Source organism: Ruminococcus sp. AF20-12LB (genome assembly GCF_003478985.1).
GTDB lineage: Bacteria > Bacillota > Clostridia > Lachnospirales > Lachnospiraceae > Blautia_A.
In genome coordinates, this window is sequence record NZ_QUGH01000001.1 from 230,687 (window position 1) to 346,029 (window position 115,343).

99 protein-coding genes and 1 riboswitch (1 of these 100 cut by a window edge) are annotated in these 115,343 nt (G+C 45.5%); of the genes, 82 read left to right on the forward strand and 17 right to left on the reverse strand.

Translation table 11 applies throughout. The features are described 5' to 3' along the window. The 6 genes from DWX61_RS01000 to DWX61_RS01025 all read left to right on the forward strand — a co-directional run. On the forward strand, positions 1-167 hold the 3' end of the coding sequence (locus tag DWX61_RS01000; protein WP_118623320.1) for an ATP-binding protein. 1,141 nt of this gene lie to the left of the window's left edge; only the last 167 of its 1,308 coding nucleotides appear in the window; its start codon lies off the left edge, out of view; the stop codon is at positions 165-167. 182 nt (positions 168-349) lie between these two features. Further along, on the forward strand, positions 350-3,211 hold the full coding sequence (locus DWX61_RS01005) for a glycoside hydrolase family 3 C-terminal domain-containing protein (protein WP_118623322.1): 2,862 nt from the start codon (positions 350-352) through the stop codon (positions 3,209-3,211). A gap of 26 nt (positions 3,212-3,237) precedes the next feature. After that, positions 3,238-5,676: a glycoside hydrolase family 3 C-terminal domain-containing protein gene (locus DWX61_RS01010; RefSeq protein ID WP_182433921.1), complete on the forward strand. Its 2,439-nt coding sequence runs from the start codon at positions 3,238-3,240 to the stop codon at positions 5,674-5,676. Then, positions 5,673-6,263 (forward strand): hypothetical protein, encoded by a 591-nt coding sequence (locus DWX61_RS01015; RefSeq protein WP_118512622.1) that lies wholly within the window; start codon positions 5,673-5,675, stop codon positions 6,261-6,263. The genes DWX61_RS01010 and DWX61_RS01015 overlap by 4 nt, the downstream gene beginning before the upstream one ends. 195 nt (positions 6,264-6,458) lie before the next feature. Next, entirely contained in the window at positions 6,459-6,593 is a 135-nt protein-coding gene (locus DWX61_RS01020; RefSeq protein ID WP_256372095.1) for a hypothetical protein, read from the forward strand. Positions 6,594-6,601: 8 nt separating this feature from the next. Further along, entirely contained in the window at positions 6,602-7,513 is a 912-nt protein-coding gene (locus DWX61_RS01025; protein WP_118512621.1) for a radical SAM mobile pair protein B, read from the forward strand. A gap of 87 nt (positions 7,514-7,600) precedes the next feature. On the opposite strand, the gene DWX61_RS01030 is transcribed toward DWX61_RS01025, so the two are convergent. After that, the gene (locus tag DWX61_RS01030) at positions 7,601-7,870 is read right to left on the reverse strand and encodes an Rrf2 family transcriptional regulator (protein WP_118623326.1); all 270 of its coding nucleotides are present in this window, start codon (positions 7,868-7,870) and stop codon (positions 7,601-7,603) included. A 54-nt stretch (positions 7,871-7,924) separates the two neighbouring features. Between DWX61_RS01030 and DWX61_RS01035 the strand changes: the two genes are divergently transcribed. From DWX61_RS01035 to udk, 12 genes are all read left to right on the forward strand, one after another. After that, a complete protein-coding gene (locus tag DWX61_RS01035; protein ID WP_118623328.1) occupies positions 7,925-8,833 on the forward strand; it encodes an SIR2 family NAD-dependent protein deacylase in 909 nt (302 codons plus the stop codon). 319 nt (positions 8,834-9,152) lie between these two features. After that, complete coding sequence (locus DWX61_RS01045) at positions 9,153-10,004, forward strand: SIR2 family NAD-dependent protein deacylase (protein ID WP_118623330.1); 852 nt, start codon at positions 9,153-9,155, stop codon at positions 10,002-10,004. 452 nt (positions 10,005-10,456) lie between these two features. Next, the gene (locus tag DWX61_RS01055) at positions 10,457-10,699 is read left to right on the forward strand and encodes a DUF6870 family protein (protein ID WP_118623332.1); all 243 of its coding nucleotides are present in this window, start codon (positions 10,457-10,459) and stop codon (positions 10,697-10,699) included. Between the two features lie 280 nt (positions 10,700-10,979). Next, the gene (locus tag DWX61_RS01060) at positions 10,980-12,653 is read left to right on the forward strand and encodes a recombinase family protein (RefSeq protein ID WP_118623334.1); all 1,674 of its coding nucleotides are present in this window, start codon (positions 10,980-10,982) and stop codon (positions 12,651-12,653) included. Beyond that, positions 12,654-14,306: a recombinase family protein gene (locus tag DWX61_RS01065; protein ID WP_118623336.1), complete on the forward strand. Its 1,653-nt coding sequence runs from the start codon at positions 12,654-12,656 to the stop codon at positions 14,304-14,306. Continuing rightward, positions 14,299-15,870 carry a recombinase family protein gene (locus DWX61_RS01070; RefSeq protein ID WP_118623338.1) on the forward strand — a complete coding sequence of 524 codons (1,572 nt, stop codon included), beginning with the start codon at positions 14,299-14,301 and terminating at the stop codon, positions 15,868-15,870. Before DWX61_RS01065 ends, DWX61_RS01070 begins: the two co-directional genes overlap by 8 nt. A gap of 136 nt (positions 15,871-16,006) precedes the next feature. Further along, a complete protein-coding gene (locus DWX61_RS19140; protein ID WP_270426754.1) occupies positions 16,007-16,177 on the forward strand; it encodes a winged helix-turn-helix transcriptional regulator in 171 nt (56 codons plus the stop codon). A 482-nt stretch (positions 16,178-16,659) separates the two neighbouring features. Continuing rightward, the gene (locus tag DWX61_RS01080; protein ID WP_118623342.1) at positions 16,660-17,262 is read left to right on the forward strand and encodes a DUF4428 domain-containing protein; all 603 of its coding nucleotides are present in this window, start codon (positions 16,660-16,662) and stop codon (positions 17,260-17,262) included. 504 nt (positions 17,263-17,766) lie between these two features. Then, positions 17,767-19,731 (forward strand): electron transport complex subunit RsxC, encoded by a 1,965-nt coding sequence (gene rsxC, locus DWX61_RS01085; RefSeq protein ID WP_118623344.1) that lies wholly within the window; start codon positions 17,767-17,769, stop codon positions 19,729-19,731. Between the two features lies 1 nt (position 19,732). After that, positions 19,733-20,353: a methylenetetrahydrofolate reductase C-terminal domain-containing protein gene (locus tag DWX61_RS01090; protein ID WP_118623346.1), complete on the forward strand. Its 621-nt coding sequence runs from the start codon at positions 19,733-19,735 to the stop codon at positions 20,351-20,353. Positions 20,354-20,477: 124 nt separating this feature from the next. Further along, positions 20,478-21,356 carry a methylenetetrahydrofolate reductase gene (locus DWX61_RS01095; RefSeq protein ID WP_118512611.1) on the forward strand — a complete coding sequence of 293 codons (879 nt, stop codon included), beginning with the start codon at positions 20,478-20,480 and terminating at the stop codon, positions 21,354-21,356. A 175-nt stretch (positions 21,357-21,531) separates the two neighbouring features. Further along, positions 21,532-22,152 (forward strand): uridine kinase, encoded by a 621-nt coding sequence (gene udk / locus DWX61_RS01100; RefSeq protein ID WP_021976352.1) that lies wholly within the window; start codon positions 21,532-21,534, stop codon positions 22,150-22,152. Between the two features lie 109 nt (positions 22,153-22,261). On the opposite strand, the gene DWX61_RS01105 is transcribed toward udk, so the two are convergent. Further along, positions 22,262-23,395, reverse strand: a complete 1,134-nt coding sequence (locus DWX61_RS01105; protein WP_118623348.1) for an ROK family transcriptional regulator — start codon at positions 23,393-23,395, stop codon at positions 22,262-22,264. A gap of 325 nt (positions 23,396-23,720) precedes the next feature. Here DWX61_RS01105 and DWX61_RS01110 point away from each other — a divergent pair, with 325 nt between their 5' ends. The 12 genes from DWX61_RS01110 (at position 23,721) to DWX61_RS01165 (ending at position 38,505) form a co-directional block, all read left to right on the forward strand. Further along, the gene (locus DWX61_RS01110; RefSeq protein WP_118623350.1) at positions 23,721-25,337 is read left to right on the forward strand and encodes a mannitol dehydrogenase family protein; all 1,617 of its coding nucleotides are present in this window, start codon (positions 23,721-23,723) and stop codon (positions 25,335-25,337) included. Positions 25,338-25,407: 70 nt separating this feature from the next. Then, positions 25,408-26,766, forward strand: coding sequence for a GntP family permease (locus DWX61_RS01115; protein ID WP_118623352.1), 1,359 nt, complete (start codon positions 25,408-25,410; stop codon positions 26,764-26,766). Positions 26,767-26,780: 14 nt separating this feature from the next. Beyond that, the gene (locus tag DWX61_RS01120; protein ID WP_118623354.1) at positions 26,781-28,013 is read left to right on the forward strand and encodes a PfkB family carbohydrate kinase; all 1,233 of its coding nucleotides are present in this window, start codon (positions 26,781-26,783) and stop codon (positions 28,011-28,013) included. An 81-nt stretch (positions 28,014-28,094) separates the two neighbouring features. Next, complete coding sequence (locus tag DWX61_RS01125) at positions 28,095-28,487, forward strand: VOC family protein (protein WP_118623640.1); 393 nt, start codon at positions 28,095-28,097, stop codon at positions 28,485-28,487. A 381-nt stretch (positions 28,488-28,868) separates the two neighbouring features. Next, complete coding sequence (locus DWX61_RS01130) at positions 28,869-29,879, forward strand: leucine-rich repeat protein (protein ID WP_118623356.1); 1,011 nt, start codon at positions 28,869-28,871, stop codon at positions 29,877-29,879. 177 nt (positions 29,880-30,056) lie between these two features. Continuing rightward, a complete protein-coding gene (locus DWX61_RS01135) occupies positions 30,057-31,445 on the forward strand; it encodes a vWA domain-containing protein (RefSeq protein ID WP_330674865.1) in 1,389 nt (462 codons plus the stop codon). Continuing rightward, entirely contained in the window at positions 31,442-33,028 is a 1,587-nt protein-coding gene (locus DWX61_RS01140; protein WP_118623358.1) for an AAA family ATPase, read from the forward strand. Before DWX61_RS01135 ends, DWX61_RS01140 begins: the two co-directional genes overlap by 4 nt. A 252-nt stretch (positions 33,029-33,280) precedes the next feature. Beyond that, complete coding sequence (locus DWX61_RS01145) at positions 33,281-34,015, forward strand: FadR/GntR family transcriptional regulator (protein WP_118512603.1); 735 nt, start codon at positions 33,281-33,283, stop codon at positions 34,013-34,015. Positions 34,016-34,388: 373 nt separating this feature from the next. After that, the gene (locus DWX61_RS01150; protein WP_118512762.1) at positions 34,389-35,519 is read left to right on the forward strand and encodes an Ldh family oxidoreductase; all 1,131 of its coding nucleotides are present in this window, start codon (positions 34,389-34,391) and stop codon (positions 35,517-35,519) included. Between the two features lie 56 nt (positions 35,520-35,575). Then, positions 35,576-36,751 carry an NAD(P)-dependent malic enzyme gene (locus DWX61_RS01155; RefSeq protein WP_118512602.1) on the forward strand — a complete coding sequence of 392 codons (1,176 nt, stop codon included), beginning with the start codon at positions 35,576-35,578 and terminating at the stop codon, positions 36,749-36,751. 178 nt (positions 36,752-36,929) lie between these two features. After that, positions 36,930-37,988 carry a histidinol-phosphate transaminase gene (gene hisC, locus DWX61_RS01160; RefSeq protein WP_118623360.1) on the forward strand — a complete coding sequence of 353 codons (1,059 nt, stop codon included), beginning with the start codon at positions 36,930-36,932 and terminating at the stop codon, positions 37,986-37,988. Positions 37,989-38,004: 16 nt separating this feature from the next. Beyond that, a complete protein-coding gene (locus DWX61_RS01165; protein WP_118512600.1) occupies positions 38,005-38,505 on the forward strand; it encodes a COG2426 family protein in 501 nt (166 codons plus the stop codon). Positions 38,506-38,677: 172 nt separating this feature from the next. On the opposite strand, the gene DWX61_RS01170 is transcribed toward DWX61_RS01165, so the two are convergent. From DWX61_RS01170 to DWX61_RS01200, 7 genes are read right to left on the reverse strand one after another with little or no spacing between them, the layout of a single operon-like run. Next, a complete protein-coding gene (locus DWX61_RS01170) occupies positions 38,678-39,739 on the reverse strand; it encodes a type IV pilus twitching motility protein PilT (protein WP_118623362.1) in 1,062 nt (353 codons plus the stop codon). A gap of 4 nt (positions 39,740-39,743) precedes the next feature. Further along, the gene (locus tag DWX61_RS01175; RefSeq protein WP_118623364.1) at positions 39,744-40,229 is read right to left on the reverse strand and encodes a hypothetical protein; all 486 of its coding nucleotides are present in this window, start codon (positions 40,227-40,229) and stop codon (positions 39,744-39,746) included. After that, positions 40,226-40,678, reverse strand: a complete 453-nt coding sequence (locus DWX61_RS01180) for a hypothetical protein (protein ID WP_118623366.1) — start codon at positions 40,676-40,678, stop codon at positions 40,226-40,228. Before DWX61_RS01180 ends, DWX61_RS01175 begins: the two co-directional genes overlap by 4 nt. Continuing rightward, positions 40,675-41,169, reverse strand: a complete 495-nt coding sequence (locus tag DWX61_RS01185; RefSeq protein WP_118623368.1) for a DUF4860 domain-containing protein — start codon at positions 41,167-41,169, stop codon at positions 40,675-40,677. Before DWX61_RS01185 ends, DWX61_RS01180 begins: the two co-directional genes overlap by 4 nt. Then, positions 41,166-41,522 (reverse strand): hypothetical protein, encoded by a 357-nt coding sequence (locus tag DWX61_RS01190; RefSeq protein WP_118623370.1) that lies wholly within the window; start codon positions 41,520-41,522, stop codon positions 41,166-41,168. The genes DWX61_RS01185 and DWX61_RS01190 overlap by 4 nt, the downstream gene beginning before the upstream one ends. 12 nt (positions 41,523-41,534) lie before the next feature. Then, on the reverse strand, positions 41,535-42,578 hold the full coding sequence (locus DWX61_RS01195; RefSeq protein ID WP_118623372.1) for a type II secretion system F family protein: 1,044 nt from the start codon (positions 42,576-42,578) through the stop codon (positions 41,535-41,537). A gap of 21 nt (positions 42,579-42,599) precedes the next feature. Then, positions 42,600-43,517 (reverse strand): transglutaminase-like domain-containing protein, encoded by a 918-nt coding sequence (locus DWX61_RS01200; RefSeq protein WP_182433922.1) that lies wholly within the window; start codon positions 43,515-43,517, stop codon positions 42,600-42,602. 129 nt (positions 43,518-43,646) lie between these two features. Continuing rightward, positions 43,647-43,734, forward strand: a riboswitch (cyclic di-GMP riboswitch). Between the two features lie 160 nt (positions 43,735-43,894). On the opposite strand from DWX61_RS01200, the gene DWX61_RS19145 reads away from it, so the two are divergent. From DWX61_RS19145 to DWX61_RS01280, 14 genes are all read left to right on the forward strand, one after another. Continuing rightward, positions 43,895-44,890 carry an anthrax toxin lethal factor-related metalloendopeptidase gene (locus DWX61_RS19145; RefSeq protein ID WP_243119072.1) on the forward strand — a complete coding sequence of 332 codons (996 nt, stop codon included), beginning with the start codon at positions 43,895-43,897 and terminating at the stop codon, positions 44,888-44,890. 250 nt (positions 44,891-45,140) lie between these two features. After that, positions 45,141-46,661, forward strand: a complete 1,521-nt coding sequence (gene rho / locus DWX61_RS01215) for a transcription termination factor Rho (RefSeq protein ID WP_118623374.1) — start codon at positions 45,141-45,143, stop codon at positions 46,659-46,661. A gap of 106 nt (positions 46,662-46,767) precedes the next feature. Continuing rightward, on the forward strand, positions 46,768-46,971 hold the full coding sequence (rpmE, locus tag DWX61_RS01220) for a 50S ribosomal protein L31 (RefSeq protein WP_118512592.1): 204 nt from the start codon (positions 46,768-46,770) through the stop codon (positions 46,969-46,971). A gap of 92 nt (positions 46,972-47,063) precedes the next feature. After that, positions 47,064-48,062, forward strand: a complete 999-nt coding sequence (locus tag DWX61_RS01225) for a DUF1385 domain-containing protein (protein WP_118623376.1) — start codon at positions 47,064-47,066, stop codon at positions 48,060-48,062. Next, the gene (gene prmC / locus DWX61_RS01230) at positions 48,049-48,936 is read left to right on the forward strand and encodes a peptide chain release factor N(5)-glutamine methyltransferase (RefSeq protein ID WP_118623378.1); all 888 of its coding nucleotides are present in this window, start codon (positions 48,049-48,051) and stop codon (positions 48,934-48,936) included. The genes DWX61_RS01225 and prmC overlap by 14 nt, the downstream gene beginning before the upstream one ends. Next, positions 48,929-50,005, forward strand: coding sequence for a peptide chain release factor 1 (gene prfA / locus DWX61_RS01235; protein ID WP_118512589.1), 1,077 nt, complete (start codon positions 48,929-48,931; stop codon positions 50,003-50,005). The genes prmC and prfA overlap by 8 nt, the downstream gene beginning before the upstream one ends. A gap of 56 nt (positions 50,006-50,061) precedes the next feature. Further along, positions 50,062-50,979, forward strand: coding sequence for a nucleotidyltransferase family protein (locus DWX61_RS01240; protein ID WP_118623380.1), 918 nt, complete (start codon positions 50,062-50,064; stop codon positions 50,977-50,979). Positions 50,980-50,993: 14 nt separating this feature from the next. Further along, positions 50,994-52,340 carry a phosphoglucosamine mutase gene (glmM, locus tag DWX61_RS01245; RefSeq protein ID WP_015526146.1) on the forward strand — a complete coding sequence of 449 codons (1,347 nt, stop codon included), beginning with the start codon at positions 50,994-50,996 and terminating at the stop codon, positions 52,338-52,340. A gap of 8 nt (positions 52,341-52,348) precedes the next feature. Further along, positions 52,349-53,407, forward strand: coding sequence for a tetratricopeptide repeat protein (locus DWX61_RS01250; RefSeq protein WP_118623382.1), 1,059 nt, complete (start codon positions 52,349-52,351; stop codon positions 53,405-53,407). Between the two features lies 1 nt (position 53,408). Beyond that, positions 53,409-54,644 (forward strand): GTPase HflX, encoded by a 1,236-nt coding sequence (gene hflX, locus DWX61_RS01255; RefSeq protein WP_118623384.1) that lies wholly within the window; start codon positions 53,409-53,411, stop codon positions 54,642-54,644. A 214-nt stretch (positions 54,645-54,858) separates the two neighbouring features. Then, complete coding sequence (locus DWX61_RS01260) at positions 54,859-57,231, forward strand: ribonucleoside triphosphate reductase (RefSeq protein ID WP_118623386.1); 2,373 nt, start codon at positions 54,859-54,861, stop codon at positions 57,229-57,231. Positions 57,232-58,253: 1,022 nt separating this feature from the next. Continuing rightward, on the forward strand, positions 58,254-58,694 hold the full coding sequence (locus DWX61_RS01270; protein ID WP_118512583.1) for an ACT domain-containing protein: 441 nt from the start codon (positions 58,254-58,256) through the stop codon (positions 58,692-58,694). 226 nt (positions 58,695-58,920) lie between these two features. Then, a complete protein-coding gene (locus DWX61_RS01275; RefSeq protein WP_118623390.1) occupies positions 58,921-59,640 on the forward strand; it encodes an AzlC family ABC transporter permease in 720 nt (239 codons plus the stop codon). Beyond that, entirely contained in the window at positions 59,630-59,944 is a 315-nt protein-coding gene (locus tag DWX61_RS01280; RefSeq protein ID WP_118623392.1) for an AzlD domain-containing protein, read from the forward strand. Before DWX61_RS01275 ends, DWX61_RS01280 begins: the two co-directional genes overlap by 11 nt. A gap of 63 nt (positions 59,945-60,007) precedes the next feature. On the opposite strand, the gene dapF is transcribed toward DWX61_RS01280, so the two are convergent. Beyond that, positions 60,008-60,862, reverse strand: a complete 855-nt coding sequence (gene dapF, locus DWX61_RS01285) for a diaminopimelate epimerase (RefSeq protein WP_118623394.1) — start codon at positions 60,860-60,862, stop codon at positions 60,008-60,010. Between the two features lie 345 nt (positions 60,863-61,207). Between dapF and DWX61_RS01290 the strand changes: the two genes are divergently transcribed. The 3 genes from DWX61_RS01290 (at position 61,208) to DWX61_RS01300 (ending at position 63,551) form a co-directional block, all read left to right on the forward strand. Continuing rightward, on the forward strand, positions 61,208-61,984 hold the full coding sequence (locus DWX61_RS01290) for a transporter substrate-binding domain-containing protein (protein WP_118512579.1): 777 nt from the start codon (positions 61,208-61,210) through the stop codon (positions 61,982-61,984). Between the two features lie 147 nt (positions 61,985-62,131). Continuing rightward, positions 62,132-62,821 carry an amino acid ABC transporter permease gene (locus DWX61_RS01295; RefSeq protein ID WP_227574153.1) on the forward strand — a complete coding sequence of 230 codons (690 nt, stop codon included), beginning with the start codon at positions 62,132-62,134 and terminating at the stop codon, positions 62,819-62,821. Then, positions 62,808-63,551 carry an amino acid ABC transporter ATP-binding protein gene (locus DWX61_RS01300; protein WP_118512578.1) on the forward strand — a complete coding sequence of 248 codons (744 nt, stop codon included), beginning with the start codon at positions 62,808-62,810 and terminating at the stop codon, positions 63,549-63,551. The genes DWX61_RS01295 and DWX61_RS01300 overlap by 14 nt, the downstream gene beginning before the upstream one ends. Before the next feature lie 107 nt (positions 63,552-63,658). Here the strand turns inward: DWX61_RS01300 and DWX61_RS01305 are convergent, their stop codons facing one another. Both DWX61_RS01305 and DWX61_RS01310 read right to left on the reverse strand, forming a co-directional pair. Beyond that, positions 63,659-64,717: a Gfo/Idh/MocA family protein gene (locus DWX61_RS01305; RefSeq protein WP_118623396.1), complete on the reverse strand. Its 1,059-nt coding sequence runs from the start codon at positions 64,715-64,717 to the stop codon at positions 63,659-63,661. A 15-nt stretch (positions 64,718-64,732) separates the two neighbouring features. Beyond that, positions 64,733-65,938: an ROK family transcriptional regulator gene (locus tag DWX61_RS01310; protein WP_118512576.1), complete on the reverse strand. Its 1,206-nt coding sequence runs from the start codon at positions 65,936-65,938 to the stop codon at positions 64,733-64,735. 493 nt (positions 65,939-66,431) lie between these two features. On the opposite strand from DWX61_RS01310, the gene DWX61_RS01315 reads away from it, so the two are divergent. The 6 genes from DWX61_RS01315 (at position 66,432) to nagB (ending at position 72,294) form a co-directional block, all read left to right on the forward strand. Then, entirely contained in the window at positions 66,432-67,469 is a 1,038-nt protein-coding gene (locus DWX61_RS01315; RefSeq protein ID WP_118512575.1) for a Gfo/Idh/MocA family protein, read from the forward strand. A 61-nt stretch (positions 67,470-67,530) separates the two neighbouring features. After that, positions 67,531-68,775, forward strand: a complete 1,245-nt coding sequence (locus tag DWX61_RS01320) for an ABC transporter substrate-binding protein (protein WP_227752237.1) — start codon at positions 67,531-67,533, stop codon at positions 68,773-68,775. Between the two features lie 145 nt (positions 68,776-68,920). After that, a complete protein-coding gene (locus DWX61_RS01325) occupies positions 68,921-69,802 on the forward strand; it encodes a carbohydrate ABC transporter permease (RefSeq protein ID WP_173739739.1) in 882 nt (293 codons plus the stop codon). Further along, the gene (locus DWX61_RS01330; RefSeq protein WP_118512572.1) at positions 69,802-70,641 is read left to right on the forward strand and encodes a carbohydrate ABC transporter permease; all 840 of its coding nucleotides are present in this window, start codon (positions 69,802-69,804) and stop codon (positions 70,639-70,641) included. The genes DWX61_RS01325 and DWX61_RS01330 overlap by 1 nt, the downstream gene beginning before the upstream one ends. A gap of 55 nt (positions 70,642-70,696) precedes the next feature. Then, positions 70,697-71,536 (forward strand): sugar phosphate isomerase/epimerase family protein, encoded by an 840-nt coding sequence (locus tag DWX61_RS01335; protein WP_118512571.1) that lies wholly within the window; start codon positions 70,697-70,699, stop codon positions 71,534-71,536. A 17-nt stretch (positions 71,537-71,553) separates the two neighbouring features. Beyond that, positions 71,554-72,294: a glucosamine-6-phosphate deaminase gene (gene nagB / locus DWX61_RS01340; RefSeq protein WP_118512570.1), complete on the forward strand. Its 741-nt coding sequence runs from the start codon at positions 71,554-71,556 to the stop codon at positions 72,292-72,294. Between the two features lie 87 nt (positions 72,295-72,381). On the opposite strand, the gene DWX61_RS01345 is transcribed toward nagB, so the two are convergent. Together DWX61_RS01345 and asnA are read right to left on the reverse strand one after the other, a co-directional pair. Then, entirely contained in the window at positions 72,382-72,816 is a 435-nt protein-coding gene (locus DWX61_RS01345) for a CBS domain-containing protein (protein ID WP_118623398.1), read from the reverse strand. A gap of 49 nt (positions 72,817-72,865) precedes the next feature. Then, positions 72,866-73,876 carry an aspartate--ammonia ligase gene (gene asnA, locus DWX61_RS01350; protein WP_118623400.1) on the reverse strand — a complete coding sequence of 337 codons (1,011 nt, stop codon included), beginning with the start codon at positions 73,874-73,876 and terminating at the stop codon, positions 72,866-72,868. A 216-nt stretch (positions 73,877-74,092) separates the two neighbouring features. Here asnA and DWX61_RS01360 point away from each other — a divergent pair, with 216 nt between their 5' ends. Both DWX61_RS01360 and nrdD read left to right on the forward strand, forming a co-directional pair. After that, positions 74,093-74,644, forward strand: a complete 552-nt coding sequence (locus DWX61_RS01360) for a hypothetical protein (RefSeq protein ID WP_118623404.1) — start codon at positions 74,093-74,095, stop codon at positions 74,642-74,644. Positions 74,645-74,845: 201 nt separating this feature from the next. Then, on the forward strand, positions 74,846-76,981 hold the full coding sequence (nrdD, locus tag DWX61_RS01365) for an anaerobic ribonucleoside-triphosphate reductase (RefSeq protein WP_118623406.1): 2,136 nt from the start codon (positions 74,846-74,848) through the stop codon (positions 76,979-76,981). 159 nt (positions 76,982-77,140) lie between these two features. On the opposite strand, the gene arcC is transcribed toward nrdD, so the two are convergent. Beyond that, positions 77,141-78,073, reverse strand: coding sequence for a carbamate kinase (gene arcC / locus DWX61_RS01370; RefSeq protein WP_015526125.1), 933 nt, complete (start codon positions 78,071-78,073; stop codon positions 77,141-77,143). A gap of 695 nt (positions 78,074-78,768) precedes the next feature. Between arcC and DWX61_RS01375 the strand changes: the two genes are divergently transcribed. The 15 genes from DWX61_RS01375 (at position 78,769) to lgt (ending at position 96,819) form a co-directional block, all read left to right on the forward strand. Beyond that, on the forward strand, positions 78,769-80,787 hold the full coding sequence (locus DWX61_RS01375) for a CLIPPER-2 domain-containing protein (protein WP_118623408.1): 2,019 nt from the start codon (positions 78,769-78,771) through the stop codon (positions 80,785-80,787). A 187-nt stretch (positions 80,788-80,974) separates the two neighbouring features. Next, positions 80,975-82,441: a UDP-N-acetylmuramoyl-L-alanyl-D-glutamate--2,6-diaminopimelate ligase gene (locus DWX61_RS01380; RefSeq protein ID WP_118623410.1), complete on the forward strand. Its 1,467-nt coding sequence runs from the start codon at positions 80,975-80,977 to the stop codon at positions 82,439-82,441. Positions 82,442-82,445: 4 nt separating this feature from the next. Beyond that, positions 82,446-84,665, forward strand: coding sequence for a replication restart helicase PriA (priA, locus tag DWX61_RS01385; protein WP_118623412.1), 2,220 nt, complete (start codon positions 82,446-82,448; stop codon positions 84,663-84,665). Between the two features lie 12 nt (positions 84,666-84,677). After that, positions 84,678-85,151, forward strand: a complete 474-nt coding sequence (gene def, locus DWX61_RS01390; protein ID WP_021651614.1) for a peptide deformylase — start codon at positions 84,678-84,680, stop codon at positions 85,149-85,151. 12 nt (positions 85,152-85,163) lie between these two features. Beyond that, on the forward strand, positions 85,164-86,108 hold the full coding sequence (gene fmt / locus DWX61_RS01395) for a methionyl-tRNA formyltransferase (protein WP_118623414.1): 945 nt from the start codon (positions 85,164-85,166) through the stop codon (positions 86,106-86,108). A gap of 6 nt (positions 86,109-86,114) precedes the next feature. After that, complete coding sequence (locus DWX61_RS01400; RefSeq protein ID WP_015526118.1) at positions 86,115-86,822, forward strand: zinc metallopeptidase; 708 nt, start codon at positions 86,115-86,117, stop codon at positions 86,820-86,822. Further along, entirely contained in the window at positions 86,815-88,170 is a 1,356-nt protein-coding gene (gene rsmB, locus DWX61_RS01405) for a 16S rRNA (cytosine(967)-C(5))-methyltransferase RsmB (RefSeq protein WP_330612644.1), read from the forward strand. The genes DWX61_RS01400 and rsmB overlap by 8 nt, the downstream gene beginning before the upstream one ends. Positions 88,171-88,176: 6 nt before the next feature. Continuing rightward, positions 88,177-89,217: a dual-specificity RNA methyltransferase RlmN gene (gene rlmN / locus DWX61_RS01410; RefSeq protein ID WP_110102942.1), complete on the forward strand. Its 1,041-nt coding sequence runs from the start codon at positions 88,177-88,179 to the stop codon at positions 89,215-89,217. 1 nt (position 89,218) lies between these two features. Next, complete coding sequence (locus tag DWX61_RS01415; protein WP_118368808.1) at positions 89,219-89,965, forward strand: Stp1/IreP family PP2C-type Ser/Thr phosphatase; 747 nt, start codon at positions 89,219-89,221, stop codon at positions 89,963-89,965. Continuing rightward, complete coding sequence (gene pknB, locus DWX61_RS01420; RefSeq protein ID WP_118623416.1) at positions 89,959-92,166, forward strand: Stk1 family PASTA domain-containing Ser/Thr kinase; 2,208 nt, start codon at positions 89,959-89,961, stop codon at positions 92,164-92,166. Before DWX61_RS01415 ends, pknB begins: the two co-directional genes overlap by 7 nt. Before the next feature lie 2 nt (positions 92,167-92,168). Further along, on the forward strand, positions 92,169-93,047 hold the full coding sequence (rsgA, locus tag DWX61_RS01425; RefSeq protein ID WP_118623418.1) for a ribosome small subunit-dependent GTPase A: 879 nt from the start codon (positions 92,169-92,171) through the stop codon (positions 93,045-93,047). 3 nt (positions 93,048-93,050) lie between these two features. Next, a complete protein-coding gene (gene rpe, locus DWX61_RS01430) occupies positions 93,051-93,725 on the forward strand; it encodes a ribulose-phosphate 3-epimerase (protein ID WP_015526113.1) in 675 nt (224 codons plus the stop codon). Between the two features lie 2 nt (positions 93,726-93,727). After that, a complete protein-coding gene (locus DWX61_RS01435; protein ID WP_118623420.1) occupies positions 93,728-94,402 on the forward strand; it encodes a thiamine diphosphokinase in 675 nt (224 codons plus the stop codon). A gap of 145 nt (positions 94,403-94,547) precedes the next feature. Continuing rightward, complete coding sequence (gene ychF, locus DWX61_RS01440; protein ID WP_022426886.1) at positions 94,548-95,645, forward strand: redox-regulated ATPase YchF; 1,098 nt, start codon at positions 94,548-94,550, stop codon at positions 95,643-95,645. A gap of 55 nt (positions 95,646-95,700) precedes the next feature. Beyond that, on the forward strand, positions 95,701-96,819 hold the full coding sequence (gene lgt, locus DWX61_RS01445; RefSeq protein ID WP_118623422.1) for a prolipoprotein diacylglyceryl transferase: 1,119 nt from the start codon (positions 95,701-95,703) through the stop codon (positions 96,817-96,819). Between the two features lie 187 nt (positions 96,820-97,006). Here the strand turns inward: lgt and DWX61_RS01450 are convergent, their stop codons facing one another. After that, complete coding sequence (locus tag DWX61_RS01450) at positions 97,007-97,813, reverse strand: helix-turn-helix domain-containing protein (RefSeq protein WP_118368803.1); 807 nt, start codon at positions 97,811-97,813, stop codon at positions 97,007-97,009. 140 nt (positions 97,814-97,953) lie between these two features. Here DWX61_RS01450 and lacZ point away from each other — a divergent pair, with 140 nt between their 5' ends. From lacZ to ftsZ, 12 genes are all read left to right on the forward strand, one after another. Beyond that, entirely contained in the window at positions 97,954-100,998 is a 3,045-nt protein-coding gene (gene lacZ, locus DWX61_RS01455) for a beta-galactosidase, LacZ type (protein WP_118623424.1), read from the forward strand. A gap of 303 nt (positions 100,999-101,301) precedes the next feature. Then, positions 101,302-101,733: a division/cell wall cluster transcriptional repressor MraZ gene (gene mraZ / locus DWX61_RS01460; RefSeq protein WP_118368801.1), complete on the forward strand. Its 432-nt coding sequence runs from the start codon at positions 101,302-101,304 to the stop codon at positions 101,731-101,733. Between the two features lie 35 nt (positions 101,734-101,768). Continuing rightward, positions 101,769-102,704, forward strand: coding sequence for a 16S rRNA (cytosine(1402)-N(4))-methyltransferase RsmH (rsmH, locus tag DWX61_RS01465; RefSeq protein WP_118368800.1), 936 nt, complete (start codon positions 101,769-101,771; stop codon positions 102,702-102,704). Between the two features lie 22 nt (positions 102,705-102,726). Further along, on the forward strand, positions 102,727-103,296 hold the full coding sequence (locus tag DWX61_RS01470) for a hypothetical protein (protein ID WP_118623426.1): 570 nt from the start codon (positions 102,727-102,729) through the stop codon (positions 103,294-103,296). Positions 103,297-103,326: 30 nt separating this feature from the next. Beyond that, positions 103,327-105,396, forward strand: coding sequence for a peptidoglycan D,D-transpeptidase FtsI family protein (locus DWX61_RS01475; RefSeq protein WP_227574159.1), 2,070 nt, complete (start codon positions 103,327-103,329; stop codon positions 105,394-105,396). Positions 105,397-105,463: 67 nt separating this feature from the next. Beyond that, entirely contained in the window at positions 105,464-107,230 is a 1,767-nt protein-coding gene (locus DWX61_RS01480) for a peptidoglycan D,D-transpeptidase FtsI family protein (protein ID WP_118623428.1), read from the forward strand. Positions 107,231-107,293: 63 nt separating this feature from the next. Further along, complete coding sequence (mraY, locus tag DWX61_RS01485) at positions 107,294-108,250, forward strand: phospho-N-acetylmuramoyl-pentapeptide-transferase (RefSeq protein WP_118368798.1); 957 nt, start codon at positions 107,294-107,296, stop codon at positions 108,248-108,250. A 14-nt stretch (positions 108,251-108,264) separates the two neighbouring features. Further along, positions 108,265-109,620: a UDP-N-acetylmuramoyl-L-alanine--D-glutamate ligase gene (gene murD / locus DWX61_RS01490; protein WP_118623430.1), complete on the forward strand. Its 1,356-nt coding sequence runs from the start codon at positions 108,265-108,267 to the stop codon at positions 109,618-109,620. Between the two features lie 54 nt (positions 109,621-109,674). After that, entirely contained in the window at positions 109,675-110,775 is a 1,101-nt protein-coding gene (locus DWX61_RS01495; protein WP_118623432.1) for an FtsW/RodA/SpoVE family cell cycle protein, read from the forward strand. Between the two features lie 27 nt (positions 110,776-110,802). Next, complete coding sequence (gene murA, locus DWX61_RS01500; RefSeq protein WP_244789938.1) at positions 110,803-112,083, forward strand: UDP-N-acetylglucosamine 1-carboxyvinyltransferase; 1,281 nt, start codon at positions 110,803-110,805, stop codon at positions 112,081-112,083. Beyond that, positions 112,080-113,363 (forward strand): cell division protein FtsQ/DivIB, encoded by a 1,284-nt coding sequence (locus DWX61_RS01505; protein WP_243164960.1) that lies wholly within the window; start codon positions 112,080-112,082, stop codon positions 113,361-113,363. Before murA ends, DWX61_RS01505 begins: the two co-directional genes overlap by 4 nt. Positions 113,364-113,603: 240 nt before the next feature. Then, complete coding sequence (gene ftsZ, locus DWX61_RS01510; RefSeq protein ID WP_330575417.1) at positions 113,604-114,767, forward strand: cell division protein FtsZ; 1,164 nt, start codon at positions 113,604-113,606, stop codon at positions 114,765-114,767. Positions 114,768-114,890: 123 nt separating this feature from the next. Here ftsZ and DWX61_RS01515 read toward each other — a convergent pair whose 3' ends face one another. After that, positions 114,891-115,214, reverse strand: a complete 324-nt coding sequence (locus tag DWX61_RS01515; RefSeq protein WP_118512551.1) for a DUF1540 domain-containing protein — start codon at positions 115,212-115,214, stop codon at positions 114,891-114,893. Between the last annotated feature and the right edge of the window lie 129 nt (positions 115,215-115,343).

Sequence of the window (115,343 nt, forward strand, 5' to 3'; positions counted from 1 at the left end):
CCAAAAATGAAGAAGATCTGATTACAACAACAAAAAAGGATAGTAAAAACCATGGTTTTGGATTGAAAAGTATTCGTACAGCTGTAGAAAAATATGATGGTTCTGTAGTATTTGGAGTACAGCAGAACTGGTTTGAATTAAAGATTCTTTTACCCAGAGTATTGTAATGCTCTGGGTATTTTTGTTGCCAAGCATACGACAAAAAGGTCCACCGGACCTTTTTTAGTATTTTGTGCCATATTTGCTGCATCTTGTGCCAAAAACAGCGCGAAATAATAATCATGTTATAGTAATGCCAACAGGAAATGATACCTGAAAAAGACAAGAGAGTCAAAGGAGGAAAAAGAGAATGATCAGTGTTGAAATGGAAGATGTTCTGGCGGTATTACAATTATGCAAACCGTATATTATCGGTATTATTGCTGCACTTGTAATTGGAATCGTAATTATGATAGCATGCCGCAGGATGTCCAGGGACAAAAGATTTCTGATAAGAGGGGAAGCTGCGATCGCAATGGTTCTTGCAGTTGTTGTCTGCGTGAATATGATCTGTTTTGGACCAATGGCTACGTTGATTGGACTGGCAACGGGAAATGGAACTTTAAGTGATGAAACAAATGAAGAAGCTGCGGAAGCAGCAGAAGAAATTATGGAAGACGGAATTGTTCTTCTGAAGAATGAAAGCCTGCTTCCTTTAAATGAAACAAAAAAACTGAATATTTTTGGCTGGGAATCTATTAATCCGGCTTACGGAGGAGCTGGTTCCGGTGGAATTAATGATCTGTATGATATTGTCAGTCTGAATCAGGGACTTGAAAATGCCGGATTTTCTATTAACCAGGAACTGGTTGATTTTTATAACAATTATGGTGCAGATAATCCGGAAATGTCTATCCAGAAACAGAGCTGGACATTACCGGAGCCACCTGTAGATACTTACGATGATGAGCTTATTGAAAGTGCGAAAGAGTATTCTGATGTGGCAGTTGTGGTTCTTTCCAGAAAAGCAGGTGAAGGTCATAATGATATTCCTATGGATGTAAAAAAAGCAGCATATGATAATAATTCAGATGAATATGATGATTTTCCTGAGGGAGAGCATTATTTACAGCTTTCACAAACTGAGAGAGATATGGTGGATATGGTTTGCTCAAACTTTGATAATGTGATTGTGATTTATAATGGAGCAAATCAGTTTGAACTTGGTTTCGCAGATGAATATCCTCAGATTAAATCTGTTGTATGGTGCCCCGGAACGGGAAATGTGGGATTTAATGCACTTGGTAAAGTATTTTCAGGTGAAGTCAATCCTTCCGGAAAAACACCGGATACATTTATTTATGATATGACGACTGCTCCGTGGTGGAATAATGCAGAAAAAACGGAGTATACAAATCTGGCAGATATGGCCGTTGAAGGAATGAACGCAGGAACTGCGCAGGTGTATGCTCCGGCATTTACCAATTATGTGGAAGGCATTTATGTAGGATACAAGTACTATGAAACAGCTGCACAGGAAGGTGCGATTGATTACGATAAGACTGTACAGTATCCATTTGGATATGGTCTGAGTTACACGGAATTTAAACAGAAAATGGGTGAACTGAAAGAAAAAGACGGACAGATTTCTGTAGATGTAGAAGTAACCAATACCGGAGATGCTGCCGGAAAAGATGTAGTAGAAGTGTATTATAAACCGCCATATACAAATGGCGGAATTGAGAAATCTTCTGCAAATCTGATCGAGTTTGCAAAAACAGATCTGCTTCAGCCAGGAGAATCTCAGACTGTTACAGTTACATTCAGTATAGAAGATATGGCCTCTTATGATGAGAATAATGCAAAAGCATATGTTCTTGAAAAAGGCGATTATGTGATTTCTATCAACAGCGATTCACATACTGTGCTGGATCAGAAAACTTATACTGCAGATAAAGATGTAGTATATAAGGGAGAAAATAAAAGAGCATCAGATGATACTGCAGCAACAAATGTATTTGAAGATGCAAAAGGCGATGTGACATATTTATCACGAGCAGATCATTTTGCAAATTATGAAGAGGCTACAGCAGCACCGGCATCTGCAGAGCTGGGTGAGCCATATGTTTCTGAATATCATCTGAACAGCAACTTTGATAAGACTACATACCTCAATGATGAGGATGTAATGCCGACAACGGGAGTAGATAATGGACTTACATTAGCTGATATGCGAGATGCTGATTATGACGATCCTCGTTGGGAAAAACTTCTGGATCAGCTTACTGTTGATGAAATGGCAAATATGATTGCAATGGCAGGTTATCAGACAGCAGCCATGGATTCTGTGGGAAAAGTGGCTACACTTGATTTCGATGGACCAGCAGCAATTAATAACAACTTTACAGGAGTTGGTTCTATTGGATTTCCAATTGAAGTTGTGGTTGCTTCCACATGGAATAAAGAACTTGCACAGGCCTGGGGTGAATGCATGGGCAAGATGAGTCAGGAAATGGGTGCAGAGGGCTGGTATGCACCAGGTATGAATACTCATAGAACCGCATTTGGAGCAAGAAACTATGAATACTTTTCAGAAGATGGAGTTCTTGCAGGAAATATGGGAGCAAAAGCAGTAGAAGGAGCAAGAAAATATGGAGTTTATTCTTACATCAAACATTTTGCTCTGTATGAGGGAAATGCAAAGATGGTAAGTGTCTGGTCAAATGAGCAGGCAATCCGAGAAATCTATCTGAAACCATTTGAAATTTCTGTAAAACAGGGTGGTGCAAATGCGGTTATGGTTTCCTGGAGTTTTCTTGGAGATAAATGGACTGGAGAAAGCAGCAACCTTATGAATACAGTTCTCAGAGATGAATGGGGATTCAGGGGAATGGCGCTTACAGACTTCTTCCGAAACAATGGTCATGGATTTATGAATGCAGATGCAGCTTTGGCGAATGGAGTAGATGCAATGTTGTCCACATTCAACGGAGAAGAGAACAATGTAGCCAATCAGAAGCATCCAACATCTGTACTTCAGATGAGGAATGCCTGCAAAAATGTCATGTATACAGTTGTAAGCAGCTGGGCTTATGATGGAGAACACGAAGAAACAGGTATGGAAAATTGGAAAAAAGCAGGAATTGGTATCGACATTGTAATAGCACTTTTCATGGCAGGAATGGAAGTACTGGTAATCAGAGGATATAAGAAAAGAAAGAATGCTGAATAAGGATGAAAGTGGGATGGAAAATAGTTATGAAACAGCAAAAATTGGTTGAAAAGATGACAATAGAAGAAAAGGCAGCAATCCTCAGTGGAAAAACTGTCTGGCAGACCAGAGAAATTGACAGGCTTTCCATCCCGTCCATCTTTCTTTCAGATGGACCACATGGAATCAGAAAACAGGCAGGAGCAGGAGATCATCTGGGACTGAATGCATCCTTAAATGCGACATGTTTTCCCACAGCAGCGATGATTGCAAACAGCTGGAATCAGGATCTGGGGGAAGAGATTGGACAGGCTCTTGGAGAGGAAGCAGCAAGTATGGATGTAAGTATACTGCTTGGTCCGGGATTGAATATTAAAAGAAGCCCATTATGTGGAAGAAATTTTGAATATTTTTCAGAAGATCCATATCTTTCCGGGAAGATGGCAGCGTCATATATTCGGGGAATACAGAGTAAAGGCGTTTATGCCTGCCCGAAGCATCTGGCAGTTAACAGTCAGGAACTTCGGAGAATGGCAATGGATGCAGTTGTTGACGAACGGACATTAAGAGAAATATATCTGACCGGTTTTGAGATAGCTGTTAAAGAAGGACACGCAAAAGCAATCATGAGCAGTTACAACCAGATTAATGGGATTTATGCTAATGAGGACAAACATCTTTTGACAGACATCTTGCGCAAAGATTGGGGATTTGATGGAATTGTAATAACAGACTGGGGCGGAAGCAATGACCATGTGAAAGGTGTTGCTGCCGGCTCAAATCTGGAGATGCCGTCCTGTGGGTATGATTCTGCAAGAGAAGTGATTGCTGCTGTCCAAAAAGGAAAGCTGAAGGAAGTGGATTTGGATGAAAGAGTTGGAGAACTGGTAGATGCAGTGATGGAATTGACATCAGGGAAGAAGCTATCAGATAAAAACTTTGACAGAAACGCACATCATCAACTGGCAAGGAAAGCAGCAGCAGAAAGCATGATTCTTCTAAAAAATGAAAAACAGATTCTTCCGCTGGATACCAAAAAATCCATCGCTGTTATTGGAGATTTTGCTTTTTCACCCAGATATCAGGGGGCAGGATCTTCTATGGTCAATCCAACAAAAGTAGAAGATATGTCATCGATTTTGCAACAATATGATCTGAATATTCTGGGAATGACAAGAGGCTATCATAGAAATGGAGATGTAGATGAGAATGATAGAAAGTTTGCATTAAATTTGTCTATGAATGCGGATATTGTAATTTTCTGCTTTGGTCTTGATGAGATCAGTGAATCAGAAGGACTGGACAGAACCCATATGCGTATTCCGCAGGATCAGATCGATCTTCTGCAGGATATCAGTAAGGTGAATGAAAATGTTATTGGAATACTGAGTGCTGGATCAGCGATAGAAATGCCATGGCACACCTGCTGCAAAGCGATTTTGCATGGCTATCTGAATGGACAGGCAGGCGCTTCTGCAACATTGGATATTCTGACCGGAAAGGTGAACCCATCAGGAAGACTGGCAGAAACATATCCCATATCTTATGAACAGACACCGGCATTTCGATATTATCCAAGTAATGAGAAAACATCGGAATACCGCGAGAGTGTTTATGTAGGATATCGCTATTATGATACTTCAAAAGTACGGGTGCAGTTTCCATTTGGTTTTGGACTTTCCTATACGGAATTTACATATTCTGATCTTATCATAGAAGAGGATGGAATCAAAGTTTCGGTTACCAATACAGGTGACAGAGATGGAGCTGAGGTTGTTCAGATGTATGTAGGACTTCCTAATGCAATCGTGTTCCGACCGGAAAAAGAACTGAAAGGTTTTGCAAAAGTTTATCTGAAGGCAGGAGAAAGCAGACAGCTCAGGATTCCCTTTGATGATAAGACATTCCGTTATTGGAATATAAAAACGGGACAGTGGGAAATAGAAACAGGAACTTATCAGATTATGGTAGGAGCCAGTGTTGCAGATATTCGTTTAACAGGTATGACTGAGAGAACTGGAAATAGTAAAGGGTATCCGTATAATCCGGCAAAAATGCCTTACTATTATACAGGAATCGTGCAGAAAATATCAGATGAGGAATTTCGTGAACTTCTTGGCCATGAGATACCGAACGGGAGATGGAGTGGAAATCTGGAAATCAATGATGCAATTTGTCAGATGTATTATGCAAAAAGCCGACTTGCAAGACTGATATATAGATGTCTCACAAAAATGAAAAAGAAGAGTGAGGCACAGGGAAAGCCGGATCTGAATATTCTTTTTATTTACAATATGCCGTTTCGGGGGATTGCCAAGATGACCGGCGGGGCAGTCAGTATGGAAATGGTATATGGAATTGTCGATGCTGTGAATGGCCACTTTATGCTTGGAGTAAAAAAAGTAGTTGGCGGATATTTCAGAAACAGAAGAAATAATAAGAAATATGAAAAATTATTAAAAGGAGCCGGAGGGAAGCGCAGATGAATCATATAAAAAATATATGGAAATGTTTTGAAGAGAAACATTCTGTTTTTGCAAAATGGCTTTATCAGATATTCTATTTTGTTATATTCAGTATGGGCGTGACAGTATTCCAGTATCTGGTATTTACATTTTTACCAGGGATTTTGGGAATTGGTCTGGCTGGTATAGAATTTATGTGGCCAAAGGTTTCTATGAATCTGTTTGGAGTAAAATTTACATGGAGTTTGCTGGGGTATAATGTATTGCGTGATGCAACAGGGAATGTATTGATCGGTGGTGGACTTGGCTATTTTATCAGTTATGAATTGGGGTCATTTCTTGCACAGTGTATCAATTTTCCACTTCAGAGAAATATTACCTTTAAAAGCCATGGAAATCCTGTATATCAGGCAATCTGGTATTTTGTTGCATGGGTGGTAATTTCACTGATTTGTAATGGATTTAATAATCTGTGGATGCCAGTTGCATCTGCATATGTGGCACCGGCAGTCTATAACATGCTTGTGACAATTATTACAGGTGGAGTTTCCATGGTGATTTTTTTCTTTGTGTTTAAAATTATTTTCCCAGAGGGGAAGGCTGAATAGAAGAAAATCATAACCAAATAACTGCTTCGCAGTATATCAGAAGGGGCTTGTACCCCTTCTGATACAAGCAAGTCCCCACCCACTGCTTATTGCTCTTCGCAATTGAAGCAGGGGACTTACTTGATTTGGTTAAAATGATGCAATCTGATATGATTTGGAACATCATAAAATCAACAAGGATAAAGGTAAAAAAATATGAATAAAAGACAAAAAATTCTGATTGTAGATGATTCAAAACCGGTGTTTATGAAAGAGGATCTACTTCCCGTTATGGGAGATAATCAAATGATCCAGGATCTGCCCTCTGCATTTATCCGGGTTTTGGAGTAACAGAACGCATGGAAAAAATAATGGAAAAGGATCTTCTGATCCGGGATGTAGAAACAAAAAATATCATGACTAAATCCAGTCTTCCGGTAGGGGGATATTCTGTCAATCCTTATGTAGGATGTACCCACGGCTGCAAATACTGCTATGCCTCTTTTATGAAACGGTTCACCGGGCATACCGAATCGTGGGGGACATTTTTGGATATAAAACACTGGCCGGCAATTAAAAACCCGAGAAAATATAAAGGCCAACGGGTAGTGATTGGTTCCGTGACAGATGGGTATCTGCCCCAGGAAAAGGAGATAAGAAATACCCGCAGGATTTTAGAACAGTTAAAAAATAGCGGTGCAGAAATCCTTATCTGTACGAAATCGGATCTTGTACTCCGGGATATTGACTTGCTAAAAGAAATGGGAAAAGTCACTGTCTCATGGTCGATCAACACATTAGATGAAAAATTTCAGGCAGACATGGATCAAGCTGTCAGCATCAGCCGCAGACTTGAGGCAATGAAGCAGGTATACGAAGCCGGAATACGCACGGTTTGTTTCATTTCCCCAGTATTTCCGGGCATCACAGATTTTGAAAAGATTTTTGAACGTGTGAAAGATCAGTGTGACCTGGTATGGTTAGAAAATCTAAATCTCCGCGGTGGTTTCAAACAGGAGATCCTGGATTATATTCAGAAATATTATCCTCACCTTGTTACCCTGTATGATGAAATCTATCGCAAGGGAGATCGAAGTTATTTTCGGGCATTGGAAAACCAGGCAGCACAGATGTCCCAAAAATACGACTGTCCTTTTGTAGACAACGAACTGCCTTATGACCGCGCAGAGCCAGGCCATCCTGTAATCGTGGACTATTTCTATCATGAAGAAGTACGGGGATCGGAAAATACAGGGCGGCGCAAAAAATGATTGAATAAGTTGAGATGTAAAAGAGGTGCCTCAAGAGACTGAAACAACTCATAGTTTTCCATGAATGTTACAGTCTCTTTATTATTATCAGTATACTCCACACTCTGGGTTGGTATCAATATCAAGATGAAGCAAAGGCTTTTCTCCCTCCACTGCCCGGTATATATCCAGCATAGTAATTTCATCCGCAGGTTTGGTAAGACAGGCGTTTGCCTGGCTTTGGGTATTGGAGATAAGGCTTGCATTTTTCAGCGCGGACATCAGCTGCCGGATATAGGTAGGATTTGTTTTTACACTTTTTGCAATCTGGGCACTGGTCAGATGCTCTTTTTCTTCTTGTAATTTATATTTTAACATGGTACAATTTTGATGTAATTTTAATAATAACAATAAAAGAAAGGAAAGTCAACCATGCAGCCAATGAAAAATATTGTTTTTGAAAATGCATATCAAAAAAATGCCCGGACCTTATTAGATAAACTTAATTCTGCTGAAGCCATTCTGGTAGGAGCAGCAGCCGGCATGTCCGCTTCCTGTGGCTATAATTTTTTCTATCAGAATGATGCGATATTTCAGAAATATCTGGGGGATTTCCATAAAAAATATGGATTTACCGGAGCCTTTAACGGATTTTACTATCATTATCCTTCCCCGGAAGCTCACTGGGCATTTCTTGTACGTATGGGCTATATGGAATATGAGTGTCCTACAGGACAGCCTTACTACGATCTCATGGAACTCCTTGAGGGTAAAAACTATCATATTATGACCACCAATCAGGACTTCCAGTTTACCCGTGTGGTGTCCGAAGAAAAATTAAGCGCCATCCAGGGTGATTTCCGCTATTATCAGTGCAGCCGCCGATGTCATGACCAGATTTATTACAACAAGGATATGGTCTATGCCATGAATGCAGCTATTGACGAGAATCTGTGTATCCCCGCCAAAATGATCCCCCGCTGTCCAAAATGCGGAGCCCAGATGGAGCCCTGGGTACGGGGATATACATTCCTGGAAGGTGCCAAGTATAGAGACGAATACCGGAAGATCAACGAATTTCTGGAAAAGAATAAAGAGAAGAAGATCCTTTTTCTGGAGTTGGGCGTAGGACGAATGACCCCTATGTTTATCCAGGAACCTTTCTGGAATCTCACATACTCCCTGCCTAAGGCGTTTTACATTACCATTAATCCAAAGGACGCCCTTCTTCCCATAGAAATAGAACAAAAAGGGCTGGCCATCAAAGAAGACATTGCCCTGGTGCTGCAGGAGGCAGTGAGAGTAAAGAAAGAGGAAAACAAGGAGCATGGAGAAGCATAGTCACAAGGACATCCCTGGAACAGCAATGGGCCTACTATACAAAATATATTTACAGTATGTGGCATCTGCCTGCAGGTCAGCTATATCTGGCTCTTAAGGCTGTACTTGCCGGAAAAGATTAGAGAGATGACACCGGGGGTGATCAGACTGCCTTTCTGGGAGATGACGGCCCGTAACAGCCAGGTGTTTTACGTCTGTCTGAACCGGGAAGCCTCTTCTGCTCCGGAACATTAAAAAGGGAGAAGTCTTTACCTGCAAGGCAATCTGGCAGATATATTAAAGGAACTTCGGATACAGTTGGAAAAGGAGAAATAACATTATGGAAGAAAACTTCAGAAATATTTATAAAGCTATCCAGGAAGCAGATGCTCTTCTCATCGGCGCCAGTAACGGATTATCTATTTCAGAAGGATATAATATTTTTGCAGATGATCACTGGTTTCAGAAAGATTTCGGAGATTTCCGCAGCAGATACGGGATCAGAAACATACTGCAGGGATTATTCTTTCAGTATCCTACAGAAGAATCTAAATGGGCATTTTTCAGCAGACTGATCAGCCGGAAATGTTATCTGGAACAGCCCGGTCCTGTAATGGAGGATCTGTATCGTCTGGTTAGTTCCAAAGATTATTTTATTGTGACCTCCAATGGCGAGGACCATTTTGTGCCTGCAGGATTTGACAGGGATAAAGTCTTTGAGATGGAAGGCCGTCTCACCCAGTCCCGGTGCCAGAATGGATGCGGAACAGATCCTTACGAAAACCAGAATGAAATTCTCAAAATGGCGGAAGCTGAAAAAAACGGACAGATCCCCTCAGAACTGGTTCCCTGCTGTTCCTGCTGTGGAGGGCCAGTTACGGTCAATATGGCAAACAGCAATGCATTCTTTCAGACCGAACAGTTCCAAAAGAAAATGCAAGACTATCAGAACTTTATTAAGAAATATCATGGTAAAAGATTAGCGATCCTGGAATTGGGCGTGGGATGGCGAAACCGTATGATCAAAGAGCCTTTCATGAGCCTTGCTGCTTCTGAACCTGAAGCAGTTTATATCACCTTCAATAAAGGAGAAGTCTATATTCCGTCAGAAATTGCCGGAAAGTCGATCGGGGTAGATGGAGATATTGGGGAGGCGCTGAAAGAAATATGTCTGGCAAGAGAGAACCTATAGGGGTGTTTATATATTTCTATTTGGGCAATTAATTTTTCTGAATGGACAATGCAAAAAAGGCACTGAAAACCGTAGAAATATTGGTTTTTCAGTGCCTTTTCCATTAGTTAAAGAGAAAAAATATAATAAATTTAAGTTTTGCTAAGTTTCGCTAAATTCTATTCGTTTGAGCATCGCCATTGCTTTGACGGTTCACGTTTTCCACAATCATCACAAGTCTGCGGCCAGTTGATTTTCCATTCAAAATACTCATCTCTGGTAATTTTACCAGATTTCAGTTCTTCTTTTCTAAGAGTCCATTCTTTCAGAAAATTATTGAGAATCCCGTAATTAAACCACATACCAAAAGAAACATTAGGAAAACAGGTAAGAAAGGCAAGGTGATGAGTTTGAGAAAATTGAAGTGATAGGACGACTTCTATCAGGAATATGTTGGAAAAGAGGTGAGTATTATGGTGAATCAGTCAGTGTTAGATTCCAGTGTTGATCTGGAACAGTTAAAAGATATTGAAGAATTAACTCCGGATATGGACAGAACGATTTCTGAAAAGGTGGAAACATTTCTGGATAAATCCGGTGATCAGCCATATGCTCATATGAATGAAGGCTATGTGGTGGTTGTGCAAATGACCAGGGAGCTGGAGGCAACGGATGCACTCAGTGATTATCTCAAAAAGCGGATAGAGTGCTATTGATCGCTCAGTAACTGAACACTTGCTGTTCAGGTGCGCAAGAACATGATTCAGGTGTGAGCAGCGCTCCTTTTGCGTAGCAAAACTTTAAATGAGAGCTGCGAATGTTACAGTTCGCAGTTTTCTGTGAACTGTAACAACGGAGTTGATATAGTAGATGAAAGATGAAAAAAATTTTGCGAAGACACAGATGTTATGTTAATGTGAAGTCAGGGAAAATGAAAGTGATACATGGTTTCTGACTTCTACTCGATGGAATTAAGCAAGTTAGGAGCGATGTAAAATGGAACAAATGCAAAAGAACACACCAGATATATACGATGCTGCATTGTATCTTCGACTGTCCAGAGACGATATGGATGATGGCAGTGAGAAGACAGAGAGCAACAGTATTGCAAATCAGAGAGAGCTGCTTCGGAGCTTTGTAAAAAGCCAGCCGGACATTCAGATCTTTGATATATATGTGGATGATGGATATTCAGGTGGAAATTTTGACAGACCTGAGTTCAAGCGAATGACAACTGATATAGAAGCTGGACGAGTAAATTGTGTAATTGTAAAAGACTTGTCTAGATTCGGAAGAGAATATATAGAAGCCGGGCGATGGATCGAAAAGACCTACCCGGCTTTAAATGTGCGTTTTATTTCTGTGACGGATCAGTTTGACAGTAAAATAGCAGATTTTTCAGAGAAGTCATTTGTGGTTCCGATTAAAAATTTTGTAAATGAAAGTTATTGCCGGGACATCTCCGGTAAAGTACGCAGCCACCAGAAAATCAAACGGGAAAAAGGAGAGTTTATCGGGGCATTTGCACCATATGGTTATTGCAAAGATCCGGAAAATAAGAACTGCCTTGTGATTGATGATTATGCCGCAGATATTGTAAGAAAAATATTTGTCTGGAAGATTGAAGGATTCAGTTTCGGTGCGATTGCTGAAAAATTGAATATGCGTCATGTACAATCTCCAAAAGAATACAAGATTGCAAACGGCGAAAATTATAATGCCGGATTTCAGGGGACAGATACACCAAAGTGGTCAGCAGTACAGATTAAAAGGATTCTGACCAATGAAGTGTATATCGGCAATATGGTTCAGGGAAAGCAGGAACGAATCAGCTATAAGGTGAAGAAACGTCTGGATAAACCAGAGTCAGAATGGGTGAAAGTAAAAAATACACATCCGGCAATCATCAAGCAGAGTGATTTTGATGTAGTACAGAAACTGCTCCAATATGATGGCAGAGCATCAAAGACATTAGACAGTGCCAGTTTTTTTGCAGGCTTTATCTTCTGCGGAGATTGTGGAGTACCGATGATACGCAGAGTGAACCGATATAAAGGAAAAGAAAAGGCTTTTTATATCTGTCAGACGAAGAACAAAGGCGGAGACTGCACCAGACACAGCATACCGGAGGAAGTGCTGAAAAAAATTGTCTTGAAAGAAATCCAGATGTATACAGCACTTTTTGTAGATTATGAGATGATCATGGAAGAACTTCAGCAAATGGAAGTCAGCTACGACCAGGTAATCAGTTATGATACACAGATCGCAAAATTGCAGGAAGAATACAACAAATGTTACAGCATAAAAGTATCTCTAGCGGATGATTTGAAATCTGGGATGATTACCAAAGAGGAGTTTGATGAGTTTCGTGAAAGTTACGGTAAAAAGTGTGAAGAACTGGATCAGATGATAGAACATCAGAAAAAACTGGTAAAGCAGATGTTTGAAGGTGGTGTTTCTGCAAAAGTTCAGTTAGAAGACTGGAAGAAATCTCTGGAGATCAAAGAGCTGGATCGTACCTTACTGGCACTGACAGTAGATAAAATCTACATTTATGAGAACAAGCAGATTAAAATCCGGATTCGTTATCAGGATGTGATTGAAAAAATGAAAGTCATAAAAAGATTTTATACAGAACATCAGGATGAGTACAGAAAAGAGGTGGGATAAGTGGCAAGGACAGCAAGAAGATATGAGAAAAGGACAGAAAAGAAAAGTTATCAGATTCCAGTGTGTATGGCTGCGATTTATGCCAGATTATCCGTAGATACAGACGAAAGAAAGTCAGAATCTATCGAAACGCAGGTGACGCTGATCAAAGAGTTTGTTGACAGGCACAATGCGGAAGCAAATAAAGAGTATGAACTGGTTGTGTATGATATTTATTCTGATCTGGGAAAAACCGGAACTAATTTTGAGAGAGCCGGATTTGAACGAATGATGGATGATGTCAGAGCAGGAAAAGTAAACTGTATTCTTGTAAAAGATTTTTCCAGATTTGGCAGGAATTATATAGAAACAGGAAATTATCTGGAAAAGATATTGCCTTTTATGAAAGTGCGTTTTATTTCTGTATGTGACCACTATGATTCATTTGCACCGAATGCGAAAAATCAGGAATTATCCATGAATATCAAGAATCTGGTAAATGATGCCTATGCAAAGGACATTTCCGCAAAGGAACGGGCAGCAAAGCGAACAGCACAGAAAAATGGGGAGTATGTTGGAGCAACAGCTCCGTATGGATATTGCTGTGAGAAGATAAATGGAATCTATAAACTGGTCAAAGAGCCGGAATCTGCAAAGATTGTGCAGCGGATATTTGCGGAATATGCTTCCGGTAAGGAGATTCAGCAGATTATAGACGGATTGTTTGAGGATAGTGTACACCGGATTTCTGATTATAATCATTATCATCATGTGTACTGGCAGGAAGGTGAAACTCTGCACCAGTGGGGAAATTCCTCTGTTCGTGCAGTACTGAACAGGCATAACTATTATGGAGATCTGGTACAGCGAAAATACGAATCCAGGTTTGTAAAAGGTGAAAAAGGGTGTGATGTGCTGGATGAAAGTCAGTGGATTGTTACTCCCAATGCTCATGAACCGATTATCAGCAGAGAACTGTTTGAAAAAGTACAGATCCGGTTAAAAGTGGCACAAGAAGCCAGAAGCACAGTAGTAGGATGGGAAGATGATGAAAGAGCTTTTTACAATGTGTTTTATTGCGGTGACTGTAAGCGGAAAATGTGTACAAGGAGATCAAGAGGCAGTGTGTTTTACTTTTGCAATGCGGCTCAGTACCGTGATGAAAGAAAATGCAGTCATAAATCTATTTCAGAAAATACGGTACAGAAAATCGTTTGCTCAGAACTGACCAGACAAATGCAATTAGCAGGATTTAAGAAAAAAGATATGTCGGCAATGAGTAATGATATATTTTCGGCTAAGATTCTGGAAATTCAGAATGAAATCAAAAAGCTGGATGCAGAGGTGGAACAACGCTCCGAAAAACTTGCTCAGACATTTATGCAATATAAGGATGAAAAACTTTCCAGAGAAACTTATATGGAAATGCGTGAGGAGCGTAACAACTGGAAAATATTCTGTGAAGAAAGAAAAGAGACACTGGAACAAATGATCCGAAGATTGCAGAAACAGCAAAAGGAAGAAACCAGATTTTTACGAAATCTTCTGGATCTGGAAGGGACAACAAAAATCAATGCGGAGCTTGCGAAAGCACTGATTGAAAGTATGTACCTGTATGGTGATGGCAGACTGGAAATCAATTTTCGATTTAAGGGGGCGATAGAACATGAATGATCAGAAAATGCTGATCGGATATTATCGTCTTTCGTTGGAGGATGGCTCTGCTGGGGAAAGTAACAGTATCATCAACCAGAGAAAATTGGTGAAAGATTATATTTCTCATATTCCGGAGCTGGCTGAACTGCCTTTTCAGGAGTTTTATGATGATGGCTATTCTGGTTCCAGTATGGAACGGCCGGGAATACAACAGGTCTTGGAATTGGCAAGAAATGAGCAGGTACAGTGTATTGTTGTAAAAGATTTTTCACGTTTTTCCAGAGACTATATTGAAATGGGAACGTATCTGGAGCAGATTTTCCCATTTTTGGGAATAAGGTTTATCTCTGTTTCCGATCATTATGATTCTAAGGATTATAAAGGAAAATGTTCGGACATTGAAGTACAGTTTAAAGGTCTGATAGCAGATTTTTATGTGAAAGATCAGTCCGTTAAGGTGAAATCGGCAGTCAGCACAAAAAGAAGTAATGGGGAGTATTGCTGTGGCTCTGCACCTTATGGCTACCGGATAAATCCAGAGAACAAAAAAAAACTGTTGATTGTGGAAGGAGAAGCGGAGATTATCCGCAGAGTATTTGAATTGACGAATCAGCGGTATTCAAAGCTGGATATTTGCAGGCTATTTAACGAAGAAGGCGTTCTTACACCATTGCAGTCTATGAGCAGGAGACAGAAATCAGACAGTAAGAAAGCATCTTCGAGAGGCTTGCAATGGACAAGTGATATGGTGCGAAAGATTCTGAATGATAAGAACTATATCGGCTGTATGGTCTATGGAAAAACCAAAATCCCAGATCCCGGCACAGGAAAAGAAGTTTCTGTGCCACGAAGTGAATGGAAGATATTGGAAAATCACCATGAACCAATCGTATCAAAAGAAATCTTTGAGAAAGCACAGTCCCTGCAGATCAGGTATAACAAAAAGAGTAAATTCAATAAGGACACCACTTTGTTAAGTGGATATTTGAAATGCGGAAATTGCAGAAGAAATCTGACCGGAAGCAACCGAGTACATGGGCATATCCTGTATAGTTGTGCATATAGCCAGGGAAAAGAAGATACTGGGTGCTTTGCCGGAAAAGCGGATGACAAAATACTGGAGCATATGGTTCTGGAAGAAATAAAGGCATACTTACGCCAGAATATCAGCCAGGAACAGATGCAGCAATCCATGAGAAAACAGCATGAAGATAACATTACAGCATATAAGGCAGAATGTGCTGACTGCGGAAGACGACAGGAGCAGATCAAGGCTCAGAACCAACAGAACTATGAGAAGTACCATGAAGGGCAGATGAGCCGGGATGAGTTCTTGAGTGAAAAGAAGCAGCTAGAGGAAGAAAGGGAACGTCTGCAAAGACGAAAGAAAGAACTGGAAGAACTGATCAGCGGCGAGAAAGAAATCCTGCTGAAGAAGAATATTCCGGTGGAACAGATGATGGAGTTTCTGGGGTATGAGAAACTGATAGAAGAGATGCTTGAAAAGTATGTGGATGGGATATATGTGTATGACGACGGACGGGTGGAGGTGGAGTGGAAAAGCACTTACCTAAATTTGTAGCAATAATGTAACGTACTCTAAAAATATTTTTCATATATCAGAACATTTTATAAAAGTTGAATTTCCATTTTCACTGCCAAAAGACAATGCAATCATTGCCAATGGCAATGAAATTGGCGATGATAATTTGGAACTAATGAAGATTCTGAAAATATTAGAGGAAAATGCTTCTATCACAGCAAAGCAAATGGCAGAACAGATGGGTATAAGTACGAGAAAGGTTAGTCGTCTTATAAAAGTGTTAAAAGAAAGTAAAAAAATCGTCAGAATAGGATCTGACAGAAAAGGATATTGGAAAATCCAATAGAGAAGGGGGTTTTTATGTTCTGGAGAAGAAATGGTGTGGATACAGCACCAAGGTATAAAAAATATATTCCGTATTGGGTATGATTTAAGTTTCGCTAAGCTTGATTTGATAGGTTGGCTATAGTGGTAATAATGCGACATTGTTGCTGTATAAATGTAGCAATGACGTTACATCCTACCCACTGATTTTGTGACAACAATATAACGTCCTCCGTTCTAAAACAACGATTTTATGGGAAAAATCGAAGGAAAAAAGGTCAAAAAGTTTGTAGCAATGACTTGACATCCTCGGGGAGACTTTGTCTGGAAAGGAGCCTGCCAGATTAAAATATTGTACTTAGTGGCATTGTTACAATCCTGAGATCCTTCCATTGATGCGGAGATGAATTCAGTTACTGTCAGAGGTGCTAGTGCAAATATTGAAGCATTCACGCATAATGTAGATAAACAAAAACACAAATATAAAAAGAAGGAGGATAGGGTATGGGATTATTTGATAAGAAGATCTGTGATATCTGTGGAGAGAAAATAGGTTTATTGGGCAACAGAAAACTGGATGACGGGAATCTGTGTAAGGATTGTGCAAAAAAATTGTCACCATGGTTTGAAGACCGGCGGCACAGTACGGTAGAGGATATTCATGATGGGCTGAGTGCCGGAAAGATCATCAAGGAAAAATATCCATATACAAAGGTATTGGTTGTTACTTCGCTGATCGATCCCAAGGTGCTGGAAAGAGCAAAGAGCGGATGTGCAGACAGTCTATGGTATAAGGATCACGGTGAAGAGGAAATACGGAGTGTGATCTGCAGAACGTTAAATGGGGAGCATGTATTTCCGGATGTGGCACCGGAGGTGGAACTTAACTGGATCACAAGCGGTGATATCAGTCCCAGACAGCTGGAGATGCTGCGTCTGTATATTCATGGGATGTCATATTCCGAGATTGCAAGGAAAATGGACTGTTCTGCTTCCGGGGTGAGATGGAATTTTCAGGAAATGATCGCCAAGGCGGGATACAGCTGCAAAGAGGATCTGATAGCAGCTGCACCGGAAAGTAAACTGATCGTAACCACACTGAAATAGAAGATCCACAGAATGCAGAAATATATTCAGACAGAGAAGGAAAATATATTATGATCACTGCACCGGACAGCGTCTTACCCCATGACAAAAGACACCTTTCGGATCTGCCCTGTTAAAAGTAAAATCTTTGTGCAATATGCTCAATGCATAAAAAGGATATTTTATAAACAAAATTATATAAGTTGCACACAACTAACGCATGCAGCATAACAGAAGTTGTACAAATATCCGTACACCCATAGACGATTGGGATGAAATCATAGAATAAATTTATAAAAATAGCTAATAAAACTGGATAATATGTTCAAATTATGGTACATTTATTGTAGCAGTCAGAGGAAATACTGCGGCCTTTTTTTGGACCGGGATTTTTGAAGGGCTGAACAAATAACAAAGAACTTATTTATTTGGTTTTATTGTTTCTTTCCTGGGAGTGCAGAGAAGGAGGGAACGGATAAGAGCAGATAATCATAAGGATATAATCTTTATAAGGAAGGTGAGCAATTGGAAAACTATACTAAGTACAAGCTGAAAAGCAGTGATGAGCTTGCATCAGTGCTAAACGGCAGGGACAATCTGTTTGTAATCGCCTGTAACAAGTGTTTCAAGGAATTTGAGACCGTTGACGAACCGGATTGCGAGGAATTCCTGAAATTTGCTGCGGAGCAGGGAAAAACCGTCACAGGCAGTGCGAAATTCGATTTTCTGTGCAACAAGATGCACACAGAAAGAAAATTACAGGATCTGCTGCCGGAAGGTACAGAGAATGTAGTTGTGATCTCCTGCGGTCTTGGTATCCAGACTGTTGCAGATCTGGCCGGTAAGCCGGTGATCGCAGCAAGTAATACCCTTAACTACAGAGGTCATCACGGCATGGCACTTACCAAAAAGAGCTGTGATGCATGTGCACAGTGCTATCTGAACATTACCGGAGGCGTCTGTCCTATCGTCGACTGTTCCAAGAGTCTTGTGAACGGACAGTGCGGCGGAGCAAAGAACGGAAAATGTGAAGTGGATCCTAACAAGGACTGCGCATGGGAGAAGATCTACCAGAGACTGGCAAAACAGGGGCGTCTCGAAGAGTTCCTGAACCAGCCGGTACAGGTACGTGATTATTCCAAGGTTAACTTTAAGGTGATCAATGATTACGTGAAGTCTATCAGAGAGGACAGACTGAACGGATACTATGGTGGCGTTCATCCGTCAGAGCACAAGGAATTCAGTGAGCATATCGATCTGAAGAAATTCCCGGATCCGAAGACTGTTGTGATCTCCATGTCCCAGCATCTTGGTGCACCTGCCAACCCGATCGTGGAAGTAGGCGACACGGTAAAGGTTGGACAGAAGATCGGAGAAGCTGCCGGATTTATCAGCGCACCGGTACATTCCAGTGTAAGCGGAACCGTAGTTGCGGTTGAGCCACGTATGCATGGTACAAGAGGCAGTGAGGTGATGGCAGTTGTCATCGAATCCGACGGAAAAAATACTCTGCACGAATCCGTACAGCCACATAAAGCCCTGGACGAACTTACACCGGATGAGATCATTGAGATCGTAAAAGATGCCGGAATCGTTGGTATGGGTGGTGCAGGTTTCCCGACCTGTGTCAAACTGAAACCTGCGAAGCCGGTTGATACCATCCTTCTCAACGGATGTGAGTGTGAGCCATATTTAACAGCAGACCATAAGGTTCTCCTTGAGTTTGCTGATGATATTATTTTCGGTCTGAAAGCGATCCTTAAGACAACAGGTGCTGAGAAGGGCATCATTGTCATCGAGGATAACAAGCAGGATGCGATCGAATTGATGCAGAAAAAAGTTGCCGATATCGAAAATATGGAAGTTTTTGTTGCAAGAACCAAATACCCGCAGGGCGCTGAGAAAACTCTCATCAAGCGCGTCATGGACAGAAAGGTTCCAAGCGGCGGTCTTCCGGCAGACGTTGGCGTTATCGTAGATAATATCAGTACTGTAAAAGCGATCTCCGATGCGATTCAGAAGGGTATGCCGCTGATCGAGCGTGTTGCAACCGTAACAGGCGAGAAGATCAAGAATCCTGGCAACTTTATCATCAAGATCGGTACCAGCGTAAAAGAGCTGATCGATTACTGCGGTGGATTTACAGATGACGATGTTCTGGTCAAGATGGGCGGACCTATGATGGGATTCCCTCTGAACACTCTGGAGGTACCTATGATGAAGGGCTCCAATGGTATCATCGCTATTGATACAGATGAGACCAAAGAGCAGCCATGTATCAAGTGCGGACGCTGTGTGGACGTATGTCCGATGGAACTTTCTCCTCTGTATTTCGTAAAATATGCGAAAGAAGAGAACTGGCAGGGTATGAAGGACATGAATGTCATGGACTGTGTTGAGTGCAGATGCTGTCAGTATATCTGTTCTTCCAAGATTCCGATCATTAACAGTATCAAAGCCGGAAAAAATGCAGTAAGGGGGATGAAGTGATATGTTGATTACCCAGTTAAAAGCAAAAGAAACTATCGTATCACTGGCAGCCGGAAAGAAAGTTTTTATCATCAACTGCCATGGATGCAAGGAAGTTCGTTTTCCGGAAAAAGAAGCTGTTGAACTTCAGAAGGAGCTTTCCGCTGAAGGAAATGTGACAGGGATCATGACAACGGATTATATCTGTAATCCGGAAAATATGCAGTTACGTCTTCAGAAACACATGGATAAGATCAAGGAAGCGGATCTGATTCTGGTATTCTCCTGTGGTGTTGGTGTACAGACCATCGCAGAATATCTGGAAGACAAGATGGTATGCGCAGCCTGCGATACATACCCGGTACCTGGTTTCCAGGGTGTAACACCGTTAGAATATAAATGTGACCAGTGTGGTGAGTGTTATCTGAACCTTACCGGCGGGATCTGCCCGATCACAGCATGCTCCAAGAGTCTTGTCAACGGCCAGTGCGGCGGTTCCAAGAATGGTAAATGCGAAGTGGACAGTGACATGGAGTGTGGATGGGAGCGCATCTACAGACGTCTGAAAGAGATCGGACGCCTTGACGCACTGAAATGCCCGACACAGATCCATAATTTCGCTACAGATGATGAAGTGAAATAATAAGCAAAGATTTATTAAGAAGCCAAATTAAATTATGATACGGTTCACCGGAAGTATTCCGCAAGGTATGTTGCAGAGCAGGTGGACCGTACCCCAAATTTTAAATGATTGGAGCAAATATAATATGAAAATGAAAGAATTATTCGACCGTGGTGAATTTGTAGTTTCTGCAGAAGTAGGACCGCCAAAAGGGATCCATGTAGATGAACTGGTAGAAGAAGCCAAAACTTATCTCAAAGGCGTTCATGCAGTCAATGTAACAGATAACCAGTCTTCTGTTATGCGTCTTGGATCTCTTGCAATGTGTAAAGTTCTCAAGGACGCCGGAATGGATCCGATCTTCCAGCTTGCATGCCGTGACAGAAACCGTATCGCACTGGAGTCTGATCTTTTAAGTGCTGCTATGCTTGGTATTGAGAACATCCTCTGTCTGACAGGTGACCATACGAAGATGGGCGATCATCCGCAGGCAAAACCGGTATTCGATCTTGATTCTGTATCTCTTCTTCATACAGTACAGCTTCTTGAGTCCGGTGTAGATCTTGGAGGAAACCCGTTGGTTGGTGAGCCTCCGAAATTCTCCAAGGGTGCCGTTGTATCTCCATGCAGCGATTCCGTTGACGCTCAGCTTGCAAAGATGGAAAGAAAGGTTGCTGCAGGTGCAGACTACTTCCAGACACAGGCTGTATTTGAGCCGGAGAAATTCATCAAATTTATGGAAAAAGCAAAACAGTTCGGAAAACCTGTACAGGTTGGTATCATCATTCCGAAATCCGCCGGAATGGCTAAGTTCATGAACAATAACGTAGCCGGCATCCATGTTCCGGATGAGATGATCGAGGAGCTGAAAGCAGACAAAGAGAAAACAAAAGCCGGTATCACAGGTGTTGAGATCGCTGCACGTATCATCAAAGAGTGCAAGCCATACTGCCAGGGTGTACATATCATGGCACTTGGATGGGAATCCAAGATCCCGGCACTTCTGGAGCAGGCTGAGATCTGATCAGAACGATTGCTTTATAAAAAATAATCAGAAAAGCTGTCCGGAACCGGATGCAGGAGATGCACACCGACCGGGCAGCTTTTGTGTAAGAAAAAGCTTCTCTATACGGAAAAACTCTTCGGGAAGCCTGCGTGATCCACAGCGGAAGAATTCTAGCTTAAGAGGTAAAGAGACGATGGAAAGTATTATTATCGGGATCGCCGGAGGATCAGGCTCCGGCAAATCTACATTTACAAACAGACTGAAGAAGCATTTCGGAGACGATGTGGTGGTGATCTATCATGATAATTACTACCGCAGACAGGACGGAATTCCTTTTGAAGAACGTGTGAAGGTGAATTACGATCACCCGGATTCACTGGAAACAGATCTTCTGGTAGAGCATCTCAAAGAACTCAAGGAGGGCAAAACCATCCAATGTCCGGTATACGATTACAGTCAGCACAACCGCTCCGACAAAGTGCTGAAGATCGAACCAAGACCGGTCATTCTGGTAGAGGGAATCCTGCTTCTTGCAGATCCGCGTATCCGAGATCTTCTGGATATCAAGGTTTATGTGGAAGCAGATGCAGATGAGAGGATCTTAAGACGGATCTCCAGAGATGTGGAGGAACGTGGACGGGATTTAAACGGAATCATCGATCAGTATCTTACCACAGTAAAACCGATGCATTATCTGTACGTGGAGCCCACACGGGCGAAAGCAGATATTGTGATCAACAGCGGTAAGAATAATGTGGCCTTTGATCTGTTTGTATCAAAGATCGGGCAGCTGTTGAAAGAACTGAAAAAATAATAAGTAAAATAAAAAGCATGTCATACTCTAGGACAGAGCGGATCAGGTTATATCCGTCTGGCTGTGTATGACATGCTTTTTTGACCGGTTCAGGTGAATATGTCTGTATTCACACGCTCTGTGTAAATTTCTCCACATAATATAAAGCTGCACCAATGGCAGGTGTATACTGCCCGTGGGTGCCGACCAGAATCTGGCTTCTGTCCAGGGTGAATGGTGCGTCTGTGTTGATGTGTTCTAACAGATAATTAATATCTTCTTCTGTAAAATAAGGTGCCAGATATCCGCTGATGATGATCGGTGCATCGATGATCAGGTTCAGATTTTTCATGGCAAAGGCCAGATGGTTCAGATAATCTTCCCAGTGCTTAGCAAGCCGGGGGGATTTTTTTTCGCGGAGCAGAGGGAAAAATTCCTTCACAGGCATCCTGGCAGACTGTTCCAGAGCGTTGGCAGAGCAGTAGGTTTCCAGACAGCCGTGGTTTCCGCAGTAACATAAAGGGCCGTCAGGATTGACGCACATATGCTCAAGGGTTCCGCTGTGCATGGAACTTCCCTGATGAATCTGATGATTGGTTATAATGGCACCGCCCAGGTTTCGGTTCAGAAGGAACACGACAGCACTGTCAAGCTCCGGGTGATTCCACAGCTCCAGAAAAGCGGCGGATTTGGAATCATGTTCCAGATGGCAGGGGTAAGGAAGATGCCGGGAAAAATCCTCCAGCTTCATTCCGGTATTGTTCATGATGTTTCCGTAGATCACAGTGGAATTATCCGGAGAAGTGATCCCCTGTGTGGCAATGGAAATACCCAGGATCTTTTCTTTCGGATAGTGATTTTCTGCGATGAATTTCCGTACTTTATCGGTCAGCTGGCTGTAATATTCTTCTGTGTTGGAATAGGGAAGAGCAATGGTTTCTGTATAAAAGGCATTTCCATATAAGTCGATTGCTGTGATATGGAACATGTTTTTCAGGATCCCGATTCCAATGGAAATCCGGAAATCCGAGACGATCTGGATGGCCTGAGCTTTCCTGCCTCCTGTGGAATCAAAATATCCGTTTCTGTCAATAAGCCCTTCTTTTTCCAGCAGGTTCAGGTTCTGACTTACTGTGGAAAGCCCCATCTGAAGGTCCTGGACGATCTGCATTTTGGAAGTCTGGCGTGTTTTGTATATATATTGGTAAACCTTGGAACGGTTTATTTTCTTTAAATTGATGGTGGTTAATCCTTTTTCACTCATGAGATTCTCCTGATAAAAGTAATTATAGATATGTTTAAGTTTTAAATGTATTTTAGTATAAATTTGCAGGAAATGCAATGTCAGCGCATGAAGCAGAGCAGAACAAAAGTTTTTTCGAGGAATAATAAGTAACAGTATATGGATTGGCAAAGAATATATGTCTTGTGCATAAGTAAAAGTAAACAAAAATATAAGAGCAAAATTAGGTGTTTTGTCAATGGATTTTTAAAAAAAATAGTTTTATACTCTACTTACAGTTAAGAGATAAGCATAAGTAAAAACTTAAACAATGACGAAATAGAAGAAAACAGGGAGGTTCAAGATTATGAAATTAACAAGAAATGGAATCAAGGAACGTGAAGCATGGAAGAAAGCAGGCATCGATCTTCCGGGATACGATGTAGAGGCTGTGACTGAGAAAGCGAAGAAGGAGCCTGGCTGGGTACATTTCGGAATCGGAAATATTTTCCGTGTATTTATCGGCGGCATCGCAGATGGTCTTCTGGAAGAGGGAGTTCTTGACAGAGGGATCACATGTGTAGAGACCTTTGATTATGATGTAGTAGACAAGATTTACGATCCATACGACAACCTTGGTTTAAATGTTATCCTTCACGGTGACGGAACCCGTGAGTACAAAGTTCTTGGGGCACTTGCAGAAGCAGTGAAAGCACAGTCTTCTGATGTTGGACAATGGAACCGCCTGAAAGAAATTTTTGCGGCTAAATCCTTGCAGTTGGTTTCCTTCACTATCACAGAGAAGGGTTATGCACTCCGGAAAGCAGACGGAACATGGTTCCCGTTTGTGGAAGCAGATATTAAAAACGGACCGGATAAGGCGACGGGAGCAATGGCAGTTCTTGTGGCTATGCTGAATGAAAGATATAAAGCAGGGAAATATCCGATCGCCCTGGTATCCATGGACAACTGCTCACAGAACGGCGCCAAGCTTCGTGAGTCCGTGCTGACTATGACAGAGGAATGGCATAAAGCGGGCTTCGTAGATGATGGCTTCGTAGATTATGTAACGGATGAGAAGGTGGTTGCATTCCCGTGGACCATGATCGACAAGATCACACCTCGTCCAAGCGAGCAGATCGCAGCAGACCTTGAGAACCTGGGCGTTGAAGATATGCAACCGGTGATCACAGGAAAGAAAACATACATTGCACCATTTGTTAATGCTGAGAAGCCACAGTATCTTGTTATCGAGGACAGCTTCCCCAACGGACGCCCTGCTTTGGAAAAAGGCTTCGGCGTATACATGGCAGACAGAGATACCGTCAATCTCTCCGAGAGAATGAAAGTAACCGTCTGCCTGAATCCGGTACATTCCGCAACCGGCCCTCTTGGTGTGGTACTTGGATATGATCTCTTTGCACATATGCTGAACACCAACGAAGATATGATGAAAATGGCCCGTATGGTTGCTTATGACGAGGGACTTCCGGTAGTTGCAGATCCTGGAATCCTTTCCCCACAGGCATTTGTGGACGAGCTCTTTAATGACCGTTTCCCGAATGAGTATCTTGGAGACACCAACCTCCGTCTGGCTGTAGATGTATCCCAGATGGTTGGAATCCGTTTCGGTGAGACTGTAAAAGCATATGTGAAAAAATTCGGAGATGCTTCCAGACTGACAGCAATTCCCCTTGGAATCGCCGGATGGCTGAGATATATGCTGGCTGTAGATGACGAAGGAAACAAATTTGAGCTTGCCCCGGACCCGATGAATGAGGAAATCACAGATCAGCTTGGAGACATCGTGATCGGTAAACCGGAGACATTCAAAGATCAGCTGAAACCGATCCTCTCCAACGAAAGACTGTTCTTTACAGATCTTTACAAAGATGGTGTGGGTGAAAAGATCGAGGACATGTTCCGCGAGATGATCGCAGGACCGGGAGCTGTAAAGGCAACTATTCATAAATATGTAAAATGAAACATCAGAGTTCAAAAGTCAGACAGCAATCCGTAAGTAGTGAATAAAGAGAAATGAGGTAAATGGAAAGATGACAGAACCGGTATTTGCGGCAGATTCGTTAAGACTGTTGATCGCGGCAGCAGCAGGGATTTTATTATTATTGTTACTTATCATAAAATTTAAGATTCACCCGGTTTTATCCCTGTTGATCGCTGCACTGGTTATCGGGCTTGGTGCCGGAATGCCGGTTCCAACGCTGGTAAGCACTGTGGAAAACGGCGCAGGAGAAACCTTACAGGGAATCATACTCCTGATCGGACTGGGCTCTCTGTTCGGTGGGATATTGGAAGTGTCCGGCGGCGCACAGTGCGTTGCCCAGACACTGATAAACAAATTTGGTGAGAAAAAAGCGGGGATCGCTCTTGGAATCACAGGACTTGTGGTAGGAACTACGGTATTCTTTGAGGCAGGCGTTGTGATCCTGATCCCTCTGGCATTCGGACTTGCGAAGAAAACAAAGAAATCTACTTTATATTATGTGATACCTCTTCTCGCCGGACTTGCCACCGGATTTGCATTTATACCGCCATCAGCAGGATCTGTTCTGGTGGCAAATATGCTGAATGTGGATCTCGGAGTGATGATCGCGGTAGGTGTGCCTGTGGGTATTTTATCATTGATTTTTGCAGGAATCTTATGGTCCAAATTTATCGGCAAAAAGATCAACACAGGGCTTCCCTCCAATATCCAGGAGGTACGTGAGGAGGAAGAAGCCAATCTGCCGAAGTTTTCTACAGTATTATGTATCATTCTTGTTCCGCTGGTATTGATCCTGTGCAATACAGTTTCTGAATACATTCCGGGAATCGACGCGGCACGTCCTGTTCTGGAATTTCTGGGAACACCTTTTGTGGCACTGATCATAGCAGTATTGCTTGCCATGTATTTTCTCGGAAAGAAGCAGGGCTATAATGGAGAGCAGCTTAAGAAAATCCTGGATCGTTCTCTGAAGCCTACCGGACAGATCCTTCTGGTCATCACTGGTGGAGGTATCATCCGCTGGGTTCTTCAGGACTGCGGTATGGGAAACATTATAGGACCTGCCCTGGAAAAAAGCGGACTTCCGCTTGTACTGGTCGCATTTCTTATTGCAGCTCTGATCCGCGCATCTGTTGGTGCGGCAGTTGTGGCTATGACAATGGCAGCAGGAATTATGGCTGCTATGCCCGGAGTTGCAGACCTGTCACCGGTTTATCTGGCAGCAATGGTCTGTGCCATCAACGGCGGTGCAACGGCATTCAGCCATGTAAATGATTCCGGATTCTGGCTGGTAAGCTCTCTTCTGGAGATTGATGAAAAAACAACCTTAAAATCCTGGACAATGATGGAAACTATCGTAGGAGTAACAGGCCTGGTTTGTGCTGTTGTGATCAGCCTGTTTGCATAGGAGAGTGGACAAAAATGATAGTAAAAGTAATTTTAGGCACAATGCAGAATGCAAGAAAGTTGGTAAGTATTGCAGAATCCATCCCATGTGATGTAGAATTATGTTATGGCCGTTATGTTGTAAATGCAAAGTCTATGCTTGGGGTCTTAAGTATGCCTGAGTTTGACGGGGGAGAGCTTCATGTACATACAGATAATGAGAAAGAATGTGAGAAGATCCTTTTTCAGCTGCTTGATCAGAACCTTCTTGTGGACACAGGAGATGCTGTGAAAAGATCCATCTATGATATCACAACCTTTGGTGAGATCCTGATCGATTTTACTTCTCGGGATATTAATGAGGACGGACAGATGCTGTATGCCAGAAATCCGGGCGGTGCACCAGCCAATGTTGCAGTTGCAGCCAGCAGACTGGGAGCTCATACGGCATTTATCGGTAAAGCAGGAAAAGACATGCACGGAAAGTTCCTGAAATCTGTTCTTGAGAAAGAAAGCGTGGATACCAAGGGTATGCTTCTGGACGAAAATTATTTTACTACCCTGGCTTTTGTGGAAGTCAGGGAGACCGGAGAGAGGACTTTCTCTTTTGCAAGAAAACCGGGAGCGGATACGAAGATCCAGAAGGAAGAAGTGGACGTGGATGTGCTGGATCATACCCATATTTTTCATGTTGGATCATTGTCCCTGACGGATCAGCCTGCAAGAGATACCACGTTTTATGCGGTAAAAAGAGCGAAAAACAAGGGCAGCGTGATTTCTTACGATCCCAATTACCGTGCATCTCTGTGGCCGGATGAAAAAACTGCCAAAAAACATATGAGAAGTCTGGTACCCTATGTGGATCTCATGAAGATTTCAGATGAGGAAACCGAGCTTCTGACAGATCATAAGGATGTCCGGGAAGCAGCGAAGACACTGTATGAGCAGGGCGTGAAAGTCGTGGTAGTTACTCTTGGCGGTGAAGGAGCTTATATTTACAGCAAAGATGGAGGCTGTATGGTGCCGGGCTTTTCAGTGAAACAGATTGCAGATACGAACGGAGCCGGTGATTCCTTCTGGGGAGGATTCCTGTATAAGGTCAGCACATCGGAGAAACAGCCGGACGAGCTGACACAGGAGGAACTGAAGGAATTTGCACGTTTCGGTAATGCGGTGGCCAGTCTATGCGTGGAGAAAAAAGGTGCGATCCCGGCAATGCCGGAGCTTGCACAGGTGGAACGCAGAATTGCAGAGGAATCGTATTCATAAACCTGTAGCAGAGTTATATCTAAATTGCGAAGCGATTGTGTTTATGAGCATGTCAGATTTATGAAAGGATGGGGTTTTGAAATGAATTTAAAAGATCAGATGAACGGAATTCAGCACGTAGGTGTGCCGACCAATGACATTGAGACAACCATTAAATTTTATGAAGCACTGGGATTTGAGATCGCTTTTCAGACAGTGAACGAGGCTGCCAATGAGAAGGTTGCTTTCCTGAAGCTTGGAAATCTTGTGATCGAGACGTACGAGAACAAAGCTGCAAAAATGGAATCCGGTGCCATCGACCATGTTGCCATTGATGTGAAGGATGTGGAGAAAGTCCACGAGCTGGTAACAGCAGCCGGACTGAATACTACCAATGATGAAGTCCATTTCCTGCCGTTCTGGGAGAATGGTGTGAAGTTCTTTACTATCGAAGGACCGAATAAGGAGAAAGTGGAGTTCAGCCAGTACTTATAAGAAGTAAATAAAGTTGTGCTCATGGGTGTGAAACAGAGTATAATGCAGATGTTTATTTTGTGTTGCATACAGCCTGTCAGATATCAGATGAATTAAAGATCATCGTATGTCTGACGGGCTGTTTTATGTATCAGAAAGAATTTACGCACGGCAAAGATATCTGACGCAGGATTTCACATTCTGATGGGCTGGATTAAGATGCATTATTTTAGAGGAGTGCTATAGGGACATGGGAAAATTTCTTGCATGAAATGGATAATGAGACTACAATGAAATGCAGACGTGCTATAGAAGATCAGGATCAGCAGTAGATGAGATGATTCCTGAAGAATGAAAACGGGAAATGGATTTCGGATATCCGTTCACGTATAATGGAGAATTATGAAAATACATTACAGAATCAAAAATAATACAATAGAAATCATCCGTTGTTACGGTACCGATGACCGGATCGTGCTTCCGGAAGAGATCAATGGTCTTCCGGTAGTCAGTGCGGCGCCGTATGCGTTTTCGGCACACAAGGATGGTGAGGAAGAGGCGGAAGTCTGGGAAAATGAAGATACATTTTCGTTTGGAGAAGAGAGGCTTCTTGCCGGCGAAGAAGTGCAGGAGATCGTTTTCCCGGATACGCTGAAGGAAATCGGAAGATATATTTTTTATGGATGCAAAAAACTGGAGCGGCTGGAGTTTTCGGATACGCTGATGCAGGTGGGAACCGGGGCATTTACGGGATGCAGCGGGCTGAAGGAGCTTGTGATCCATCAGAAAAAGGGAATCAAATCCTGTGCGAAGGAGATTCTTGGGGAGTTATGGCAGAAAATCGATGTGGATTTTCTGTACGAAAATGGCGAGGCAAGTGGAAAACGTGCGCATATGGTTTTTCCGGAGCATTATGATGAGGCGGTGGAGAATACGCCTGCGAGAATTTTGTTTACGGAGTATCATGGATCCGGGACCAATTATCGGCAATGTTTCTATAATAAAGAACTGGATTTCGCGGAGTATGACAGCTTGTTTGATATGGCAGTGGTGATGGATAAGCTGGAGGTCCTGGTGGATATGAGCTTCGGACGACTTTGTTATCCGTGGCTGCTGAGTAAAAAAGCGAAGAAGCAGTATGAGGATTATATCCGGGGAAATCTTAAGGATATTGGGGAATATCTGGTGGAGAGCGGAAACTTAAATGGTCTGGAACTGCTTTCCCAGGAAAAACTCTGGAACAGAGAGGGCCTGGAACACAGTATTGATGTGGCTTCCGGAAAGAAGGATATGGAGATTTCCGCGTTTCTGATGAATGAGCGCAGCCGGATGCTGGAGGAAGAGCGGAAGGTGGCCGGGGAGACAGAAGATTCAGTTCGACCGGTGAGAAGGAAACAAAAATTTCAGTTGTAAGTTGGAAGTGCCCACTGATAACTGCGGAGTGACTGCACTAACTTTATAACATATGTGAGTATGTGAAAAATAAGTTGCATGTAGATAGATTACGATATTATGAAGTAGTAATGGCAATTATAGTAGTTTCTGAGAGAACTATAATGAAGACAGAATTGTGACAGCAGATCAGAGGGGGTGAGAATTCTGAGTGAAATAGAAATAACCGAAAATAACAAAAATAACAAAAATAACTATCTATCCGGTCAGGGATCCAATTCCCAGGAAGCAGCCCAGCGTCTCCAGGACATCGGCAGCAGCATCCTGCGGGCGGCAAGAGACGAGCTGTATCTGGGCATGCGCTTTCTGGACGTGGCGCTGAGCAGCTTTGTTTATCGGATGGATGGTTCGGTCAGTCCATTTGGAACAGACGGGGCTGTGATATACTTCCATCCGGCACAGCTTGGCGGGCTCTATAAAGAAAACAGGATTCTTGTGAATCGAGGATATCTCCATATGGTATTTCACTGCATTTTCCGGCACTTTGGGAAGCCGGGAATAGAGAAGCGTTTGTGGAATTTAAGCTGCGATATTGCAGTGGAGCATATGATCGACGGGATCTACCACCGCTCAGTCCGATATTCCAGAAGTCTTCTCCGGAGGGAAACCTACCGTCTTCTGGAAAAGGAAAAGAAGACGTTGAATGCGGAGCGGATCTACAAGATTTTGAAAGAACAGTTCCTGAAGGAAAAAGAACTGCTGCAGCTGGAAAAAGAGTTCTATGTGGATGATCACAAATACTGGGTCAACCAGCAGCCGAATCAGAAACCCAATCCCCTGATGAGCAAAAAATGGGAAGATATCAGCGAAGGGATCGAGACAGACCTGGAGACTTTTTCCAGGGAGGCAGGAGAACAGGACGGAGATTTTCTGGATCAGCTGAAAATAGAGAACAGAGAACGGTATGATTACCGGGATTTTCTGCGGAAGTTTGCGGTATTCCGGGAAGAGCTGACGGTAGATCCGGATAGCTTTGATCATAATTTTTACACCTATGGGCTTTCTCTTTATGGGAATATGCCGCTGATTGAACCCCTGGAAACCAGAGAAGTGAAAAAAGTTTCGGAATTTGTCATCGTGATCGATACCTCCATGTCCTGTTCTGGGGAACTGGTGCGGAGATTTCTGGAGGAAACTTACGGAATCTTAAGTGACAGCGGAAATTTTTTCCGAAAGGTAAATATACACATTATCCAGTGTGACGAGAAGGTGCATTCAGATGTGAAGATCACCGGCAGAGAAGAACTGCAGGATTACATGGATAGTCTGGAGCTTTACGGCGATGGGGGCACAGATTTTCGCCCGGCTTTTGCTTATGTGGAAGAGCTGATGGAGAAACGAGAGTTTGAAAATCTGAAAGGCCTGGTGTATTTTACAGACGGTTACGGCATTTTTCCGGCAAAGATGCCGCCATACCGGACTGCATTTGCATTTATGGGGCAGGAGCCGGAGGATGTGGATATCCCGGCCTGGGCCATGAAGCTGGTGATCACGGAGGATGAATTACAAGGAGAAGAAAGACCATGAACATAAAACGAGCAAAACAGGAGATCAGAGATTCCATAGAAGCATATCTTGCAAAAGACGAATTCGGTGAGTACCGGATCCCGGCAATCCGTCAGAGACCGATCCTTCTTATGGGCCCTCCGGGAATCGGAAAGACACAGGTTATGGAGCAGATCGCAAGGGAATGCGGGATTGCCCTTGTTTCTTATACTATTACCCACCACACCAGACAGAGTGCCGTGGGACTTCCTTTCATTGTAAAAAAGAATTACGGTGAGGAAGAATTTTCTGTCACGGAATATACCATGAGTGAGATCATTTCATCCGTTTACGACAAAATGGAAAAAACAGGTCTGAAAGAAGGCATCCTGTTCATTGATGAGATCAACTGCGTATCTGAAACACTGGCACCGATGATGCTGCAGTTCCTTCAGGGAAAAACCTTCGGAAACCAGAAGGTGCCGGAAGGCTGGGTAATCGTCACAGCAGGCAACCCGCCGGAATATAACAAATCCGTCCGGGAATTCGATGTGGTCACTCTGGACCGTATCAAGAAGATTGATGTGGAGGCAGACTTTGATGTATGGAAGGAATACGCCTACCAGCAGGGAATTCATCCGGCGGTGATCTCCTATCTGGAGCTTCGCAGAAAAAATTTCTACAGGGTGGAGAATACCGTAGACGGAAAGATCTTTGCCACAGCCAGAGGCTGGGAGGACCTTTCACGTCTGATCCAGGTTTATGAGATCCTTGGAAAAACCGTAGACCGTGAGGTGGTCAGCCAGTACATCCAGCACAGGATGATCGCGAAGGATTTCGCCAGCTATCTGGCTCTTTATTATAAGTACAGAACGGATTATAAAGTGGAGGACATCCTGAAAGGAAAGTGGGATTCCATTACCCTGGGTAAGATCCGCACGGCCTCTCTGGATGAGCATCTGAGCATTGTAAGCCTTCTCAATGGAAAGCTCAGCGAGCTTTTTACAGAATGCTATCTTACCGATGCCTATCTCACGAAACTGTATGATTATATGGTGTACTTCAGAGAAGCTCAGGACAGACTCACAGCAAAAAATCTCATGGAAAAAGCAGAGGCGGATCTTGAAAAGGACAAAAAGAGTGAGCTTCTTACAAAACAGCAGGAGCGTATACAGAAACGTGTTGTGTCATTCTTTGAAGATGCGTCCGGATTGGAATCAGCTTCGGAATCAACCGGATCAGATAAAACCGGATCAGGTTCAGAGTCGGCAGGAGGCAGAAGTGCTGCAGCAGAATCGGAAGTTTTATCGTCAAACAGGAACTATGAGTTTGTGAAAGCCCTCTTTGAATCCGAAACCGAAGCCTACGAAAACCGAACCGACGAAATATCCTTTACTCTTCAGAACGTTTTCGACTTTATGGAAGCTGCCTTTGGGGACAGTCAGGAAATGGTGGCATTTATCACGGAACTGAATGCCAACTACTATAGTCTTTGGTTCATTCGGGAGAACGGTTCCGACCAGTATTACAGGCATAATAAAGGTCTTCTTTTTGACGACCGCCAGAAAATGATTCTGGGTCAGATGGAGGAAGTGGAAAACATTCTCAATAATGGAATAATGTAATATGTCTTACCAATTTATTATTTACTATTGATTAAATTGGGGAATTATCGTATAATATTTACTATAAAAGTCCGGAAAATAGAGAGGGCAAATAGTCAAAATGCACAGACTGGCTGAATAGCTGCAGAGCGATTATATGGTGCAGAACTGCATGATGACTGAGAATGGTGAATATCCACTTGTCTATATTCCGGGATTTTTATGTAAAGGAAGGCAACACAATAATAAAGGAAGGCGGCCGAAACGGACGACATGTTTACAAAGATTACAGAAGAACGAGCATTTGACGGAATATTAGTGCAGATCATAGAAAATATCCGGCGGGGAGAACTGAAGCCGGGGGACACTTTACCTGCGGAACGTGTTATGGCAGAATCACTGGGAGTTTCCAGACCTGCTGTCCGTGAAGTCCTGCGGGCACTGGAGCTGATGGGAATTGTCACAACGGTCCGCGGCGGAGCCAACTATATTACCGAGAATATGGATCAGTGGCTTTCTGCACCACTGGCCCTTCTTTTTCAGCTGAATAACAGCCATGTACAGCAGGTGCAGGAACTTCGTTCTGCGCTGGAGCAGGAGGCTGCGCTTCTTGCAGCCGGGAAGTGTACAGAGAAGGATGCATTAGATCTGCGTTCCATCCTGGCACAGCTGGAGAGCTCAGAGGACGAGAAAGCTCGTGCAGGTCTTGATAAGAAGCTTCATACGAAGATCGGCAGGATCGCAGGGAATCCTATGATCTATAATGTTCTGGATGCGGCAGCGCAGCTGACAGAGGAGATCATTTCCGGTACCCGAGCTTATATTATGCAGAAACATAATTCCGCTCTTGAGGTGGATGACCAGCACAGAAGACTGGTGGAAGCCATTATTTCCGGAGACCGGAACCAGGCGGAGAGGCTGATGCGCGAACATATGGAAACCATTGAGAAATATATAATGGAGATCGCACAGCAGCAGGGTGAGAACAGCCTTGTATTTCATCGCTGATCCACTTGAAAAAAATAAATAAAATTTCAGTAAAAATCCCGTTAATCTGGTAAGACCACTATTGATTTTGGTAAGACCGCGTGCTATAATAGGGAATGTATTGGTAATACCAAAAAGTTTGATATTATGGCAGCATCCCGAAGGCTTCATGAGACGAGACAACATAAGACGAGACAGCTTGAGACGAGACAACATGAGACAAGACAACGTAGGATGAGACAGCACAAGTTGAGGCAGCATGAGGCAGGACAGCGTAAGACGAGACAGCACAGGATGAAGGTTACTGTACCCCTGCAGTATTATATAAAGTATGCTGCGGGTCACAGCGTGGGCAGTAACCTGCCGGACATATCAGGAGAAAGGACTTGCGATTATGGGATATGTAAAATGGAGTTATGACACACTGAACCATTTCTGCGGAGATGTTTTTAAAGCATTTGGCTTTTCTGAGGAAGAAGGAAGTATCATTAAAGATGTTCTTCTGACTGCTGATCTGTATGGAATCGAGAGTCACGGAATGCAGAGAATGGTTCGTTACCATAAAGGAATTGAGAAGGGGACTATTCATCCCCAGGCGAAACCGGAAGTTGTTTTTGAGACACCGATTTCTGCTGTGATAGACGGACATAATGGAATGGGCCAGCTGATCAGTCATTTTGCCATGGAAAAGGCAATTGAGAAGGCGAAGACAACTGGTGTGGGAATCGTAAGTGTACGAAATTCCAACCATTTCGGTATTGCAGGATATTATGCGAACATGGCCTGCCATGAAGGACTTCTTGGAATGGCATGTACCAACTCCGAGGCGATCATGGTACCGACCTTCGGAAGAAAGGCTATGCTGGGTTCCAACCCGATCGCAGTTGCTATGCCTGCAGACCCGTACCCGTTTTTCTTTGACTGTTCGACAACAGTTGTAACCAGAGGTAAACTGGAAATGTATAATAAGATGGGCAAGCCTCTTCCGGATGGCTGGGCACTTGACAAAAACGGTCATGCCAGCAATAATGCACCGGATGTACTTGCAAACATCGTAGCCAAGAAAGGCGGCGGAATCATGCCTCTCGGCGGAAACGAGGAAGTCAGCGGAAGCCATAAGGGATATGGCTATGGAATGCTCTGTGAGCTGTTCAGCTCTATTCTTTCCATGGGCGTTACCTCCGACAAGTGCTGTACGTTCCCGGATAAGACCGGTATCTGCCATGGATTTATGGCGATCAACCCGGCGGCATTCGGAGATCCGGATGCGATCCGCAAGCATTTTTCAGAATACCTTGAGGCACTTCGGGAGAGTCCGAAGGCAGACGGTCAGGACAGGATCTATACACACGGCGAGAAAGAGGTAGCTGCTGAAAAAGACAGAAAAGAGAATGGCATTCCGGTCAACGACAATACCATGGTAGAGCTTGCTGATCTCTGCAGTTATCTGAAGCTTGATTTTGGTTCTTATTTTGAAGGCTATGAGCTTCCGAAGGACAGTAAATTCTTCGATGGTAATTATTAATTCAGGTAATCCTTTTGAAATGAAATATATCATAATTATCCAAGGAGGAAAAGAAAATGGATTATGCAAAAGAGTCATTAAGACTGCACGGAGATTGGAAAGGTAAGATCGAGGTTGTTACAAGAGTGCCGGTTGAGAATAAAGACGACCTTTCTCTTGCATATACACCAGGTGTAGCTCAGCCTTGCCTTGAGATCCAGAAAGATATCAATAAATCCTACGAGCTTACAAGAAGATGGAATATGTGTCTTGTTGTAACAGATGGTTCCGCAGTTCTTGGTCTTGGTGACATCGGACCGGAAGCAGGTATGCCTGTAATGGAAGGTAAATGTGTACTGTTCAAGGCATTCGGCGATGTAGACGCATTCCCGCTTTGCATTAAGAGCCATGATGTAGACGAGATCGTAAATACTATTTACATGATCTCCGGATCCTTCGGTGGTGTTAACCTTGAGGATATCTCCGCTCCGAGATGCTTTGAGATCGAGAAAAAACTGAAAGAGAAATGTGATATTCCGATCTTCCACGATGATCAGCACGGAACTGCAGTTATCACACTTGCAGGCCTGACAAACGCTCTGAAGGTTGTCGGAAAGAAGAAAGAGGATGTTCGTATCGTTATGAACGGTGCAGGTGCAGCTGCTATCTCTATCTGCAGACTTCTTCTGAAAGCAGGCTTCAAGGATGTTACACTCTGCGATAGAAAGGGTGCCATCTATGAGGGACGTACAGAAGGAATGAACCCGGTTAAGGAAGAGATGAGCAAGCTCACAAACCTTCAGAAGAAACAGGGATCTCTTGCAGAGATGCTGGTTGGCGCGGATGTATTTATCGGTGTTTCCGCTCCTGGAGCAGTTACAACAGAGATGGTTAAGACCATGAACAAAGATGCCATCATCTTCGCATGCGCAAACCCGATACCGGAGATCTTCCCGGATGACGCAAAAGCAGGCGGAGCAAAGGTTATCTCCACAGGAAGAAGTGATTTCCCGAACCAGATCAACAACGTTCTTGCATTCCCTGGAATCTTCCGTGGTGCATTTGATGTAAGAGCAAGTGATATCAACGATGAGATGAAGATCGCAGCTTCCAAGGCTCTTGCAGATCTGATCACAGATGAGGAGCTTTCTCCGGAGTATATCATTCCGAAGGCATTCGACAAGAGAGTCGGACCGGCTGTCGCAAAAGCAGTAGCAGAGGCAGCAAAAGCAACAGGCGTAGCACGTATCTGATCTTAAGCGCCTGACACGAACCAAAACAGCCCTTCATTAAGAAGAATATATCAGACACCCGTACTCTGTAACCCGGTACGGGTGTCTTTTTGTTTCCCGGCAGGTGGTATTACCCTTTGACAAATGTCCTCTCAGTGAGTACAATAGCAAAAGAATATGATAGGAGGTTAAGCACAGCATGAAACCATGGGAAGCTAATATACGAAAAGTAGTGCCGTATACTCCTGGCGAGCAGCCAAATGAGAGCGACATGATCAAACTGAATACAAACGAGAATCCATATTCACCGGCTCCGGGTGTTGAGAAGGCGCTGAAGGCCCTTGATGCCGATACCCTGAGACTTTATCCGGATCCGACAGCAGGAGACCTGGTACACAGTATTGCCGCGTTCTACGGACTGAAGGATGATCAGGTATTTACAGGCGTTGGTTCCGATGACGTACTGGCTATGTGTTTTCTCACATTTTTTAATTCAGAGAAGCCGATTCTGTTCCCGGATATCACCTATTCCTTCTATGATGTATGGGCAGATCTTTTAAGGATCCCATATGAGCGCCCGGTATTAGATGAGGAGTTCCATATCCGTAAAGAAGATTATTTCCGTGAAAACGGCGGAATCGTATTCCCTAACCCCAATGCACCGACCGGCGTGGAAATGCCTCTTTCCGAGATCGAGGAGATCGTAGCAAAGAATCCGGAGAGTATCGTGATCGTAGATGAGGCGTACGTGGATTTCGGAGCAGCATCCGCACTGCCGTTGATCGAAAAATATGATAATCTGCTTGTTGTGCAGACCTTCTCCAAGTCCAGATCCCTGGCAGGAATGCGTATTGGATATGCCTTCGGAAATCCGGAGCTGATCAAATATCTCAATGATGTGAAATATTCCTTTAATTCCTATACCATGGATCGTGCTACTATCGCAGCTGGTGTGGCATCTATGGAGGATAAGGCATATTTTGAGGAATGCTGCCATAAGATCATTACAACAAGAGAGTGGACAAAGGCAGAGCTCAGGAAGCTTGGATTTTCCTTCCAGGATTCCAGATCCAACTTTATCTTTGCCACACATGAGAGCTGTCCGGCCAAAGAGCTTTTCATAGCACTGCGGGAGAAACATATCTATGTAAGATATTTCCCGAAGGACAGGATCGACAATCATCTCCGTATCACCATCGGTACCGATGAGGAGATGAAAAAACTGGTGGAATTCCTGACGGAATATCTGCAGAAATAACAGTTAAGGAGGTATTATGGAAGTACTGGTACAATGGTTTTCACACCACCTTGCACAGTTTATCTCTCCCGAGGGCGCTGTGTTCATCATTTCTATGATCCCGATACTGGAGCTTCGAGGCGGTCTTCTGGCAGCCTCTCTGCTGAAGATATCGGCTGCGAAGGCACTGCCGATCTGTATCGTGGGAAATATTGTTCCGATTCCGTTTATCCTGCTTTTTATCCGGCAGATTTTTAAATGGATGAAAAAAACAAAGACGTTCAGAGGTCTGATCACAAAGCTGGAAAATAGAGCTATGGGAAAGAGTGACCAGATCAAGAGGTATGAATTTCTTGGACTTTTGCTGTTTGTGGGAATCCCTCTTCCGGGCACAGGAGCCTGGACAGGTGCACTGATCGCCTCTCTTCTTGAGGTGGATATCAAAAAATCCTCCATTGCGATCCTGTGCGGACTTTTTATGGCAAGTGCCATTATGTATATTGTTTCTTATGGAATTGTAGGAAATGTAGTGCATTGACCGACCGCAGAGAAGGAATGTCTTTCTGATCGAAATCGGATTGAAAATAAAGAAATCCCTTACCGGATCTGTAAAATGATATGTGTTCTGTATTCTGGAAACATATCAGATATTGGTAAGGGATTTTTTTATGTGCTTTTACATATCAGGCAGATGTATACAAAGAAGATCCTTACATAAGTCTGCGCTTCAGCATGTCAGCGTTTAAAGCGTATTTCAGAGCTGTATCCCTGGTGATACGGCCTTTTTTATATAATTCCAGAAGGCTCTGGTCCATAGAACGCATCTGCTCCTGACCGGATGTGGAGATCACGCCTTCGATCTGGTGTACTTTATTGTCGCGGATCATATTGCGGATGGCAGGAGTCAGGCGCATGATCTCGAAAACAGGAATGTTGCGTCCGTCCACATCCGGGATCAGCTGCTGGGAGATCACAGCCTGAAGGACCATGGAAAGCTGGAGGGCGATCTGATGCTGCTGGGATGGCTCAAACACGTCCATGATGCGTTCAATGGTGTTGGCTGCTCCCAGAGTATGCAGGCTGGAAAGGACAAGATGACCGGTTTCCGCAGCGGTCATGGCAGTCTGGATGGTTTCATGATCACGCATCTCTCCAAGAAGGATCACATCCGGGCTCTGGCGTAGTGTGGCACGAAGAGAAGTCAGATAGCTTTCGGTGTCGGTACAGATCTCGCGCTGGCTGACGATACAGCGATCATGGCGGTGGAGATATTCCAGAGGATCCTCCAGAGTGATGATGTGGCCTTCCCGGGTATGGTTGATCCGGTCGATCAGACAGGCCATGGTGGTGGATTTGCCGCTTCCGGCAGAACCGGTAACAAGGACCATGCCACGGGTATATTCGGAGATGTTCATCACATCATCGGGAATGGAAAGTTCTGCAGGATCCGGCAGCCGGAAGGCGATCACGCGGATCACGGCAGCCAGGGAACCACGCTGCTTGTAGGCATTGACACGAAATCTGGAAACACCGGGAATAGAAAAAGAAAAGTCATCATCACCGGTTTCCATAAGACGGGATATATCGCGGTTTTCCGCAAGTCCGTAAATGGTGCGGAGTAAATTTTCTGTCTGATCAGGCATCAGCCTGTCACCACGGTCCAAAAGATGACCGTCGATTTTTTCTGCCAGGGGGCGGCCGGCGATGATAAAGATATCAGAGACACGCCGGTTGGCAGCTTCTGTCAAAAATTCAGGAATAGAGGTATCCATAGGTTTATTCTCCTTTAAATACATTCTGGTGGTTGTCAGGTTGCCAGGATCCGGTAAGCTCTGTGTTCCATTGCAGGATCTGATAAGCAGAAGAGCTTTTTTTATGCGGGTAAAAAATCTCAAGCACTACAGAAAGCTGTTGTGTCTCGGAAATTCCAACGGAGAGGGAAAGGGTGTGGCTGTGGGGATCCCAGCTGAGATCGTCCCTTGTGTCCGCAAGCTTTTGTACCATGGAAAAATATCCGGTCTCATCGGAAGCTTTTTCCCTGTATTGCTCCAGATCATCACGGATTTCTGAAACGGTTTCCGTGGCATCTGCGCAGCCGGTGTAATAATTTTCGGTCTGTTCCATAGAATGTCTGGCTGTGTTAAGACTGGATCTGGAGCTTCCAAGAGTAAGCAGAGCAAGTACACAGAGACACAGTACAGAGAAGATAAGAAACAGGGAAGGAATGCCGACAGTTACAAAAAACGTATGCTTCTGTTTCAATGTACAGCCTCCCTTCTGTAATCATCAACAGGAAAACGCAGGGTGATCCGGTAAAGCTCACTGCCGTTGGAAAGCTGCCGGAAAGAAAGCTCGCCGGATTTTTCTGAAGAAGAAATATCTGTTTCCAGGATCATTTCACAGGCGGCTTCTCCGGAAGAGCAGCTCTGCCAGTTACGGTTATAATACCAGATCAGGCTGGTGTCCTTTTTGATGCCCCCCGGAAGCAGAGAGAGGATTTGTTCATCGGTTCCGTCAGTGCCTTCCAGTACCTCGCCCACGGAGGTTGTGAGAGCCTGGATCTGGTTCCACTGTTCTGCCTGGAGCCGGCTTTTCCGTGCTGCCGCGAAGATCTGGATGCAGGCAGCTGAGGAAAGTGACAGAAACAAAAGGGCAAGGATCATTTCCATCAGAAAAAGGCTGGTACCGGAATTATGTCTTGATTTTTTCATGATGCCTCCTTTTGGGCAGTGCGATGAAGCAGGAATTCCGAGCGGATCCCTGTGGTACTTTCCAGGGAAAAGTGGTAAAAACCATTTTCCATTTCCGAAAACCGGAAATCGGAAAGCTGTGAGATGACGGTCCCTGCATCAGAGCTGGCCTGAGAGCCTTTTGCAGTGAAAAGCTCCATCAGACTGTCATTTTTCAGGTAAATATACGTGATATATTCTTTTCCTTTGATATCGTCCCGGAAACAAAGAGCCGGAATATCATCCAGGGAACCGGAAAAAATCTCATCGCCGCGGTCGTGCTGCCGGAATTTGGTAGTCAGATAAGTTGCTGCAGTCCCAAGCTCGGAATCGGAGTCAGTCTGTTTCACAGTCTGCTGGTAAATCCGGGCGGAAAATAGCAGCATCAGTATAAGGAACAGAACAAAAACACCGAAAAGAAGAAGCGAAAAAAGAGAAGAAACGGAATGTCCGGTGTTCTTCCGGTGATTCATGAGGCATTCCCTCCTTTCGCACTGCCGGACAGAGCAATTACACTGATAGACGGCAGGAGATTGGAACCGTTAGGAACATATTCTACTACGAATTTGGTTTTGTCATAAGTGATATGATAATCCGAGAGAAGCTGGGACAGGCTTTCTGGGTATGTACCTGTGAGGGCATAGGTGCGGATAGCGCCGTTTTTTAGCGCCTGCTCCAGAGCGTTCTGTTCTTTTTGCACAGCCTGGTCGGAGGTGCTGCTGACACCTGCCACAAACAAGGTGCAGGATAAAACCAGAAGCAGCGCCGGAAAGAGAAGAAAAAATGTTCTGAGAAATTTTGTTCTGCGGCTTTCAAAAAGTTTCATACGGTCACCACCTTACATTGCAAAATCTGAGAGGATCCCCAGAAGCGGCATCATGACGGATAAAAGGACCAGCCCCACAAGAAGAGACAGCAGGATCACGATGGTAGGCTCCACAATAGAGACTGCCTGAGAAATCAGATCTATGGATCTTTCGGTGTACTGCCGGGAAAGCCTGCGGAAGGTTTCGTCACTGGAACCGGAATAGAAGGATATCGTGATGAGACGGCCTTCCATGCCGCCGAACAGACCGGATTCTGTAAGAGCCCTGGAAAAGGTTTCTCCGCTATCCAGGATAGAGGAAGCCTTCCGGAGTCTTTCGAGTATCACCGGCTGTGAGATCAGATCCTTTGTAAGCTCCAGGCTGGTTTCCGGGGAAAGTCCGCTCCGAAGTCCCAGGGAAAGGCCCTGGGTCAGACGACTGTAATCCATGGCAACCGGGATCTCACGGAAAAACGGGAGATGGATGGCCATTTTTCGCAGCTGGCTGTGGCCTTTTTCCGTAAGACTGAAAAACAGGATGCAGCCAATGAGGACTGCGGCGAGGATCAGAAAAACAGAAGAATACCGGCTGATCACGTTGCCTGCATTCAGAAGTCCCCGGGAAATCCCGTTCATTTCCATTCCCATCTGGTTAAATACCTGTTGAAATACCGGCAGGACTTTTATCAGAAGGACCAGGATCACAACAGCCATCATGCCAAGCATGAGCAGCGGATAAGTGACGGCAGACCGTATCTGTCCGGAGATTTCTTCCTCCTGTTCATAGTGGGAACTGAGACTTTCCATGATCTCATCCAGGCAGCCGGTTTCCTCGCCGGTCCGGACATAGGCGGTCATGGATGAGGGAAAGACCCCGGATTCGTCAAGAGCCCGGGAAAGAGAACCGTTTTCTTCCACGGAACGGATCAGGGGTGTGAGGATCTGCCGGTCTGCATCGGTCTTGCTCTCGTCACAGAGGATGTGAAGTCCTTCAGCTGTGGATATGCCGGAATGCAGAAGCATTCCCATCTGCCCGCAGAAACTGGATAATTCCCGGGCTGTCAGTTTGTTTTTCATAATAATGTCTCCTTTAGTGGGTCAGCGCGTGAACTGTACCGTATAATTGCTTTCATCACCGATATATTCCTGGATCGCTTCATCACCATCACTGTTGGCGTCAAAGGTGGGATCCATCAGCTTCCAGGTGTCTCCGTCAAAAGATACTGCCTTTGTCACCCAGCCTCTGCCACGGATATAAACATCGATCCATGCATGCTTCACATCACCGGAATAGCCGATCTGAAGCTTGCAGGGAATGTCCTGGCTGCGGAGCATTGCAGTAGTCAGTGCGGCGTAATCGAAACAGATCCCTGTGCCAGTGTTTAAAGTATCATCTACATCAGGAAGATAACCGGCTTCGACAGAATCGGCTTTGTCATAATCGTAGGAAATATGACTGGTAACATATGTATAGAAGGTTTTCAGGATGTCGATGTCGGTCATGTCCTCTTTGACAAGAGAGGCTGCCAGTTTGCAGGCTTCATTTTTGGAAGAAAAGTCCACGTACTGGTTTGGATACAGAAACGGAAGAAATTCATTCTGAAGCTTTACTGTGAGCGTTTCCGTGTAAAGGGCGGCGTACTGGTTTCCATCTACCTGCTGATAGCAGGTGATGAGATACTCACCGGAGCCTTCGGAAAAAGGAAGTACCGCCTGTTCATCTGGTTCCAGAAAATAGGAATAGACCACACCGGAGGGAGCGGTAAGCTGAATGTTCATGCGGGAATCATCGGAATCGGATTCTGCAGTCAGATATCCCTGATCCTGATTGGAAATATCCAGGATCAGAGGGGAGCTGCCCAGTGTTTTTTTGCCGGGGGCCTCCGGGGTGAGGACTCTGGCCGGAGAATATACCGGAGGTTCTTCATCGGAGGAAGGAGAATTTCCACAGCCTGCCAGCAGGATTCCGAAAAGCAGCCATACAAAAAAGAGACGGACTGGTAAAAATTTTGACATAGTTTCCGTTCTCCTGTTATATCATGCTTTCTTTTTGAACAGTATAGCAGATTCCGTGAAAAAAAGACAGGAGCAGAGCTCAAAATGCAGGGGAAAATGTTGACATTTCAGGGAAAAAAACATATACTATACATATAAGGGCAAACCTGTTGAAAGACAGGGACGCAAAGCCATGGGTCTAAGGTCCGAAGGATGACTATGACAGCCGGTTGCCGCATTAAATTCCGATTTAATGACGTATTCAGATAACATCTATGAACAAGGATATGTGTTTTAATGCGGCCGTTTATTTTGTTAGAATAAGCGGCTTTTTTGATGCCTAAAATCCGGTTTAAGGTGGAAACTGAAACGTCGGCTTTCAGAAAGGTGTGAATGATATGAAAAGAACAGATATTCGTAAAATTTTTACAGGCAGGAAAAAAGCTTTGGCAGGATGTCTCGCAGCTGTTATTGTACTGGCAGGTGGCTTTAATGTCTGGCAGTCGTCACAGGTTCCGGAGTTTCCGGATTTTACAGATCCGGTAATGGAAACTACCATCACAGAGGATGACACTCCACTTGCTTCAAAACCGAAGGTGACTACCAAAACGACTTCAAATACCAAGACAACCAGAAAAAAAGTTAAGCTGAAAAAAGCGGCGACCAAGACTTATACCAAGAAGCTTCCGACTACCAATAAGAAGAGTACGACCACAAAGAAAACAAACAGAAATACAACCGTAAAAACATTAAAGACAGTTAAGACTGCAACAACACAGAAATACACAAAGAAATCAAAAACAGCCGTTCAGACACGGAAAGTGACTACAACCATTCAGACGACCACAACAGTCAGGGCAGCTGCAGGTACTGCCGGCAAAGTGAATGCAGCTTCCACAAAAGAAGTAGAAAACATCAGCATGGACAGCAAATATTCAGTAAGCAATATTGCTTCCATTGCACCGAAGATGGACAGCAGGGTGCTCAATGCCTACAAGAAGCTTGGATTTACTGTAACGGTTGATCCGTCTGTTAACTACGGAGGCTGCTTTAACGCACATTCAAGAAGCATCATCCTTCGTTTTGAGAATGAGACAGTCTACCATGAACTGGGACATTTCCTTGCTTTTGTTGCGGGAAACGTAGACAGAACAAGTGCTTTTGCTGCAGTTTATAACAGCGAAAAATCCAAATTTACAGGTATCAACAGAAGCTATGCAACGCAGAACAGTTCAGAATATTTTGCAGAATCAGTGCTTGAGTATGTAACAAGCCCGTCAACACTTAAGAGACAGAGACCAAAGACGTATGCAGCGATCGTGGAGGCTCTGAATAAAATTACCGATGAACGTGTCCAGAGAGTCATGGATATATACGGACCGTTCTGGAGCTAAAGAAGAAGCATACAGAAACGTTGGATCTGTCCGGGAGATATCTCCCGGGCAGATTTTTTTCTTTTTTGTGAGAAAATTATAAAAAAAATGTCGATAAATATTTCTTGCAATAGACTCTATAAGGTGTGTATAATGAAACATAAGCTGAAAACACGCTTTCATTCAAAAAAAGTGCAGCCATGTCAGGTTGTATCTGATTCCATAAACAACAAATATATAATTTATCAGATTTAAGAATAGAGGATTTAATATGAGAGAAAAGTATGAATCATTGTCTCTGGCGGTGCTGAAGGATCTGGCAAAGGCGAGAGGGATGAAGGGGATTTCTACTCTGAGAAAACCGGCACTGATCGAGCGGATGCTGGAGGAGGACGCCAAAGAGTCCGACAGAGGAAATTCTGAAGAAGTACACAAAAGTACACCGGCAGAAAATACTGCAAAAGAAAAAAGCTATGATTCGGAAAAAACAGAATATCGTACCCGTCCGGCAGGGGAAGGTCTTCAGGAGCAGCGGAAGGAATATCGTAGTGATAAGAATGAGCAGGAACACAGAAACACAAATATCCGCAGAGAGTACAATCGTGAATATAACCGGGAATCTGTAAGGGAGAACGGGAATGTCCCGTCAGAATCTACCCAGCTGGACAGTGGTGAAAAGGCTAACGGGATCCTTGAGGTTCTTCCGGATGGATATGGCTTTATCCGATGCGAGAATTATATGCCGGGTGAGAATGACATTTATGTGTCTCCTTCCCAGATCCGACGTTTTAATTTAAAGACCGGTGATATCATCCAGGGAAATATCCGCATTAAGACTCAGGGAGAGAAGTTCAGCGCCCTTCTTTACGTATCTTCCATTAACGGTTTCCATCCGAGTGAGGGACAGAGACGATATAATTTTGAAGATATGACACCAATCTTTCCGAATGAGAGACTTGTCATGGAACGTGCAGGCGGCACAACGGCCATGCGTATCGTGGATCTGATCAGTCCTATCGGAAAGGGCCAGCGAGGAATGATCGTATCTCCGCCAAAGGCAGGTAAGACAACCCTTCTGAAAGATGTTGCCAAATCTATCCTCAGGAATAACAGAGATATGCATCTGATCATTCTTCTGATCGATGAGCGCCCTGAGGAGGTTACCGATATCAGAGAGGCGATTCAGGGACCGAATGTGGAAGTGATCTATTCTACCTTTGATGAGCTTCCGGAACATCATAAGAGAGTTTCCGAGATGGTTGTGGAGCGTGCGCGCCGTCTTGTAGAGCATAAACAGGATGTGATCATTCTTCTGGATTCGATCACACGACTTGCCAGAGCCTATAATCTGATCATCCCGCCAAGCGGAAGAACCTTATCCGGTGGTCTTGACCCGGCGGCTCTCCATATGCCCAAGAGATTTTTTGGCGCAGCTCGTAATATGCGCGAGGGCGGAAGCCTGACGATTCTGGCAACCGCACTTGTGGATACCGGAAGCAAGATGGATGATGTTATTTATGAAGAGTTCAAGGGAACCGGTAATATGGAGCTTGTCCTGGATCGTAAATTACAGGAGAAACGGGTATTCCCGGCCATTGACATCCAGAAATCCGGAACCAGAAGAGAGGATCTGCTTCTCAGCAAGGATGAACAGGAAGCGGTTTATATTATGCGGAAAGCTCTCAACGGAATGAAAGCGGATGAGGCAGTAGAACAGATCCTGAATACCTTTGCCAGAACCAGGAACAATGCAGAACTGGTACAGACTGTAAAGAAACAGAAATTTTTATAAAGTCCTTGCATTTTAGGGAAAGCTATGTTATACTTAGCAAGCTGTTTAAAATGGAATTCGTCAATTGAATACGAATAATATTAAAATATATAGAGAGGTGAAAATCATGAGAGAAGGAATCCATCCGAACTACTATCAGGCAACTGTAACCTGCAACTGCGGAAATACTTTCGTAACAGGTTCTACTAAAGAGGACATCCATGTTGAGATCTGTTCCAAATGCCATCCGTTCTACACAGGACAGCAGAAGGCTTCACAGGCTCGTGGACGTATCGATAAGTTCAACAAGAAATACGGCCTGAGTAAGTAATTATTGCGAATACAGGAAATGAGAAGGTTGAGGTTGGGAAATCTCAACCTTTCTTTAACTGAAAAATTTTTGATTTGCACAGGAGAGAATGAATGAGATCATCGAATATTGGCGGACAGGCGGTCATGGAAGGCATCATGATGCGTCACAAGGACAAATATTCTATTGCAGTGCGCCGCCCGGATCAGGAGATCGAGCTGAAGGTAGAGGATTATAAATGTATCTTTGGAAATCATGCATTTCTGAAGAAACCGATCATCCGCGGTGTGGTAAGCTTTGTGGATTCTCTTGTGGTAGGTACGAAATGCCTGATGTATTCTGCGGAGATCGCAGGAGACGAGGAAGATGAAGAAACAGCCAGGAAGAACGAGCAGCTTACAGAAGCAGAGCGTTCTGCAAAGAAAGCCAAAGAGGATAAGCAGTTCAAGTGGCTTCTTTACATTACGGTAGCTGTCTCCATGGTGGTTTCTGTAGCTGCTTTTATGTTCCTTCCGTATGTACTGGCCAGTCTGATCCGAGGGGCAGGTGCTTCGGAATTTCTGGTCACCGTAGTGGAAGCTTTTGTGAAACTGGCACTGTTTATGGGATATATGTTCCTGATCTCCAGAATGAAGGATATCCAGAGGACATTTATGTATCACGGTGCGGAACACAAATGTATCAACTGTGTGGAGCACGGTCTGCCTCTGACGGTAGAGAATGTGTTAAAGAGCTCCAGGCTTCATAAGCGTTGTGGAACAAGCTTTTTGTTTCTGGTCATGCTGGTAAGTATTGTGCTGCATTTTGTGTTTGTGGCGGTGCCGTTTTACTGGGTGAGACTGCTGGGAAGACTTCTCATGGTACCGGTAGTTGCGGGGATTTCCTTTGAGATCATCCAGTGGGCAGGAAGAACAGACAGTAAATTTGCGGACATTATGAGTAAACCAGGTCTTGCCATGCAGAAATTCACCACAAAGGAGCCTACTGCAGATATGGCAGAGGTAGCCATCAAAGCAGTTGAGGCTGTTTTTGATTGGAGAGCCTATCTGAAAGAGGAATTTGACCTGGACATCCCATATGAGACAGAGGAGACAGAAAATGCAGACTCTTGAGTCCCTTCTGAAAAAAGGTACAACAATACTGAAAGATAATGGATTGGAAGAAGCCGGGCTGGATGCCTGGCTCCTTCTGGAATTTAAGACCGGAAAGAATCGGGCATACTATTTTGCGCATGGAGACGAATCGGTGTCTGATGAGACCGCAGCAGAGTATCTTACGCTGATCGGCAGGAGGGCAGGACATATTCCTGTACAGCAGCTGACTCATCAGGCTTTTTTTATGGGATATGAGTTTTATGTAAACGAAAATGTGCTGATCCCGAGACAGGATACGGAGACTCTGGTGGAAGAGGCTTTGAAACACCTTGGAAATGTGGAAAAACCGGAGATCTTGGATATGTGTACCGGCTCCGGCTGCATCCTGCTCAGTCTTCTTCTGGAACGGCAGGATGCCTGTGGGACCGGTGTGGATGTTTCGCCGGAAGCACTGGAAGTGGCAAAAAAGAATGCCGGTATTCTAAAGGTGGAGAACCGGGCGGACTTTGTGGAAAGCGATCTGTTCTCGGCACCGTATTTTTGTGAAAAAGGTGGAAAAGATAGTGGGAAATATGATATCCTTATTTCAAACCCGCCTTATATCGCAACAGGAGAAATTGAAACACTGATGGAAGAAGTTCGCCTTCATGATCCGAGGAAGGCACTTGACGGAATGGAAGACGGGCTTTATTTTTACAGAAAGATTACCGCAGAAGCCGGAAGGTACCTGAAACCGGGCGGATGGCTTCTATATGAGATCGGCTGCACCCAGGGGGAGGCGGTCAGTACAATGATGAAAGCAGCCGGTTTTACCGGGGTTCAGATCGTAAAGGATCTGCCGGGCCTTGACCGTGTGGTGCTTGGACAGAAACAGGAGGAAATACATGTTTGATAAACTGGATGATCTGCTGGTACGTTTTGAAGAGCTTCTCAATGAGCTGGGAGAACCGGGAGTAACCGACGATCCGGCACATTTTCAGAAGTTGATGAAGGAACAGAGCGACCTGCAGCCAATCGTTGAAGCATATAAAGAATATAAGAAAAACAAAGAAACCATCGAGGACAGTCTTTCCATGCTGGAGAGCGAGAAGGACGAAGAGATGCGTGAGATGTTGAAGGAAGAGCTTTCCGATGCAAAAAAGAGAGTGGAGGAGCTGGAGCATGAGCTGAAGATCCTTCTTCTTCCGAAGGACCCTAACGACAGCAAGAACGTTATCGTTGAGATCCGTGGAGGTGCAGGCGGTGATGAGGCAGCACTTTTTGCAGCAGAGATTTATCGTATGTATGTGAAATACGCGGAGTCCCGCCGCTGGAAAACCGAGATGCTCAGCCTCAATGAGAACGGCATCGGCGGCTTCAAGGAGGTTACCTTCATGATCAAAGGTGAGGGTGCATATTCCAGACTGAAATACGAAAGCGGTGTTCACCGTGTACAGCGAGTACCGGAGACAGAGTCCGGCGGAAGGATCCATACCTCTACCTGTACGGTAGCGATCATGCCGGAGGCGGAAGAAATTGATTTCCATCTGGATCTCAATGAGTGTAAATTCGATGTGTTCCGTGCATCCGGAAACGGTGGTCAGTGTGTCAACACCACAGACTCCGCAGTACGTCTTACTCATATCCCTACAGGAATCGTGATTTCCTGCCAGGATGAGAAGTCTCAGCTTAAGAACAAGGATAAAGCACTTCGTGTGCTCCGTTCCCGTCTGTATGAGATGGAGCTTGCAAAACAGCATGACGCTGAGGCAGAGGCAAGGAGAAGTCAGATCGGTACAGGCGACCGCTCCGAGAAGATCCGTACCTATAACTTCCCTCAGGGACGTGTAACAGACCACAGGATCAAGCTTACCCTTCATCGTCTTGAGAATATCCTTAACGGAGATCTGGATGAGATCATTGACAGTCTGATCGCAGCAGACCAGGCAGTGAAGCTGACAAAGCTGAATGAACAGGAGTAAGCGCTGATTACAGCTACAGAGTTCAAAAAATTATAATAAATCAGGAGGAAACGAAAATGAAAAAGACAGCATTGGTGATCATGGCAGCCGGTATCGGCAGTCGTTTTGGAAAAGGAATCAAGCAGCTTGCACCGGTAGGCCCGAAAGGCGAGATCATTATGGACTATTCCATCCATGATGCACTGGAGGCAGGATTCAACAAGGTCGTATTTATCATCCGCAAAGACCTTGAAGATGAATTCAAAAAGGTAATTGGAGATCGTATCTCCAAAATTACAGAAGTTGCTTATGCATTCCAGGAGATCGATGATCTTCCGGGCGATTTTACAAAACCGGCAGACCGTACCAAACCATGGGGAACCGGACACGCTGTGCTGGCAGCAAAGAAAGTCCTTTCCGAGCCATTCGCTGTTATCAATGCAGATGACTACTATGGAAAAGAAGCCTACGTAAAGGTGCATGACTACCTGGTACAGGATCATCCGCAGGATGGCCCGATGCACATCTGCATGGCAGGTTTCCGCCTTGGAAATACATTAAGTGATAACGGAAGCGTCACAAGAGGAGTGTGCCATATTGAGGGCGGCAAGCTTGTGGGCGTTACAGAGACACATAACATCTTCAAGACAGCAGACGGCGCAGAGACAAGAAATGACGATGGTACAGCAGAAACGCTGGATACAAAGAGCCTTGTTTCCATGAATATGTGGGGACTGACACCGGAATTTATGGAGATCCTTGAGAAAGGCTTCGTTGAGTTCCTTGGTGGGATCAAAGAGGGAGACATCAAAAAAGAGTATCTTCTTCCTGAGCTTATCGACCAGCTGATCCATTCCGGAAAAGCAGCGGTAGATGTTCTTGAGACAAAGGACGAGTGGTTCGGTGTTACTTATCAGGAGGATAAGGCATCTGTACAGGCTGCATTCAAAAAGCTTACAGATGACGGCGTTTATCCGGAAGGACTGTATCAGTAATAAAGGAGAACATTATGGGTAAATATTTCGGAACAGATGGTTTTCGTGGTGAAGCAAATGTAAAACTTACGGCAGATCATGCATTTCGCGTGGGACGTTATCTCGGCTGGTATTACGGCAGAGATCACAAGGCGAAGATCGTGATCGGCAAGGATACAAGAAGAAGCAGCTACATGTTTGAGTATGCCCTTGCGGCAGGACTTACCGCATCCGGCGCAGATGCATATCTGCTTCATGTAACCACAACTCCAAGTGTATCCTATGTGGTACGTACAGAAGATTTTGACTGCGGTATCATGATTTCCGCAAGCCATAATCCGTTTAATGATAATGGGATCAAGGTCCTTAATGAGAACGGACAGAAGATTTCCGCAGATATTGAAGCACGTATTGAGGCATATCTGGACGGCGAGATCGAGGAACTTCCGCTGGCAACCGGAGAAGATATCGGCTGTACTGTGGATTTTGCATCCGGAAGAAATCGTTATATCGGACATCTGATCTCTATCCCATGCCATGATTTCAAAAATATCAAGGTTGGACTGGATTGCTCCAACGGAAGCTCATCCGCCATTGCCAAGAGTGTTTTTGACGCACTTCGTGCAAAAACCTATGTGATCAACAATGAGCCAAACGGAACCAACATCAACCGTGGCTGCGGTTCCACACACATTGAAGTTCTGAGACAGTTCGTGGTAGATAAAGGTCTGGATATCGGTTTTGCATATGATGGTGACGCAGACCGCTGTATCGCCGTAGACCATCGCGGAAACATCATTGACGGTGACAAGATCATGTATGTGTGCGGCAAATATTTAAGAGAGAAAGGCCAGCTCAACGGAAATACAGTTGTAACAACCGTTATGTCCAATCTTGGTCTTTACAAGTCTCTGGAGCGTGAAGGCATCGACTATGAGCAGACAGCAGTTGGTGACAAATACGTTGCCGAGAACATGATGGAAAACAATTACAGTATCGGTGGTGAACAGTCCGGACATATCATCTTCAGCCGCTATTCCGCTACCGGTGACGGGATCCTGACTTCTCTTATGATCATGGAGGCATGTGTGGATCAGAAGGCCACACTCTGTGACCTTGCAAAGGAGATGAAGGTTTATCCGCAGCTTCTCAGGAATGTGCGTGTTTCCGACAAGAAAACAGCACTGGAGAACGAAAAGGTAAAAGCAGCCATTGAGGCAGCTGCGGAGGCACTTGGCGATGACGGACGTATCCTGGTACGTGAGAGCGGTACAGAGCCGCTGATCCGTGTTATGGTAGAAGCGGGAACGGATGATCTTTGCCATAAATATGTGGACAGCGTTGTTGATGTGATGGAAGCCGAAGGGCTTGTTGTAGAATAAGGAATTCCATGAAAAAAACAAAGACCGTATTGATTCTTGCAGCCGTTACAGGAGTTTTGCTTCTGGGCGGCTGCGGCAGTGAAAAAACAAAAATATATGAACAGGCCGGAAAGGATCTTTCCCAGGGAAGCTACAAGTATGCCCTGGAGGAGTACCAGAGCTCTATCCAGAACGGAGTGAAGCTGGCACAGTCCTATCGTGGGGCAGGTATCGCAAGCCTGCGTCTTGGCAAATATGAGGATGCGGTGAATAGCTTCACGGAAGCTCTGAACTGCGATAAAGTAAGCAAAAGCCTTCGTAAGGATATCCTGTCCTATCGGGCTACTGCAGAGCTGAAGTCTGGAAAATACGAGGATGCCATGGCAGACTGTCAGACACTTGGAGAAGATTTTTCCATGGATGCAGGTAGTTATTTCCTCACCGGAAAGGTTGCCCTTGCCATGGATTCCTACGAAGAAGCTGCATCTAACTTCAAACAGGCTTATGGAGAAGATTCCACCTATGATATGGCGATCGAGATCTATGAGGCATATCTGGACAAGGATATGGAAGCGGACGGGACCAGATATCTGGAAGCTGCTCTTTCTTCTGAGGCCAAGGATGCCCAGGACCACTGTGACAGAGGCCGTGTCTACTATTATATGGAAGACTACAGCAACGCAAAAAAAGAGCTTCTGGAAGCAACCAAGAAGGATAATACGGAAGCATTGCTTCTTCTGGGAATGGTATATCTTGCCCAGGATGATGTGGAAAATGCCAAGGCAATGTACAAGCAGTATATTTCCGCAGTGGGTGATTCCGCCAAGGGCTATAATGGCCTGGCACTGTGCGATATCCGAAGCGGAGATTATGATTCCGCTCTTGATAACATCACAAAAGGCCTTCCGACAGCTGCCACAGACGAGATGCAGAGCCTCCTGTTCAATGAGATCGTAGCCTATGAGAAAAAGCTGGATTTTGCTACTGCACTGACCAAGGTCCAGGAATATATTGAGATGTTCCCTGAAGATTCCGCTGCAAAAAAAGAGCGGGCTTTCCTGAAAACCAGAACGTCTTCGGAGGGCTGATATGGAATATTTTGAGGAAATACAGGACAGGGTTATCCTGATCGGTGTTCAGGCAGATCGGGGGGATGACATGGAGGAATCCCTGGATGAGCTTGGAGAACTTGCGGCTACGGCAGGTGCGGCGGTTGCAGGCAGGATCATTCAGAATCGTGAGGCCGTACATCCGGGAACCTATATCGGAAAAGGCAAGATCGAAGAGGTAAAAGGTCTTCTCTATGCCCTGGATGCCAATGGTGTGATCTGTGACGATGAGCTTTCTCCTGCCCAGATGAATAATCTGGAACGGGAGCTGGAGTGCAAGGTTATGGATCGTACCCTGCTGATCCTTGACATTTTTGCGAAGCGTGCTGTCACAAGTGAAGGCAAGATCCAGGTAGAGCTTGCACAGCTTCGTTATCGGTCTGCACGTCTTGTGGGACTTCGTTCTTCTCTTTCGCGACTTGGAGGAGGAATCGGAACCAGAGGCCCCGGTGAGAAAAAGCTGGAGACAGACCGTCGTCTGATCCGGAACAGGATTTCCGCACTGAAGCAGGAGCTTTCCCAGGTGGAAAAGCACAGAGAGCTGATCCGTTCCAGAAGAGCTGTGGGAAATCTGAAGACAGCAGCCATTGTCGGTTATACCAATGCAGGAAAGTCAACGCTTCTGAATACACTGACAGGCGCCTCGGTGCTTTCGGAGGATAAGCTGTTTGCCACACTGGATCCGACTACCCGTATTCTGACGCTGGATGACGGACAGCAGCTTCTTCTTACGGATACCGTAGGCTTTATTCGCAAGCTTCCGCACAATCTGGTGGAAGCCTTCAAGAGTACTCTGGAGGAAGCCAAATATGCGGATTATATCATTCATGTGGTAGATGCATCCAATCCTCAGGCGGAGATGCAGATGCATATCGTATATGAAACCCTGAAAGAGCTTGGTGCCCTGGGAAAAAAGACGATCACACTTTTTAACAAGCAGGACCGTGTTTCCGGGGAGAGCTTCCGGGATCTCCGGGCAGACCATACGCTGAAGATTTCCGCACAGACAGGAGAAGGGCTTGAGGAATTTAAGCAGCTTCTTTCAGAGATCCTAGCAGAAGGACAGATTTATATGGAACGGCTTTTTCCTTATTCGGAGGCCGGTCAGATACAGCTGATCCGTGAGTATGGACAGCTTCTTTCGGAAGAGTATACCGAAGGCGGGATTGCTGTAAAAGCAAGAGTTCCGCGGGAAATCTATCCGAAAGTCACATAATGTTAAAATATCTACTCAGTACCATATATAGTACCGTGAACAAAACGGGCACTATATATGGTGCTTTTTATGTTGACGCAAAGAGGCGTGTCTGATACAATAAGCCTACAGCGCTTTGAACACAGATCGTGAAACGGAGTGTGTTCGTAAGCAGGCAAGTGAGGCGGAATGGAATATCCGCTTATAAATAAATGCATGAGGGAGGCATTTTCTTATGTTTCAGGTAGTAAAAAGAGACGGTGAATTAGACGAATTCAAAATGGGGAAGATCACCGCGGCAATTGACAAGGCATTTGATGCCAAAGGCAAGAATTACAGTTCGGATATGATCGATCTTCTGGGACTTCGTGTTACAGCGGATTTTCAGAATAAGATCGAGAACAACCGGATTTCTGTTGAGGATATCCAGGACAGTGTGGAGAACGTACTGATCCAGGCCGGATATTCTGATGTTGCCAAGGCGTATATCCTTTATCGGAAGCAGCGTGAGAAGATCCGCAATATGAAATCTACCATCCTTGACTATAAAGAGATCGTAAACAGCTATGTAAAGGTTGAGGACTGGCGTGTAAAGGAGAACTCAACGGTTACTTATTCTGTAGGAGGTCTGATCTTAAGCAACTCCGGAGCAGTTACCGCAAACTACTGGCTGTCTGAGATCTATGACAACGAGATCGCAGATGCACACAGAAATGCAGATATCCATATCCATGATCTGTCCATGCTGACCGGTTACTGTGCAGGCTGGTCCCTGAAGCAGCTGATCCGAGAGGGACTTGGCGGTATTGAGGGTAAGATCACTTCTGCACCTGCAAAGCATTTAAGTGTACTCTGTAACCAGATGGTGAATTTCCTGGGTATCATGCAGAACGAGTGGGCAGGCGCACAGGCATTTTCATCCTTTGATACTTATCTGGCACCTTTTGTAAAGTCAGACAACCTTTCCTATCCGGAGGTTAAAAAATGTATTGAGTCCTTTGTATATGGCGTAAATACTCCAAGCCGCTGGGGTACTCAGGCACCGTTTTCCAACATTACACTGGACTGGACCGTTCCGGACGACCTTGCAGAGCTTCCGGCTATCGTAGGCGGCAAGGACATGGATTTCAAATATAAGGACTGTAAGAAAGAAATGGATATGGTCAACAAGGCATTTATCGAGACCATGATCGAGGGAGATGCCAACGGACGTGGATTCCAGTATCCGATCCCGACCTATTCCATCACAAAGGAATTTGACTGGTCTGATACCGAGAACAACCGTCTTCTTTTTGAGATGACTTCCAAGTACGGTACTCCGTATTTTTCCAATTATATCAACAGTGATATGAAGCCAAGCGACATCCGCAGCATGTGCTGCCGCCTCCGTCTGGATCTTCGTGAGCTCCGTAAAAAGAGCGGTGGATTCTTTGGCTCCGGTGAGAGCACAGGCTCTGTAGGCGTTGTTACCATCAATATGCCGCGTATCGCATATCTTTCCAGAACGCCGAAGGAATTTTATCAGCGCCTGGACCACATGATGGATATCTCCGCAAGATCTCTTCATATCAAGAGAGATGTGATCAGCAGGCTTCTGGATGAGGGACTGTATCCGTACACGAAGAGATATCTTGGAAGCTTTAACAACCATTTTTCCACCATCGGTCTTGTGGGAATGAACGAAGCGGGCTTAAATGCCTGCTGGCTGAAAAAAGACATGACAGATCCGGAAACCCAGAAGTTTACAAAAGAGGTTCTGGAGCATATGAGAAACCGTCTTTCAGACTATCAGGAGCAGTATCCGGGAGAGCTTTTCAACCTGGAGGCAACACCGGCAGAGTCCACTGCATACCGTCTTGCCAAACACGACAGAAGTCGTTATCCGGATATCAAAACAGCAGGAAAAGAGGGCGACACCCCGTATTACACAAATAGTTCTCATCTGCCGGTTGATTACACTGCGGATATTTTTGACGCACTGGATATTCAGGACGATCTGCAGACTCTGTATACTTCAGGAACCGTATTCCATGCATTCCTTGGGGAGAAGCTTCCAGACTGGAAGGCAGCGGCAGCTCTGGTACGTAAGATTGCAGAGAATTATCGCCTGCCCTATTACACTATCTCACCGACCTATTCCGTATGTCAGGAGCACGGCTACATCAGCGGCGAGCATTTCACCTGTCCGAAATGTGGAAAGAAGGCTGAGGTTTACAGCCGTATCACAGGATATTACCGTCCTGTACAGAACTGGAATGATGGTAAGACCCAGGAGTACAAGAATCGTACCCTCTATGATATTACCCATTCCCAGCTGAAAAAGGTCCACACCAGTGTGATGACCATGAAGGGTGACGAGGTGGAGATCCAGCCTGTGGAATCTCATAAATATCTTTTTACGACCAGCACCTGTCCGAACTGCCGTATGGCAAAGAAAATGCTTGAAGGAGAAGAACTGGAGATCATCGATGCTGAGCAGAATCCCGAGCTTGTCAAGCAGTATGGGATCCGTCAGGCGCCTACACTTGTGATCACTGACGGGGCACAGGTTAAGAAGTATGTGAATGCTTCTAACATTCAGAAGTATGTAGATGAAGAGCTGGATTGAGCTCTTCGGGGCAATTGTAAATTGTAATTAAAATGGCTGGACGTATGTCTGTTTGGATGTGCGTCTGGTCTTTTTTATATATTCTTTTTATTTTTGTCTTTTTGTTCTTAGGTTTTTTGGGGAGATTTTTGTTTTTGGGGAAAGGTGGTTGACATTTCATGGCGGGATGGTATACTTATACATGGGTTTAATGATTGAAAGTGTTACACTTTAATGTATGAATATATACCGCTGTGATACCGCGTGGGGAATCCGGGAATTGTTTCCCGGCGGAAATTTGCGAGGGGGAAAGCACTCAAAGTTGCGAAGCCCGTTTTTCCTCCTCGCGCTCCCCCTTTCCGGGCACGCTTTTTGGAGCGTACGTTGTGGTGTGTGATACGTTATTGATGGGGCGATGGATTCGACTGTATCGGGAATTCAAGGCTGAGCCGATGGATGAGGGCGGACGGGAAAGGCGGCCCGCATAGCGGGCCTGTTCCCTGATATGAGATTTATGTTCTGTGATATTTAACTGAATTAAGTAAGTTCCCTGCAGAGTTGCGAAAAGCAATAAGCAGTGGGTGAGGACTTGCTTGTATCAGGAGAAGTGCAGGCTCTTTCTGATAAACTCCGGAGCAGTTATTCAGTTATGAGCAAGTAGCGAAGCGGATTGCGAATATCCGCTTGAGCTGAAGCAAGAAAGCATATCAGTTACTTATATCGGCACAACCTGCAATATCCAACACCGTAGAATCCATCGCCCCATCAGAAAAGTAACACATTCCATAACGCAGAACAGCGGCGTGGCCGGGAGGGGAGGAGCGCGAGGAGGGGACTATGGCCTTCGCAACTATGAATGCCTCCCCTCCTCGCACCTGCCGCATGCGAAATGCTCCCCCAGGAAAGGGAATCCACAGCCGCATGCGAAATGCTCCCTCCCGGAAAGGGATTCACTTCCAAATAATTTCATGCTAGAATAAAAAAAGAATAATAAGAAAAAGAATAATAAGAAAAACAATAACAAGAAAAGAGGAAAACACATCATGGTAAAACAGAACATCGTCTTCGTAGAAAACACTCCGGGAAGTCTTCAGAAAGTCACAAAGATCCTTGCTGAGAATCAGATCGACATCTACGGCTTCGGCTGTTTCGATGCACCGGAGTTCGCAAACTTCCGTATGGTATGTGATGATCCGGAAAAAGCAGATCAGATCATGGCAGAAAACGGATATATGACCCGTATTACTCAGGCCATTCTGGTAGATCTTCAGGATGAGATCGGCGGCCTTGACAAGCTTCTCAGCGTCATGGGCGACAGCAACGTAAACCTTCATTACATCTATACCTTTTTCCACAGAGGTTTGAAAGTCCCGGTAGCGATCATGCACTGTGAGGATCTCCTTGTTGCAGAGAGCGTTCTTCGTAACAATGGCTTCAAGGTTCTGAATCGTCTGGTAAATCCGGATGGAGTTGAAGAAGCGTAAGGATATATTCTGGAAAATGACAAACAGGAATGACGTATTCACGTATTGAAGTTTTGACAGGGTAATGCTACAATAAAAGGGCGTGTCAGGAAACAGGAAAAATGTTTTCGGGCACGCTCTTATTTACATGTACAACGAGCTGTGGCGAGATTCTGATGAGTGCTGTACAGATCGGAGAAGCAGGCCTGCGTTTTATAACAGAATGTACATATAATGGAGGAAATCGATGAAAAGAGAAAATTTCAGAAAAGGTATGAAGGATGGAGTTCCCATCGCTCTTGGATATTTTGCGGTATCCTTTACCTTTGGCATGATGGCTGTTGCCGGCGGCTTGAGTATCTGGCAGGCAGTCCTGATCTCCCTGACCAACCTGACATCGGCCGGTCAGTTTGCGGGATTGGACATTATTTTTGCAGGAGGCTCCATGTGGGAGATGGCAATGACCCAGCTGATCATCAACCTGAGATATTGTCTGATGTCATTTTCCCTGTCCCAGAAATTCCGGCGTGAGGAGTCCGGAATCCTGAAATATATCGCTGCTTTTGGTGTCACCGATGAAATTTTCGGGATCAGTGCGGCCCAGGAGGGAAAGGTCAGCGTATTTTATAATTACGGAGCCATGTGCGTGGCAATCCCCGGATGGACTCTTGGAACTCTGGCAGGAGGAATCTCCGGAAGCCTTTTGCCAGATTTTATGCTCAGCGCGTTGAGCGTTGCCATTTACGGAATGTTCCTGGCCATCATCATCCCGCCGTCCAAAAAGAGCAGACCGGTTCTTGGGGTGGTTGCGGCATCCATGGCAGTCAGCACTGTTTTTGCGGTGACACCGGTGTTAAAACAGGTATCATCCGGATTTATGATCATTATCACAACACTTCTGGTAGCAGGCTTGGCAGCTTATTTCTGCCCGCTGGAAGAGAAAGGGGAAGCCGTTCATGAGTCATAATATATATATCTATATCCTGGTGATGGCAGCTGTCACCTATCTCATCCGTATGCTGCCCCTTGCTCTTGCAAAAAATGAGATCAGAAGCCCGTTTATCAAGTCTTTTCTGTATTATGTGCCATACGCCTGTCTGGCAGCCATGACTTTCCCGGCCATCCTGAAAGCCACAGACAGCATCATCTCCGGTGCAGCAGGTTTCCTGGTAGCGCTTATTGCTGCATATAAGGAAAAAAGCCTGCTCACAGTAGCCCTGCTGGCATGTGTGGCGGTGTTTATCGTGGAGAGGGTTCTGGTATTTATTTGAGCAGGGGATATGCGGAAATATAATACGCAGGAGGGAGCCTCGAAAAGCTCCCTCCATTTTCATTTATTCACCTAAAAATCCAAGATCAATCTCTCCGTCAAACACCGTAGTTGCAGGTCCTGTCATATATACAAGGTTTTCATCTCTTTCCCAGTAGATGTCTAAGTCTCCGCCAAGAAGCTGTACAGTAACCGGCTTGCTGCCATCAACCTTGTCATTGAGGATGGAAGCTACTGTAACTGCGCAGGCACCTGTGCCGCAGGCAAGGGTTTCTCCGGAGCCACGCTCCCATACGCGCATCTTTACGGTGTGATGGTCGATCACCTGAACAAACTCGGTGTTGACTCTGTCAGGGAAGCACACGTGATTTTCAAAGGACGGGCCTATCTTTTCCAGGTCAAGGCTGTCCACATCGTCTACGTAGATGATGGCATGAGGATTGCCCATGGAAACTGCGGTTATGTGATATTCTTTTCCCTCGACAGTGATGGGAGCGTCGATAACCTGCTCGGTTTCGGCAACCACCGGAATCTCTTTTGCGGTGAGGATCGGGGAGCCCATGTTGACTTTTACCATGGAGGCTTTGCCGTCACGGATAGTAAGATCCACATATTTGATACCACTTCTTGTGGCAATGCTTAAAGAAGTTTTGTCCACGATGCCGTGGTCGTAGACATATTTGGCAACGCAGCGGATACCGTTTCCGCACATGGCACCCTGAGAGCCGTCCAGATTGTACATATCCATCTCGCAGTCTGCGATCTCAGACGGGCGGATCAGGATCAGACCATCGGAACCAATGCCAAAATGACGGTCGCTGACAAATTTTGCCACTGCGGCCGGATCCTTAACAGTCTCTTCAAAACAGTTTACATATACATAATCGTTTCCGATGCCTTGCATTTTCGTGAATTTCATAATAGTAACCTCCTCTTGTTCCTGAATATTATACTTGTTTTTTCTGTTGGAGCACAAGACTCCCATGGAAAAAATACGCAGGTTTTTTCCATTTGTTGCCTTTAATAGTATAGTATACGGGATAATTGTTATCGAAAAGTGAATTTTCCCTGTGGAATTCCGGTAAATTAGGAGTGAATTTTCGCATTTATGGATTTTATGTGCTTGCATTTTGTCAGAAACATGGTATCATAAAACAAAGTAATATGCATGGAGATGTATAATTATGCTGTACATTACGAATTGGGCTGACAGAAACAGGAGAGGCAGTTAACGTAAAGTACATAGAATTCAGGAGGAAGAAAAATGAAGAGAAAATTTATGGCACTTGCACTTGCAGCAGCTATGACAGTTTCTATGACATCCGCTGTTTTTGCAGCAGATGAGATCAAGAGCGCAGATGATCTGGAGGGTAAGAAGATCGGTGTTCAGCTTGGAACAACCGGTGACGCAGACGCTACAGAGGTTAAAGACGCAACAGTGGAGAGATACAACAAAGGTAATGACGCTGTTATGGCTCTGAAACAGGGTAAGATTGACTGCGTAGTGATCGACAGCGAGCCTGCTAAGAAATTTGTTGAGAAAAACGATGATCTTGAGATCGTTGAGGACATTTTTGACAAAGAGGAGTATGCAATCTGTCTTTCCAAAGATAATGCAGACCTTACAAAAGAGTTTAACGAGGCTCTGAAGGAGCTGAAGGATGACGGAACTCTGGATTCCATTAGAGATAACTATATCGGTGATGATGCAGGTAAGACACCATATGAGACTCCTAAGGATGCAGATCACTCCAAGGGAACTCTTACCATGGCAACAAACGCAACCTTCCAGCCATACGAATACTACGACGGAGATAAGATCGTAGGTATTGATGTTGATATCGCTCAGGCTGTCTGCGACAAGCTTGGATATGAGCTGAAGATCGAGGATATGGAGTTTGATGCGATCGTAAATTCTGTTAAATCCGGAAAAGCTGATTTTGGTGTTGCAGGAATGACAGTAACAGAGGATCGTAAAAAGAGCGTTGATTTCACTGATCCGTACACAACTGCAGAGCAGGTTGTTATCGTAAAGAAATAATTTTGTACAGAGAAATCAGAGGATTCTGAACGGATAAGCTGAGAAACAGATATTCGTTGCAGAGTTCAGTAGCGAATGATCAGGTTCCGGATATCCGGGTATGTTTTCCGGATTTCGGAACCTGTAGTTTTGGAAAGGGTGGAAATTTTGAGTCTTATTGAACAGTTTCAGTTTAACTTTCTGGACGACAATCGTTGGCAGTTCATTTTGTCCGGTCTGAAAAATACCATCATTATTACTTTTTTTGCTGTACTTCTTGGTATTTTTCTGGGATTTGTCATTGCTATTGTCCGTTCCACACATGATAAGACAGGTAAGCTTAAGATCCTTAATGTGATCTGTCGTGTTTATCTGACGGTGATCCGTGGCACACCAACGATGGTACAGCTGCTGATCGTATTTTATGTTATTTTTGCAACCATAGATCCGGGTAAGATAGTCGTTGCCATTATCGCCTTTGGTATGAACTCTGCTGCATACGTGGCTGAGATCGTCCGTTCTGGTATCATGTCTATTGATCAGGGACAGTTTGAAGCAGGACGGAGCCTGGGTCTTAACTATACACAGACTATGATCAAGATCATTCTTCCGCAGGCGGTCAAGAACATCCTGCCGGCTCTGGGAAATGAGCTGATCGTACTTTTGAAGGAGACATCCATCAGTGGTTATATCGGACTTATGGATCTGACCCGTGGCGGAGACATTATCCGAAGCCAGACCTACAGTGCACTGTTCCCGCTGCTGGTAGTAGCTGCAATCTATCTTGTGATCGTTTGTTTCCTTACCTATCTGGTAGGAAGACTTGAAAGGAGGCTGAGAACCAATGAGCGTAAGTAATGAAGTACTTCTGGATGTGCAGGGACTTGAAAAGGCCTATGGCGGCAATCAGGTTCTCAACGGGATCACCACACAGATCCGCAGAGGTGAAGTAGTAGCCATCATCGGACCATCCGGCTGTGGTAAATCCACATTTCTCCGTTCCCTGAATCTCCTTGAGGAGCCGACCGGGGGAAAAATCCTCTTTGAGGGAACCGACATTACAGATCCAAAGGTGGATATCAACCGTCATCGTCAGAAAATTGGAATGGTATTCCAGCAGTTCAATCTGTTTCCTCATAAGACGGTAAAAGAGAACATCATGCTCGCACCGGTAACACTGAATCTTATGAGTAAGGAAGAGGCTGAAAAAACGGCACTGGAGCTGCTGAAGCGAGTAGGTCTTCCTGATAAGGCAGATTCCTATCCGGATATGCTTTCCGGCGGTCAGAAGCAACGTATTGCCATTGCAAGATCGCTTGCCATGAATCCAGACGTGATGCTGTTTGACGAGCCGACATCTGCTCTTGATCCGGAGATGGTCGGAGAGGTTCTGGAGCTGATGCAGGAGCTTGCAAAATCCGGCATGACCATGGTTGTGGTAACTCATGAGATGGGCTTTGCCCGCGAGGTGGCAACCAGAGTTCTTTTCATTGATGAAGGAACGATCCAGGAGGAAAATTCTCCTGAGGAATTCTTTGCAAATCCAAAGAATAAAAGACTTCGTGAGTTTCTTTCAAAGACGTTATAATGACATTATAAATATAAGAATATTAAAAACGGATGCTTTATCCTCCTGTGGAAATGCTGCAGGAGATAAAGCATCCGTTTTTTTATATTCACAGAGCAGCGATGCCGTTATTTCGATGGCTGGTTCAGATTACTGTAGGTCACATCCTCAAAGGGGAGGACGATCCGTTCTCTCCTGGCCGAGGAAAGGTAGATGCCTTTTACCATTTCAAGGGTTTTTCGGCCTTCCAGCCCGTCGATGACAACGGGGAGATCCTCACGGACGGAACGGTAGAAATCACGGATCTGCAGGTGATGGCTGCTTCCCCAGTAATCAGGACCCACATTTGTGGTTTCATAAGTGTTTCGGATCTCGGCATAGGTGCCGTCCAGCTCGTAATAGCCCATGTCCTGCTTCAGACCCAGGCGGCCTTTTTCACCGATCAGCTCAATATTGATCGGGGAATCGGCTCCGTAAATGTTGCATGCATAGAGATTATAAAGACAGCCGTTTTTGAACATGATAGCAGCGTCTGCGGCATCCTCCACCTTTACAAAATGATGAACATAATTATGAACACTTCCGTCGATCCATTCCACATCGGAATCCAGCATATATCGAACACGGTCAATGCTGTGGATCGCCTGGTCTATGAGAACACCGCCACCCTCTTTGTCCCATGTTCCCTTCCAGTCACTTCCGCTGTAATAGTCGAGCGGACGGTTCCAGGTCAGATAGGAACGGGCGGTAAGGATCTTTCCGAAATCACCCCGCTGGATCATTTCACGGAGCTTTTCCACACTTTTTGTGTAACGGGTCTGGAAGATAACGCCCAGCTTTACATGAGTTTCTTCGGCGGTACGGATCATTTTGTCTGCATCCTGAAGACAGGTGGCGATGGGTTTTTCGGTAAGGACATTAATGCCGGCTTTCATGGCTTTGATGGCCATGACCGGATGCAGGAAATGCGGCAGACAGAGATGTACCACATCAATATCTTTATCCAGGATCTCATCAAAGTCCGTAGTCCAGGAACAGTTAAAATCCTCTGCAAAGGAACGGGCAAGAGCGGGGTCCTTATCGACAGCATATATTAATTCTACTTCGTCACTGAGACGATGGAATGCATCCGCATAAGAAACAGAAATACGGCCGCAGCCTACAATAGCAGCTTTCAGTTTTTTCATGGCTTCCTCCTTATATCATCCGATAAAAAAATTCGTCAGATCCTGATTTGTAAAAGAATAGTGGATATCAAAAAAGTATTTCATGGCTCCGTTCAGGAACGAATCGCTCTGGAGCTGAGAGTAACGGACGGTCACATTATCTACCATCCTGCGAAAACCTGTTTTTTTCAGGTCTTCCCGCACTTCGTTGAGAAAATATTCGCCAAGAGCAGGGATTTTTCCGCCGAGAACGATCAGAGATGGATTTACGGTACTGATCAGATTACTCAGGGCGATGGACAGCTCCCATGCCATCTCCTTTACCATGGCAAGAGCGGTTGGATCGCGGAAAGTGGCAGCCTTTCCCAGATCTGAGAAGGTGATTTCTGAAAGTGCGCTTAAGGATGGAATCTGTCCGAATTCCGGGATCCTGTTTTTCAGAGCCTGTTCCGAGATCATAACCTCCAGACATCCATGATTTCCGCAGATACATTCCGGACCGTGAGGATCAATGGAATAATGGCCGAATTGGGTAAAAGATCCGCTGGCAGTTCCGAGCATACTCCCTTCTGTGAAAAGGGTGGCACCGATGCCGCGACCGAAATTGAGAAAGGCAAAATTTTTCTCTTTTATATTTCCATAGACCTTTTCTGCATAGGAATAGCAGGCAGTATCATTGAGAAGATCTACCGGGTATCCCGGGAATGCAGTCTTCAGAGATTTAATGATCTGAGTGCTTTCCATGGAAGGCAGATTCAGGGTCGTGGAATATACTTCATTGCTGGAGGCATCGATCATGGCAGACATTACTACACAGATGCCAAGGATACGATCAGGAGCACAGTGTTCCAGAATGGATTCCCGGAAACAGGAGCAGGAGCATGCAACGTGATTTTCATCTTCGGAAAGCTTTCGTGCTTCGTGAAAGACGGAAGTGCCGGCAATGTCTACCAGATAAGCCTCTACAGTATTCTCATGCCAGTTCATGACAACGATGTAGTAGCTGTTCATCCGTACCTGAAGACAGTTCGGCTTACGTCCGATGCTGTCGGATTCTCCGATACCGCTGTCCACGATGAATTCCCTTTCGATCAGTTCGTCTACAAGAGTAGATACGGTTGTCTTGCTGAGCTTCGTCTGTTTGGCAAGGTGTGCTCTGGATATTCCGGGACTGGAATAGATGGAAGTATAGAGCCGTTTCATATTCGTGTTCTTAATAACCTGCTGATTGACAAGTTTCATAGTTTCTTTTCATCTCCAATCCTTTAAAAATAAACGGTACCGAAAAAATGGTAAAGTCTCCGTACTAAATATATCCTATCATAGATGCAGAAAATAATCAACATGTGGCTGTACAAAGAAAATAGTGATTATCATGAAAGGAAAGATAAAGGAAACTGACAATTACAAAGAAAATACAATATAACACAGATATTTTCATCGAGGATTTGCAGAAGAACTGGAATAAATAGTACGGCGAAAGGATTAATTGACTTTATATGTAAAAAATGCACAAATAAACCAAGAAATATTGTTAATTATACAAGAAATGCACATTAAATGGCGAAAAAGCAGGAAAGAATGTTGACAGATACGGCAAAGGGTGCTATCCTAAATCCAAGCTAAGAACGGCAAAAAAGAGAGCTTACAGCAAAAAACACAGATGTTTCTGCAGAAAGCTTTTATTTTTTGGAATATTAGTTAGGTCACTGGACAAATAAAGAGAGGTAGAGAGATGAGAATAGGCGTGATTGGATGCGGCGGAATGGGAACGACTCATTACTTATCCCTGAAAGTCTTATCAGAAAAAGAGGATGATGTTGAGGTAGTTGCCCTGTCTGACTGCAGAAAAGAATTTCTGGACAAGGCGGCATCATACTTTCCGGAAGCTGCCACGTATGAATACGGAATGGAACTGCTTGAAAAGGAACAGCTGGATATTGTACATATCTGTCTTCCAAGCTATCTGCATGCAGAACATGCAGTGAAGGCGCTGGAAAAGGGAATGAATGTACTGGTTGAAAAACCGGTATGTCTGACTGAAGAGGATTGCCAGATGCTTCTTGAAGCAGAAAAAAGATCCGGGAAGAAGGTTATGGTAGGCCAGGTAGTACGTTCCTTTGAGGAATATAAATATCTGAAGGAAGCTTACGACACAGAAAAATTCGGAAAGCTGAAATCTATTACTATGGAACGCATCAGCGGAGATGTGAAATGGGGATTTGAGGACTGGTTCCATAAAGAAGAAAAGAGTGGTTCTGTTGTGCTGGATCTTCACGTGCATGATCTTGATTTCCTGCGTTATATGTTGGGGGAGCCGGACAGCTTCCAGGTAAATGCCAGCAGATTTGAAAGTGGTATGATCAATCATATCATCACGGAGTATGAATTCGGAGATGTTTTTGCTGTAGCAGAAGGTATCTGGGATGAGTCACCGGCAATGAAGTTCCATGCAGCGTTCCGTGCACATTTTGAGGATGCTACGATAGAATTTAACGGTGCCCAGTCACCGAGCCTGACAGTATATAAGAAAGACGGAACTGTGGAGACGCCGGAACTTAAAGCTGAATATGAAGGCGAAAGTGATGTGGCGGGGATCAATGTTTCCAATCTGGGACCATATTATACAGAAATCAAATATTTCCAGGAATGCGTCAGAGAAGATAAACCTGTAGAGGTTGCTCCTCTGATCGAAGGAGTAAGATCCGTACAGCTTGGAATTAAAGAGTGGAATGCGGCAAAAGAGTACGTAGACGCACACGAGAGCAAATAATGAAATTTTCACTGAAGGCAGTGAGAAAAATAAAAAAGCTATTCAAAAGGAGGATATGCAAATGAAAAAAAGAGTGATTTCTATTCTGTTATCAGCAGCAATGATCTCATCAATGGTAGTCGCAGGAGGGGTAACTGCACATGCTGAGGAAAATGTAACACTGAATGTATTTGATGCACATGCTTATGGTCTGGATGAGTATGACGAGATGGTAAAAGCCTTCGAGGAATCACATCCGGGTGTGACTGTTGACGTACAGCATGCAGCTAACGATTATGACACACTGCTTCAGTCCAGAGTAAACTCCGGAGATACACCGGATGTATTTGATGCTGAGGCCGGAACAAAAGCGAAAATGTACTATGATTACGCTTATGACTGGAGCAATGATACAGAGGTTCTGGACAAATTCAATGAGGACGCTGTAAACCTTGGAAAAGATGATGAGGGAAATGTAAAATCTCTTCCATGGACCTATGAGAACATGGGTCTGATCTACAACAAAGACTGCTTTGAGAAAGCTGGTATCGACAAGCTTCCGACAAACATGGATGAGCTGGAAGAGGCATGCAAGAAGCTGAAGGATGCAGGCATCACTCCGTTTGCGCTTGCTTCAAAGGAAACATGGGTATTAGGACAGGTTGCAACACATTTCATGATCGACAAAGACAAAACAGCTGCTGAGACAGTAGATGCGATCAAATCCGGAGAGACATCATTTGCAGATATGCCTAACTGGGAGAACCTTTACAAGTTTCTTGATCTTGCTGTAGAGTATGGTCCGGATAAGCCGCTTGAGGTTGACTGGGAGACATCAGAGAATATGCTTGCAAACGGCGAAGCAGCTATGATCCATATGGGTGACTGGTGCCAGTCTACACTGGATTCCTTTAATCCGGATGCAAATCTTGCATTCCTTCCATTCCCGGTAGGCTCCGGTGAAGATGATGCAACTGTATTATCCTCCTGTAACTGGACTTATATTGTAAACAAAGATTCCAAGAATCTGGATCTTGCAAAAGAGTATTGTGAGTTTATCCTTACCTCCGAAGAAGGCCAGAAATGGATGGCAGAAGGTGTAGGCGCTGTTCCTGGTGCAAAGTCTGATATGAAAGTAACCGGCGCTCTTGCAAATGATGCTAAGACCTATATCGATGCTGGAAAGACAAACGGCTGGATCCACACAATTGCTCCTGGCAGCTACGCAGATGAGTGTGGTCCGTATCTCCAGTCCTACATGCTTGGAGATATGAGCGCAGATGAAGTAACACAGCTTTTCCAGGATTTCTGGACATCTGCAGAATAACAAGGAACTCCAGGAGCCGAAGAGAAACAGATTTGTTGATTTTGGGCTGACGGAATGTAACTGACAAAAGAGGGAGACAGGCAGCAGGTTTGCCTGTTTCCCCAATATAAACCAAAGAAAAATTGAATTTCTGGAGGGGATAGGATTGAAAAACAAAAAAACAAAGGATCTGGCAATTTTTGCATTGTTTGTCTTTCCGGCAGTTGCTTTTGTACTGTTTGCCACAGATATTCCATTTGTAATGAATCTGTACTATTCGGTATTTAATTGGAATGGAATCGGCAAGAACATGGAATTTGTAGGACTTGCCAACTATGTGAAAATTTTTACTGCTGACCCGCTTTTTTGGAAAGGTGTCAGATTTACTCTTAAATTTGCAGTATTTTATGTTGTTATCGTAAATATCGTTTCTCTCACAGTTGCTATCGTAATGGCACGTGAGAACAAAGTGAACAGTCTTGGACGTGCTTTTTATTATATTCCTTACATTATCAGTCTGACAGCGATCAGTCTGATCTGGAAATTTATCCTGGGACCTGGCTTTGAGGCTCTTTACAGTGTTACAGGATGGGAATTCTTTAACTGGAGCTGGCTTGGAACACCGAAGCTTGCTTTTTATGTAGTTGTTGTCATGGCAGTATGGCAGAATCTTGGTTTTTACATGGTCAATTATATCGCAGGAATCATTGCAGTTCCGGGGGAACTTCTGGAAGCGGCAAGAATCGACGGAGCAACATCTTTTCAGGTATTCCGCAAGATCACAATTCCGATGATCATGCCTGCAATCTCGATCTGTATGCTGACATCAATGACATTTGCGTTTAAATTATTCGATATTATCATGGTATTTACAAAGGGCGGACCTGCGAATTCAACTGTTTCCGTTGCATATAACATTTATAAGGAAGCTTTTGTTAACAGCAAATATGGTCTTGCTACTGCCAAATCTCTTGTATTTGTAGTGTTTGTTCTGATCATTACAGCAATTCAGATGAAGATTACCAAGAGTAAGGAGGTTGAGGCATAATGAAGAAGAAACCAAAGAACCTGCGGCAGGTGAATGCACTGACGATTATTATTTTTGTATGTGCGATATTCTGGCTGATGCCGCTGGTATTGATCTTTATAAACTCGTTTAAACCCTACAATGATATGCTGCAGGATTTCCTGGCTCTGCCCAAATCCTGGAGCCTGAAGATGTACATTGAGACCTGGACAAAATTCGGGTTCCCGTCTCTGATCTTTAACACATTGCTTTATACATTCTGTACGGTCATCCTGGTGGTGCTCATTGCGCCGATGGCAGCCTATAAGCTTGCAAGAACAAAAAACAGACTTAGCAAAGTATGCTTTGTTCTGATCATCATGCCAATGATGGTTCCGTTCCAGTCTTATATGATCACTTTGACAAGACTGGTTTCGAATGTGAAGCTGACAGGGACAAGAACCGGATATATTCTGGTAAGTGTAGGATTGTGTATGCCGTTGGCTGTATACATGATCCATGGATTTGTAAAAAATGTGCCTATCGATCTGGAAGAGTGTGCATGTATTGACGGTGCAGGTAAGATCCGTACCTATTTCAGCATTGTACTTCCGCTTCTGAAACCGATCCTTACTACGGTCGTTGTTTTGGATGCACTGGCAACCTGGAATGATATCATCACCAACCAGCTGATTGTTGGCGGAAACACAGTGGCAATGAATATCCAGAATGCACTGTACATGCAGTTTTCAGCACAGACAGCAGACTGGGAGCATGCGCTTCCTGGAATCGTAATGTCTATGATACCGAGTCTTATCTTCTTTGTTGTGATGCAGAAGCATATTGTAGGTGGTATTACTGCCGGCGCAGTAAAAGGCTGATCTTGGTGGTATAAGTAGTATAATATGAGATAATACTGGAAGGAGAACAGAACCTATGAAAGTTGGAGTTTTGATCGAATTTACAAGCAATACAGATATTGATGCAAAATTTGCTGAGTTGAAGGAAATGGGTGTGGACAGCTGCCAGCTGGTATGCTGGGATCGTCCAACACTTCACGATGATGCCATGGCAGAGGCTATCAATAAAGGACTGGAGAAATACGGAATCCATGTAACCGCATTCTGGTGCGGATGGGAAGGTCGCAGAGTCTGGGATTTTTATGAAGGACAGCTGACGCTTGGCCTGATTCCGTCTGATTACAGAGTTGAGAGACTGAAGATGCTTATGGAAGGTTCTGACTTTGCGAAAAAGATCCATGTGACAGACCTAGCAACACACGTTGGCTATATGCCGGAAAATCCATACGATCCGAAATACGAGGAAGTATTGGTTGCATGTAAGGCTATTGTGGAAAAATGCAAGGAAAACGGTCAGAACTTCCTGTTCGAAACAGGACAGGAAACTCCGGTAACATTAAAGCGTGCGATCCAGGATATTGAGAAAGCGGTCGGAAAAGGAAATGTGGGAATTAACCTTGATCCTGCAAACCTGATCATGTACGGAAAGGCAAATCCGGTAGATGCTCTGGAGGTTTTTGGTGAGTATGTTATGGGAATTCACGGAAAAGACGGAAAATATCCCACGGACGGACATCATCTGGGTGACGAAGTTCCTCTTGGTCAGGGAAAAGTAAATTATCCCGCATTTATTGCGAAGTTGAAAGAGATTGGTTATCAGGGAGATATTACCATTGAACGTGAGATTTCCGGTGAGGAACAGAAAAAAGATATCCGTATGGCCAAAGATCTTCTGGATAAATTAATCGCAGAATAAGAGCTGAGGAAAAAACTATGATTATTTATACAGGGAAAGATTATCAGGATGTAAGCAGAAAAGCAGCTAATATCATGTCTGCACAAATTATCATGAAACCGGATGCGGTTCTCGGGCTTGCCACGGGCTCCACACCGGTGGGCATGTATACACAGCTGGTAGAATGGTACAAAAAAGGTGATCTGGATTTTTCCAGGGTGACAAGTGTGAATTTGGATGAGTACAAGGGGCTTTCCGGCGATAATGACCAGAGCTATCGCTATTTTATGGATCATAATCTCTTTGACCATGTAAATATTGACAAAGCACGGACCTTTGTGCCTGACGGACTGGAAGAGGACAGCGATAAGGCATGTGCACAGTATAACGAAATCATCCGGCAAACCGGAGGCGTGGACATGCAACTGCTCGGTATCGGCGGGAACGGACACATCGGCTTCAATGAGCCGGGAGATGCCTTTGAAAAAGAAACGCATTGTGTGGATCTGACAGAAAGTACCATTAGAGCCAATTCAAGGTTTTTTGAAAGCATGGCTGAGGTCCCGAAACAGGCCTACACTATGGGAATCAGGAATATCATGGCTGCAAAAAAGATCCTTCTTGTGGCAACGGGAACATCCAAGGCAGAAGCTCTGTATAATTCCCTGTACGGACCGATCACACCGAAGGTTCCGGCATCTATCCTGCAGCTTCACCCGGATCTTACGGTTGTGGCAGATGAAGATGCACTGAGTATGATTCGCGAAAAAATTAAATAAAAATCCGGAATACAACTGCCGGATCAAAAAAGGATGGCTTCCGATTCCTGCCTGTGCAGGAACGGAGGGCCATCCTTTTTTTGCTGCTCAGTGGATTTCTTCACCGGCAGTTTTCTGTGCGGTTTTTATTTCGTTGTAACAGTATTTGATGATAGATTTTCTGGTTATGATCCCGATGAAGGAGCCCTGGTCATCTACCACCGGCACGAAGTTCTGATTAATGGCGCGATCCAGGAGGTCTTCCATATTAGAATTAGCATGGACTGGTTTATAGGTGGCACGGCGTGGGATCGCCATGATCGGGATTCCCTCTGTTTCCTTGATGTCGTGAATATCTGCACGGCGCATGCCCCAGAGGAGATCTCCCTCTGAGATAGTGCCGAGATATTTGCCGTCCATGGTGAGGATAGGAATGCAGGAGTACTTGCGGTGCTCCATTTTTTCGAGGGTCTGGCGAAGAGTTTCATCCTCAAAGATGTAGGCTACTTCGCTTTTGGGAATCAGAAAAAACAGAATGTTCACGTTATTACCTCATTTCCGCAAAAATTATAAATAAATCTGTAAGCTGTTTTTAGAGAAGCTGAAGTCCGTGTGTCTCTGCAACATCTGTGATCTCCTTCGGCCAGAGAGAGACATGTACTTCTCCTATGTGTGCTTTACGAAGGAAGAACATACAGATCCTGGACTGTCCGATACCACCGCCGATGGTGTACGGAAGCTCTTTGTTCAGGATAGCTTTCTGGAATGGAAGTTCTCTTCGGTCATCACAGCCTGCTTCGGTGAGCTGGCGGTCAAGTGCGTCCTCGTCAACACGGATTCCCATTGATGAAAGCTCAAGGGCAATGTCAAGTACCGGATAGTACACGAGGATATCACCGTTCAGTTCCCAGTCATCATAGTCCGGGGCACGTCCGTCGTGGCGTTCGCCGTTGTTGAGGGTTTTGCCGACCTTCATAAGGAAGACAGCGCCTTTTTCACGGGTGATCCGATATTCACGTTCCTTCGGTGTGCAGTCCGGATACATGTCAAGAAGCTCCTGAGTTGTGATAAAGAAGATATCCTTTGGAAGGATCTCCTCGATGTAGTCATATTGTACAGCCATGTATTTCTCGGTTTTACGAAGGACACTGTAAATGGTGCGTACGGTTTCCTTGAGAATTTCAATGGAACGCTCTTCTTTGGAGATGATCTTTTCCCAGTCCCACTGGTCTACGTAAACGGAGTGGATATTGTCCAGATCTTCATCCCGGCGGATTGCTATCATATCTGTGTAAAGACCCTCTCCGTGAGAAAATCCGTATTTTTTCAGTGCGTAGCGTTTCCATTTGGCAAGGGAGTGTACGATCTCGGCGTTGCTTCCTTCGATAGATTTGATATCAAAACTTACCGGGCGTTCTACACCATTAAGGTTGTCATTAAGGCCGGATTCCGGGGCTACAAATGTCGGGGCGGATACTCGGAGAAGGTTCAGCTTCTGTGAGAGTGTCTGCTGGAAGAAATCTTTTACTGTTTTGATCGCAATCTGTGTGTCATGGAGGTTCAGGTCTGCATGATAGGTTGCGGGAATCGTGATTGTATTCATTATCGGCTCCTCCTGATGATTTTTATGCTTATTGCTCTGTGGGGTATTATAGCAGAAAATGGGTGGAGTGGCAATATAATGAGAGGGGAAGTCTTTTGGGGTATCGTAGAAAAATACTGGGTATTAAATGCCTGGTGTGATATACTGAAAAAAGAATGCTTATGTTTACGATGGAAATATAAATATCCGTTTTAACGGATAGAATGGAGGGAGTTTATGGCAGGTGAAAGGTGTCAGGTTTGTGGGGGTAAGGTTGTAAATGGCAGGTGTTCATTATGTGGGATGCCTTACAGAAATGATGAGGCGTTATATCATCTGAATGAGCCCCGGGAGGTACATTATAAACATGCTTCCGCCAAAGTGAGGGATATGATGCGGCGGTATGGACAGGATGCTGATCAAACAACACAACATAACGGAAACGTAAACCGGAATACAAACGTAAACCGGAATACAAATGTGAACCGGAATACGAACGCGAACCGGAATACGAATGCAAGCCGCAATACAGATTTGAATCGGAATTCAGCCGGAAGCCGGAATACAGGTGCAGCAGCCGGACGTAAGACTGCTGCTGCAGATAATACCAGGAACAAAACAATGGTGGGCAGGAATCATACGGGAGTTTTAGATCAGGGGAAAAAACAGCAGAAAAAAGATCAGAAAAACAGCGGGGCAGGATGGATCATATGGATCATAGTGACACTGGCCATGCTGTTTCCTAAATTATGGGATTTCCTTGCAGACTGGATCGGAACGAATTTGTGAGAATATTTCAGCAGTGAGATCAGGCAGTGCTAAGTGTCTGTATTTTTGTGTATACAGAAATATCCCTTTTCTTTTCTTCTCAGCTGTGTTATACTCATGCCTAGCACAACATATAGATGAAAAACAATATATAGAGAATATAGGTACTATATATAGTATTTTAGCATAGCGGCTTATATATAGCACAGGGAGGGATGAGCAATGTTATATGTGATCAAAAAAGATGGGACAAGAGAGGAGTTTAATCCGCAGAAGATCGTGGCTGCCGTGAACAAATCCGCAGAGCGTATTCTTTATACTTTTTCAGACGAGGAGAAGGATTTTATCTGCCGTTTTGCCCAGGAGCATGCGGATTCCCTTGGAAAGAATGAGATCGAGATCCAGGAGATGCACAACATCGTGGAGGGGGCTCTGGAGCGTGTGAATCCGGCAGTTGCCAAGAGCTACCGTGATTATCGGAATTACAAGCTGGATTTTATCCATATGATGGATGATGTATATACCAAGAGTCAGGCAATCCGTTATATAGGTGATAAAAGTAATGCCAATACAGACAGTGCCCTTGTTGCCACGAAACGAAGCCTGATCTTTAATGAGCTGAACAAGGAACTCTATCGGAAGTTTTTTATGAACCGTAATGAGCTTCAGGCATGTAAGGACGGCTACATTTATATTCATGACCAGTCTGCACGTCTGGATACCATGAATTGCTGTCTGTTCGATGTGGCAGCTGTTTTAAGTGGCGGTTTTGAGATGGGCAATGTCTGGTATAACGAGCCGAAGACTCTGGATACAGCCTTTGATGTTATGGGGGATATCATTCTCAGTACAGCAGCACAGCAGTATGGTGGCTTTACAGTGCCGGAGGTTGATAAGATCCTGGCACCGTATGCAAAGAAAAGCTATGATAAATATATTTCCGAATTTATGAAATACTCGGATGAGAGCTGGAGTGGCCGCGAGGAGCGAGCTATTGAATATGCTCTTGATAAGGTCCGCAGGGATTATGATCAGGGATGGCAGGGAATTGAGTACAAGCTGAATACCGTCGGTTCTTCCAGAGGGGATTATCCGTTTGTTACGGTGACACTTGGTCTCGGAACCGAGCAGTTTGAGAAGATGTGCACGATTTCCCTTCTTGAGGTCCATCAGGGAGGACAGGGGAAGGCCGGACATAAGAAACCGGTACTTTTCCCGAAAATCGTATTCCTTTATGACAAGGAGATCCATGGTCCCGGAAAGTGTTGTGAGGATATTTTTGAGGCTGGTGTGGAGTGTTCCTCCAAGACTATGTATCCGGACTGGCTGTCTATGTCCGGTGCGGGATACATTTCCAGTATGTACAGGAAATACAAGAAGGTCATCAGCCCGATGGGATGCCGTGCTTTCTTAAGTCCGTGGTATGAGCGTGGCGGTATGGAGCCGGCGGATGAGAATGATACGCCTGTTTTTGTGGGACGTTTTAACATTGGTGCGGTAAGTCTTCATCTTCCGATGATCCTTGCCAAGGCCAGAGCAGAGAGCAGAGATTTCTATGAGGTTCTGGATTTCTATCTGGAAATGATCCGTAACCTGCATATCCGCACTTACGAATATCTGGGACAGATGCGTGCATCCACCAACCCGCTTGCATACTGTGAAGGCGGTTTCTACGGCGGACATCTGAAACCGAATGAAAAGATCGGTAAGATTCTGAAGCCTATGACAGCTTCCTTCGGTATCACAGCATTAAATGAGCTTCAGGAGCTTTATAATGGCAAATCTATTGCCGAGGATGGGGCGTTTGCTCTGGAAGTCCTGAAATATATCAATGACAAGGTAAATCAGTACAAGAAGGAAGACGGTTATCTTTATGCGATCTACGGAACACCGGCAGAGAGTCTCTGTGGCCTTCAGGTAGAGCAGTTCCGTAAGATGTATGGAATCATCGAGGGCGTTTCTGACAGACCGTATGTGAGCAACAGCTTTCATTGCCATGTAACAGAGGATGTGACTCCAATCGAGAAACAGGATCTGGAGGGACGTTTCTGGGAGCTCTGCAATGGCGGTAAGATACAGTATGTACGTTATCCGATCGGATACAACAAAGAAGCTATCCGTACGCTGATCCGCAGAGCCATGGATTTGGGATATTATGAGGGAGTGAACCTTTCTCTTGCATACTGTGACGATTGTGGACATGAGGAGCTGGAGATGGATATATGCCCTGTCTGCGGTTCCAGAAACCTGACCAAGATCGACCGTATGAACGGATATCTTTCCTACAGCCGTGTCCATGGAGATACCCGCCTGAATGAGGCGAAGATGGCTGAGATCGCTGAGCGAAAATCTATGTAAATGCTGACTGTCCGATCAACTGTGGAACAGTGATCGGACAGCCAGACGGTATAAAAAATATCCCGCAGAGCTGCCGGTAAGACCAGCAGCCGTCTGCGGGATATTTTCATGTAAAGTGAAGGTTCACATTTCACTTTGTATTCTGAGTCCGTAAAATGATTATTTAATGATAGTTCCGGTCTTCTCACGGTAGCCGTCTTTTGCATGGGCCATGTCTGTGATGATGGTACGGCGTCCGGTTCCCTTCTCCACAAAGGAAACACCTGCTTCGATTTTAGGAAGCATGGAGCCTGCCGCAAACTGTTTGCCGGCAATATATTTCTTGGCATCTTCTGTGGAAATAGTATCCAGATAAGATTCATGATCCGTATTATGGTCAAGGCTTACTTTCTCGACGCTTGTAAGGATCATCAGAGTGTCAGCGTTCAGTTCTTCTGCAAGAAGTCCTGCTGCCAGGTCTTTCTCGATGATGGCACTGGCACCATTCAGCTGAGTTCCCTGCTCAAGAACCGGGATTCCGCCGCCGCCTGCAGCAATGACGATCTGCTCTGCAGCAGAGAGGACCTTCACGGTTTCGATCTCTACAATCTTCTGTGGCTTCGGTGCTGCAAGGATACGTCGGTACTGGCCCTCGCCCACCTTTGTAACAAAGTTTCCTTTTTCTTCTTCAGCCTCGGCCTCTTCTGCGTTGAGAACACGTCCAATGATCTTCTCCGGCTCTGCGAATGCTTCATCGTATGGATCGATGACAACCTGTGTCAGAACTGTGCTGACCGGTTTGTAGATTCCTCTGGAGATAAGCTCGGCACGAATGGCGTTCTGAAGGTCATAGCCGATATAACCCTGACTCATGGCGGAACATACGGACATTGGTGCAAATGTATAATCAGGATGTGCCTTACCGAATTCATTCATTGCGGTGTGGATCATCCCTACCTGCGGACCGTTGCTGTGGGAGATCACCACGCGGGTTCCCTCCTCTACCAGATCTGCGATTACCTTCGCTGCGAGTTTTGTAGCTGTTTTTTGCTCTGGAAGTGTGGTGCCAAGTGCCCGGTGGCCTAATGCAACTACTACGGTTTTTTCGCTCATAGGAAATACCTCGTTTCTCTTTAAAATTGGAATGAAATCAGTTACTGTATCCAGTAACGAGTATTATATTTTATTATAAAAGACCTATGTGGGAAATGCAATAGAAAATCGAGTGTTTTCCAAGACCGGAAAAACTGTCATTGTTGTTCACTGGTAATATTCCGCGAGGTGTTTTTTGTGAGCGAAGGTCACAGAAAACCCGAGGCATACCGCATGAATTTACGCGATCAGCATAAATTCTGTGCATCTCGAAGTGTGTTACTGAGAACAGTGTGAACAGCAACAAACCGCCTGATTCGGTCAGACGGTTTGCTTCTTACTATTTTTTGAGGGGGGAGATAGAGAGTGGTTTTTCATCTATCCAACACCTATTATATAGAGAAAATATGTTTAAAATATGTCGTTAATCTAAAAGAAATGGAAAATTTATAAAGAAAGTTTAAACAAACTTTATAATTTTTATATCCGGTTGCACATGGTCTGGGAATGTGATACATTGAAAAAGTCTTGATCCTGCATTCTGCGGGATCTGTTCACGCATCGTTTCGATGCAGAAATCCATTTTATTTTATCGAAAAAACACTGATCATGCACCATTTGCCGGGGAGGGATGCCTTTGTCTGTGGAAAAGTAAGTTTCTGTAAAAAAAACATGTGTATAAGAAATGCCAGATCAGGCAGAAATGAGGAAGAGCCATGAAAAACAGAATATGGAAACAGATGAAGAAAGTCGGAATTGTGACAGTGCTGACAGGAGTCATGTTGGGAGGAACAATAGAACCGAAGCTGATCCTGGGAGCAGATTTTTTGTCGGGACAGGTACCGTTTATCGATCAGAGTGTGTTCTGGAAAGATAGAGAATCCGGACAGGCGGAGCTTGGAATCCGAATCCGCGGCTTGAATGAATGGCTGTCCGGGAGAAGGTTTTCGGAGGATAAGGAGAAAAATGAGAAGTGGGACGATGAACTTCAGGAGACTGAAGATCCATCGGTGGAGCAGGAAGAAGAAACAGAACAGGAGCTGCCGGAGGATGACTGGCAGAAAGAAGAAACAGAACAGGAGCTGCCGGAGGATGACTGGCAGAAGGAAGAAACAGAACAGGAGCTGCCAGAGGATGACTGGCAGAAGGAAGAAGAAACAGAACAGGAGCTGACGGAGGATGGCTGGCAGAAAGAAGAGACAGAACAGGAGCTGCCGGTGAATAAGGTTGTGGAAGGAATCGGAATAGAAATGGAGGAAGGATATGAGCACGTGGAGCAGCTGGCATCCGGGGAAACAGTACAGCCGGAGGATGAAGAGCAGGAGAAAACGGGTCCGCTCACACCGAAAGGAACGGCGTCCGGAGAAGAAAATGTAGGTGACGAAGAGGAATATGAGTCTGAGGAGATTCAAAAACTGACGCTGGTCACGTATATTTCGGAGTATTTTGTTCCGGAAACGGATTCTGTCCCGAAAAATATGGCTGCACAGCAGATTTCTGTAAGAAGCCAGAGTGGTGAAGCTACAGAGATCACAAAGCTGAAAATCATGCTGAACGTGGAACAGGACGGGCAGGATGAGATCTTTTTCCGGATCCCGCTGATCCTGCGTCAGGAATACCGTTTTCCGGCAGAGAAAAGCAGTTATCCTGTGACTCAGGAGGAACCGCTTCAGAAGGACTGTACCAGTGCGGGAACCTTTCTCCTGACAGAAGAAAACGGGGAAGAGCTGGTGATCGCAGAGGGGATCTCGCCTATGCTGGACGTGGAGGCTGCAGAGGCTGATATGGAATTGTCGGTAACTGCACAGAATGAAAAAATGAAAGCAGGGCAGACCATCCGTTATCAGGTGGAGATCGCTAATACCGGAAAACTGGATCTTGCAGATATCCGTCTGACCAGCAGCCTTTCCTGTCCTAAGATCCGGCAGATGTGGGAAGATGCAGAAGGACTTCTGACAGAAGGGGCAGTGGCGGAATTTGCGGAATTAAAAGCCGGAGAGAGCAGGAGCTTTTATGTACAGGCGCCGCTTCTGGATGAACAGGAAAAAGATCTGGAGCACCAGGTGGAAGCAGAGGCCAGGGTAAAGGGCAGAGCAGCGGAGGTGATCCGGAAGAACGCCACCACTATAAATAGTCTGGAGGCACTGAAGGCGGATCTTTCTGTAAAGAAAACTGCAGACAAAGAAACCGCTGCACCGGGTGAGACTGTGACCTATCAGATCTGTATCGTGAATACTGGTGAAAAAACGCTTCATTCGGTTGTGGGAACGGAGCGCTTTCAGGCGGCTGGGATCCATGCACAGTTTCTGGAGCAGGAAGGTGTAACGCTCAACAGCAGCCGTACAAAGGCAATGATCCAACAGATCCCGCCGGGAGAGGCAGTTTCTCTTCAGGCCGTGGTGAAGATCCCGGAAAGAACAGCGGATCAGAAGCTTTTTAACCAGGTGACGGTCACAAGCCAGGAAACTGGAGAGCGATCGATGGAGGCCTCCGCTTCTGTCATAGTAAAAGGAAAGGTAACCGTTACGCCGGAAGAAAGGCTTTTTCTGCAAAGTGATGATCAGGATCCGGCTTCCGGTCAGACACAGATGGCAAGAGCAGCGTCTACACATCCGAAGACAGAAGATGATACAAGGACGGATCTGTGGACTCTTCTGGCAGTGACAGCTTTGGTGACTGTGATGGGCGGTATCTGGCTCCGGAAAAAATATGCGGATATTTATGAGAAAAGCTGATGTTACTGAGAACGGAGTGAACGGTAACAAGCTGACATTTTACAAGGCGGCCGTGCCTCAAAGAAACGTTGAAAACAGGGGGGAGGTGTGCTATTCTATATGATATGTACAGAAAACAAAAATAGTATATTTCCCGCCTCCGGTGTGCTGCCCGTCAGAACGGAAAAAGGGAAAATGGAGGAGAAAAATGAATCTTTTATCCTTATTGGAACATCTTGAATACAAATGCCTTCAGGGAAATACAGAGCAGGAGGTTTCTTCTGTTGTATATGATTCCCGCAAAGTAGAGGAAGGGAGCCTTTTTATCTGCATCAGAGGTGCGGTCGTGGATGGACATAAATTTATACCTGATGTTGTGGCAAAGGGTGCGAAGACACTAATCGTGGAAGAAGCGGTGGAGGCACCGGAGGATGTGACAGTGATCCAGGTAGAGGATACCCGTTACGCCATGGCCTTTATTTCAGCAGCATGGTTCGGACATCCGGCAGAAAAGCTCAAAACCATCGGTATCACCGGAACCAAAGGAAAAACAACTACAACCTATATGGTGAAATCGATCCTTGAGAATGCCGGATATAAGGTTGGTCTGATCGGAACCATCGAGGCTGTTATCGGGGAGAAGCATATCCCGGCAGCCAACACGACACCGGAATCCTATATGGTACAGAAATATTTTCATGATATGGTAGAAGCAGGCTGCGATGCGGTCGTTATGGAGGTTTCCTCACAGGGACTGATGCTTCACAGAACCCAGGGATTTGTGTTTGATTTTGGAATTTTCACAAATATTGAACCAGATCATATCGGACCGAATGAGCACAAGGACTTTGATGATTATCTGCACTGCAAATCCATGCTTCTCAGACAGTGTAAGGTTGGTATCGTAAATCGTGACGATGAACACTTTGACCGCATTATCGAAGGCCACACCTGTAAACTTGAAACCTATGGATTTTCCGAAAAAGCAGATCTCCGTGCAGAGGACGCCAGACTCGTTGGAAGAAAGGGCTATTTGGGAATTTCCTATCATGTTAAGGGACTTATGGATTTTCCTGTGGAGATCGATATTCCAGGTAAGTTCAGCATTTACAATTCTCTGACTGCCATTGCCATCTGCCGTCATTTTAAGGTATCCGAGGAGAATATCATCAAAGCTCTGAAGGTGGCCAGGGTCAAAGGCCGTATTGAGATGATCAAGGTATCTGACGAATTCACATTGATGATCGATTACGCACATAATGCCATGGCGCTGGAGAGCCTTCTCGGAACACTGAAGGAATATGATCCGCACAGACTGGTATGCCTGTTTGGCTGTGGCGGAAACCGTTCCAAGCTGCGTCGTTATGAGATGGGTGAGGTTTCAGGAAAGATGGCAGATCTGACAATCATCACTTCGGATAATCCGCGAGATGAGGATCCACAGGCCATCATCGATGATATCAAGATCGGAATGGCAAAAACAGACGGAAAATATGTAGAGATCCCGGATCGTAAAGAGGCGATCGCCTATGCGATCCATCATGGTGAGCCGGGAGATATCATCGTCCTTGCCGGAAAGGGCCATGAGGATTACCAGGAGATCAAGGGAAAGAAATATCCCATGGATGAGCGCGTGCTGATCCGGGAGATCCTGGAAGAAGATCAGAAAGCGTAAATGGATGATCTATGCAGATGTGATCATTGATATTTCTCATGAAAAGCTGGACCGGGATTTTCAGTATCGTGTACCTGAGGAGCTGGTGCAGGCAATAAAACCCGGAGTTGTGGTCACAGTGCCCTTCGGAAAGGGAAATACCCTTCGGAAAGGCTATGTGACCGGGATCTCCGGAACGGCAAAATATGATGCGTCAAAGCTCAAGGAGATCCGGGGAGTGTCCACAGACAGTGAGACAACAGAATCCCGGCTGATCGCACTTGCGGCCTGGATGAAGGAGACCTATGGCTCCACCATGATCCAGGCACTGAAAACAGTTCTGCCTGTAAAAGACAAGGTCCGTGCAAAAGAGAAAAGACTGATCCTTTTTACAGGGAAAAAGGAAGAGGGGCAGGCACTTCTTGGCAAGCTGGAAGGCAGCCGCTTTAAAGCACGTGAGCGGTTCCTTCGGGCAATCCTGGAGGCCGGGAGCCTGGATTATACCTATGCCTCCAAAGAGCTTGGGGCAGGCATTTCCGTTCTTGATTTTTTTGAAAAAAAAGGTCTGATAACTATTGAAAGTCAGGAAATGTATCGCATTCCCGAGGGGCTCGGCCTGGTGAAGGAGAACATGGAACTGAGTCTGAACCAGGAACAGCTCTTGGCGGCAGAGCAGATTTTTCGGGAATGGCAGGAGCCGGACCCAAGGCCTGCACTTCTTTTCGGAGTGACCGGAAGCGGAAAGACCCAGGTTTATATGCGCCTGATCCAGAAGGTACTGGAGGAGGGAAAACAGGCAATCGTGCTGATCCCTGAGATCGCGCTTACTTATCAGACAGTCAGGCGCTTTTATGCCATGTTCGGAGATAAGGTTTCGGTTCTGAACTCCAGACTTTCCCAGGGAGAACGTTATGATCAGTTCAAAAGAGCAAAACGTGGTGAGATCCAGGTGATGGTAGGACCCAGATCCGCATTGTTCACACCGTTTTCAGATCTGGGACTGATCGTTATCGACGAAGAGCATGAACCCACCTACAAAAGTGAGAATACGCCAAGGTACCATGCACGTGAGACTGCCATTGAGAGGGCGCGGATGGAACATGCCCGTGTGGTCATGGGATCAGCCACTCCGTCATTGGAAGCCTACAGTCATGCCTGTGACGGAGAATATCTTCTGGTAAAGTTAAATGCACGTTATGAGGAAAGACCGCTTCCACAGGTATCGATCGTGGATCTTCGGGAAGAATTAAAGAAAGGGAACCGCTCGGTGCTGAGTCTGGAGCTGAAGAGGGATCTGGAGCAGGTCCTTGAAAGAAGAGAACAGGCCATGCTGTTTCTGAACCGGAGAGGATATGCGGGCTTTGTTTCCTGCAGAGCCTGCGGTCACGTTATGAAATGTCCCCACTGTGATGTATCTCTAAGTGAACACAATGGCAATCGTCTGATCTGTCATTACTGCGGCTATGAGACTGTGAAACCGGAAATCTGTCCGTCCTGTGGTTCACCGCACATTGGTGGATTTAAGGCAGGAACCCAGCAGATCGAGAAGGTCATTGAAAAAGAATTCCCGAAAGCCAGGGTACTTCGAATGGATTTTGATACCACAAGGACCAAGGACAGCTATGAGAAGATCCTGGCTTCTTTTGCAAAGCATGAGGCAGATATTCTGGTGGGGACCCAGATGATCGTCAAGGGACATGATTTTCCAAATGTGACCCTGGTAGGAGTGATCGCAGCAGATCTTTCGCTGAATATGGATGACTATCACTGCGGGGAGCGTACATTCCAGCTTCTGACTCAGGCAGTTGGACGTTCCGGCAGAGGGAACCGCCCGGGGCAGGCGGTGATCCAGACATATCAGCCGGAGCATTACAGTATCCAGGCTGCGGCTATTCAGGATTATGAGAAATTTTATAAAGAAGAAATGGGGTATCGGATGCTTCTGGACTATCCGCCGGCAGCCCATATGATGACTGTTTTTGGCGCCTGCCAGGATGAAGAACTTCTGAAAAATGCCATGTATTATATAGAAGTTTTTATCCGCAGGGTAAGTCCGAAGGAAGAGCTTCACATGATCGGACCTGCAGCTGCATCGGTAGGTAAGGTAAAGGATGTTTATCGTCAGGTGATCCATCTGAAGCACAGGGATATCTGTTTTCTCACAGCAGTCAGAGAGAAGCTGGAGAAATATATAGAGATAAATTCCGGATTCCGGAAAATATACATTCAATTTGATATGAATTAAAGGAGAAGAAAAATGGCACTTAGAACAATCCGTGTACAGGGGGATTCTGTACTGACAAAAAAATCCCGGACAGTAGACAAAATGACACCGAGGATCGGGGAACTGATCACAGATATGCTGGATACCATGTATGATGCAATGGGTGTTGGCCTCGCCGCACCACAGGTAGGAATCCTGAAACGTATCGTTGTCATTGATGTAGGCGAGGGCCCGATCGTGCTGATCAATCCGGAGATCCTTGAGACAAGCGGCGAGCAGACCGGTGACGAGGGATGCCTGAGCGTTCCTGGAATGGCAGGACAGGTAACACGTCCGAACTATGTGAAGGTAAAAGCACTTGATGTAAATATGAACGAACAGATCTACGAGGGAGAGGGCCTTCTGGCAAGAGCGTTCTGTCATGAGATCGATCATCTGGATGGAAAAATGTATACAGAACTTGTGGAGGGAGAACTTCACAAGGTAACTTATGATGAAGAAGACTAAAGGCGGGATACTATGAAGATTATTTATATGGGAACTCCTGACTTTGCGGTGGCGCCTCTTGCAGCACTGGCAGAGAACGGATATGAAGTGGAGGCTGTGATCACACAGCCGGACAAACCGAAGGGCAGAGGCAAAACTATGATGCCTACTCCTGTAAAAGAAGAAGCACTGAAACATGGGATCCCGGTACTGCAGCCGGTGAAGGTAAGAGATCCTGAATTTGTGGAAGAACTGAAAAATCTTGCACCGGACATCATCATTGTTGCGGCATTCGGACAGATCATTCCAAAGAGCATCCTGGATATGCCGAGATTCGGATGCATCAATATCCATGCGTCTCTGCTTCCTAAATATCGTGGAGCTGCACCGATCCAGCAGGCGGTGATCGATGGTGAAAAAGAATCCGGTGTTACCATTATGCAGATGGGAACCGGTCTGGATACCGGTGATATGATTTCCAGGATCGTGGTTCCGCTTGCCAAAGATGAGACAGGTGGAAGCCTGTTTGATAAGCTCGCACAGGCAGGTGCAGAGCTTCTGGTACAGACTTTACCGTCCATTTTTGACGGAACTGCAACCCGCGAGAAACAGCCGGAGGAGAGTCCGACACCATATGCTGCCATGATCTCCAAAAAAATGGGACTTCTGGACTTCAGCAAAAATGCGGAAGAACTGGAGCGTCTGGTAAGAGGCCTTGATCCATGGCCAAGCGCTTTTACCTTTATCAATGGAAAAACATTGAAGGTCTGGAAGAGCTCTGTTCTGGAAAAACAGGCACAGGAAGCACCTGGAACTGTGATAGCCGCTGACAAAGGAGGAATCCAGGTGGCATGCGGCCAGAAGGTACTCGTGCTCCATGAAGTGCAGCTGGAAGGCAAAAAACGCATGGAAGCGGATGCGTTCCTCCGGGGATATCAGTTGAAACCAGGAGACATGTTCAGAGATTCCAGGGAGTGATGAGTTATGTACGGATATGGTTATTACGGATGGGGAATGGACCCCACGATTCTTTTACTTGTGATCGGAATGCTTCTTTCTCTTGCGGCATCCGCAAAGCTGCGCAGTACCTTTGCAGTCTATAAAAAGGTACGGAGTCATTCTGGCATCACCGGTGCGGAAGCTGCACAGAGAATCCTGAGAGCAGCAGGGATCACAGACGTACAGGTGGTTCCGATCCGCGGAAGTCTTACGGATCACTATGATCCGAGAACGAAAACGGTTTCCCTTTCAGAAGATATTTATGGAAGAAATTCTCTGGCGGCTGTGGGGGTGGCAGCACATGAATGTGGCCATGCGATCCAGGATGCAATCAATTATGCACCACTGAATATCCGTTCAGCCATTGTACCTGCCGCAAATATTGGTTCCCAGCTTTCGTGGCCGCTGTTTATCGCAGGGCTGATCTTTTCCATTGATCCGCTGGTAACTCTGGGAATTGTTTTGTTTTCACTGGCAGTACTGTTTCAGCTGGTGACACTTCCGGTTGAGATCAATGCGTCTTCCAGAGCGCTTAAAATGCTGGAAAGTACAGGTATCTTAGGTGCAGATGAAAAAAAGGGTGCAAGAAAAGTACTTACAGCGGCAGCGCTTACCTATGTGGCAGCTCTGGCGGCATCCATTCTGCAGCTTCTGAGACTGATTATCCTTGCAGGAGGTAGAGATCGTGATTAGCAGCGGAGTAAATACCAGAGAACTGATTCTTGAGATCCTGTTACAGATCGAGGAGGAGGGGGAGCACAGCCATATTGCGATCCGGAATGCGCTTTCCAAATATCAGTTTCTTCCGAAACAGGAACGTAGCTTTATTACAAGAGTATGTGAGGGAACTCTGGAATACAGGATTTATATTGATTATGTCATCGATTCTTTTTCCAAGGTTTCTGTAAACAAGATGAAACCGCAGATCCGCGAGATCCTGAGAAGTGCGGTATATCAGCTGAAATTTATGGACAGTGTTCCGGACAGTGCAGTATGCAATGAAGCGGTAAAGCTGGCACAGCGAAAAGGCTTTTATAATCTAAAGCCCTTTGTCAACGGGGTGCTCCGTACGATTGCAAGAGAGATCAGTGATCTGGAGCTTCCTTCCAGGGAAGAAAACGAAGTCCGTTATCTTTCCGTGAAATATTCCATGCCGGAATATCTGGTAGAAAAATGGAAAGCAGCCTACGGAGTGAAGACTACGGAGAAGATCCTGGAGGATTTTCTGACAGAAAGACCGATCACAGTACGGTGCCGTACTCATAAGGCGTCTCTGAGAGAAATCGTCACCAGTCTGAAGTCTCAGGGAGTGACAGTAGAACAGGCTCCTTATCTTCCCTATGCACTGAAGATTTCCGATTACAATCATATTCTGACACTTGAAACCTTCCTTCAGGGAAAGATCCTGGTGCAGGATGTAAGCTCTATGCTCGTAGCGGAAGCTGCAAGTCCGAAAAAAGGAGACCATATCATCGACATGTGCGCTGCACCAGGTGGAAAAAGCATCCATGCGGCAGACAAAATGGGGGATTACGGAAATGTGGATGCCAGAGATGTAAGTCAGTATAAGGCAGATCTTATCGAAGAAAACATCCACAGGACCGGAGTGATCAACGTGGAAGCCAGAGTTCAAGATGCAACGGTATATGATCCGGATTCCGAACAGGCTGCGGATATTGTGATCGCGGATGTACCGTGCTCCGGTTATGGTGTTATCGGCAAGAAACCGGAAATCAAATACCGGGCAACTCCGCAGAAACAGGAAGAGATCGTAATGCTCCAGAGAATGATCCTGGATAAGGCTGCAAAGTATGTGAAACCGGATGGAACGCTGATCTTCAGCACGTGTACCATTGCCCGGGAAGAAAACGAAGAAAATGTATTATGGTTTTTAAAGAACTATCCGTACCGGCTGGAAAGCCTGGATCCGTATATTCCGGAGGAACTGCACTGTAAATCCACGAAGCTTGGCTATCTGCAGCTTCTGCCGGGAATACATAAGACAGATGGATTCTTTATTGCCAGATTCAGAAGGAAATAACAGAAAATGACAGATGTAAAATCCATGACCATGGAGGAATTGAAGGAATTCATGACAAAGATCGGTGAAAAGCCTTTCCGGGCGAAACAGATCTATGCATGGCTTCACCAGCGGCTGGTTACCTCCTGGGATGAAATGACAAATCTTTCCAAAAGCCTCAGGGAAAAGCTTTCGGCTTATCCGATCACAGCGCTGACCCAGGCAGATGTAAGGATCTCAAAAATTGACGGAACCAGAAAATATCTGTTCCGGCTGGAAGATGGAAATGTGATCGAGAGTGTTCTCATGCGGTATCACCACGGAAATTCTGTGTGCATTTCTTCTCAGGTGGGCTGCCGTATGGGATGCAGATTCTGTGCATCTACCATCGGAGGACTGACCAGATGCCTGAAGCCGTCCGAGATGCTGGATCAGATCTACCGTATCCAGGCAGATACCGGTGAACGTGTGGCCAATGTAGTTGTGATGGGAACCGGTGAGCCGATGGATAATTATGACAATCTTGTCCGTTTTGTCCGGATCCTTACCGACGAAAACGGTCTTGGGATCAGTCAGAGAAATGTGACGGTTTCTACCTGCGGGATCGTGCCGAAGATGTATGATCTGGCTGAAGAAAAGCTTCAGATCACTCTGGCACTTTCCCTTCATGCTCCAAATGATGAAAAACGGCAGGAACTGATGCCGATCGCGAATAAGTATTCCATGGATGAGGTTCTGGATGCCTGCAGAAATTATTTTGATAAAACAGGCCGAAGGATCACCTTTGAGTACAGTCTTGTAGCCGGTGTCAACGACAGTGAAGAAGATGCGAGACAGCTGGCCGGCCGTATAAAAGGCATCAATTGCCATGTAAATCTGATTCCGGTCAACCCCATCAAGGAACGCTCCTATGTGAGGTCTACTCGACAGGCTGTGGAGAATTTCAAAATAAAACTTGAAAAATACGGAATTAATGTTACTATTAGAAGGGAAATGGGCAGCGATATCGACGGTGCCTGTGGACAGCTAAGAAAAAGTTACATGGAAAAAACAGAAAGCGAGAAGTGACATGAGGATATACTCAGCTACTGATGTAGGGCAGAAGCGTAAGATGAATCAGGATTACGTGTTTGTATCTGAAGGTCCGGTTGGGAATCTGCCTAATCTTTTCACAGTCGCGGACGGAATGGGCGGCCATAACGCCGGTGACTATGCATCCTCACATGCAGTACGGATCCTTGTGGATGAAATCCGTGAAGATGCGGATTACAATCCTGTGAAGGTTATTCGTCATGCGATCGAAGCTGCGAATACGGAGATCAGAAACCGTGCGCAGGAAGACGAAAACCTCCGGGGCATGGGAACCACTATGGTGGTGGCGACTATTGTAGATCAGTATGCCTATGTAGCCAATGTGGGTGACAGCCGTTTATATGTGATCCAGGACGGGATCCGCCAGGTTACCAGAGATCATTCTCTGGTACAGGAAATGGTGAGAATGGGCGAGATCAGCGAAGCGGAAGCACGGAATCATCCGGATAAGAACATCATTACAAGGGCACTTGGTGCAGAGAAAACGGTGGATGTGGATTTCTTTGATCTGAAACTTGAAAAAGGATGTACGATCCTGATGTGTTCAGACGGTCTCAGCAATATGGTTGAAGATGAGAAGATCCAGGAAATCATATCCGATCCGGAAGCAGATATTGATCAGAAGGGCAGTGCGCTCCTTCGGGAAGCAAATCAGAATGGTGGTAAGGATAATATTGCAGTCGTACTGGTAGAGCCATTCACGAATGAGGTGGAAGCATGTTGAAGACGGGAATGATCATAGCCGAGCGTTATGAGATCGTAGGAAAAATCGGAACTGGCGGAATGGCAGATGTCTATAAGGCTATGGACCATAAGCTGAACCGTTTTGTTGCAGTGAAGGTCCTGAAACCGGAGTTTCGGGAAGACACCACGTTTATAAAGAAATTCATAAGTGAGGCCCAGGCGGCAGCTGGTCTTACACATCCGAATATCGTCAATGTATTTGACGTAGGAGATGACGGCGGTGTTTATTACATTGTTATGGAACTGATCGAGGGTATTACTCTGAAGGAATACATCTCCAAGAAGGGGAAGCTTTCCATTAAAGAGGCCACAAGTATCGCAATCCAGGTTTCTATGGGGCTGGAGGCGGCACACAGCCATGGTATCGTTCACAGAGATGTGAAACCCCAGAATATCATTATCTCCACAGATGGTAAAGTAAAGGTGACAGACTTTGGAATTGCCAGAGCTGCATCTTCGAATACGATCAGCTCCAATGTAATGGGATCTGTACATTACAGCTCACCTGAGCAGGTGAGAGGCGGATATAGTGATGAGAAGAGTGATATTTATTCTCTCGGAATCACATTGTATGAGATGGTTACAGGAAGAGTTCCTTTTGACGGAGATACCACTGTGGCGATCGCTATCAAGCATCTGCAGGAAGAGATGGTCCCGCCAAGTGTGTATACACCGGATCTTCCGTACAGTTTGGAGCAGATCATTCTGAAATGTACACAGAAAAGTGTAGATCGTCGTTACAGCCGTATGGAGGATGTGATCGCGGACCTGAAACATTCCCTGATCGATCCCCAGGGCGATTTTGTAAAGCTTACTACAGTTGACAACGATGCCAAGACGGTTGTGATCTCAGAAGAAGAGCTTGGTGAGATCAAACATACACCGAAGCAGATCACAAAACCGGAGATCACTACACTTGAGGAAGAAAAATACGACGATAACGATTACGATGATGCAGAGGAAGAATACAGACCGAGATCCGAGCATAGATCCGGAAAGAAAAAGAAGCATCATGGTTCCGGAAGAGGCCTGACTATTGCGGCACTGATCGGCGGGGCAGTCCTTCTGATCGTTCTTGTGGTAGTGCTTGGACGTGCCGCAGGACTGTTTGGAACAGGCAGCAGCGGAACTGCAGACAGCAGCAAGGCAGAGGCGAAGCAGGAATCAGCAGCTGACGGGCTGGCAACCGTTCCTGATCTTGTAGGCAAAACAGAAGAAGAGGCCAAAACACTTGCAAACGATGCACATCTGGGTGTCCAGATGGCCGGTGAGGAGGCATCTGATCAGGAAAAAGGCAGGATCTCCCGTCAGAAGACAGCAGCGGGAACACAGGTTGAAGCCAATACAACTGTGAAATACTGGGTGAGCACCGGAACAGCACAGGTTACGATCCCGGATCTGGATGGACGTACAGGAATTGATGCACAGCAGACTCTGGAAGATCTTGGACTTCAGGTAAATGTCCAGAAAGAATACAGCGACACAGATGACAACGGATATGCACTGGTAGATCCGGGATATGTTTACAATGTCGAGCCGGCAGCAGGTACTTCTGTGCAGGCAGGCTCTTCTGTAACACTGACAGTCAGTCGAGGGGTTGATTATGGCGATAATGCTGAGGTTCCGAGTGTTGTAGGAATGACCAAGGATGCTGCGCTTACTACTTTAGGTAAATTTATTGATATTCAGATAACAGAACAGCAGAGTACAGAAGCTGCAGGTACAGTTATCGCACAGGATCCGGAAGCCTATGCGGCAGCAGACCCGGATCAGCCGATCAGCATTACCCTCAGCTCCGGTGACAAGGCTCCATCCACAGACAGCACAGCATCTACAGACAGTACAGCATCTGCGGACAGCACAGCATCTACAGATAGCACAGCATCCACAACTACATCTACAGCAGATGTCAATGCAAACACAGGCTGGAAATGTACACAGACACTGGATACACCGTCTGGTTACAATGGAGGAGCAATTCGTCTGGAACTGATCCAGGACGTAAACGGTGAGCCTAAGGCATCCACTATCATTGACGGACAGAATATCAGCTTCCCGTATCAGCTTAATATCTCAGGTGCTGAGGGCATTACCTCAGGAACCATCTATCTCTATGAGGAGGTAGACGGGGATTATCAGCAGCTTGGAACCTACACGGTTACATTCAAGAAAGCTGAGTGATCATGCAGGGAAAGATAATCAAAGGTATTGCCGGATTCTACTACGTATATGCAGAAGACGGCAATACATATGAATGCAGAGCCAAGGGAATTTTCCGTAAGGATAAATTCAAGCCTCTGGTAGGTGACAATGTGGACATTACAGTTCTGGATGAAAAGGAACTGGAGGGAAGTGTGACGGAGATCCACAAGCGGAAGAATTCTCTGATCCGTCCGGCTGTGGCCAATGTCGATCAGGCACTGGTGATCTTTGCCATGGATAATCCGAAGCCGAACTTCATGCTTCTGGATCGTTTCCTCATTATGATGGAGAGGGAAGGTGTTCCGGCAGTCATCTGTTTTAACAAAAAAGATCTGGCAACAATGGAAGAGCTGGAATTTCTCTATGAAACATACCAGAGCTGCGGCTATCAGGTAATCCTGTCAAGTGCCCTGAAGGGGGAAGGTCTTGCAGAGATTGAAGAGGTCCTGCAGGGAAAGACCACCGTTGTGGCCGGCCCTTCCGGCGTGGGGAAATCCTCTCTTACCAATTCTCTTCAGGAAGAGGTTGAGATGGAAACAGGCGAGATCAGCCGAAAGCTGAAGCGTGGGAAACATACTACCCGCCATGCACAGATCATACCGGTGGCGCAGGATACATTTCTTGTGGATACGCCGGGATTTTCCTCCTTATATATTGAAAATATGGAGGAGCAGGAACTGAAGGATTACTTTCCGGAGTTCCGAAGATATGAAGGACAGTGCCGCTTTCAGGGGTGCCGTCACATACATGAACCGGGCTGCGCCGTTAAGGAAGCCCTTGAGAACAATGAGATCAGCAGACTCCGATATGAAGATTATCTGGAGCTGCACCAGGAATTAAAAGAGAAAAGGAGATACTGAGTCATGGAATACCGATTGTGCCCGTCGATCTTATCAGCAGATTTTAACAGACTGGGAGAACAGATTAAAATTCTGGAAAAGGAAGGCGTTGAATATCTGCATATTGATGTTATGGATGGAGATTTTGTTCCCAGCATTTCTTTTGGAATGCCAGTGATCAAATCAATCCGGAAAGAATCCAACATGTTTTTCGACGTACATTTGATGGTAACAGAACCGGAAAGATATATCCGCGATTTTGTAGAATGCGGAGCAGATTCCATTACTGTACATGCGGAGGCATGTGAGGATCTGGAACGTACACTGGAGCAGATCAGGGCAGCAGGCGTAAAGGCGGCAGTTTCAATCAAGCCATCCACACCGGTAAATGACATCAGCCATCTTCTTGAAGATGTGGACATGGTGCTGATAATGACTGTTCAGCCAGGATTTGGCGGACAGAAATACATGGACGAATGCACGGAGAAGATCCAGGAGCTTCGTGAGCTTATTGATGAGGAAGAGCTGGATGTTGATATCCAGGTAGATGGCGGTATCAATGATGATACACTGGAGACTGTTATGCGAGCAGGTGCAAACCTCATGGTTGCAGGTTCCTGGGTATTTAAGGGTGATGTGGCAGCCAATGTAAGACACATTACAGAAAAAATCCACAATATCAAAAAAGAGCTGGACTGAAAATGATCGATACAATAATAATCAGCGGGGGCAATATCCAGAATGGTTTTGCCCTCGATTTTTTAAAAAAAAGAATAGAAGAGAGCCGAGGAAAGAAAATTGCTCTTGTTGCTGCAGATAAAGGGATGGAATGGTTTATGAAAAACCGGGAATTTATTCCGGATCTTGCAGTAGGGGATTTTGACAGTCTTTCCGAAGAAGGCAAAAAATACATGGAAAGCCTGAAGGGACCGGAGATCATCAGGCTGAAGCCTGAGAAGGATGATTCGGATACACAGTCTGCGGTAAATCAGATGATCCGCAGGGGTGCAAAGGATATCCTGATCCTGGGAGCTACCGGCACAAGGCTGGATCATGTGCTGGCGAATCTGGGACTGCTTTCCATGGGGAAAGAAAAGGGTGTCCACATTGCGATCGCAGATCAGTGGAATTATATTACACTTGCAGAAAGCGGAACCATACTGCACAGAGAGGAGCAGTTTGGAAAATATGTTTCATTCTTTACTGTGGGAGGTGATGTGACAGGCCTCACTCTGAGGGGATTTAAGTATCCTCTGAACGGATATCATCTGACAGTAGAAGACAGTGGCCTGACCGTCAGTAATGAGATTTCGGAAGAAACCGCAGAGATTCTGTATGAAAGCGGGCAGCTTCTGATGATCATGTCCAGGGACTGACAGTAACAATAAATGCCTCACAGTTGCGATTTCAGGCTGTGTATGGTAATATGGGACAGGAATGGCCTGAAAAACGGAAAGGCCTGTTTAAAGAGTATCTGAAAAATACTGTAAATAAATATATCGAAAGGACGTATATAGAGAGATGAAATTAGGAATCGTAGGTCTTCCTAACGTAGGAAAAAGTACATTATTCAATTCACTGACAAAAGCCGGAGCAGAATCCGCAAACTATCCGTTCTGTACTATTGACCCCAATGTGGGTGTTGTAACCGTTCCGGATGAGAGACTGAATCTTCTCGGAGATTTTTATAAATCAAAAAAAGTAACACCGGCGGTGATCGAATTCGTCGATATTGCAGGTCTTGTAAAAGGCGCATCTAAAGGAGAGGGACTTGGAAACCAGTTCCTTGCAAATATCCGTGAGGTAGATGCTATCGTTCACGTGGTACGCTGCTTTGAGGATTCCAATGTTGTTCATGTAGATGGAAGCATTGATCCGCTCCGCGATATAGAGACCATTAATCTGGAGCTTGTTTTCTCTGATCTTGAGATCCTCGAGAGAAGAATTGCCAAGGTTACCAAGACTGCACGTATGGATAAGGAAGCTGCCAAAGAGCTTACATTCCTTGAAAAAGTAAAGGCGCATCTGGAAGAGGGACAGCTTGCCATTACTCTTGAAACAGAGAACGAAGACGAGGATGCATGGCTTGCAACTTATAATCTTCTTACTGCAAAACCGGTGATCTATGCGGCTAATGTTGCAGAGGATGATATTGCAGATGATGGGGCGAACAATCAGTATGTACAGGCAGTACGGGAATACGCTGCCAAACAGAACAGCGAGGTATTTGTGATCTGTGCACAGATCGAGGAAGAAATCTCCGAGCTGGATGAGGATGAGAGAAAGATGTTCCTTGAGGATCTGGGACTGACAGAATCCGGCCTTGAGAAGCTGGTGCGCGCAAGCTATCACCTTCTTGGTCTTATGAGCTTCCTGACAGCAGGAGAAGATGAGACAAGAGCATGGACCATCAAGATCGGAACCAAGGCACCGCAGGCAGCAGGTAAGATCCACACAGACTTTGAACGTGGATTTATCAAAGCAGAGGTTGTGAATTATCAGGATCTTCTGGATTGCGGTTCCTATGCAGGTGCCAGAGAGAAGGGCCTTGTACGTATGGAAGGAAAAGAGTACGTTGTACAGGACGGAGATGTGATCTTATTCAGATTTAACGTGTGATCACCAACGTCGTGAAATACCGGCTGTAAGCTGAAAAATTATAACAGGTGATTTTATGGATATGTCAATTCGGTTTCCCGGATTAAATCTGGTTTTGGATTATGTGCCGAGATCCTTTGAGATTTTTGGCTTTGAGATCACAATCTATGGCGTCCTGATCGCGATAGGAATGCTTCTGGGAATCTTTTTTGTGGTACTGGAAGCCAGAAGAAATCATGAAGATCCGGATGCATATCTGGATCTGGCCATCATAACGCTGCTTTCCGGTGTGGCAGGGGCGAGGCTGCTTTATGCAGCTTTTTCCTGGAGCCTTTATAAAAATGATCCGGGACAGCTTCTGAATATACGGTCCGGAGGACTTATGTTTTATGGAGGACTTCTGGGCGGTGTGCTAGGTGGTGCGATCTACTGCAGGATCCGAAAGAAATCCTTCTGTCAGATGGCAGATCTTGCATGCATGGGACTTCTGATCGGGCAGATAATAGGAAAGTGGGGAAGCTTTTTTAACAGAGAATCTTTCGGGGAATATGCAGACAACATTTTTTCCATGCAGCTGCCGCTGACTGCGGTACGGGCAGGAGAGGTCACCACGGCTATGCGTGAAAAGCTTCAAACCGTGGACGGTGGTACCTGGATTTTGGTACAGCCCCTGTTTTTCTATGAAAGTCTCTGGTGTCTGCTTGTGCTTTTGGTGCTTATGATGCTGCTTCGCAAAAAAGTATTCCAGGGAGAGATATTTCTGAGATATCTGGCGAGCTATGGTCTGGGAAGAGCAGTGATCCAGTGGTTCCGCACAGATAAAGTACTGTTTCCGGGAACCGGCGTGGATGTTTCGCTGGTGATCTCGGTAATACTTTTTGTTTTTTGCACCGTGGTAGTTGCAGTAAAACGCGTGATGTCCAGAAAGCGGGCAAAAGTACGGATGAGAAGGATCGAGAAAGATCAGCAGGCAGAGAAAGAAGCTGAACAGCAACGGGAAAATGCAGCAGAGAATCTGGAAACAGAGACTGTACAGGGAGAAAAAAATGGACCAGAACGAGATACAGCAGAAAGAGGAAGCTCTTCGGAAAGCGTCACTTTTGCAGCAGCTGCAGGAGGAACGGAAGAAGCTGGACAGCCAGATCAGGAGCAGGAGCGATCTTCTGAAGAATCTGGAAGCCAGCCAAAAAGTTGACCGTATTCTGGAATTATATTACGGAAACTGAGATCAAACAGATACAGATGCTTTTGTCTGATGGATCAGAGTATAGGATAAGATACCGGCATTTGAATGATAAGAGCAGCAGAACACTGCCCTGCAGGAAAACGTCTTCTGCGACGTTTCCGGCAGGGCAGTTTTTGTGCTGTGCAGCAGGAATATATCAGTACATCTTTCGGAAATCCAGAGGAGTTGTGCCTGTGACTTTACGGAACATGGCGATAAAGTGGCTGGCGTCGGAAAATCCGGAAGCGCCGGCAACATCCTGGATCTTCATATCCGGTCTGGAAAGCAGAAGCTCACGGGCGCGGCTGATGCGGTACATGGTAACGTATTCGTAAACCGAGCAGCCCATAAAACGGCGGAACAGACGGGAAAGATACTGCGGAGAGACAAAAACGCTCCGGCTCAGCTGCGCTGCAGTGATATCCTGCTGATAACCGGTTTCGATTTCTTTTATTACCGGGATCACATATCTCTGGTAGAGAGGATTATCCTGTATCTTCGGAGAAGCTGCACAGTCTGTAAAATTCATAAGAAAGTTGTAGCAGTCGGAAGAAAGAGATTTCATATCCGGTGTGGGCTGATGATATTTACGCAAGGTAGAAGAAATCATTTTCCGGATACTGGCCCCCTGTTCCTTTTCGACAAGGATCACTTCCTGGTTGTCTGTCATGTAAGGGATGCTGCCTGCCAGTGTTCCTGTGAAGGTGGCAAACATTGTGGTCCAGGAAGTAGACTCTCTGTGATAGGAATGAGGGACACCAGGAGCGATGAGGATGCCCTCGTTGGCTCCGAGAGTGTAAAATTTTCCACGGACTTCAATGCGTCCGGTACCCTTTTCAGTCTGGAGGTAATGATAATACGGATATCCGTCCGGACGGAAGATATTAACCTGATTCCAGTGGTTCCCAAGAGATTCAAACATGAAGGGAGCACTGACCGGAGTATTTCTGAAATAGATCGACATGATATTCACCTGTTTCTAAATGTTATATATTTTGGCGAAACATATTATACCATAATCCGGTGGATTATACTATAATGATCATAGCATAAAAAAACGAAGGATCCGGCAGAAAAACAGAAGCCGCCGGACAGGAGGAAAAAATGAAAAGATTTGATCATTCTCTGTTAAAAGATCCCCGGTATTTCAGCGATGGAAGAATGGATGCTCATTCAGATCATACGTATTATCGCTGTGAGGAAGAGAGAGAAGATGGAAAAACTTCTTTCCGTCACAGCCTGAATGGTCTCTGGAAGTTCCATTATGCACGGAATTATGCATCTGCCATCCCAGGTTTTGAGGAAGAAGCATATTCCTGCAAGGACTGGGAGGATATTTATGTGCCGGCACATATCCAGATGGAAGGATATGATGCACCGCAGTATGCCAATGTCCAGTATCCGTGGGAAGGCCATGAAGAACTTCATCCGGGACAGATTCCGGAACGTTTTAACCCGGTGGCAAGCTATGTGAAATATTTCCATGTGCCGGAGAGCATGAAAGGAAAAAGAGTATTTGTTTCATTCCAGGGAGCAGAGAGCGGACTGGCTCTGTGGCTCAATGGAAAATTTGTGGGATACAGTGAAGATTCCTTTACTCCGTCAGAATTTGAGCTTACGGAATATCTGAAGGACGGCGAGAACAAGCTGGCGGCACAGGTGTTCAAATGGACAGCCAGCAGCTGGTGCGAGGATCAGGATTTTTACCGTTTTTCCGGAATTTACAGAGATGTTTATCTGTTTACGGTACCGGATGTCCATGTATATGATCTCAGGATCCGTGCCATTCCGGATGAAACTCTCAGAAAAGCCGAGCTTGAGATCGTGACCAGTACCTGGGGAAAAGGAAAAATGAAGCTTACACTTTCCGGAAAGGGAGAGGTTCTTTTGCAGGAGGAAAGATCTCTGAACGGAGAGGATACCTGTACCTGGGAGATTCAGGATCCCCTTCTCTGGAGTGCAGAAGAGCCGAATCTCTATGATCTGGAGCTGGAGATCAGTGATGAAAGCGGAAAGCTCCAGGAGATCATCCCGGAGAAAGTTGGTTTCCGCCGTTTTGAAATGAAGGATGGTATCATGACCCTTAACGGAAAACGTATCGTATTCAAGGGTGTGAACCGCCATGAGTTCAGCTCCGTCACAGGAAGACATGTGTCCCGTGAGGAACTGCTCAAAGACATCGTGATCATGAAACAGAACAACATCAATGCAATCCGTACCTGTCATTATCCGGATGCATCTCCGATCTACCGTCTCTGCGATGAATATGGTATTTACATGATCGCAGAAAACAATCTGGAGTCTCACGGAACCTGGGATATAGCAGAATTTACCGGAGATTACACGGATATCGTTCCGCACAACAAACCGGAATGGCTGGGCATGATGCTGGACCGTGTAAATTCCATGTATCAGCGTGACAAGAACCACCCGGCGATCCTGATCTGGTCCTGTGGAAATGAATCCTTTGGCGGAAAAGATATCTTTGAGATGTCTGAGTTTTACCGCAAGAATGATCCTACAAGACTGGTACATTATGAGGGGGTTATCCATGACCGCAGCTACAATGCCACCAGTGACATGGAAAGCCAGATGTATCCTTCCGTAGAAGCGATCCGGGAGTTCCTTGCAAAGGATGACAGCAAGCCGTTTATCTGTTGTGAGTATACCCATGCAATGGGAAATTCCTGCGGCGCAATGCATAAATATACAGATCTTACAGATACAGAACCGAAATATCAGGGTGGCTTTATCTGGGATTACATTGATCAGTCTATTTACAAAAAAGACCGTTACGGAAAAGAATTCCAGGCATACGGCGGAGATTTCGGTGAACGTCCTACGGATTATAATTTCAGTGGAAACGGTATCGCATACGGCGGTGACAGAGATGCTTCTCCAAAGATGCAGGAAGTAAAATTCAACTACCAGAATATCACTGCGCAGGTAAGTGAGGATTCGGTTAAGATCATCAACAAAAATCTTTTTGTAAATACGGACACATTCCGATGTGAAGTGACTCTTGCAAAGAACGGTCATGTTCTCCGCACAGAGACACTGGATACAGCGGTGGAGCCTTTAAGCCAACAGACCTACAGACTTCCATTTGGAAAACAGCAGCGCCCGGGCGAATATACGGTAACCGTAGCCTTCCTTCTCAGAGAAAAAACACTCTGGGCAGAGGCAGGACATGAGGTTGCTTTCGGCCAGCATGTTTATCAGGTGGAAGGAATACCGGAAGCTCCTGCGTGTGGCGTGGAGCTTGTGAGAAGCCTTCATAACATCGGTGTCCGCGGGGAAAATTTCGAAGTGCTGTTCTCCGTTCTCAATGGTGGCCTGGTTTCGTATAAATATGCAGGAAGAGAAATGATCGAAGCGATCCCGAAGCCCAACTTCTGGAGAGCACCTACAGATAATGATTGCGGAAGTCTGATGCAGATGCGTTATGCACAGTGGAAGATCGCCAGCATGTACGCAAGTCATAAGGATTACCGAAAAGGCATGTATGGTCCGGCCAATGCTCCGGAGACAACGGTTCACGAAAACAGCGTGGAGGTTGCTTTTACCTACATCCTGCCAACTACGCCTGCCAGTGAATGCCGCCTTGCCTATGAGGTAACCGGAGATGGAAGAGTAAAGACAACGCTGACCTATGATCCTGTAAAAGAGCTGGGCGATATGCCGGAGTTCGGAGTACTCTTTAAATTCAATGCGGATTATGATCATGTTCAGTGGTACGGCCTGGGACCGGCAGAGACTTATGCAGACCGGAAGCATGGCGCAAAACTCGGCATTTATGAGAATCTCGTGACAGACAATATGGCACGCTATCTTGTGCCGCAGGAATGCGGAAACAAAGAGGAAGTACGCTGGGCAAAGATCACAGACAGAAAGGGTAGAGGAATGCTCTTTGAGATGGATAAAGAAAACGGCCCGATGATGTTCTCAGCACTTCCATATACTCCTCATGAAATGGAAAATGCCATGCATCCCTATGAGCTTCCGGCAGTCCATTATACCGTTGTCCGTGCTGCAAAGGCGCAGATGGGTGTTGGAGGAGATGACAGCTGGGGTGCCCGCACGCATCCGGAATACCTCCTGGATACCAATGGAAAGATGAAATTTTCCTTTGCGTTCAAAGGTCTTTAAAATGTCATAAAATAACAGAACATAAAGTCAGAAAAAAGCTTCCGGCGACTGTCCGGAAGCTTTTTCGTTTCATAATAATGCACAGAAAATAAACAGGTTGAAAAAAAACCTGTGGATATTTCATGAAATGAAAAAAAACTTGGATATGCACTTGTTTTTTCATGGTAAATAGTTTAAAATGATTACATAAGTGGTAGAAAGTGGGGAATAGTGGTAGCGAATGGGGATGAGTGGCAGAACACACCATTTGCGCCCTGGAAACACGAAGGGGAGAATCGTGTTTCACGAGAGTAGGTGGGTTTCATGTTCATGGGCGAGTATAATCATACGATCGACGCGAAGGGGCGTCTGATCATCCCTTCCAGGTTCAGGGAACTCTTAGGGGAAGAGTTCGTACTGACAAGAGGGTTGGATGGTTGCCTTTCTATTTATCCGATGGATGAATGGGTTGCCTTTGAAGAGAAACTCCGAGCATTACCACTTACAAATAAAGACGCAAGAACCTTTTCACGTTTCTTTGTAGCCGGAGCTACAGCATGTCAGCTGGATAAGCAGGGAAGAATCCTGGTGCCGCAGACGCTGCGCCAGTTCGCTGGTCTGGATAAGGATGTGGTGCTTACGGGTAATCTGAACCGGATCGAGGTTTGGAGCAAAGAGAAGTGGAGCGAGAACTGCAATTATGATGATATGGACAGCATTGCGGAAAGCATGCAGAACATAGGAATCGTCATTTGAGCATAACGCAGGTAGAAATCCCACAGGAGACGGATATGGAATTTAAGCATAAATCTGTATTACTCGATGAGACCATTAACGGCTTAAGGGTAAAGCCGGATGGAATCTATGTGGATGGCACTTTAGGAGGAGCGGGACACGCCACAGAGGTGTGTAAGAAACTTTCTGCCAAGGGGAGATTTATTGGCATAGATCAAGACCAGGATGCGATAATTGCTGCGAGTGAACGGCTGTCAGCCTTTAATCAGGTGACAATCATTCGCAGCAATTATTGTTACATGGCAGATGAGCTGAGATCCCGTGGCATTGAGAAGGTGGACGGGATCCTGCTGGATTTAGGAGTGTCATCTTATCAGCTGGATAATGAAGAGAGAGGTTTTTCTTATCGGTACGATTCTCCTCTGGACATGCGAATGGACAGAAGACAGAGCCGTACAGCCGGTGATATTGTCAACGGCTATGAGGAACGTGAACTGTATCGTATTATCCGTGATTACGGCGAAGACAAATTTGCCAAAAATATAGCGAAACACATTGTGGCTGCCAGAGAGCAGGCACCGATCCGGACAACCGGAGAACTGACAGAGATCATACGGGGTGCGATCCCCATGAAAATACAGGCTACAGGAGGACATCCGGCCAAGAGGACTTTTCAGGCAATACGTATTGAGCTCAACCGGGAGCTTGACGTGCTCAGGGATTCCCTGGACGGCATGATCGATCTCCTGGATGACGGAGGAAGGATCTGTATCATTACATTCCATTCTCTGGAAGACAGGATTGTCAAGACCATTTTCCGAAAAAATGAAAATCCCTGTACCTGCCCGCCGGATTTTCCGGTCTGTGTATGCGGAAAGAAATCCAAGGGGAAGGTGATCACAAGGAAACCGATCTTACCGGGAAAAGAGGAAATGGAAGAGAATCCGAGATCCAAAAGTGCGAAGCTTCGTATTTTTGAACGGAAAATGTAGTTGAGAGATGGAAGGTAGGCAAATGGCGAAGACAGGAAGAGGGACTACAGCCAGAAGAAATCGAAATACCGTCAGGAACAGCAGAGAAATGTATGTTCAGGGAAATGCGGTAAAACGGTTGCAGGAAGTTCCTCAGAGGACTGATCTGCCCGAGATACAGGAAAGGCGACGGCTGGCTCAGAAAAGAAAACAGAAATCCGCAGTACCTGTGACACCGGCAAAACAGGTGGTGAGCAGACAGGCACAGCGGAACCGGGAAAAGGCAATGGCCATGAACAAGGGGTTCGTTCTGTTTCTTACGGCAGTTTCCATCGCAGTACTTTTTACCTGTATCAATTATCTTCAGGTAAAATCCGAAATCACGGCGAGTATGAAAAATGTTGCAAATCTGGAATCTGAGCTTGCACAGCTGAAAGAAGATAACGATGCATATTACAGTCAGGTCACTTCTACAGTGGATATCAGCGAGATCAAGAAAAAAGCTATCGGCGAGCTTGGAATGAAATATCCTTCGGAGGATCAGATACAGACCTATACCACTGAAGGAAACAGTTATGTGAGACAGTATCAGGATGTGGACACACACAAGTAGCAGAAGTACAGTTTTTAAGCAGGTGATCGATTGAGTACAAGAAGGCGCAGGCCGGTAAAAAAAATAAATTACAGTATGAAGAAAAAGCTGGCAGTACTATTTTCCTTAGTGTTGCTGGCTTTAGTCGGTTTGGTGGCAAGAATTACCTATATCAATGCCACCAGCGGAAGCAAATATCGAAAGCAGGTGCTGAGTCAGGCTCAGCAGAAATATGAAAATCAGACACTCCCGGCAAAAAGAGGAGATATCTATGACCGAAACGGGAATATCCTGGCAACCAGCAACAAGGTCTATAATGTGATCCTTGACTGTCTGGAGGTCAATAAGGATCAGGATTCCGTGGAGCCTACCATCAAGGCGCTTGTAGAAGTTCTGGGACTTGATGAAGATGAGATGCGGAAGCTTCTCACCGACAGCGGTACAAAGGAAAGTCAGTATCAGATCGTAAAGAAACAGATCTCCATGGACGACAAAAAAGCCTTCGAAAAATACGAAGATCCGGGAGACGACAGTGAACTGACTGCCACGCAGCTGAAAGAACGTTCCAGGATCACAGGTGTATGGTTTGAAGAAGATTATCTCAGATCTTATCCGTTTAATGAGACTGCCTGTGATACCATTGGATTTACACTTTCCAGAGATGTGGCGGATGCCGGACTGGAAGGATATTACAATGCGACACTTACCGGCGTGGATGGAAGACAATACGGATACATCAACAACAATTCCGACGTAGAACAGACGATTATCGAACCGACGGATGGCAAAAGCATTGAGACTTCGCTGGATCTGGGACTTCAGCAGATCGTGGAAAAATACGTAAATACCTTTGAAGAAAAGATGGGAGCCAAAAATGTAGGCGTGATCATCGAGGATCCGAAAACAGGAGAGATCCTGGCAATGGATGGCGGTGACCGTTATGATCTGAATAACCCGAGAGATCTTTCAAACGTGTATTCCCAGAGTGAGATCGATGCCATGAACGATGAGGAGACCGTAGATGCGCTGAACGGAATGTGGAGTAATTTCTGCGTGACAGATGCCTACGAGCCGGGATCGGTTGTAAAGCCTATCGTTATGGGCTCCGCACTTGAAATGGGAGCGATTTCCGAGAGCGATAATTTTGTCTGTGACGGCGGACAGTCTTTTGGAGCGGAAGGTGCGACTACTTTCATCAAATGTGCGGTATGGCCGGATGCTCACGGGACAGAAGCTCTTTCCGATGTCATTGCCAATTCCTGCAACGATGGTATGATGCAGATCGCAGCAAAGATGGGAAAAGATAATTTCCTTAAGACACAAAGCGTTTTCAATTTCGGAACAAGAACCGGTATCGATCTTCCCAATGAGGGAAGCGGTGTGATCCATACCAGCGATACCATGGGAGAAACGGAGCTTGCATGTTCTGCTTTCGGACAGGGATATACACTGACCATGATCCAGGAGATCAATGCAATGTGTTCTGTTATCAATGGAGGATACTACTATCAGCCTCATCTGGTGACGAAGATCAAGGACAGCAGCGGCGGAATCGTAAAAACGATCTCTCCGACACTGATGAAGCAGACGATTTCCGAGAAGATATCTGCAGACATCCGTTCCTACATGGCAGCCAGCGTAGACCATGGTACCAGCCGTACCTCCAAGGTGCAGGGCTACAGCTCCGGTGGTAAAACCGGTACTGCCGAGAAGCTTCCGCGAGGCAATGGCAAGTATCTGGTATCTTTTATCGGATTTGCACCGGTAGATGATCCGGCACTTGTGATCTATGTAGTTGTGGATGAGCCGAAGGTAGATGATCAGGCAAGCAGTACGTACGCACAGTACATTGCACAGGGAATCCTTTCCGAAGCACTTCCGTATCTGAATGTACAGCCGGATGAGGCAGAGGATGGAGAAGTTCCGACTACAGAGCTGTGGGAACTTTTTAAGGGAATCAGCGATTCTGCAACAGGAACCGGCGCAGACGGGCAGAAGGAGGCCATTTCCGATGAGAATGTACCAAGTCCGCCGGAAGATGAGTCGGAGGACAGTGATACCGAAGATAATAACGATATGCAGAGCGAAGGTCTTACCAACGAGGAGGCCGGCCTGGAATAGATAAAAAGAATACCCTCTCAGGGGAACGTCATATATTACAGTGACGACCTCTGAGAGGGATTTTTTTATGATCCGGACCATGGTTTATCACAGGAAAAAAATATGGATGGTTTTTCTGATCTGCATAATGCTTCTTCTGGGACTTGTGGGAAGACTCTGGTATCTTATGAACGTCCGGGCAGAATATTATTCAAAAAAGGCGGAGGATCTTCATGAGAGGGAACGTGACATAAAAGCAGCCAGGGGAAAGATCCTGGACATCAGGGGAAATATTCTGGCAGATAACCGGACAGTCTGCACAGTATCGGTGATACACAGCCAGATCAAAGATCCTGAAAAAGTGATCCGTGTACTGTCCGGAGCATTGTCTGTAAAAGAAGAGGAAATCCGAAAAAAAGTTGAAAAAATTTCTTCTATTGAAAGAATACAGACAAACGTGGAAAAAAGCATTGGAGACAGGATCCGAGAATATGACCTTGAGGGAGTGAAGGTAGATGAGGATTATCGGAGATATTATCCTTATGGATCTCTCGCTTCAAAAGTACTGGGATTTACCGGAGGCGATAATCAGGGGATCATTGGTCTTGAAGTGAAATACGATGAGATCCTGAAAGGAGAGCCCGGGAAGATCCTCACAGTCACGGATGCACGTGGTGTGGAGATCGACGGAACCGGAGAACGGAGGAAGGAACCGGTGTCAGGAAATACTCTGCGTACCAGTCTGGATGTTAATATCCAGGAATATGTGCAGCAGGCAGCCGGTAAAGTCATGGAAGAAAAACAGGCGGAGAGAGTATCCATACTACTTATGAACCCTCAGAACGGAGAAATCTATGCCTGTGTCAATGTGCCCGAATTTGATCTGAACGATCCGTTTACTCTGAATACAGAAGAAACAGCAGCAGAGGGAGAAAAAAAGCAGGATCTTCTGAACCGGATGTGGAGAAATCCCTGCCTGAATGATACCTATGAACCTGGTTCGACTTTTAAGATCATCACTATGGCAGCGGGACTGGAAGAAGGTGTTGTGTCAACAGAGGATCGTTTTTTCTGTCCGGGCTATAAGGTGGTGGAGGACCGGCGGATCCACTGTGCAAAGAGAACCGGACATGGTGCGCAGAGTTTTGTAGAAGGCGCCCAGAACTCCTGCAACCCGGTATTTATTGAGGTGGGTCTGCGGCTTGGAGCAGACCGTTATTACAAATATTTTAAACAGTTCGGACTTATAAAAAAAACAGGAATAGATCTTCCGGGAGAGGCAGGAACGATCATGCATAACCCCAAAAATATGGGGGAGGTGGAGCTTGCCACGGTATCCTTTGGCCAGTCGTTTCAGATCACACCGATCCAGCTTGCAACAACCGTCAGTGGGATCATCAATGGCGGAAACCGGATCACACCTCATTTTGGGATCAGCGTGGAAAGTGCGGACGGAACAAAGGTGCGGACACTGGAATATCCGGTGGAAAGCGGGATCGTGTCCGGTGAGACTTCCCGGACAGTACGTACGATCCTGGAAACTGTAGTTTCAGAAGGCTCCGGAAAAAATGCCGGGATCAAGGGGTTTTCCATTGGGGGAAAAACAGCTACCTCTCAGACACTGCCCAGAGGCTCCGGCAGATATATTTCTTCATTCCTGGGGTTTGCCCCGGCAGAGGATCCGAAGGTCCTGGCTCTTTGTATCATCTATGCACCTCAGGGTATGTATTATGGCGGGATCATTGCCGCACCGGTGGTACGCAGTATTTTTGAAAATGTACTTCCCTATCTTGGGATCGAGAGGACAGTTACGGAAACTCCATCCGGGGAAAACCGGGCAGATGGGGTTGATTAATGAGGATAAAAGCCTTATACTGTTGAAGAAGTATAAAAAAACGAAAGAATTAGAGGTGTGAGGATGGAGTTTCATGTTGTGATCCCTGTGCTGATCTCATTTGCGATCAGCCTTGTATTAGGACCGATTGTTATCCCTTTTTTAAGAAGACTTAAAATGGGACAGACAGAGAGAGAGCTGGGTGTGCAGTCTCACCTGAAAAAGAATGGTACCCCTACTATGGGTGGAGTGATCTTTCTCATTGCAACAACTGTAACATCACTGTTTTATATCAGAGATTATCCGATGATCATCCCGGTACTTTTCCTGACACTGGGATTTGGACTGATCGGATTTCTGGATGATTATCTGAAGGTAGTCCTGAAGCGTTCTGACGGACTTCTGCCATGGCAGAAAATGGCACTGCAGATCGTTGTGACAGCTGTATTTGCTTTTTATCTTGTAAATTATTCCAACGTATCCCTGACTATGAAGATCCCGTTCTGGAGCGGACATTATCTGAACCTGGGATGGTTTGCGGTTCCGGTACTGTTCTTTGCGGTGATCGGTACAGTAAACGGAGTCAATTTTACGGATGGACTTGACGGACTGGCTTCCAGTGTTACCCTGATCGTGGCAGTATTCTTTACGGTGGTTTCCCTTGGAATGAAAAGTGGTGTGGAACCTATCACCTGTGCAGTTGTGGGCAGTCTTATGGGATTCCTTCTGTTTAATGTATATCCTGCCAAGGTATTTATGGGAGACACCGGTTCTCTGGCATTGGGGGGATTTGTGGCTGGTGTGGCTTATGCCATGCAGATGCCGCTGTTTATCATCCTGGTCGGACTGATCTACCTTGTGGAGGTATTGTCTGTTATGCTCCAGGTATCCTATTTCAAGGCAACACACGGAAAAAGAATTTTCAAGATGGCGCCTATCCACCATCATTTTGAGCTTTGTGGGTGGTCCGAGACACGGGTTGTTGCAGTGTTCTCTGTTGTAACTGCTATTATGTGCCTGATCGCTCTCCTGGCATTATAAGGAGGAACAGAAAAATGGATTTAAAAGGAAAAAAGGTTCTCGTTTTCGGAGCCGGAAAAAGCGGCATCGGAGCAGCTGATCTGCTTGGAAGTGCAGGAGCACAGCCGGTGATCTATGACGGAAACGCAGATCTTGATAAAGAGGTAGTTTTACATAAAACAAACGGAAAATACACCCCGGAGATCTGGGCCGGAGATTTTCCGGAGAGAGCGCTGGACAGTCTTGATCTCGTAGTGCTAAGCCCGGGAGTTCCCACAGACCTTCCGCTGGTAAAGAGCTTCTATGAAAAGGGCCTTCCGGTATGGAGCGAGGTGGAGCTTGCCTACCGTACAGGCAAGGGAGAGGTTCTTGCGATCACAGGAACCAACGGTAAGACAACAACTACAGCACTCCTCGGAAAGATCATGGGAGATGCCCGTGAATCTGTATTTGTTGTAGGAAATATCGGAACTGCATATACATCCAAATCATTGGAGATGAGGGAGGATTCCGTAACTGTTGCGGAGATCAGCAGCTTCCAGCTGGAGACCATTGACCAGTTCCGCCCGAAGGTAAGTGCGATCCTCAACATCACAGAGGACCATCTGAACCGCCATCATACCATGGAGGAATACATCCGTGTAAAAGAACTGATCACCAAAAATCAGGGACCGGAAGATGTATGTGTTCTGAATTACGAGGATGAAGTCCTTCGTAAATTCGGTGAAAATATCGTTCCGAAGGTGGTATATTTCTCAAGTCTTCGCAAACTGGATAGGGGAATCTATCTGGACGGAGACCAGATCATTCTCAAAACAGAAAAAGAAGAGATCCCGATCGTAAAAACCGGAGAGCTTAAGATCCTGGGACGTCATAATCACGAGAATGTAATGGCAGCAGCAGCCATGGCATATTATGCGGGAGTTTCTGTGGAGAGTATCCGCAGGAGTGTCTGTGAGTTTGTGGCAGTTCCACACAGGATCGAGTATGTGACGGAGAAAAACGGTGTTGCATATTACAACGATTCCAAGGGAACCAACCCGGATGCGGCCATCAAGGGGATTCAGGCAATGAACCGTCCGACTCTTCTGATCGGCGGCGGCTATGACAAGGAATCCAGCTATGATGAGTGGATAGAATCCTTCGACGGAAAAGTCTGTTATCTTGTTCTCATCGGTCAGACGAAAGAGAAGATCAAAGCAGCAGCAGAACGTCTTGGATTTACAGATATCATCCTCTGCGAGGATCTGAAGGAAGCTGTCCGGGTCTGTGCGGAAAAAGCTAATCCCGGAGATGCAGTTCTGCTTTCACCGGCATGTGCGAGCTGGGGACAGTTTGATAATTATGAGCAGCGCGGTGACATGTTCAAGGAATATGTGAAAGCACTGTAATAATCCGAAAAATACATACATAAGCTGAAATAAAGACCACTGTGGAGGCCATGCATGAAGGCAGGACAGAAACAGACCGGAAAGACAGATACCGTTCTCTGGGTACTGGTTCTGATTCTGGTGGTATTGGGACTCGGGGCGCTTTTTTCGGCAAGTGAATATAATGGCAGAGTACGTTTCCACGACTCTGCCTATTATTTTAAAAAGCAGCTCTTTGCCACGGCACTGGGGCTGCTTGTTATGTATCTGGCATCACGGGTAGATTACCGGCTGGCTGTAAAGCTGGCGCCGGCTGCCTATATTTTTTCACTTTTTCTGTCTGCTGCAGTCCTGCTTTTCGGACAGGAGATCAATGGGTCGAAGAGGTGGCTGAACCTGGGGCCGCTTTCCTTTCAGCCGTCGGAGTTTTCCAAGGTGGCAGTGATATTGTTCCTGGTGTGGCAGATCAGCAATACAAAAAGCAAAACAACCGGATTCTGGTTTATCTGCAGGACTATGATGACTTTGCTTCCGGTAGCAGGTCTGGTGGGCTCCAATAACTTAAGCACAGCGGTGATCATTCTAGGAATCGGTGTGCTGCTGATCTTTGTGGCCAATCCCAGATATCTGCAGTTTCTCGCGCTTGGAGGTGCGGGGACAGGATTTATTGCGGTTTTTCTTGCCGCGGAGAGTTATCGTCTGGAACGCCTGGCAATCTGGCGGGATCCGGAAAAATATGAAAAAGGATTTCAGACCATACAGGGCCTGTATGCAATCGGAAGCGGAGGGATCTTTGGCAAGGGGTTCGGGAACAGTCTGCAGAAGCTGGGATTTGTCCCAGAAGCCCAGAATGATATGATATTTTCTATTGTGTGTGAGGAAACGGGGATACTGGGAGCCTTTCTGACACTTTTTCTGTTTGGCATTCTGATCTGGAGGCTTTGTATTCTGGCATTAAACTGCCGGGATCTGCAGGGAACGCTGCTGTGTGCCGGGATCATGGCGCATATGGCGATCCAGGTAGTCCTGAATGTTGCAGTAGTAACGAATACGATTCCCAACACCGGGATCACTCTGCCCTTTGTAAGCTATGGCGGAACTTCTGTTGTTTTTCTTCTGGGGGAAATGGGGCTGGCCTTAAGTGTCAGCAGTCACAGACATGGAAGGATCACATAGAATAACAAGTAAGAGGCCCTTTTAGGAGTGGAATACTTGAATGAGATCGATGAGATCATCGTGACCGGAGGCAGGCCGCTGCATGGAAGCGTCCGGATCCAGGGGTCAAAAAATGCGGCACTTCCGGTTATGGCAGCAGCACTCTTAAGCACCGGGACCAGTGTACTGCGGGGATGCCCGAGAATCAGTGATGTATATTTGATGGAAAAGATCCTGAAATATCTGGGGGCAGAAACCTGGTGGGAAGGTCAAGATCTTTATCTGGACTGCAGCCATGCGGACGGCACCATGATACCGGAGTGTTATTCCGGAAAAATGCGTTCTTCCGTGATCTTAATGGGAGCAATGCTGGGGCGGAGCAAAAAGGCACAGACAGGATATCCCGGAGGCTGTGTGATCGGAAAGCGGCCGGTGGATCTTCATATCCAGGTTTTGCGCCGCCTTGGGGCAGCTGTGGTGGAAAACGGCGGGATGATCCGGGCATCCTGTGGAAAACTCCGAGGTGCAGAGATGTTTTTTCAAAAAAGAAGTGTAGGCGCTACAGAACAGGGCATTCTGGCAGCGGTCCTTGCAGAGGGGAAAACAGTTCTTAACGGCTGTGCCTGTGAACCGGAAATTTATTGGCTTTGCCATTATCTTACCGGAATGGGGGCAAAGATCCGGATTCATGAAAAAGGCTGTATCTGTATTGAAGGAGTGGAGAAGCTTGAAGCTGGCGATGACTGCATTCCACCAGACCGTATTGTCGCCGGAACCTATCTAATGGCAGCGGCGGCAACCAGAGGAGAGATCATCCTGGAAAATCCGCCTCTGGAGGAAATGGGTGGAATCCTGGATGTATATCGGAAAATGGGTGGACAATGCCGCAGGGTAGGTGGTAAACTAATAGTCAACGGAAAAAATACAGGTTTTCCCCTGGAGCTTCTGGAAACAGAAGTTTATCCGGGATTTCCTACAGACCTGCAGTCTCCTGCGATGGCGGTACTGGCCACGATCCCGGGAGTGAGCAGGATCCGCGAGAAGATTTTTGAAGACAGATATAAAACAGCTTCATGGCTCTGTAAAATGGGAGCACAGATCCAGATCCGGGATGGAGTTGCTGTGATATACGGAGGGCAGCCCCTGACCGGTTGTACTGTGGAAGCAGAGGAGCTTCGCGGTGGTGCGGCACTTGTGATCGCAGCACTTGCCGCGCAGGGGATTACCAGGATCCGGGGCTGTTGTTTCATAGAAAGAGGCTATGAACATATCTGTGAGGATCTGACCGCACTGGGCGGTCTGCTGATAAAGGACAGAGGAACTTTATGAAAACATCAAAAAAAAAGTCACTGAAAGCAGTTGGCGTACTTCTTGTCCTGCTGCTGGCAGGAATTATTTTCTTTTTTACGTATTATCAGGTAGATGAAGTGCAGGTGATGGGCAGTAGCCATTATTCTGAAAAACAGATCAGGAAGATGGTACTCAGGGGACCGCTGGCATCCAATTCTGTTTTTGCACCGCTTCTTTATACTAAGCAGAACACAAAAGATGTTCCTTTTGTAGAAGGCTATACCGTAACAAGGCTGAACCGGCACACCATCTGTGTCAGTGTGAAGGAGAAGGATATCGTTGGTTGTATCCCTTATCTGGACAGTTATATTTATTTTGACAGAAACGGTATTTTTGTGGAAGGGTCCACGGAACGTGACGAAAAAATCCCGTTTTTTGACGGGATCAAAGTCAAAAAAGTGATCCAGAACGAGAAACTCCCCATCAAGGATGAAACGGTGATGAACACGGCAGTTGCTCTTTCTACTATTTTTGCAAAAAATGATAAGGTTCCGGATCACATTGAATTTGAAGATGACGGACAGATCAGTCTTGTTTACGGGGATATCACAGTTAAACTTGGAAAGGATGAATATCTGGAAGACAAAATGACCAGAGTTCTGGCTATCCTTCCGATGATTTCCGGAAAAAAAGGAATTCTCCATGCAGAAAATGTAAATGATAATTCAAAGAACATTACCCTGGAGCAGGAACAGGATGAGAGCCAGACTTCCGCAGAAAACTGGACCGGTGGCTATGATGAGGAGGGAAATTATACCGGAGAAGGCGAATATGACGAAAATGGTAACTATGTAGGACCGAAACCGCAGACGGATCTGGAGTATGCGCAGGAAAACTGGGTGGGTGGTTATGATGAAGAGGGAGATTACACAGGCAGTGGTGAGTACGATGCCAACATGACCTATGTAGGCGAAGCCCCCACAGAAGAAACCATGGCAGAAAAAGGAAACTGGAAGGGCGGTTACCGGGAAGACGGCGGCTATGACGGAGTCAGTGAATATGACCGTGATGGCAATTACGTAGGTACTCTGGAGGATTATCAGGCCTCGGCAGAAAGCTCTGGAGACAGAACAGACTCCGAAGATCCAGATGCTCAGAGTACGGATACCAAAGATCCGGAAAATGAAGAAGATTCTTCAGACAGCAGCCTGGACAGCATCGGGAAAGAGGCTGATCACAGCAGTGATCTGGGAGACGGGTCTGAGGATTATGATGAAAATACGTACAGCGATTACAGTGATGAGTACGATTATGAGTAAAGATAAAAAAAGCTTTCTTAATGTATAGTACCGGTATTTGGGCATTTTGCCAGAGATTGTTTTGTAAATGTTTCGGTTAATAGAAACAGTGCCGAAATTTAGTGAAAAAAGTATAAAAAAACAAAATTAATGGTTGATTAATTACCGAAAAAAATATATGATATAACTATGTGTATATGTAGCTTGGAATAGATTATTACACTGAATCGGATATCAGGTAGAAATAAAGGAGGAAGTACATTGTTAGAGATAATGACGAATGAGGCTGAGTCTTCTGCGAAAATTATTGTAATTGGAGTAGGTGGCGCAGGTAATAATGCGGTAAACAGAATGGTGGAAGAGGCCATTGGCGGAGTTGAGTTTGTAGGTGTTAATACCGATAAACAGGCTCTGACACTGTGTAAAGCTCCGACTGTACTTCAGATTGGTGAGAAAATTACGAAAGGTCTCGGCGCCGGCGCACAGCCGGAGGTTGGACAGAAGGCAGCTGAGGAGAGCATTGAGGAAGTTAAGAAGATCATCGAGGGAGCGGACATGGTTTTCGTTACCTGTGGTATGGGAGGCGGAACCGGAACCGGAGCTGCTCCTGTGATTGCCGGTGCGGCAAAAGAGATGGGTATCCTGACTGTCGGTGTTGTTACCAAGCCTTTCCGTTTTGAAGCAAAGACCCGTATGAACAATGCACTTGCGGGAATCGAGAATCTGAAGAAAGCAGTTGACACTTTGATTGTCATCCCCAATGACAAGTTACTTGAGATCGTTGACAGAAGAACAACCATGCCGGAAGCACTGCGTAAGGCTGATGAAGTTCTTCAGCAGGCAGTACAGGGTATCACAGACCTGATCAATCTGCCGGCTCTGATCAACCTTGACTTTGCAGATGTGCAGACAGTCATGACGGACAAGGGAATCGCTCACATCGGTATCGGTGAGGCAAGAGGCGATGACAAGGCTATGGAGGCTGTACAGCAGGCGGTATCTTCTCCGCTTCTTGAGACAACCATCAAGGGCGCTACTCATGTGATCATCAACATTTCCGGAGATATTTCTCTTATGGATGCCAACGATGCTGCAAGCTATGTACAGGAGCTTACAGGTGAGGAGGCAAACATCATCTTTGGTGCTATGTATGATGATTCTGTTGCAGATTATGCAAGAATTACAGTTATTGCTACAGGTCTTACAGACAATAACCTTCAGAACACACCATTTGGAAACAGAGCTTCCAATTCTGTATTTGGAAACACCAAAAAAACAAGCCAGTCACAGCCAGGTGGTATGAACCTTAACATGCCAAGCTTCAGCCTGCCGACTATGAATTCCACACAGTTTGGAACAAAGGCTCCTACAAGCACTGTTCAGAAAAAGGATATCCAGATCCCGGATTTTCTTAAGAACAGATAATAAATGAACATGATAAGATCCGGCAGAGGTTCCATCTGGAACGTTGCCGGATCTTTTTGACTCTTCGATCAAAAGAAACAGGAATGACTGCTCTGTATGGAAACAGGAGTTCCGTTCAGGATATCAGCATTCGCAGTGAAAAGTATCACATTTTGTATCACAGCAGCGATGAGCATTGGCACCGGATACATTGATGGAAGCTGCGGTGCATTTGCAGTGCTCATTGTAGGTACAGTTGTGTGCTTTGCAGTCGATGTTAACGGTCTCACACCCATAGCAGGGATCTGCGGCATTTTTTACAGAACCTTCTTCCTGAGCACGGAAGCTTTCACAGGCGGTATCATCTGCATAACGTGCATCTGCTCCTTCAACATTGATGGCTCCCCGGGAACAGAGAGAATTTTTGTTATAGTAGCAGTTGTGTGCGGAACATTTAAGATTTGTCATAAAAGTGTCCTCCTGATAATTATGATTTTACCGGAAACCGTCAGCCTGCCGGAATGCGCACCCTGTCTGATCGTCAGCACTGCGATAAAGCCTGACAGATTCCGATGTTGCATAGTATGTCCGAAAGAA

What these genes read in the sequence shown, in the direction of transcription:
- DWX61_RS01005 (WP_118623322.1), top strand. Translation starts at nt 350, where the DNA reads ATGATCAGTGTTGAAATGGAAGATGTTCTGGCGGTATTACAATTATGC.
- DWX61_RS01010 (WP_182433921.1), top strand. Translation starts at nt 3,238, where the DNA reads ATGAAACAGCAAAAATTGGTTGAAAAGATGACAATAGAAGAAAAGGCA.
- DWX61_RS01015 (WP_118512622.1), top strand. Translation starts at nt 5,673, where the DNA reads ATGAATCATATAAAAAATATATGGAAATGTTTTGAAGAGAAACATTCT.
- DWX61_RS01020 (WP_256372095.1), top strand. Translation starts at nt 6,459, where the DNA reads ATGAATAAAAGACAAAAAATTCTGATTGTAGATGATTCAAAACCGGTG.
- DWX61_RS01025 (WP_118512621.1), top strand. Translation starts at nt 6,602, where the DNA reads ATGGAAAAAATAATGGAAAAGGATCTTCTGATCCGGGATGTAGAAACA.
- DWX61_RS01030 (WP_118623326.1), bottom strand. Translation starts at nt 7,870, where the DNA reads ATGTTAAAATATAAATTACAAGAAGAAAAAGAGCATCTGACCAGTGCC.
- DWX61_RS01035 (WP_118623328.1), top strand. Translation starts at nt 7,925, where the DNA reads ATGCAGCCAATGAAAAATATTGTTTTTGAAAATGCATATCAAAAAAAT.
- DWX61_RS01045 (WP_118623330.1), top strand. Translation starts at nt 9,153, where the DNA reads ATGGAAGAAAACTTCAGAAATATTTATAAAGCTATCCAGGAAGCAGAT.
- DWX61_RS01055 (WP_118623332.1), top strand. Translation starts at nt 10,457, where the DNA reads ATGGTGAATCAGTCAGTGTTAGATTCCAGTGTTGATCTGGAACAGTTA.
- DWX61_RS01060 (WP_118623334.1), top strand. Translation starts at nt 10,980, where the DNA reads ATGGAACAAATGCAAAAGAACACACCAGATATATACGATGCTGCATTG.
- DWX61_RS01070 (WP_118623338.1), top strand. Translation starts at nt 14,299, where the DNA reads ATGAATGATCAGAAAATGCTGATCGGATATTATCGTCTTTCGTTGGAG.
- DWX61_RS19140 (WP_270426754.1), top strand. Translation starts at nt 16,007, where the DNA reads ATGAAGATTCTGAAAATATTAGAGGAAAATGCTTCTATCACAGCAAAG.
- DWX61_RS01080 (WP_118623342.1), top strand. Translation starts at nt 16,660, where the DNA reads ATGGGATTATTTGATAAGAAGATCTGTGATATCTGTGGAGAGAAAATA.
- DWX61_RS01090 (WP_118623346.1), top strand. Translation starts at nt 19,733, where the DNA reads ATGTTGATTACCCAGTTAAAAGCAAAAGAAACTATCGTATCACTGGCA.
- DWX61_RS01095 (WP_118512611.1), top strand. Translation starts at nt 20,478, where the DNA reads ATGAAAATGAAAGAATTATTCGACCGTGGTGAATTTGTAGTTTCTGCA.
- udk (WP_021976352.1), top strand. Translation starts at nt 21,532, where the DNA reads ATGGAAAGTATTATTATCGGGATCGCCGGAGGATCAGGCTCCGGCAAA.
- DWX61_RS01105 (WP_118623348.1), bottom strand. Translation starts at nt 23,395, where the DNA reads ATGAGTGAAAAAGGATTAACCACCATCAATTTAAAGAAAATAAACCGT.
- DWX61_RS01110 (WP_118623350.1), top strand. Translation starts at nt 23,721, where the DNA reads ATGAAATTAACAAGAAATGGAATCAAGGAACGTGAAGCATGGAAGAAA.
- DWX61_RS01115 (WP_118623352.1), top strand. Translation starts at nt 25,408, where the DNA reads ATGACAGAACCGGTATTTGCGGCAGATTCGTTAAGACTGTTGATCGCG.
- DWX61_RS01120 (WP_118623354.1), top strand. Translation starts at nt 26,781, where the DNA reads ATGATAGTAAAAGTAATTTTAGGCACAATGCAGAATGCAAGAAAGTTG.
- DWX61_RS01125 (WP_118623640.1), top strand. Translation starts at nt 28,095, where the DNA reads ATGAATTTAAAAGATCAGATGAACGGAATTCAGCACGTAGGTGTGCCG.
- DWX61_RS01130 (WP_118623356.1), top strand. Translation starts at nt 28,869, where the DNA reads ATGAAAATACATTACAGAATCAAAAATAATACAATAGAAATCATCCGT.
- DWX61_RS01140 (WP_118623358.1), top strand. Translation starts at nt 31,442, where the DNA reads ATGAACATAAAACGAGCAAAACAGGAGATCAGAGATTCCATAGAAGCA.
- DWX61_RS01145 (WP_118512603.1), top strand. Translation starts at nt 33,281, where the DNA reads ATGTTTACAAAGATTACAGAAGAACGAGCATTTGACGGAATATTAGTG.
- DWX61_RS01150 (WP_118512762.1), top strand. Translation starts at nt 34,389, where the DNA reads ATGGGATATGTAAAATGGAGTTATGACACACTGAACCATTTCTGCGGA.
- DWX61_RS01155 (WP_118512602.1), top strand. Translation starts at nt 35,576, where the DNA reads ATGGATTATGCAAAAGAGTCATTAAGACTGCACGGAGATTGGAAAGGT.
- hisC (WP_118623360.1), top strand. Translation starts at nt 36,930, where the DNA reads ATGAAACCATGGGAAGCTAATATACGAAAAGTAGTGCCGTATACTCCT.
- DWX61_RS01165 (WP_118512600.1), top strand. Translation starts at nt 38,005, where the DNA reads ATGGAAGTACTGGTACAATGGTTTTCACACCACCTTGCACAGTTTATC.
- DWX61_RS01170 (WP_118623362.1), bottom strand. Translation starts at nt 39,739, where the DNA reads ATGGATACCTCTATTCCTGAATTTTTGACAGAAGCTGCCAACCGGCGT.
- DWX61_RS01180 (WP_118623366.1), bottom strand. Translation starts at nt 40,678, where the DNA reads ATGAAAAAATCAAGACATAATTCCGGTACCAGCCTTTTTCTGATGGAA.
- DWX61_RS01185 (WP_118623368.1), bottom strand. Translation starts at nt 41,169, where the DNA reads ATGAATCACCGGAAGAACACCGGACATTCCGTTTCTTCTCTTTTTTCG.
- DWX61_RS01190 (WP_118623370.1), bottom strand. Translation starts at nt 41,522, where the DNA reads ATGAAACTTTTTGAAAGCCGCAGAACAAAATTTCTCAGAACATTTTTT.
- DWX61_RS01195 (WP_118623372.1), bottom strand. Translation starts at nt 42,578, where the DNA reads ATGAAAAACAAACTGACAGCCCGGGAATTATCCAGTTTCTGCGGGCAG.
- DWX61_RS01200 (WP_182433922.1), bottom strand. Translation starts at nt 43,517, where the DNA reads ATGTCAAAATTTTTACCAGTCCGTCTCTTTTTTGTATGGCTGCTTTTC.
- DWX61_RS19145 (WP_243119072.1), top strand. Translation starts at nt 43,895, where the DNA reads ATGAAAAGAACAGATATTCGTAAAATTTTTACAGGCAGGAAAAAAGCT.
- rho (WP_118623374.1), top strand. Translation starts at nt 45,141, where the DNA reads ATGAGAGAAAAGTATGAATCATTGTCTCTGGCGGTGCTGAAGGATCTG.
- rpmE (WP_118512592.1), top strand. Translation starts at nt 46,768, where the DNA reads ATGAGAGAAGGAATCCATCCGAACTACTATCAGGCAACTGTAACCTGC.
- DWX61_RS01225 (WP_118623376.1), top strand. Translation starts at nt 47,064, where the DNA reads ATGAGATCATCGAATATTGGCGGACAGGCGGTCATGGAAGGCATCATG.
- prmC (WP_118623378.1), top strand. Translation starts at nt 48,049, where the DNA reads ATGCAGACTCTTGAGTCCCTTCTGAAAAAAGGTACAACAATACTGAAA.
- prfA (WP_118512589.1), top strand. Translation starts at nt 48,929, where the DNA reads ATGTTTGATAAACTGGATGATCTGCTGGTACGTTTTGAAGAGCTTCTC.
- DWX61_RS01240 (WP_118623380.1), top strand. Translation starts at nt 50,062, where the DNA reads ATGAAAAAGACAGCATTGGTGATCATGGCAGCCGGTATCGGCAGTCGT.
- glmM (WP_015526146.1), top strand. Translation starts at nt 50,994, where the DNA reads ATGGGTAAATATTTCGGAACAGATGGTTTTCGTGGTGAAGCAAATGTA.
- DWX61_RS01250 (WP_118623382.1), top strand. Translation starts at nt 52,349, where the DNA reads ATGAAAAAAACAAAGACCGTATTGATTCTTGCAGCCGTTACAGGAGTT.
- hflX (WP_118623384.1), top strand. Translation starts at nt 53,409, where the DNA reads ATGGAATATTTTGAGGAAATACAGGACAGGGTTATCCTGATCGGTGTT.
- DWX61_RS01260 (WP_118623386.1), top strand. Translation starts at nt 54,859, where the DNA reads ATGTTTCAGGTAGTAAAAAGAGACGGTGAATTAGACGAATTCAAAATG.
- DWX61_RS01270 (WP_118512583.1), top strand. Translation starts at nt 58,254, where the DNA reads ATGGTAAAACAGAACATCGTCTTCGTAGAAAACACTCCGGGAAGTCTT.
- DWX61_RS01275 (WP_118623390.1), top strand. Translation starts at nt 58,921, where the DNA reads ATGAAAAGAGAAAATTTCAGAAAAGGTATGAAGGATGGAGTTCCCATC.
- DWX61_RS01280 (WP_118623392.1), top strand. Translation starts at nt 59,630, where the DNA reads ATGAGTCATAATATATATATCTATATCCTGGTGATGGCAGCTGTCACC.
- dapF (WP_118623394.1), bottom strand. Translation starts at nt 60,862, where the DNA reads ATGAAATTCACGAAAATGCAAGGCATCGGAAACGATTATGTATATGTA.
- DWX61_RS01290 (WP_118512579.1), top strand. Translation starts at nt 61,208, where the DNA reads ATGAAGAGAAAATTTATGGCACTTGCACTTGCAGCAGCTATGACAGTT.
- DWX61_RS01300 (WP_118512578.1), top strand. Translation starts at nt 62,808, where the DNA reads ATGAGCGTAAGTAATGAAGTACTTCTGGATGTGCAGGGACTTGAAAAG.
- DWX61_RS01305 (WP_118623396.1), bottom strand. Translation starts at nt 64,717, where the DNA reads ATGAAAAAACTGAAAGCTGCTATTGTAGGCTGCGGCCGTATTTCTGTT.
- DWX61_RS01310 (WP_118512576.1), bottom strand. Translation starts at nt 65,938, where the DNA reads ATGAAACTTGTCAATCAGCAGGTTATTAAGAACACGAATATGAAACGG.
- DWX61_RS01315 (WP_118512575.1), top strand. Translation starts at nt 66,432, where the DNA reads ATGAGAATAGGCGTGATTGGATGCGGCGGAATGGGAACGACTCATTAC.
- DWX61_RS01320 (WP_227752237.1), top strand. Translation starts at nt 67,531, where the DNA reads ATGAAAAAAAGAGTGATTTCTATTCTGTTATCAGCAGCAATGATCTCA.
- DWX61_RS01330 (WP_118512572.1), top strand. Translation starts at nt 69,802, where the DNA reads ATGAAGAAGAAACCAAAGAACCTGCGGCAGGTGAATGCACTGACGATT.
- DWX61_RS01335 (WP_118512571.1), top strand. Translation starts at nt 70,697, where the DNA reads ATGAAAGTTGGAGTTTTGATCGAATTTACAAGCAATACAGATATTGAT.
- nagB (WP_118512570.1), top strand. Translation starts at nt 71,554, where the DNA reads ATGATTATTTATACAGGGAAAGATTATCAGGATGTAAGCAGAAAAGCA.
- asnA (WP_118623400.1), bottom strand. Translation starts at nt 73,876, where the DNA reads ATGAATACAATCACGATTCCCGCAACCTATCATGCAGACCTGAACCTC.
- DWX61_RS01360 (WP_118623404.1), top strand. Translation starts at nt 74,093, where the DNA reads ATGGCAGGTGAAAGGTGTCAGGTTTGTGGGGGTAAGGTTGTAAATGGC.
- nrdD (WP_118623406.1), top strand. Translation starts at nt 74,846, where the DNA reads ATGTTATATGTGATCAAAAAAGATGGGACAAGAGAGGAGTTTAATCCG.
- arcC (WP_015526125.1), bottom strand. Translation starts at nt 78,073, where the DNA reads ATGAGCGAAAAAACCGTAGTAGTTGCATTAGGCCACCGGGCACTTGGC.
- DWX61_RS01375 (WP_118623408.1), top strand. Translation starts at nt 78,769, where the DNA reads ATGAAAAACAGAATATGGAAACAGATGAAGAAAGTCGGAATTGTGACA.
- DWX61_RS01380 (WP_118623410.1), top strand. Translation starts at nt 80,975, where the DNA reads ATGAATCTTTTATCCTTATTGGAACATCTTGAATACAAATGCCTTCAG.
- priA (WP_118623412.1), top strand. Translation starts at nt 82,446, where the DNA reads ATGATCTATGCAGATGTGATCATTGATATTTCTCATGAAAAGCTGGAC.
- def (WP_021651614.1), top strand. Translation starts at nt 84,678, where the DNA reads ATGGCACTTAGAACAATCCGTGTACAGGGGGATTCTGTACTGACAAAA.
- fmt (WP_118623414.1), top strand. Translation starts at nt 85,164, where the DNA reads ATGAAGATTATTTATATGGGAACTCCTGACTTTGCGGTGGCGCCTCTT.
- DWX61_RS01400 (WP_015526118.1), top strand. Translation starts at nt 86,115, where the DNA reads ATGTACGGATATGGTTATTACGGATGGGGAATGGACCCCACGATTCTT.
- rlmN (WP_110102942.1), top strand. Translation starts at nt 88,177, where the DNA reads ATGACAGATGTAAAATCCATGACCATGGAGGAATTGAAGGAATTCATG.
- DWX61_RS01415 (WP_118368808.1), top strand. Translation starts at nt 89,219, where the DNA reads ATGAGGATATACTCAGCTACTGATGTAGGGCAGAAGCGTAAGATGAAT.
- pknB (WP_118623416.1), top strand. Translation starts at nt 89,959, where the DNA reads ATGTTGAAGACGGGAATGATCATAGCCGAGCGTTATGAGATCGTAGGA.
- rsgA (WP_118623418.1), top strand. Translation starts at nt 92,169, where the DNA reads ATGCAGGGAAAGATAATCAAAGGTATTGCCGGATTCTACTACGTATAT.
- rpe (WP_015526113.1), top strand. Translation starts at nt 93,051, where the DNA reads ATGGAATACCGATTGTGCCCGTCGATCTTATCAGCAGATTTTAACAGA.
- DWX61_RS01435 (WP_118623420.1), top strand. Translation starts at nt 93,728, where the DNA reads ATGATCGATACAATAATAATCAGCGGGGGCAATATCCAGAATGGTTTT.
- ychF (WP_022426886.1), top strand. Translation starts at nt 94,548, where the DNA reads ATGAAATTAGGAATCGTAGGTCTTCCTAACGTAGGAAAAAGTACATTA.
- lgt (WP_118623422.1), top strand. Translation starts at nt 95,701, where the DNA reads ATGGATATGTCAATTCGGTTTCCCGGATTAAATCTGGTTTTGGATTAT.
- DWX61_RS01450 (WP_118368803.1), bottom strand. Translation starts at nt 97,813, where the DNA reads ATGTCGATCTATTTCAGAAATACTCCGGTCAGTGCTCCCTTCATGTTT.
- lacZ (WP_118623424.1), top strand. Translation starts at nt 97,954, where the DNA reads ATGAAAAGATTTGATCATTCTCTGTTAAAAGATCCCCGGTATTTCAGC.
- mraZ (WP_118368801.1), top strand. Translation starts at nt 101,302, where the DNA reads ATGTTCATGGGCGAGTATAATCATACGATCGACGCGAAGGGGCGTCTG.
- rsmH (WP_118368800.1), top strand. Translation starts at nt 101,769, where the DNA reads ATGGAATTTAAGCATAAATCTGTATTACTCGATGAGACCATTAACGGC.
- DWX61_RS01470 (WP_118623426.1), top strand. Translation starts at nt 102,727, where the DNA reads ATGGCGAAGACAGGAAGAGGGACTACAGCCAGAAGAAATCGAAATACC.
- DWX61_RS01480 (WP_118623428.1), top strand. Translation starts at nt 105,464, where the DNA reads ATGATCCGGACCATGGTTTATCACAGGAAAAAAATATGGATGGTTTTT.
- mraY (WP_118368798.1), top strand. Translation starts at nt 107,294, where the DNA reads ATGGAGTTTCATGTTGTGATCCCTGTGCTGATCTCATTTGCGATCAGC.
- murD (WP_118623430.1), top strand. Translation starts at nt 108,265, where the DNA reads ATGGATTTAAAAGGAAAAAAGGTTCTCGTTTTCGGAGCCGGAAAAAGC.
- DWX61_RS01495 (WP_118623432.1), top strand. Translation starts at nt 109,675, where the DNA reads ATGAAGGCAGGACAGAAACAGACCGGAAAGACAGATACCGTTCTCTGG.
- DWX61_RS01505 (WP_243164960.1), top strand. Translation starts at nt 112,080, where the DNA reads ATGAAAACATCAAAAAAAAAGTCACTGAAAGCAGTTGGCGTACTTCTT.
- DWX61_RS01515 (WP_118512551.1), bottom strand. Translation starts at nt 115,214, where the DNA reads ATGACAAATCTTAAATGTTCCGCACACAACTGCTACTATAACAAAAAT.